The 115,343-nt window shown below is 39.4% G+C and carries 92 protein-coding genes and 1 riboswitch (2 of these 93 running past the window's edge); of the genes, 53 read left to right on the forward strand and 39 right to left on the reverse strand.

Features of this window, described 5'->3' with window-relative positions; genetic code table 11:
- The 9 genes from R2Q66_RS12950 to R2Q66_RS12990 all read left to right on the forward strand — a co-directional run.
- Positions 1-46: the final stretch of a hypothetical protein gene (locus tag R2Q66_RS12950; protein WP_316749590.1), read on the forward strand. 476 nt of this gene lie to the left of the window's left edge; the window shows 46 of its 522 coding nt (coding positions 477-522); the start codon falls outside the window, past its left edge; the stop codon is at positions 44-46.
- Between the two features lie 414 nt (positions 47-460).
- Entirely contained in the window at positions 461-1,033 is a 573-nt protein-coding gene (locus tag R2Q66_RS12955) for an ABC-three component system protein (RefSeq protein ID WP_316749592.1), read from the forward strand.
- Positions 1,030-1,545, forward strand: a complete 516-nt coding sequence (locus tag R2Q66_RS12960) for an ABC-three component system middle component 5 (RefSeq protein WP_316749594.1) — start codon at positions 1,030-1,032, stop codon at positions 1,543-1,545. Before R2Q66_RS12955 ends, R2Q66_RS12960 begins: the two co-directional genes overlap by 4 nt.
- Entirely contained in the window at positions 1,529-3,436 is a 1,908-nt protein-coding gene (locus R2Q66_RS12965) for an AAA family ATPase (RefSeq protein ID WP_316749595.1), read from the forward strand. Before R2Q66_RS12960 ends, R2Q66_RS12965 begins: the two co-directional genes overlap by 17 nt.
- Positions 3,437-3,546: 110 nt before the next feature.
- A complete protein-coding gene (locus R2Q66_RS12970) occupies positions 3,547-3,786 on the forward strand; it encodes a hypothetical protein (RefSeq protein WP_316749597.1) in 240 nt (79 codons plus the stop codon).
- Positions 3,787-3,797: 11 nt separating this feature from the next.
- Positions 3,798-4,244 carry a hypothetical protein gene (locus R2Q66_RS12975; RefSeq protein WP_316749599.1) on the forward strand — a complete coding sequence of 149 codons (447 nt, stop codon included), beginning with the start codon at positions 3,798-3,800 and terminating at the stop codon, positions 4,242-4,244.
- 125 nt (positions 4,245-4,369) lie between these two features.
- Complete coding sequence (locus tag R2Q66_RS12980) at positions 4,370-5,191, forward strand: PD-(D/E)XK nuclease family protein (protein ID WP_316749601.1); 822 nt, start codon at positions 4,370-4,372, stop codon at positions 5,189-5,191.
- Positions 5,192-5,197: 6 nt separating this feature from the next.
- Complete coding sequence (locus R2Q66_RS12985; protein WP_316749604.1) at positions 5,198-5,812, forward strand: hypothetical protein; 615 nt, start codon at positions 5,198-5,200, stop codon at positions 5,810-5,812.
- A gap of 87 nt (positions 5,813-5,899) precedes the next feature.
- Entirely contained in the window at positions 5,900-6,583 is a 684-nt protein-coding gene (locus R2Q66_RS12990; RefSeq protein WP_316749606.1) for a hypothetical protein, read from the forward strand.
- A 393-nt stretch (positions 6,584-6,976) separates the two neighbouring features.
- On the opposite strand, the gene R2Q66_RS12995 is transcribed toward R2Q66_RS12990, so the two are convergent.
- Entirely contained in the window at positions 6,977-10,066 is a 3,090-nt protein-coding gene (locus R2Q66_RS12995) for a hypothetical protein (RefSeq protein WP_316749607.1), read from the reverse strand.
- A gap of 268 nt (positions 10,067-10,334) precedes the next feature.
- Here R2Q66_RS12995 and R2Q66_RS13000 point away from each other — a divergent pair, with 268 nt between their 5' ends.
- From R2Q66_RS13000 to R2Q66_RS13015, 4 genes are all read left to right on the forward strand, one after another.
- Complete coding sequence (locus R2Q66_RS13000; RefSeq protein WP_316749609.1) at positions 10,335-11,444, forward strand: PIN domain-containing protein; 1,110 nt, start codon at positions 10,335-10,337, stop codon at positions 11,442-11,444.
- A gap of 127 nt (positions 11,445-11,571) precedes the next feature.
- Positions 11,572-12,261 (forward strand): hypothetical protein, encoded by a 690-nt coding sequence (locus R2Q66_RS13005; protein WP_316749610.1) that lies wholly within the window; start codon positions 11,572-11,574, stop codon positions 12,259-12,261.
- Entirely contained in the window at positions 12,245-12,451 is a 207-nt protein-coding gene (locus tag R2Q66_RS13010; RefSeq protein ID WP_316749612.1) for a hypothetical protein, read from the forward strand. The genes R2Q66_RS13005 and R2Q66_RS13010 overlap by 17 nt, the downstream gene beginning before the upstream one ends.
- Before the next feature lie 140 nt (positions 12,452-12,591).
- Complete coding sequence (locus tag R2Q66_RS13015; protein WP_316749614.1) at positions 12,592-12,963, forward strand: hypothetical protein; 372 nt, start codon at positions 12,592-12,594, stop codon at positions 12,961-12,963.
- 428 nt (positions 12,964-13,391) lie between these two features.
- Here R2Q66_RS13015 and R2Q66_RS13020 read toward each other — a convergent pair whose 3' ends face one another.
- The 12 genes from R2Q66_RS13020 to R2Q66_RS13075 form a co-directional block, all read right to left on the reverse strand.
- Positions 13,392-14,432 (reverse strand): Fic family protein, encoded by a 1,041-nt coding sequence (locus R2Q66_RS13020; protein WP_316749616.1) that lies wholly within the window; start codon positions 14,430-14,432, stop codon positions 13,392-13,394.
- Positions 14,433-15,216: 784 nt separating this feature from the next.
- Entirely contained in the window at positions 15,217-15,807 is a 591-nt protein-coding gene (locus tag R2Q66_RS13025; RefSeq protein ID WP_316749618.1) for a hypothetical protein, read from the reverse strand.
- Entirely contained in the window at positions 15,800-16,354 is a 555-nt protein-coding gene (locus tag R2Q66_RS13030; RefSeq protein ID WP_316749620.1) for a hypothetical protein, read from the reverse strand. Before R2Q66_RS13030 ends, R2Q66_RS13025 begins: the two co-directional genes overlap by 8 nt.
- Before the next feature lie 492 nt (positions 16,355-16,846).
- Positions 16,847-19,612, reverse strand: coding sequence for a hypothetical protein (locus tag R2Q66_RS13035; protein ID WP_182961268.1), 2,766 nt, complete (start codon positions 19,610-19,612; stop codon positions 16,847-16,849).
- Positions 19,613-20,310: 698 nt separating this feature from the next.
- A complete protein-coding gene (locus R2Q66_RS13040) occupies positions 20,311-20,901 on the reverse strand; it encodes a hypothetical protein (RefSeq protein ID WP_316749618.1) in 591 nt (196 codons plus the stop codon).
- Positions 20,894-21,448, reverse strand: coding sequence for a hypothetical protein (locus R2Q66_RS13045; RefSeq protein WP_316749620.1), 555 nt, complete (start codon positions 21,446-21,448; stop codon positions 20,894-20,896). Before R2Q66_RS13045 ends, R2Q66_RS13040 begins: the two co-directional genes overlap by 8 nt.
- Before the next feature lie 519 nt (positions 21,449-21,967).
- On the reverse strand, positions 21,968-23,929 hold the full coding sequence (locus R2Q66_RS13050) for an OmpA family protein (RefSeq protein ID WP_316749623.1): 1,962 nt from the start codon (positions 23,927-23,929) through the stop codon (positions 21,968-21,970).
- Positions 23,930-23,958: 29 nt separating this feature from the next.
- Entirely contained in the window at positions 23,959-24,930 is a 972-nt protein-coding gene (locus R2Q66_RS13055; protein ID WP_316749625.1) for a type IX secretion system membrane protein PorP/SprF, read from the reverse strand.
- A gap of 72 nt (positions 24,931-25,002) precedes the next feature.
- Complete coding sequence (locus R2Q66_RS13060) at positions 25,003-38,205, reverse strand: gliding motility-associated C-terminal domain-containing protein (RefSeq protein WP_316749627.1); 13,203 nt, start codon at positions 38,203-38,205, stop codon at positions 25,003-25,005.
- A 214-nt stretch (positions 38,206-38,419) separates the two neighbouring features.
- Positions 38,420-38,584 carry a hypothetical protein gene (locus R2Q66_RS13065; RefSeq protein WP_316749628.1) on the reverse strand — a complete coding sequence of 55 codons (165 nt, stop codon included), beginning with the start codon at positions 38,582-38,584 and terminating at the stop codon, positions 38,420-38,422.
- 423 nt (positions 38,585-39,007) lie between these two features.
- Positions 39,008-39,760, reverse strand: coding sequence for a LytTR family DNA-binding domain-containing protein (locus R2Q66_RS13070; protein ID WP_316749631.1), 753 nt, complete (start codon positions 39,758-39,760; stop codon positions 39,008-39,010).
- Positions 39,761-39,763: 3 nt separating this feature from the next.
- Positions 39,764-40,975, reverse strand: coding sequence for a sensor histidine kinase (locus R2Q66_RS13075; RefSeq protein ID WP_316749633.1), 1,212 nt, complete (start codon positions 40,973-40,975; stop codon positions 39,764-39,766).
- 617 nt (positions 40,976-41,592) lie between these two features.
- On the opposite strand from R2Q66_RS13075, the gene R2Q66_RS13080 reads away from it, so the two are divergent.
- Complete coding sequence (locus R2Q66_RS13080; protein WP_316749635.1) at positions 41,593-41,952, forward strand: hypothetical protein; 360 nt, start codon at positions 41,593-41,595, stop codon at positions 41,950-41,952.
- Between the two features lie 320 nt (positions 41,953-42,272).
- On the opposite strand, the gene rhuM is transcribed toward R2Q66_RS13080, so the two are convergent.
- The 4 genes from rhuM to R2Q66_RS13100 all read right to left on the reverse strand — a co-directional run bounded on the left by rhuM (position 42,273) and on the right by R2Q66_RS13100 (position 47,022).
- Positions 42,273-43,268 (reverse strand): RhuM family protein, encoded by a 996-nt coding sequence (rhuM, locus tag R2Q66_RS13085; protein ID WP_316749638.1) that lies wholly within the window; start codon positions 43,266-43,268, stop codon positions 42,273-42,275.
- A 406-nt stretch (positions 43,269-43,674) separates the two neighbouring features.
- Positions 43,675-44,559: an alpha/beta hydrolase family protein gene (locus R2Q66_RS13090; RefSeq protein WP_316749640.1), complete on the reverse strand. Its 885-nt coding sequence runs from the start codon at positions 44,557-44,559 to the stop codon at positions 43,675-43,677.
- A 208-nt stretch (positions 44,560-44,767) separates the two neighbouring features.
- Positions 44,768-45,847, reverse strand: a complete 1,080-nt coding sequence (locus R2Q66_RS13095; RefSeq protein ID WP_316749642.1) for a choloylglycine hydrolase family protein — start codon at positions 45,845-45,847, stop codon at positions 44,768-44,770.
- Between the two features lie 341 nt (positions 45,848-46,188).
- Entirely contained in the window at positions 46,189-47,022 is an 834-nt protein-coding gene (locus tag R2Q66_RS13100) for a DUF6266 family protein (RefSeq protein WP_316749644.1), read from the reverse strand.
- 513 nt (positions 47,023-47,535) lie between these two features.
- Between R2Q66_RS13100 and R2Q66_RS13105 the strand changes: the two genes are divergently transcribed.
- Positions 47,536-48,522 (forward strand): histidine kinase, encoded by a 987-nt coding sequence (locus R2Q66_RS13105; protein ID WP_316749645.1) that lies wholly within the window; start codon positions 47,536-47,538, stop codon positions 48,520-48,522.
- Here the strand turns inward: R2Q66_RS13105 and R2Q66_RS13110 are convergent.
- Positions 48,519-49,187, reverse strand: a complete 669-nt coding sequence (locus R2Q66_RS13110) for an acetyltransferase (protein ID WP_316749647.1) — start codon at positions 49,185-49,187, stop codon at positions 48,519-48,521. The two genes, R2Q66_RS13105 and R2Q66_RS13110, sit on opposite strands and share 4 nt — an antisense overlap.
- Before the next feature lie 224 nt (positions 49,188-49,411).
- Here R2Q66_RS13110 and R2Q66_RS13115 point away from each other — a divergent pair, with 224 nt between their 5' ends.
- The 6 genes from R2Q66_RS13115 (at position 49,412) to R2Q66_RS13140 (ending at position 55,097) form a co-directional block, all read left to right on the forward strand.
- Positions 49,412-50,113, forward strand: a complete 702-nt coding sequence (locus tag R2Q66_RS13115) for a LytTR family DNA-binding domain-containing protein (protein WP_316749649.1) — start codon at positions 49,412-49,414, stop codon at positions 50,111-50,113.
- A gap of 119 nt (positions 50,114-50,232) precedes the next feature.
- Complete coding sequence (locus tag R2Q66_RS13120) at positions 50,233-51,459, forward strand: helix-turn-helix transcriptional regulator (protein WP_316749651.1); 1,227 nt, start codon at positions 50,233-50,235, stop codon at positions 51,457-51,459.
- Between the two features lie 383 nt (positions 51,460-51,842).
- Positions 51,843-52,793: a CsgG/HfaB family protein gene (locus tag R2Q66_RS13125; RefSeq protein WP_316749653.1), complete on the forward strand. Its 951-nt coding sequence runs from the start codon at positions 51,843-51,845 to the stop codon at positions 52,791-52,793.
- A gap of 29 nt (positions 52,794-52,822) precedes the next feature.
- Positions 52,823-53,311 (forward strand): hypothetical protein, encoded by a 489-nt coding sequence (locus R2Q66_RS13130; RefSeq protein ID WP_316749655.1) that lies wholly within the window; start codon positions 52,823-52,825, stop codon positions 53,309-53,311.
- Position 53,312: 1 nt separating this feature from the next.
- Positions 53,313-54,212 (forward strand): DUF6175 family protein, encoded by a 900-nt coding sequence (locus R2Q66_RS13135; RefSeq protein WP_316749658.1) that lies wholly within the window; start codon positions 53,313-53,315, stop codon positions 54,210-54,212.
- Positions 54,213-54,218: 6 nt separating this feature from the next.
- Entirely contained in the window at positions 54,219-55,097 is an 879-nt protein-coding gene (locus tag R2Q66_RS13140) for a hypothetical protein (protein WP_316749660.1), read from the forward strand.
- Positions 55,098-55,260: 163 nt separating this feature from the next.
- Here R2Q66_RS13140 and R2Q66_RS13145 read toward each other — a convergent pair whose 3' ends face one another.
- Positions 55,261-57,666 (reverse strand): serine hydrolase, encoded by a 2,406-nt coding sequence (locus tag R2Q66_RS13145; protein ID WP_316749662.1) that lies wholly within the window; start codon positions 57,664-57,666, stop codon positions 55,261-55,263.
- Positions 57,667-57,851: 185 nt separating this feature from the next.
- On the opposite strand from R2Q66_RS13145, the gene gltS reads away from it, so the two are divergent.
- Positions 57,852-59,051, forward strand: a complete 1,200-nt coding sequence (gltS, locus tag R2Q66_RS13150) for a sodium/glutamate symporter (protein WP_316749664.1) — start codon at positions 57,852-57,854, stop codon at positions 59,049-59,051.
- A gap of 15 nt (positions 59,052-59,066) precedes the next feature.
- Here gltS and R2Q66_RS13155 read toward each other — a convergent pair whose 3' ends face one another.
- Complete coding sequence (locus R2Q66_RS13155) at positions 59,067-59,441, reverse strand: helix-turn-helix domain-containing protein (RefSeq protein ID WP_316749666.1); 375 nt, start codon at positions 59,439-59,441, stop codon at positions 59,067-59,069.
- A 108-nt stretch (positions 59,442-59,549) separates the two neighbouring features.
- Between R2Q66_RS13155 and R2Q66_RS13160 the strand changes: the two genes are divergently transcribed.
- The gene (locus R2Q66_RS13160; protein ID WP_316749668.1) at positions 59,550-60,425 is read left to right on the forward strand and encodes an SDR family oxidoreductase; all 876 of its coding nucleotides are present in this window, start codon (positions 59,550-59,552) and stop codon (positions 60,423-60,425) included.
- Between the two features lie 167 nt (positions 60,426-60,592).
- Complete coding sequence (locus tag R2Q66_RS13165) at positions 60,593-62,812, forward strand: NADP-dependent isocitrate dehydrogenase (protein WP_316749671.1); 2,220 nt, start codon at positions 60,593-60,595, stop codon at positions 62,810-62,812.
- Between the two features lie 178 nt (positions 62,813-62,990).
- Here R2Q66_RS13165 and R2Q66_RS13170 read toward each other — a convergent pair whose 3' ends face one another.
- Positions 62,991-63,587: a pentapeptide repeat-containing protein gene (locus R2Q66_RS13170; RefSeq protein ID WP_316749673.1), complete on the reverse strand. Its 597-nt coding sequence runs from the start codon at positions 63,585-63,587 to the stop codon at positions 62,991-62,993.
- Positions 63,588-63,695: 108 nt separating this feature from the next.
- Between R2Q66_RS13170 and R2Q66_RS13175 the strand changes: the two genes are divergently transcribed.
- Positions 63,696-64,085, forward strand: coding sequence for a hypothetical protein (locus R2Q66_RS13175; protein ID WP_316749675.1), 390 nt, complete (start codon positions 63,696-63,698; stop codon positions 64,083-64,085).
- 73 nt (positions 64,086-64,158) lie between these two features.
- Here R2Q66_RS13175 and R2Q66_RS13180 read toward each other — a convergent pair whose 3' ends face one another.
- Both R2Q66_RS13180 and R2Q66_RS13185 read right to left on the reverse strand, forming a co-directional pair.
- Positions 64,159-64,521, reverse strand: coding sequence for a DUF4260 domain-containing protein (locus R2Q66_RS13180; protein ID WP_316749677.1), 363 nt, complete (start codon positions 64,519-64,521; stop codon positions 64,159-64,161).
- 67 nt (positions 64,522-64,588) lie between these two features.
- Complete coding sequence (locus tag R2Q66_RS13185) at positions 64,589-65,158, reverse strand: Crp/Fnr family transcriptional regulator (RefSeq protein ID WP_316749679.1); 570 nt, start codon at positions 65,156-65,158, stop codon at positions 64,589-64,591.
- 212 nt (positions 65,159-65,370) lie between these two features.
- On the opposite strand from R2Q66_RS13185, the gene R2Q66_RS13190 reads away from it, so the two are divergent.
- Positions 65,371-65,781, forward strand: a complete 411-nt coding sequence (locus R2Q66_RS13190; RefSeq protein WP_316749681.1) for a VOC family protein — start codon at positions 65,371-65,373, stop codon at positions 65,779-65,781.
- 65 nt (positions 65,782-65,846) lie between these two features.
- Here the strand turns inward: R2Q66_RS13190 and R2Q66_RS13195 are convergent, their stop codons facing one another.
- Together R2Q66_RS13195 and R2Q66_RS13200 are read right to left on the reverse strand one after the other, a co-directional pair.
- Entirely contained in the window at positions 65,847-67,583 is a 1,737-nt protein-coding gene (locus tag R2Q66_RS13195; RefSeq protein ID WP_316749683.1) for an amidohydrolase, read from the reverse strand.
- Between the two features lie 63 nt (positions 67,584-67,646).
- Positions 67,647-68,414 (reverse strand): DUF2625 domain-containing protein, encoded by a 768-nt coding sequence (locus R2Q66_RS13200; protein ID WP_316749685.1) that lies wholly within the window; start codon positions 68,412-68,414, stop codon positions 67,647-67,649.
- Positions 68,415-68,827: 413 nt separating this feature from the next.
- Here R2Q66_RS13200 and R2Q66_RS13205 point away from each other — a divergent pair, with 413 nt between their 5' ends.
- The 4 genes from R2Q66_RS13205 (at position 68,828) to R2Q66_RS13220 (ending at position 72,947) form a co-directional block, all read left to right on the forward strand.
- On the forward strand, positions 68,828-70,456 hold the full coding sequence (locus tag R2Q66_RS13205; protein WP_316749687.1) for an ABC1 kinase family protein: 1,629 nt from the start codon (positions 68,828-68,830) through the stop codon (positions 70,454-70,456).
- A gap of 150 nt (positions 70,457-70,606) precedes the next feature.
- On the forward strand, positions 70,607-70,813 hold the full coding sequence (locus R2Q66_RS13210; protein ID WP_316749689.1) for a hypothetical protein: 207 nt from the start codon (positions 70,607-70,609) through the stop codon (positions 70,811-70,813).
- Between the two features lie 161 nt (positions 70,814-70,974).
- Positions 70,975-71,535: an HdeD family acid-resistance protein gene (locus R2Q66_RS13215; protein ID WP_316749691.1), complete on the forward strand. Its 561-nt coding sequence runs from the start codon at positions 70,975-70,977 to the stop codon at positions 71,533-71,535.
- Positions 71,536-71,732: 197 nt separating this feature from the next.
- On the forward strand, positions 71,733-72,947 hold the full coding sequence (locus R2Q66_RS13220; RefSeq protein ID WP_316749693.1) for an AraC family transcriptional regulator: 1,215 nt from the start codon (positions 71,733-71,735) through the stop codon (positions 72,945-72,947).
- Between the two features lie 295 nt (positions 72,948-73,242).
- Here R2Q66_RS13220 and R2Q66_RS13225 read toward each other — a convergent pair whose 3' ends face one another.
- Complete coding sequence (locus R2Q66_RS13225; RefSeq protein ID WP_316749695.1) at positions 73,243-73,656, reverse strand: EamA family transporter; 414 nt, start codon at positions 73,654-73,656, stop codon at positions 73,243-73,245.
- A gap of 156 nt (positions 73,657-73,812) precedes the next feature.
- Here R2Q66_RS13225 and R2Q66_RS13230 point away from each other — a divergent pair, with 156 nt between their 5' ends.
- Positions 73,813-76,191, forward strand: a complete 2,379-nt coding sequence (locus tag R2Q66_RS13230; RefSeq protein WP_316749698.1) for a TonB-dependent receptor domain-containing protein — start codon at positions 73,813-73,815, stop codon at positions 76,189-76,191.
- Between the two features lie 47 nt (positions 76,192-76,238).
- Here the strand turns inward: R2Q66_RS13230 and R2Q66_RS13235 are convergent, their stop codons facing one another.
- Both R2Q66_RS13235 and R2Q66_RS13240 read right to left on the reverse strand, forming a co-directional pair.
- Positions 76,239-76,820 (reverse strand): YceI family protein, encoded by a 582-nt coding sequence (locus R2Q66_RS13235; RefSeq protein WP_316749700.1) that lies wholly within the window; start codon positions 76,818-76,820, stop codon positions 76,239-76,241.
- 108 nt (positions 76,821-76,928) lie between these two features.
- Entirely contained in the window at positions 76,929-77,381 is a 453-nt protein-coding gene (locus R2Q66_RS13240; protein ID WP_316749702.1) for an SRPBCC family protein, read from the reverse strand.
- Positions 77,382-77,530: 149 nt separating this feature from the next.
- Here R2Q66_RS13240 and R2Q66_RS13245 point away from each other — a divergent pair, with 149 nt between their 5' ends.
- The 7 genes from R2Q66_RS13245 to R2Q66_RS13275 all read left to right on the forward strand — a co-directional run bounded on the left by R2Q66_RS13245 (position 77,531) and on the right by R2Q66_RS13275 (position 86,845).
- Positions 77,531-78,094, forward strand: a complete 564-nt coding sequence (locus R2Q66_RS13245) for an RNA polymerase sigma-70 factor (protein WP_316749704.1) — start codon at positions 77,531-77,533, stop codon at positions 78,092-78,094.
- A gap of 86 nt (positions 78,095-78,180) precedes the next feature.
- The gene (locus R2Q66_RS13250; protein WP_316749706.1) at positions 78,181-79,326 is read left to right on the forward strand and encodes a FecR family protein; all 1,146 of its coding nucleotides are present in this window, start codon (positions 78,181-78,183) and stop codon (positions 79,324-79,326) included.
- Between the two features lie 236 nt (positions 79,327-79,562).
- Positions 79,563-80,945: a carboxypeptidase-like regulatory domain-containing protein gene (locus tag R2Q66_RS13255; protein WP_316749708.1), complete on the forward strand. Its 1,383-nt coding sequence runs from the start codon at positions 79,563-79,565 to the stop codon at positions 80,943-80,945.
- Between the two features lie 3 nt (positions 80,946-80,948).
- Entirely contained in the window at positions 80,949-83,033 is a 2,085-nt protein-coding gene (locus R2Q66_RS13260; RefSeq protein WP_316749990.1) for a SusC/RagA family TonB-linked outer membrane protein, read from the forward strand.
- A 12-nt stretch (positions 83,034-83,045) separates the two neighbouring features.
- Entirely contained in the window at positions 83,046-84,872 is a 1,827-nt protein-coding gene (locus R2Q66_RS13265; RefSeq protein WP_316749710.1) for a RagB/SusD family nutrient uptake outer membrane protein, read from the forward strand.
- A gap of 21 nt (positions 84,873-84,893) precedes the next feature.
- Entirely contained in the window at positions 84,894-85,271 is a 378-nt protein-coding gene (locus tag R2Q66_RS13270; protein WP_316749712.1) for a BACON domain-containing protein, read from the forward strand.
- Positions 85,272-85,324: 53 nt separating this feature from the next.
- Positions 85,325-86,845 (forward strand): sulfatase, encoded by a 1,521-nt coding sequence (locus R2Q66_RS13275; protein WP_316749714.1) that lies wholly within the window; start codon positions 85,325-85,327, stop codon positions 86,843-86,845.
- A 50-nt stretch (positions 86,846-86,895) separates the two neighbouring features.
- On the opposite strand, the gene R2Q66_RS13280 is transcribed toward R2Q66_RS13275, so the two are convergent.
- Positions 86,896-87,804, reverse strand: a complete 909-nt coding sequence (locus R2Q66_RS13280) for an urea transporter (RefSeq protein ID WP_316749716.1) — start codon at positions 87,802-87,804, stop codon at positions 86,896-86,898.
- Positions 87,805-87,921: 117 nt separating this feature from the next.
- On the opposite strand from R2Q66_RS13280, the gene R2Q66_RS13285 reads away from it, so the two are divergent.
- Positions 87,922-88,392 carry an FKBP-type peptidyl-prolyl cis-trans isomerase gene (locus R2Q66_RS13285; RefSeq protein ID WP_316749718.1) on the forward strand — a complete coding sequence of 157 codons (471 nt, stop codon included), beginning with the start codon at positions 87,922-87,924 and terminating at the stop codon, positions 88,390-88,392.
- Between the two features lie 119 nt (positions 88,393-88,511).
- Here R2Q66_RS13285 and R2Q66_RS13290 read toward each other — a convergent pair whose 3' ends face one another.
- Positions 88,512-89,720, reverse strand: coding sequence for a PQQ-binding-like beta-propeller repeat protein (locus R2Q66_RS13290; RefSeq protein ID WP_316749721.1), 1,209 nt, complete (start codon positions 89,718-89,720; stop codon positions 88,512-88,514).
- Between the two features lie 159 nt (positions 89,721-89,879).
- Between R2Q66_RS13290 and R2Q66_RS13295 the strand changes: the two genes are divergently transcribed.
- From R2Q66_RS13295 to R2Q66_RS13310, 4 genes are all read left to right on the forward strand, one after another.
- Positions 89,880-91,772 carry a HAMP domain-containing sensor histidine kinase gene (locus R2Q66_RS13295; protein WP_316749723.1) on the forward strand — a complete coding sequence of 631 codons (1,893 nt, stop codon included), beginning with the start codon at positions 89,880-89,882 and terminating at the stop codon, positions 91,770-91,772.
- Between the two features lie 204 nt (positions 91,773-91,976).
- Complete coding sequence (locus tag R2Q66_RS13300; RefSeq protein ID WP_316749724.1) at positions 91,977-93,206, forward strand: MFS transporter; 1,230 nt, start codon at positions 91,977-91,979, stop codon at positions 93,204-93,206.
- A gap of 29 nt (positions 93,207-93,235) precedes the next feature.
- A complete protein-coding gene (locus tag R2Q66_RS13305; protein ID WP_316749726.1) occupies positions 93,236-93,730 on the forward strand; it encodes a hypothetical protein in 495 nt (164 codons plus the stop codon).
- A complete protein-coding gene (locus R2Q66_RS13310) occupies positions 93,723-94,223 on the forward strand; it encodes a hypothetical protein (RefSeq protein WP_316749728.1) in 501 nt (166 codons plus the stop codon). The genes R2Q66_RS13305 and R2Q66_RS13310 overlap by 8 nt, the downstream gene beginning before the upstream one ends.
- A gap of 76 nt (positions 94,224-94,299) precedes the next feature.
- Here the strand turns inward: R2Q66_RS13310 and R2Q66_RS13315 are convergent, their stop codons facing one another.
- Positions 94,300-94,959 carry an HAD family phosphatase gene (locus tag R2Q66_RS13315; RefSeq protein WP_316749729.1) on the reverse strand — a complete coding sequence of 220 codons (660 nt, stop codon included), beginning with the start codon at positions 94,957-94,959 and terminating at the stop codon, positions 94,300-94,302.
- Positions 94,960-95,114: 155 nt separating this feature from the next.
- Between R2Q66_RS13315 and R2Q66_RS13320 the strand changes: the two genes are divergently transcribed.
- Together R2Q66_RS13320 and R2Q66_RS13325 are read left to right on the forward strand one after the other, a co-directional pair.
- A complete protein-coding gene (locus R2Q66_RS13320; RefSeq protein WP_316749731.1) occupies positions 95,115-97,580 on the forward strand; it encodes an outer membrane beta-barrel protein in 2,466 nt (821 codons plus the stop codon).
- Positions 97,581-97,602: 22 nt separating this feature from the next.
- Complete coding sequence (locus tag R2Q66_RS13325; protein WP_316749733.1) at positions 97,603-98,256, forward strand: hypothetical protein; 654 nt, start codon at positions 97,603-97,605, stop codon at positions 98,254-98,256.
- Between the two features lie 46 nt (positions 98,257-98,302).
- Here R2Q66_RS13325 and R2Q66_RS13330 read toward each other — a convergent pair whose 3' ends face one another.
- Both R2Q66_RS13330 and R2Q66_RS13335 read right to left on the reverse strand, forming a co-directional pair.
- Positions 98,303-98,677: a DUF779 domain-containing protein gene (locus tag R2Q66_RS13330; protein ID WP_316749735.1), complete on the reverse strand. Its 375-nt coding sequence runs from the start codon at positions 98,675-98,677 to the stop codon at positions 98,303-98,305.
- Positions 98,678-98,763: 86 nt separating this feature from the next.
- On the reverse strand, positions 98,764-100,269 hold the full coding sequence (locus R2Q66_RS13335) for an aldehyde dehydrogenase family protein (RefSeq protein ID WP_316749737.1): 1,506 nt from the start codon (positions 100,267-100,269) through the stop codon (positions 98,764-98,766).
- A 173-nt stretch (positions 100,270-100,442) separates the two neighbouring features.
- On the opposite strand from R2Q66_RS13335, the gene R2Q66_RS13340 reads away from it, so the two are divergent.
- The 5 genes from R2Q66_RS13340 to R2Q66_RS13360 all read left to right on the forward strand — a co-directional run bounded on the left by R2Q66_RS13340 (position 100,443) and on the right by R2Q66_RS13360 (position 106,446).
- Positions 100,443-101,366, forward strand: coding sequence for an AraC family transcriptional regulator (locus tag R2Q66_RS13340; RefSeq protein WP_316749740.1), 924 nt, complete (start codon positions 100,443-100,445; stop codon positions 101,364-101,366).
- 170 nt (positions 101,367-101,536) lie between these two features.
- Positions 101,537-103,906: a right-handed parallel beta-helix repeat-containing protein gene (locus tag R2Q66_RS13345; protein ID WP_316749742.1), complete on the forward strand. Its 2,370-nt coding sequence runs from the start codon at positions 101,537-101,539 to the stop codon at positions 103,904-103,906.
- 87 nt (positions 103,907-103,993) lie between these two features.
- A complete protein-coding gene (locus tag R2Q66_RS13350) occupies positions 103,994-104,890 on the forward strand; it encodes a LysR family transcriptional regulator (protein WP_316749743.1) in 897 nt (298 codons plus the stop codon).
- A 72-nt stretch (positions 104,891-104,962) separates the two neighbouring features.
- Positions 104,963-105,895, forward strand: a complete 933-nt coding sequence (locus R2Q66_RS13355) for a YeiH family protein (RefSeq protein ID WP_316749744.1) — start codon at positions 104,963-104,965, stop codon at positions 105,893-105,895.
- An 83-nt stretch (positions 105,896-105,978) separates the two neighbouring features.
- The gene (locus R2Q66_RS13360) at positions 105,979-106,446 is read left to right on the forward strand and encodes a DinB superfamily protein (protein WP_316749746.1); all 468 of its coding nucleotides are present in this window, start codon (positions 105,979-105,981) and stop codon (positions 106,444-106,446) included.
- Here the strand turns inward: R2Q66_RS13360 and wrbA are convergent.
- Positions 106,427-107,638: an NAD(P)H:quinone oxidoreductase gene (gene wrbA, locus R2Q66_RS13365; RefSeq protein WP_316749748.1), complete on the reverse strand. Its 1,212-nt coding sequence runs from the start codon at positions 107,636-107,638 to the stop codon at positions 106,427-106,429. The genes R2Q66_RS13360 and wrbA overlap by 20 nt on opposite strands.
- A gap of 98 nt (positions 107,639-107,736) precedes the next feature.
- Here wrbA and R2Q66_RS13370 point away from each other — a divergent pair, with 98 nt between their 5' ends.
- Positions 107,737-108,537, forward strand: a complete 801-nt coding sequence (locus tag R2Q66_RS13370; RefSeq protein WP_316749750.1) for an AraC family transcriptional regulator — start codon at positions 107,737-107,739, stop codon at positions 108,535-108,537.
- A gap of 138 nt (positions 108,538-108,675) precedes the next feature.
- On the opposite strand, the gene R2Q66_RS13375 is transcribed toward R2Q66_RS13370, so the two are convergent.
- The 4 genes from R2Q66_RS13375 to R2Q66_RS13390 all read right to left on the reverse strand — a co-directional run bounded on the left by R2Q66_RS13375 (position 108,676) and on the right by R2Q66_RS13390 (position 111,252).
- Positions 108,676-109,092 carry a DUF983 domain-containing protein gene (locus R2Q66_RS13375; RefSeq protein ID WP_316749752.1) on the reverse strand — a complete coding sequence of 139 codons (417 nt, stop codon included), beginning with the start codon at positions 109,090-109,092 and terminating at the stop codon, positions 108,676-108,678.
- Positions 109,093-109,103: 11 nt separating this feature from the next.
- Entirely contained in the window at positions 109,104-109,973 is an 870-nt protein-coding gene (locus R2Q66_RS13380; protein WP_316749754.1) for a helix-turn-helix transcriptional regulator, read from the reverse strand.
- A gap of 104 nt (positions 109,974-110,077) precedes the next feature.
- Positions 110,078-110,524, reverse strand: a complete 447-nt coding sequence (locus tag R2Q66_RS13385; RefSeq protein WP_316749757.1) for a GtrA family protein — start codon at positions 110,522-110,524, stop codon at positions 110,078-110,080.
- Entirely contained in the window at positions 110,524-111,252 is a 729-nt protein-coding gene (locus R2Q66_RS13390; RefSeq protein ID WP_316749759.1) for a CDP-alcohol phosphatidyltransferase, read from the reverse strand. The genes R2Q66_RS13385 and R2Q66_RS13390 overlap by 1 nt, the downstream gene beginning before the upstream one ends.
- Positions 111,253-111,456: 204 nt before the next feature.
- Positions 111,457-111,559: riboswitch (SAM riboswitch) on the forward strand.
- Positions 111,560-111,660: 101 nt separating this feature from the next.
- On the opposite strand from R2Q66_RS13390, the gene R2Q66_RS13395 reads away from it, so the two are divergent.
- Positions 111,661-112,830, forward strand: a complete 1,170-nt coding sequence (locus R2Q66_RS13395) for a cysteine desulfurase family protein (RefSeq protein WP_316749761.1) — start codon at positions 111,661-111,663, stop codon at positions 112,828-112,830.
- Positions 112,831-112,903: 73 nt separating this feature from the next.
- Here the strand turns inward: R2Q66_RS13395 and R2Q66_RS13400 are convergent, their stop codons facing one another.
- Positions 112,904-114,094, reverse strand: a complete 1,191-nt coding sequence (locus R2Q66_RS13400) for a metallophosphoesterase (RefSeq protein WP_316749763.1) — start codon at positions 114,092-114,094, stop codon at positions 112,904-112,906.
- Between the two features lie 465 nt (positions 114,095-114,559).
- Between R2Q66_RS13400 and R2Q66_RS13405 the strand changes: the two genes are divergently transcribed.
- Positions 114,560-115,343 carry the 5' portion of a nitrite reductase gene (locus R2Q66_RS13405; protein WP_316749765.1) on the forward strand. 1,304 nt of this gene lie beyond the right edge of the window, so 784 of the gene's 2,088 nt are visible here — the first part of the coding sequence; its start codon is at positions 114,560-114,562; its stop codon lies beyond the right edge, outside the window.

The following is a 115,343-nucleotide window of genomic DNA, read 5'->3' on the forward strand; positions in this document are numbered from 1 at the left end:
AGGACGCATCAATGTCTATCGCAAAGCTGATAAGCTTTCCGAATAATAGGTGTTTGTTTTCGGACGCTCATTTGTGGCATGCGGAATTCCACTTGCTCAAAATTCTTATGCTCTTCCCGCTTTTGGTATTACTGTATGAGATAACCGGGGAAGCATTTGTTTTTTAACGCAAGTCACATCTTTCTAGATGAATTTGATAGGATAAGTTAATTAAAACAATAATTTTGTTATATTGCCCATTAAATTTAATTAGATCTTATCTGAATCATGAATCTAAGTGATAACGTTACTCAAATAATTCTGGCAGTTGTGGCTGCCCTTGTCGGGGCCGGATTAATTTTTCGGATCGTAATTCGTACAAACAAACGCAATGGTGGTGTTGACGTAAGAAACAGCAGTGTAACTGGTGATATTGCGGGGGGTAACATTAATAAAGCCGGTCGGGACATAAAGAAATAATATGTTTGACGATGGTGTTCGTGTATCTAACTCAAATGTAGTAGGACACATAGCGGGAGGAGACATTAATGACCTATCCACCAAAATGATCTTTTCAGGATCAAAAGGTGTTTATATGAAATCATTGTTGGATCGCTATAAAAAGGATTGCGAAGGTAGCCAAGTAAAAAGGGATTTTATTGATGATCTGGATTATTACAATAACAAACGTGATGGAGATGTTATCGGTCTTGAAGAAAAGTTGACAATGGCAAGCCGTGAAGATTTGTTTTGGTATGCGAATGATGCCAAAGACAGATTTCAACGTTTTTTGTTTAAAAATCAGTTTTCGGAAGCTGCCCAACAGATTTTTGTTCATCTGTTAACCGAAATACAATCTCGGTTTTTAAATGAAATTTACCAAGCACTGTGCAATGGTGAATCGCAGGAGAAAGTTAACCTCTTAATTACGGAACGTTTGATTAACCCTGTGAAGGAGGAACTTGGTGAAAACTACCTAGGCATCACAGCTATGCACATTAATGGTATGTTGTATTTCCTGACAGGAAACTGTCATCTAAAATGGACTAAATGACACTTGCTTATCACCCTGCCTTTGACTTGTACAATTGCATTTTTAGGATGCTTTGCTTACTTGATGGTTCAAAAGAATTAGAACTCTCTTTTGATAAATTACGCATTTGGGATTTTTACCTAACATTTCCTTCGCAGGTGAAGGAAATTCAATTTCCATCTGAATTGAGAAAGAATAAAAATACGCTTTTCAAAGTTGAAGATAATGCCTATGAAAAGCTGATTAACCCTAAGCGAATTTTTGAGAGAATGCATTCTTATCAACTTGCTGCTGTGAGATGTCTTGCTTCTTATGGTTTCGTCGATGCTGAAAGTTTATCTCGTAATGTTATAAAACGGACTAAAAAACCACTTCCTGTTGATTTAAAAGAGGAAATTGAAGGTATTTCCCCGTTGAAGAAAAATATAATTAAGTTGTTAGTGTCTGATTTTGTGTCACTTCCGTTATACGGAGAAAATGGCCTGAAACATCGCACCAAGTTAATAGACTTTAAATATGATCCAAGAACCTAATTCATATCTCTTTTTAAAAAGATTGGTTGTCACTAAACATTTGGGTGGTATTGCTTACGATGAGGAGTTCCATACTGGTGTTAACATTATTCGTGGTAAGAATAGCTCAGGAAAGTCTACTATCTCAAACCTCATTTACTATGCGTTAGGCGGTGACTATAATAGTTGGAACGGTGAATCATTACGTTGCCACGAGGTCTTTGCTCAAGTGGAAATTAATGGCGCAACTTTAACGCTTAAGCGCCAGATTACTACTTCTATACGACAACCTATGTCTATATTTTGGGGTAATTATGAAGAATCTAGGAAGGATGCAAGTGGTTGGAAAACTTTCGGCTATAATCAATATGACGAACGGGTGAGCTTCTCTAATATTCTTTTTAATGCATTGTCTTTTCCTGAAGTAAGAAATGAAGAGGACCGTAATATAAATATGAGTCAGGTGCTTAGATTGCTTTATGTGGATCAAGATTCCCCTACTCAAAAATTTTTTCGCTTTGAGAATTTTGATTACCCATTGACTAGGCAGGCGATTTCTGAATTGCTATTGGGTGTTTATGATGATAATTTGTACAGTGACAGGATTGATGTAAAAAAGAAAAATAAGGAAAAGGACGAAAAGGAGAAGGAACTGAAAAGTCAGCAGCAGGTGTTGAGCAATGCTGGAGCTGCAATTAATATTGCGGAATTGAATAACCGAATTAGTGGAGTAAATGGTGAAATTGCAAAGGTGAATCAGGATCTTGCAGAGGCAAGAGCAGCTGCGAAGATTAGGATTGCTGTGAATTCCCGCATGAATATTGAGCAACTGCAAACAGAGTTACAGGAGAAAAAAGAAGCCCACACTAATTTAAATGAGCAGATTTTTGAACTGGATAACGATATTGTTGATTCAAGGCAGTTTATTGCTATGCTTGAAGGACGGATAGGTGAATTAGCCAAATCAATGTCAGTACGGCGATCTTTGGGGCAATTGTCACTCACTTATTGTCCTGAATGCTTGTTGCCATTAGATAATCATGGCATTGATACTTCATGTTTTTTATGTAAGAAGGAATTGCCACAGGACGAGGCTCGCACCCATGCAAAAAGATTAAAGCAAGAATTGGAATTACAGGTTAAGGAATCCAGTATGTTATTAGGCAGAAAGGAAATAACTATTGCTGGAATGAGGTCTGCGCTTTCCGAAGCTAAACAGGCATTAGTAACCGCTCAAAGAAATCTTGATAATGCTATCGCTACTTCTCAGTCCTCTCGAGATGATCTGATTGATTCATTGCTTATTCGAAAAGGCGGTTTGGAGAGACAGATTGATTTCCTGAATGCACAACTAACAGGCTTGAATAAACTGGAAGCTTTGAGGCAAGAAGTACTTAGATTGACTACGGAAATAAAGGCTATCACACTTCGTATAGGTGAAAAGGAGGCTATTCAAAAAAGAAGCATTACCGATGCGATGAATCAAATTGAAAAAATCGCTATATGGCTTGTACAGAATGATTTGGATCGTCAAAAGGAATTTAAAAGTCCAAAACGAATAAAAATCGATTTCCTCAACGACTCCATTTCGTTAGATGAAAGTTTCAACTTTTCAGCTAGTTCTAATGTCTACCTTAAAAACTCCGGTCGGTTTGCGATTTTTTTTGCTTCTATTGTAAAGCAGTTTATGCGGTTTCCAAGGCTAATATTTTGTGACAATATGGAGGATAAAGGGATGGAAAAAGAGAGAACACAGAATTTTCAAAAATTAATTGTGCGTCTTTCGGAGCAGTACAAACATGTTCCTCATCAGATCATTTTCAGTACATCAATGATTGCTGATGAATTAGAAGGAAGTGTTTATTGCGTCGGCAGATTCTATGATCAGGATCACAAAACTTTGGATGTATAATCCAATTAATTTATTATTCATCAAAAAACTATAATGCTAACTAATAGCTTTTGTTAAAGTGACCTGATTAATAATTAGAGACTTAAAAACATGATGTTGATAATCAAAAGATGGGAAAAAGAATAAACAAAAAACACTTTATAATCTTTAACAACGGTGGTGTAATTAGCTCAACGACACCAAAGGATTGGGCAAGAGCCCACCAAAACTATTTTCCTAACAAGGACTTTTCGGATTCTGATAATACACCAACTGTGGAAGAGATTGAAAAATACCTAACTCAACATCAAAATTTTAAAAAGTTGAGTAACGATGATATTGTTATTTGTTATGACTACAAAGCAATCTAAGGATTTTAGATATGAGTTTAGGGTTATCGCCATATTGGCATCGGCTACTTCGGCACTTTGAAAGGAAAGGATATATCCAAAATGGACTTACCATTCCTTTTTTGATTGGCGCATTAGAGGTAATGGAACCGGATGCAAAACAATGGACTATAAATGAAATGACTGAATCGCTTAACAATATTGGTTGCACAATTTTGAAATGCTCAAACATTGGGGAATTTGTCATCGGCTCTTTAGATACCGAAACCTTGAAATGCAAGAAACTCTACCATAAACCTTGTGACAAAATAATTGTGACAGATAGTTCTCTTGATCAGGTGAAATTTTTTGTTGAACTTTTAAGTTTGTTTGATCGGCTGTATCAATCACGATTGGACAATAAAGAATTTTCTAAGAATGATGGCTCTTGGACATATTTTACTAGAACTGACTTGGATAGAATAAAAGAAACAATATGAAAACTGTCTCTGATAAGGTTGTTTTTATGTTTTGTCTATAGGAACAAACATTAAATCCAGACTTTTTTGAACGGATCCATTTATCTTCTAAACTTTCACAAATCTAAAACAGACAAAATTAAATTATGGAAGATGAGGCCCTCCTGCTGGCTGAAGAGGTTATACGAGAATATTCATTAATTACCCGTAAACTTCTGGACAATACTATTTCGATTGGCAAAGAGATCGCACAAAGAAATCTTGGTATGCTGCTAGTATATCACAGTATAACTATTGCTAATGCTAAAAGCTTGGTTGGGGAAATACAAGAGATTCATAAAAAATCTTTGATGACAAACCGTGAAACAAGCTGTGACTTTAATATGCTTAGGCTATTTAGTATTGGAGAGACACAACATAGTTATTTATTAGCTTATTTTTTGAATCCCAACGAGGCACATGGACAGGGCCATTTATTCCTGAATATCTTTCTCGACCTGTTGGAGATAGACCGGCGGCATGATAGCGAAAATTGGATAATTACTGCAGAAAAAGGTAGAATTGATGTACTTCTAAAAAGAGTTCACCCCCATTCAGTAGTAGTGATAGAGAACAAATCAAATTACGCGAAAGATCAGGATCATCAGTTATATCGTTATTGGCATCAGGAAATTTATCGGACGATCTGCGAAAGACATTTGCCAGAAAATTATATTTCCAATCCGCCCAGACAGCTGTACCAGTTGCTTTATCTTTCTCCTGGAGATTGGAAGATACCAAGTACAAATACATTGACGAAGCCTATTGGGTGGGATGAAAAATTACCTAAAAAGGTCCCGATAGAGGCCAGACATTTATTGTTCAGAGATTTTGTATGTGACTGGCTAACAAGGTCGTTAGATCGATTGCCAAAAGATAATTATAGGATAAGGGAATATGTAAAACAGTATATTGAATATTGGAACTAAAATATTATGCAAAAGGAATTATTAAATCAAACAATTGGGCTTTTTGATAGCCCCGAAAAATGGAACGCTTTTGTGGAACTTGCCAATCAAAAGGAAACGATGAAATGGCATTATCTCCAAAAACTTAAACAACCTTTATTGAAATATTTTATGACAAATCCAGTTGAAGGATGGGTGTGTGAGCCTTGGGGTAATCAGCAATACGATATCCGCTGGTACCTAGCTGATTTCGGCAAGAATTCACTAGGACTCGCAGTAGGATGGACATTTGAGTTTCACCTTAGACTAGAAGATCCAGTGGGTTTTGATAGTTCTAAAATGGATGAGTTGCTAAAAACAGATTATTCAATGCTCCTTTCTGCATTCGATAGGGTTGACAGACAGTTTGAGACTCATACTAAGGCAATGGAAACACGTAACTATAATTTTGGTAGCCCATATGATTTTAATTTTGATAATTCACACATCGATAAGATGTCTTGGTTTGCGGGAAATAGGACTGAAGATTTTATAGCACAGATTATAAAGAAAGTTGAGCGCTTTAGACAGGATGAAAGCTTGACAAGGATGCTATACGATCTCAACGCTAGAACGAAAATTGAGACGCAAAAGATTATATAAAATTTGAAGCGAAAACAGTAAAATATATAGTAATTGTGGCCTCTGTTTGTGAAATTGTCTTATTTTGAAATATATCAAAATTGCGTTATGGGTAGAATGAAAGATTTAGTGATTGTTCAACAGGATATGGATGAAGGCAGATATGATCAGGATATTGATTATGACTATATGTATTGGGTTGACTCCATTCTTGGAAATAAACAGTACTTCAAAGAATTTGAAACCGCAATGAATGGACTTGACCAGCTTAGTGGACAGGTGTTTCCTGATGAAAACCTGCAGCAAATTTTATGGAGACAGGTTTACATTGGAGCAATAGGTTCAATGGAAGTTTTTCTTGCTGATGCCTTTAATAATATCACCTTGGCTAAGCCAAAATACTTAAAGAAATTTGTAGAGACTAATCCAGAATTCAAGAATCGTAGATTTGATATGCGAGAGATTTATGAAGTCTATGATAAAATTAGTGAGACTGCAAAAAAAATAATGTATGATACGATTTACCATGATTTAGGTAAAGTAAAGCAAATGTATACTACAACTTTCAATATGAAATTTCCGGATATTGGTGCTGTATCCAAGGCTGTTCATAAACGTCATGATCTCGTCCATCGAAATGGTAAAACTAAAACAGGAAAAAAAATTATTTTATCTGCAGAAGAACTTTCAGAAACTTTAGGTATAGTCAAATTGCTAGTTTCTGGCATTCAGAATGAACTCCGCGCTGCGAATGTAGATTTTTATGACGCTAAAGTTGACCAATTGAATTGATGTATAAAACTGTCAACTGTTTTACTGTCAATATGAAGAGCCTAGGTAATCTTACCATTACTCAACAGTTCTTTCTTTAATCGAATAAGGGTTCTAAATTCCATTTTATCTATTTCTTTGTGCTGCAATCTGCGCAGTATTGAAACAGGATACAAGTTAGACCTTAATGGGGAAATGGTCCAACGATATCCGTTTTTAGTGTCTAAGATAGTTCATTTTAATTAGTGCAATGGTTTCTGTATTAGGCTACTGCCCGTGTTTTGGTTTTATGAGAAGAAAAGGTTAACTAAAATTAAATTATTTCCTATGCTCTATTCTTTTCGACAACCAATTAATTTAGCGCGGAGGGATAAGTACTTAACTTTCTTTCTTATTCTCTTTGGCTCAACATAACTATAGTTTCATCTTCGACCAGCGTATTAAGGTTGCTGCAGTTATTTCAAGTGTGGTTTCATGATTGATGAAAATCTTGTAAGGAGGCTTGAACTTATCATCGTACTTTTCCCAGTTGATGGATTCGTACTTGTAACCGAGATACTTCAGGGAATTATTTCCTACGTCGAGGGTGTAAGGTTTATTATTCTCTTTCTGGTATTTAATTAATTCTGCTACTGACTTTGTCAAGGCGACTGCATAGTTTTCCAAAGAATCTGTGAGGTTGCCGAAATGAGAGTCGCAACTCAGCCTAATGATGGGATTTTCAAAATTCGCAATGTCTACGTATTGCACACAACCTATATAATCATGGGGTAGGTTGAGAAATGATAGGTAACGAGTTCGTAAAAAATGAGTGCTCATTGTATTACTGGACGGGCGCTCGTTTGGTTCAAAATATTTTCTCATCCGTAAAACTGGATCCGGTGTTGAAAAATCAACGAGACATAAATTGAAGATAACGTGTTCAATGTAATAGTTAAAATTGACCCCGTTCTGATGTGTTTTCCCATATTTGGTGATGGTCTCAGGAAACACGATTGTATGATGTTTTCCACTATAATCACTGACAATGACATTAGCATTCTCTACCCATGCATAGTCAATTGAAGATACCGGTATCCATTGTTGTTCAGCGTTTGGGAATTGGATAAATTTATAAAGCGACTTACTTGACACATTTATTAACGATCCATCATAGGCGATCAATAACTGCCAGAACGTTTCCATGTCAAGTCCAGACGATGAAAATTCCAGCACCTTTTCCCAAAGTTCACCGCTTGCTCTATCAATTAAACGCTGGAGTTGTCGCCATTTTGGAGCTGATTGAAAGATACTATTATTTTCAAGCGGTTCTCTGGCGGGATTAAGTTCAGGCTTGATTTTTCCACGCACATCAATGGTAAATGGGTGTTCCGAATGTATACGGCTAGTTAGATGGCCCAGGTTCATCATTTCGTATTTGTCAGCTCCCTGACGTCCTGGCTTACCGCATACAAGAATACCATCTAGGCAAACAACATGATTTTCGAAATGGACCATATCAAACTGTTTGCGTTCCCCTGAAGATTTGTGATAATAGGTCAATGTTGCTCTTTCATCTTTCCAGTTGTCATCTTGCTCTAAGACGAAGTAGCCTTCGGTTGAACTGAATCCCGGTAAGCCATTTTCATCTTTCAAAAAGCTTTGCCTTAGAAACCCATGTAGGTCTGGATGTATTGTGGTAAGATCTATCTCAATTGTCACTATTGAAGTTATCCTTCGTTTTTCAAGGAAGGTTAACTTCACATCTATGCTTGGAGTAATTGAAATGGATTTTTGAAGACATTCGATTTCGCAGGTGGCCTCAATCGGAAATTCGTTAGCGAGTGCGACTCCCTGTAAAATCGTGGTCAGGCGAATCGGGTCGGACCAATCATCAAAAATCGGCTTCCTTTCTCGACTGAAAACTTTAATTGAAGTTCCAATTGGCTGGTCAGAAGCTCCTTGCCTAATGATCATCAAACCACCTAAACCATTTATCTCTATTTTTAAAGGAGGACCTTGTGCGGTGCCATGTCCGTAATCCTTTCTTGTCAATATTTCAATTCTGTCGCCGATCATAAAGCACGACATAAACCCGATTCCAAATTGGGAACAAGGTTCAAAATCAACGTTTTTTTCCTGTAGATTTGCTCTAAGTTGTTCAAATTCAGGTGATTTGTAGTAGCTTCTGCCGACTTTTCCAAGGAAGTTTCTAATGATTCCTTCATCCATTCCAACGCCATTGTCGACACATTCTACAACGTTGTCACCATTTTCATCAATGAAATTCTTGAAACGGATAATTCCTTTGCCCCAATCTAAACCTTCTGTTGCTAAAAGGGCTTTTCGAAGTCTCAGTGCATCAAGGCTGTTTTGTAGCAGCTCACGGATAAACAACGAGGCATTTTTATAAAGGTTGTTTGTAAGTAACAAATTGACAATCTCATTTCGTGACAAGGTGAATTCAACATCACTGTACTGATATTTATTGTTTTTTGGAGAGAGCCTGCTTCGATCAGTCCTTTCTGGGAGATCTATAGCGTAATGACCGTCTTGCTTCGGAAATAAACGCAATGTTCTTTGAGCGCTTGTTAACTCTTCATCAATCCAATCCATAAAAGTTCTTGCCGTTTTTTCATAAACAGGATGGTCAAACAGCATGGTAAATCTTACTCTTGCTTTATTGATCTCCCAACCTTGAACACTCCGGTGTTTTTGCCATTCCTGTATACTAAGGGGACTGGTAAAGTGGATTGACTTGAATAGGATATCAGGAGTCCTGTCTGCATCAAAATCTAGTATGTCAGCCAGTCGAAGTACAATACATAGAAATATCGAGTTCACTGTGCAATTCCCGATATTATCATCAAAATTTAATCCGCTTTCGTTGAGTAGCCATTCATGTGACTTTACGTGGGACAAACATATATTTGCAAGTAGGTGACTAACATTTATGCCATAGATTGATGCCCTGGGATCATCGGACAGAGCGCTGTTGATGTAATCAGCTGATCGCTGTCCATGGTTGATCCTGAGAAAATCGGTGAGGCATGCAGCATCTAGTTCATTTACTAATTTGTTGAGCCTGATCTTCTCTTGACCGGATATTGCACTGCTCACGACTTGTCGAACAATTTCTTGGTAGTTCGGGTGGTCTAATTGCCAATTCTTCTTAAATAGGTTGAAGCGATCATTTGTTGCAAGGCCTTGAGATTCGCTAACATCTAAAACCATTCCCTGATCGTGGTAGAAAGCAGCCATTATTAGGAGCCAGATTTCAAGGTCATTGAGTGATTTTAGTTTAGTACCAATTATAATAGACATGAGCTCAGTGACCCTGAGAAAATGAACTTCATCATGAAGCGTATATTCTGGAAAATATTTAGGTAATACTTTTATCCTTTCGCTAGCATCTGCGCAAAGGTCAGCTATATTGCCAACTATCGACTTATTGTTTTCCCTCGAAAGTAATTCTTTGTATAAAGTTGTATCCTCGATTTTTTTTAGTGAAATGACTTTGCTCATGTTAATATATCTGCAATTCGAAGCTACAAAATATAATCTGCTCTTTAACCAAAGTTAAAACACATGTCAGGATTTCCGGGCTTCATAGGAGCCTCTCAAAGGCCTAAAAGGGTAATGGTTGATCGAACCCAGTAAATAATTGCAGGTGTTTTAATGACTTTTGCAAATTATACATATCTTAGTTTTTGAGAGCGTTAATTTAAAACCGGGGCTTGTCATCTGACAAATTCCCGGTTTTTTGTTTGGCAACGCTGTTTAAATTATTAGGATGATTAATATAGTTCTCGACACCAATTCCTGGCTTTATCTCTGTAATGGTTATGATCAGGAGACCAACAAGCACCAGAGCGGCTTACATTTTAAATTATTGGCTGAACTTATTTCCTTAGTGGAACGTGGCGTAGTTCGCTTATTTGTAAATGATGTGATCATTAAAGAATTTAAGAGAAACCGTGACGTGGCCGAAAACCACATCAAGAAAATGGAAACCACACTTCAAGGTAAGGCCGACTTTTTTAAGGGGATAAAGAAAGAGCTTTCAGAAGAGGGAAAGAAAAAAGTAGATGAGGTTTTTAAAGAGCTGGAAGCAAGTGTAAAGAAAGAAATTGACCTTAATGAAACTCATATTCAAAAAGTTGAAGACTTACTATTTAATAAAGCAGAGACCATTCCCATCAAACCGGAATTTTACATTGAAGCCGGAAAGCTGGCAGAAGATAAGAAGGCTCCTTTTCATAAGAAAAATAACAGCGTAGGCGATGCGTTGATCTTGTTATCGGCTGCTGATTTTTTTAGGAATGATCAATATGATGATACCGGAGATACTATTTTTGTATCGAATAATTCCGATGATTATTGCGCCAGCAAAGGAAGTAAGGAGGTCCATCCTGATCTTCAACCTTATTTCCAATCCTCGGGAATTACTTTTGAACTTAATATTGGTAAAGCACTCAATTTAAGCCAGGAGTTAATTGCACAAATTGATGCTTACAATGACTACATGGATACCATTAGTCATTGTATTGCTAATTGTAAGGGAGAGGAATTGGGAACTAACATTGTTGTTTATGATCCGGCCATTGAGGTTAAAATTGAAAATACTGAAGATCATCATTTTAATCCAGATCAGTTGCAATTAGATCTGCCAGATGATTTTAAGATCACCGAAGCAGATATTGAAGCAGCCAATAGCAAAAACAGAATTTTGTTAGAATTTGGATCTTGCCAACATTGCAATGCATTTCATGTCCGATGTGAATGCGGGGCGGTTAATTATCACTACGGAGATCTTGAATTTGAGTGCGACTGTGGTATAATTATTTACCAAGATGAGGATGGTGATTACTGCGTTGCTCGGGAATGGCCGGAACAGGAATGATAGTTTTGAACTGTATTAAATTTCTCAGTACGGTAATTAAAAAGATAGGTATAATTTTACCAGAGAAAAATTATATTCTCTGTTTTAGCCTTTATATAATTTTTTTTGTGAGTTATATTTGCTCTATATGATAAGTAAAATTACACAAACCGAGTACTTGCATGCAATTTATTTAAATGACAGGTTAAAATGCGAAAATATTTTTTCAAGTGGTCAGTTACATTCTTTAATGACCACCTCTATCTATCTACACGGACCTAGAAGTGATTATTATACCTTACCACTGGACGAACTGAAAAATAAACCGGGTGAGATTTTCAAAGGACTTGTTAACCCAAGATCAGGGGCGTTGATAGAAGCTGATATAATTAGAAGAGGGCAACATCTGGTTAAATTTGGCAGGAATGTAACAGAACAGTATCAAAAACATATTTTAAAAGTAGCGGATGCTGAGTTGGCCTTCGAAAGCCACCGCCGTGAATTAGACCCAAAGCGCCAGTTGCCGAGTAGGCTAACATGCCTGTTTATATGTGAAGATGATGACCGTGGTGCAAACAACATCCGCTCAATGTTAAATGAAACAAAAGGAATTTTGATTTGCAGAGTTCGTGTCGAAGTTATACCAATGGGGTATCATCAGGCGGATTTCAGATGGTTTAATGCCTATTACAAACAACCGCTCCAGAAGTATATCGAAAATTATTGGGCTGGAAAACCCTATGATGATAGCAGGGTTTGGGAATGCCTATTAGAAGGAACAATTACCTTTTGTCAGGAAGATATTGATAATGTACGCCTCTATGGTAATTTCGGATAATGGTTCTTCGCTTCCCATATATGAAGTAAAAGATACAGAAGCTGCAACTTTGGTAGTTGGGATGATAAAGCAGAAATTTACCCGGTATATGCCCGATCTTTATTTTAAAAATTATGCAGGATTCTATGAAGTTGTTGGACGAGTACCCGTTGATGTTGTGTATGATGTTAGCTCTCTTGATGAAGGCTAATTATTTGAACCTTCATTTACATCAGGTTGGAAAATGAATTCTATGATAGAAAAACATTTGGAGCCTGAAGAGATAAAGCCTAAATCTAGTAAGTCCCTAAAGTTAAAGCAACTGATTAATAAGAGTAAATATTAAAAATTATGGTGAAAGAGGATATGAAAGTATTTAGTGAATATATATATTATCTGGACAAAGAAGTTTCGGATAAAATAGCTATTGATTTTGCCCTTATTGATCAAAGCGGATTTTATGAACTTTACCAGTACAAAATTGATAAAACTTACTGGAGATTAGAAAAGGCAGATAAATATCAAGTACAGTTTCTTGTGCGAATGGAAAGCCTAAATGATTGGGTTAATTTTGATTCAAGAAATTTAGAAATTGGCCTATTGCTCAAAACGAGAGGAAATTCAATAAAGAAATGCATTTGGGCGGGTTGTGGAGAAATATCACTTCAAAGGATAGTCTACTGTGAATTGCATGCATATCTAGAAATGGGAATAAGAAAATAGGTTAAGTTAAAGAACGATGATGAAAAAGGCGGCATAGAAGCAGATTTGACCATTGGTATAGTTCGCTGTTTTAGGATCAGGTAACTTAAACCAAAACTACAAATTAATTCTACTCCAAATTTTTGGTTCAATAATAATCCGGTTAAGGTAGTTTTTCACGAGATTTACACTAATTAACAACTAGAGCAAAGGCAAATTCAAATAAAACCTTTGGCACTTAAATCATTAATAATAGGCTCTATAAGCCTTAAAAAACGATCTAAATGTTCAAAGTAATTCGTAGAAACGGTACAGAAATCTTTCCCATATGGGAAAGATTATCAAAAATTAAAAGCCTTTAGATATCATCTAAAGGCTTTTTTAGTTTTTTAACTGTTGCATTTTTTGCAACAGCTGCTTCGAATACTGTTCCGATCTCTAAAAAATCACTAAAAATAGGTTTTAACAGCAAATTCAAATTGATTCTTGAAAATTTCCTTAAAAGGATTAATGTTATTTTGCTCATAAAATATCAGCATTGCCTTTTTGTATTCGATTGAATCTACTGTTCTAAATGACAAGGGGCAATGTTCATGAGCGATCAATAAAGCATTGCTGACTATCCGGGCAGTACGTTTATTACCGTCATTAAAAGCCTGTATATAAGATAGCAGCACTAAAGCCAGTAACGCTTTTTCAAAGATGTTTTCTTTCTCGTTAATCAGCGTGCACATATCATTGAGGGCATCACGTATCTGATGCTCATTATCTAAGGGCTTATAATTGGTTCCGGAGATACCTACACGTCTCTGGCGGATGTTTCTGTCCACACCCAGATCTTTGATCAACAGACTATGTATATCCTCTATACTCCTAATGGTTAAAGGTACAACATAGTCAGGATGTGCTACAATAAAATTGATCGCTTCCTTATGATTCAGCAACATAGTCGCATCATCTTTCGGTTTACCTTCAGCAGTTTCCTGTTCCTTCAGCAGGCGTTCTGTTTCCAGAAGCGAATAGGTATTTCCCTCGATTTGTGATGATTTCCAACTTAGATCAATGGCTAGTCGTTCTAGTTCTTTACTATAGGTAGCTGGAGTTAATGTCGCAATATTTTCCCTGAATTGGCGATGAAGTCCTTTTAGATGATGATCTTCATCATCGTTGAAAAGCTTAACATTCCTCAGCACTTCTGTAATCAGCTCCAGGTTAAAGCTATCCTTGATCTGACGTTCATCTACCTCTTGCTTAAAATATTCTTCAACATTAAGGGGTTGGAGTAATTCATAAGAGGCACTTACAGCGTATTTTGTAGCCTTAGACTTTCCTTCAGAAACAACGAAGCCTTGAGCGGAAAGGTTCGATAAAATGCGTTTTACCGTTGCATAGGCAACCTTTTCGCTCAGCGCATTATGGATTGTTTTGGATGAACTTAATGGATGATCCTTTAAGTAATTAAGGATCAGAGTAGCATTTTTTCCTTGCATAATATTTAAATGTAGCTCACTGTTTGTGCAAATGTAGCTCATTTTTAATTATAAATGAGCTACAAATGAGATTGTGATGAGCTACAACATTGTAGTCATAGAAAATGAAGCTCATTTTAGTAAGAAATGCGGCTCAATATAGGCGAAAAATGAGCTGTAAATAATATCAACATGAGCCGCAAATTAAAATGTTTATCTGGATTAGCAATATGCATTTTTTGCACATTGCTTTTTTCTCCAGTTCTTTTCTCGGAAATGTATTGTAGCAATTCTATAGCTTACTTCTCAAGTTAAAACCAAAATTATATTACTAACCAAATTTTCGGTTCAAAAGTAGAGCACTAAGGGTATTACATTAAAAGTTTATTAATGCTTGGCTACTAATTTTTCATTCATTTTATGAACCCCTTTACTTTCAAATCTTCAATAATAGGCTCTATAAGCCTTAAAAAACGATCTAAATGTTCAAAGTAATCCGGAGTAACGGTACAGAAATCTTTCCCATATGGGAAAGATTATCAAAAAATATATTTTTGAAGCCTTTAGATGATATCTAAAGGCTTTTTTAATTTTTGATATTTATAAGGTTGACAATTGCCTTCACCATCATCTCCTTCTCATTATACTTGCTTTCAGCTATCATTAGCATTAACCAATGCATTGTCTCTAATAGGTCTCGATCCATCTGACTTATAAAGAATGCGGTTCTTTTTCAGAAACCAAACAAATAAGTACGCTGCAATACCAGTTCCATAGCATAAGTTTTGTTGGAAATGCTACATTCTTATCGTCCATACATTTCATATAGTGTATTTAAGCTCAAGCCATTGTTATCATGTTGTTGCCAAAAGTCGTTAATGGTATAAATAATTTCGATGGTTTCTTTTTCAGGGCCAAATTGATAATCTGTGAGAAAGCAGACTTTCTTAATTGGCGATTTGTCAAGTGCTATCTTTAATAGCTTATCAATATCAGGTTTGTATTGATCTGAGAACTTAAAACTGAATTGCTGATTTGCGTCACTATTGAAAATTGGATCACCGATCTTGTTGACCGGTATGGTAATAAGTTCACCTGGATAATCAACACCCCAATCAATTAATTCACCAGCGAAAAATCCACCACTCTTGTCGTATTTAAACTCAGGATTGCCAATATGAATAATTATTCCGTTTTGCTGCTGAAGTAAATCATAAAAAAGTCCCCGATGACTTATAAGCTTATCTTCTTCAATGATTGCAATACTAAAGCTTTCTTGGTTCAGCTGAAGTGCTGTTGAGTTAATCGAAACTATTTCTATTGTCGGCATTGCTGTCTGTAAAGGCTGTTTATAACAATTTAAGGCTTGAAGAAGGTAACGTGACTTCTCATTCATCAATGTCTTCGAACGTTAATTTATTGTTTTTCTTTTCAATTTTTATTTTTCTCCAAGTCGGTGCATATTCTTCTCCCTGTGGTTCGAAAAGTTCTCTAACATACTCCGCTTCTGTTTCATAATTTTTTATTCTTTTTGGACCGGTATAATAGTCGGTTCTATTGTCAAAATAGTTTTCAACTTGTTTTTCATTATTAAAATTTAAGGAGCTTTTTATTTCATTTATAAATCTTTTTTTATCATTGACTGTGATCGTCAAAGTAAACGTATGGTAATAGTCACCAATCGCAGACATCGATTTATTTTCCTCAATTTTAAAGCTATCGTGTAGTTGAATGCCCTGTTCCGTTAGTAGTTTTTCTGCGTCAGTTTTTGAAAATAGCTGGTCTTCGAACATCGATAGGGTAGTCATGATAACGATCAATAATGTCAAAATGATCGAAACATATTTTCCAAACTTTGAATAGCCCATTTTCTTTGGAATCCAATATGCAAGAAAAATAAAGCCTATTGCTAGAAAAGTTAATGTCAATTCAACTATTATCATTTTGGTTTATGTATGAGGCTAATCTACGAACTTTATTGAATCCGAAAATTGGATTGTCAGTTTGACACCGTATCTGGTCATCATTTAAAACAATATGTATGATTAAGTCGCTGTTGAAATAGTTCGAATACGATAGTTTCTAGTCGCTTAAACCAAAACTATAAATCACATTACGTCCAAATTTTTGGTTCAAAGGCAGTCCGGTTAAGGTTGTTTTTCGCTAAAGTTGCGCTATTAACAACTAGAATAAAGACAAATTAAATAAAACCTTTGACACTTAAATCATTAATAATAGGTTCTATAAGCCTTAAAAAACGATCTAAATGTTCAAAGTAATCCGGATAAACGGTACAGATATTTTTCCCATATGGGAAAGATTATTAAAAAATAGGCGCTATATTTAGCAATGCTAATTAAACACTTATGACCACCGTTCAAGACTTACGGGATGTTTTTTTTATTCTGCATGATGGCATCATTACCAGCTATTCATCATTTAACGATGATCTGCTTTCTCTTAACGCCCAGGTATCCCTCTAAATCAGCTCCCTCAATGATCACCGTATATATTCCAGGGTTATCTGCAGCATAGAAGTTAACTGTTGCTTTGCCATTTTTATCCGTAATGATATTTGGCTTCCAATATATAGTTGAACGTATATCCGACTTGTCGGCGATACTACTTGAAGTGTATTTTGGACTATAAAACTCTTTTGGAACGATAAAAGGCATCGGTTTATATAGATAAGTACCAATACTCTTTTTCAGGAAGGGGCCTTTTCCACCGCGGGTAGTTACTTCAATAAAGGCATGGTCCCATGGTTTATCTAGCGGATGAAGGTAATAAGTTGAATACCTCATTTGATATCTGGTACTTGTCATCACTTCAACCCCTTTGATTTCTTCAGCATCATAATACTCAAAAATATCTTTGAGATACTGGTATTGTGATGTTTCCGGCGGAATGAAAAAATCAGTATTTATACCATCGATAATCAAGTGAACTAACATGGTGTGTATCTTGTAATTAAATGGCGCATTTGGCCTAAATCCCTTAATGCTCTTTTCCAGGAGTTCACCGAGAGTAGTTCTACCTGCTTTTAGTAATTGTTCTTCATCAATAATGACATCTGCAGCACCAGGGCCATTTAAGTTTTTCGAATCTTTAATGACCTTTCTTGCATTAATAACAACCTCTTTAAGCATGTTCCTTCCGGTAACGCGCAATTGTTCTTTTTTTAAAGTCACCTGATTGTTCACTATTAAATTGGTGCCAGTGTCAATATTTACGAACCATGGAACGATCCTATCCGTTACTGGTGAGAAAACCGGAGCCTTAAATTCCTCCATCTCAATGCCAACATTAAAGCTTTTTCCTTTCTTATTTTTAGCACTGATAAAAAAAGCAGGGGTGTCAATTGGGTTAATCCCTCTAAAAATGAAGTTACCTTTATCATCGGTTAATGTATCTAGTATAAATAATGGTTTTTTTGAAAATAATGCAATTGGAGCTTTTGCAACTGGTTTATTAAAAGCATTGGTAACTTTTCCTTTTATTGAAAACTCTTCCTCATTGGAGTAGACAAAAGGCTCAGCAGATTTAAACGCCTGGGGCCAGTCGTAACCTACCCAACCCTGTGTCAAAAGCAAATAATCAAGATGCTGCCATTTTTCGGAATTTGTTGCCGCATCGTCATAATAGCCAGGACCTTCTATATTGCCTTTTAGGTCTGAAGTCAATAACATGTGGCTTAAAATTGAGCGTTCTGCAATACTATCAATTTTAACCTGTCCGTTATCTGTTACTGCAAGTGAAAAACTACCCTGTATGGGATTCCCTGTATGGTCACTCACTTTAACATTTAAAGAAATACTGTCTCGTTGTTGGTACTCACTTTTATTTGATTCCAATTGGATATTCAAATGATCACCCAAGTCATTGTAAAACATACGTTCATTTAGGCCCATCTTGTCTTCGCCCATTAAAATAAGGCGAATTATACCACTCGGAAAAAACTTTTTATTTAGTACAAACTTAATTGCTCCTTTACTAAAATCGGCTACTGATGCCCAGCAAACTATATTTCTAGCCATACCAAAGAGGTAATAGGTTGAAGCTATACCTGCTGTAGGGGTAAGTGTTACTTCACAGGAATCACTTTTAAATCGATTCGTGACATTTAGTGTTATGCCTGTTTGCTCAACAAATGGAAGTTGGTAGCTCTGATATTTCCCGTCAGGTAATTGTATTCTGGCAGTATAAGTTTCTGCCTTTTCAGGTACAAGGCTAAATATCCCCATTCCTGCATGCGCAGTCTTAAAAGAAGTAATTTCCTGTTGCTTGCTGTTATAAATTTTACCTGATATAGCTACTCCATAGCCATCTTCGTTTAAAGCTTTAAATGTAATATTAGTTTTCTGACCTACGACCAGTTTTCCGCCCTCAGGCATAAACTGTAAATCAATCTTTTCTGGCCGGTTAAATATAAGTGGGATGAGCAATTTACGACTGCCTTGGCTCTTGCGTAGATCCTGTATGCCTAATGTGATGTTTTTTCCAGATACCTTATTAGGCAAGTCAAATTTTAACTTTAAAGTCCCGTCCAAACTTGTTTCAACTTTGTCCTTAAACCATGTTCTTTTAGCATCCATAACACTCATCTGCATTTCTCTTAATCCCACAGGAGATTTGTCAAATTGATTGATCCTCAGTCCCAACTCAATTCTCTGCTTGTTGTCGTCATTTATTAAATTTGCGTTATAATTAATTAGCCAGTTTGATCCGGCATCATTACCAATATAAAAGTGTTTCTTAAATAGGTAACTCTCTCCGAAATTCCTCATCCAGTTCGTATATCCTGTTAACGTATATCCCCCTTGCTTAAGGTCCAGATCTAATCCCATATAACCGTATGCCATTCCGCTAATTACAGGAACCATAATTCGTTGAACCAACTTGTTGCTGTCATTTGAAAGTTCGAGATAAAGTACCCCGCTTTTAGTTGAATAGGTCAGAAAGGACGCATTCAATAAATAAGCTTTGAACCACAACGTGTCTCCCGCCAGATAAGTTGGTTTGTCAGTTTGCAGATAAAGCTTTTCGATGGAAAGACTGTCATTTTGTGTATTAAGCCTGGTAATGATCTGATGTAGATTTTCTTTGGGAGCCATCTGAGAGAAACTCATGGCAATGTTGAAAAGATTGAGTAAGGCACAAACTAAAATACTTATGATAAGGTGAAGAGCTTTGGTTTTCATAGTTTGAGAGTCAAGTTAACATGAATTGATCTTTCATAAAGATAGTAATAGGTCATTATAATTGCCGATCTGTTCTATTTTGGTACACTTTTATGTGGTTTTGAATATGAAAATTACATTGGTACGCTTCAAATGCATGTTAGCTCAGCTTGTTAGAGGAACTCAGAATCTTTTGGTCGATGGTTCGAACTCATTACAGCCCATGGGCATTGTAAACCAAACTACAAATTACTTTACTTCCAAATTTTCGGTTCAAAGGTAGTCCGCTTAAGGTTATTTGCGCTATTAACAACTAGAGCAAAGGCAAATTCAAATAAAACCTTTGACACTTAAATCATTAATAATAGGCTCAATAAGCCTTAAAAAACGATCTAAATGTTCAAAGTAATCCGGAGAGACGGTACAGAAATCTTTCCCATATGGGAAAGATTATCAAAAAATATATTTTTGAAGCCTTTAGATGATATCTAAAGGCTTTTTTAATTTTTGATATTTATAAGGTTGACAATTGCCTTCACCATCATCTCCTTCTCATTATACTTGCTTTCAGCTATCATTAGCATTAACCAATGCATTGTCTCTAATAGGTCTCGATCCATCTGACTTATAAAGAATGCGGTTCTTTTTCAGAAACCAAACAAATAAGTACGCTGCAATACCAGTTCCATAGCATAAGTTTTGTTGGAAATGCTACATTCTTATCGTCCATACATTTCATATAGTGTATTTAAGCTCAAGCCATTGTTATCATGTTGTTGCCAAAAGTCGTTAATGGTATAAATAATTTCGATGGTTTCTTTTTCAGGGCCAAATTGATAATCTGTGAGAAAGCAGACTTTCTTAATTGGCGATTTGTCAAGTGCTATCTTTAATAGCTTATCAATATCAGGTTTGTATTGATCTGAGAACTTAAAACTGAATTGCTGATTTGCGTCACTATTGAAAATTGGATCACCGATCTTGTTGACCGGTATGGTAATAAGTTCACCTGGATAATCAACACCCCAATCAATTAATTCACCAGCGAAAAATCCACCACTCTTGTCGTATTTAAACTCAGGATTGCCAATATGAATAATTATTCCGTTTTGCTGCTGAAGTAAATCATAAAAAAGTCCCCGATGACTTATAAGCTTATCTTCTTCAATGATTGCAATACTAAAGCTTTCTTGGTTCAGCTGAAGTGCTGTTGAGTTAATCGAAACTATTTCTATTGTCGGCATTGCTGTCTGTAAAGGCTGTTTATAACAATTTAAGGCTTGAAGAAGGTAACGTGACTTCTCATTCATCAATGTCTTCGAACGTTAATTTATTGTTTTTCTTTTCAATTTTTATTTTTCTCCAAGTCGGTGCATATTCTTCTCCCTGTGGTTCGAAAAGTTCTCTAACATACTCCGCTTCTGTTTCATAATTTTTTATTCTTTTTGGACCGGTATAATAGTCGGTTCTATTGTCAAAATAGTTTTCAACTTGTTTTTCATTATTAAAATTTAAGGAGCTTTTTATTTCATTTATAAATCTTTTTTTATCATTGACTGTGATCGTCAAAGTAAACGTATGGTAATAGTCACCAATCGCAGACATCGATTTATTTTCCTCAATTTTAAAGCTATCGTGTAGTTGAATGCCCTGTTCCGTTAGTAGTTTTTCTGCGTCAGTTTTTGAAAATAGCTGGTCTTCGAACATCGATAGGGTAGTCATGATAACGATCAATAATGTCAAAATGATCGAAACATATTTTCCAAACTTTGAATAGCCCATTTTCTTTGGAATCCAATATGCAAGAAAAATAAAGCCTATTGCTAGAAAAGTTAATGTCAATTCAACTATTATCATTTTGGTTTATGTATGAGGCTAATCTACGAACTTTATTGAATCCGAAAATTGGATTGTCAGTTTGACACCGTATCTGGTCATCATTTAAAACAATATGTATGATTAAGTCGCTGTTGAAATAGTTCGAATACGATAGTTTCTAGTCGCTTAAACCAAAACTATAAATCACATTACGTCCAAATTTTTGGTTCAAAGGCAGTCCGGTTAAGGTTGTTTTTCGCTAAAGTTGCGCTATTAACAACTAGAATAAAGACAAATTAAATAAAACCTTTGACACTTAAATCATTAATAATAGGTTCTATAAGCCTTAAAAAACGATCTAAATGTTCAAAGTAATCCGGATAAACGGTACATTGGAAAGCCTTAGAGAAATCTAAGGCTTTTTTGCTTTCTGGCCATTCTGATCGGCTGCGATTTCTTAAAAGAAGGATCAATGTAATGCCTATTGATGGTTGGTATAAAAAAAAAGGATACCAACTATTTAAAGTAGGTATCCCTTAAAGAAAGAAGTTAATTCATTTAATATTTTACAATTTTAAATTCTGTTCTTCTGTTTTCCTGATGTTCTTCAATGCTGCATTCTACGCCATTGGAACAATGGTTGATTAATTGAGTTTCACCGTAGCCACGGGCAGTAATTCTGTTTTTATCAATGCCACTGGAGATGATATATTGTACAGCAGATTCCGCTCGTTTCTGAGATAGATTCAGGTTGTAAGCATCTTTACCACGACTGTCGGTATGAGAGCCTAATTCTATCCATATCGTCGGATTATCTTTTAACACTTTCACTAGTTTATTTAATTCTAATGCTGCATCGGGACGGATATTCCATTTGTCGAAATCATAATAGATATTGTCGATGCGTATTGCTTTATTTAGCTCGATAGCTTCAAGGTAGAGGTTTTTCTTAATAACGGTGGAACTGGTTAGCCCCAGGGTATTCAATTCTTTGCTATCGGCAAGGAATCCGGTTTTAACACCTAGTAAGGTATAATTGGATTCCTGGCTCAAATCAAATTTGAAGCTTCCCGTCTCATCGGTTTCTACTTTCAAAATTCCACCATCTACTTTGCTTAACGCAACAAGTGCATTGGCTATTGGTAAATTACTTTTCTTATCTAATACTTTACCAATCAACTTTAATTGGATTACTGGAACGTTCTTTAAGCTATAAATATCATCTTGCCCTAAACCTTCAATACGGTTAGAAGAGAGAAAAAGAAGAGATCCTTCATGATCCAGGCTAAAACCAAAATCGTCTTGCGGAGAGTTGAATGGATACCTGAGATTTTCTATTCTGTCTACTGAAAAATCTGTCATGCGGCCTTTGTAGATATCCAGTCCTCCCATGCCCAAGCGGCCATCACTGGAGAAGAAAAATACGCCATTATTACTAAGCACAGGGCTTCTCTCATTACCTGCTGTATTAACGGTACTGATATTAAGCGGGCTGGTCCATTTGCCATCCTCTGTTTTTGTACTGCTATAAATGTCGCTACCTCCAAAACCTCCGGGCATATCGGAACTGAAATATAAGGTTTTTCCATCTGGCGAAATAAAGGGGTCTCCAACAGAGTAAGCATTGGCCTTATTGTATATAAAAGGAGTAGGCTTAGTCCAGCCCCCTGTTGCATCTTTGCTGCTGCTATAAATTTCTACATGAATGGTAGCAGGTTGATTCTTTATTTTTTTCACCCTTTTTGGAAGTTGTGTTAAGGTGAAAAATGCGGTATTCCCGTCTGCAGTAAAACTTGCAGATCCTATATGGTAATTTGTACTTGATGGGATTGGAAATAATCTTAGGCTATCGGTACCCTCGGTTTTGTGGTATAACTTCAGGTAGCTATTGCCTGTCCAGCCATAAGTTTCTTTGTCCGGCCATACCGTTCCGTCAAATCTTAAAAAGGGTCTTCTGTTATTTTGTTTAACAGCTGCAATAGTTCTGTCTGAGGTGAAGACAATACCACCTTGGTAAGGAACAGCAGCCCAGTCTGATTGCTTACTATTCCATGCTTTTTGATTCATCACCTCTGTTTTTTCCGGATGATTCATCCATTTTAAGGCAGAATCACAAGAGGCTAGCCAAATGTTTTGCTGTTGGCTTGAGATGGTCATATTCTTGCTGAAATACTGGAGGTATTGTTTTTTTGCTTCAGTATACTTGGCATTATTCTGTAAAACCCTCGCATAGTTCAAGATGTTTTCTGACTTGCTTTCCGGCATCTTTACCAATATGGCATACCAGCTTTCTGCTTGCTTATATTCGTTGGTCAGGCGGTATGCTGTTGCCAGACGTTCTGCCGCATGCAAACTTTCTTTTGTTTTGTAGGCCTGCTCATATAAGTCTATTGCTTTTATGTAATTAAATAACTCGAACTGCTGATCTGCTGCCTTTATCTTATTTTGGCCCATTAGGCTGGTACTGCAAACCATTATAACGAAACAGGAAATGAGTATTTGAGATAAAATATTTTTCATTTTTTTGATGGAATAAATTTGTTCTTGAATTAAAAGAAACGTGGGGTGGCCATTCTAACTTTTGGTTTTAGGAAATAAATACCAATTGAGAATTCATGACTTCCGCTACTATAACCTTGTAAAGCGCCGACAGAAAAATCATAGGCATAACCAATCCTGAGTTTGTCTGTCGCAAAAAATTCTACTGCTGCAACTGCTGAATTCTGAGTGCTCAGATTTTTCTGAATGTGGTCTTTATTATAAAGCTTAACTCCAGTACGGTAGGATCCTCCCAGCCATAGTCTTTCGCTTAATAAAACAAATGCATTGAGATCCAAACTTGTCGGACCAGCAGCATCATCTTTCAATAGAATGGATGGTTTAATCTTCACCTCAGAAGATACTGAGATTAAAGTACCGGCAGTCAGGTAAAAGTGTGGCTTTGGCTGAGGGACAAAGGCGCGGTCTTTAACATCGAAATATTGAGAAATCAAGTTGTCAACAGAAAAACCTGCAAAGAAATTATTCGTTGAATAATAAACCCCTGCTCTTGCATCTGGAAGAACTACGCTTTCCATTCCGGTAGGTTGATCTGGTTCAGGGTCATTAGGGTTTAATTTTGCACCATCTATCCCGAGTTGCATTACGCCAAAACCAAGACCAAAAGCCAGACGAGAGGAACCATCTTCGTTTAACCGGATTCGGTAAGCATAATTTCCGTAGGCAGTTAAATTGCTTTGGGCACCTAGTTGATCACTGGCTACTTGTAGAGCGAGACCAACATTTCCTTCATTGGCAATAGCATCCAGGGCTAATGACATACTTTTTGGTGCACCTTTAATTCCTGTCCACTGACTGCGGTAAAAGGAATGCAGATTCAGGTTTTCTTTATATCCCGCATAGGCTGGATTAATGTAAATTCCGTTAAATAGGTACTGGCTATATTGAGCGTCTTGTTGTGCCGATGCCGGTTTGTAGACGAGTAATAATCCAAGGATTAATGTGGTGAGTAATCTCTTCATGTTGTTATGTTTTTGAATAAAAACGGAAAACCAATGCCATATTATGGCATGGTCTTCCTGATTTTTTAAAGCCTATTTTTTAAAATTCTGAACCAGGGTAACGTATCCCTTGAATACTTTCCATTGGCCTGATCCTGTTTTTCTGGCTTTTAACAGGTAATAATAAGTACCCTCATTTAATCCTTCTCCAGTCCAGTTGTTTTGATAGTTGGTCGTTCTGAATACCTCATTGCCCCATCTGTTTACAATCACCAGTTCATTTTCCGGGAACTGATCCAGACCCCGGATTTCAAAAGCATCATTCCTACCATCACCATTTGGGGTAAATAAGTTTGGAATGAAAAGATCCTCACCACCTATTTCCAGTCCACCGGAAGCGGCAGAGTTATTGTCAGGCTTCGGATCTGGCTGATCAGCTGTTACGGTAGCAGTATTTACCAGTGTCCCGGTAGCTACCACTCTTGCTTTGAAGGTAAGTGTGAGCTGCTCATTTAATGAAAGATCTCCAATGCTCCAGTTCAGCGTTTTACTGGTGTTGACGTAATTGCTGGTTCCTTTACTCATTACCAGTTCAAAAGGGGCATCAAGTGTACCTGGTAGGACATCGCTAACCTTCACACCTGTAGCTTTATTCTGGCCATTGTTGGTTACGGTGATTTTGTAAACCACATGATCACCAGTTTTAACCGGACCTGTGGTCAGCATTTCTTTCCTAATGCTAAGGTCAGCTGAGGGATCTGTAGAAATAGTGGTTTCCGGACTCAGTATCTGGCCGTTTGGACTCAAAATTTTAGCTATGTTTTTAATGCTGGATAAAGTGTTTACGTCTGAAACAACATGCGCATCAAAGCTTAATTTGATGATCGCATCTGGAGCAAGATCAACTAACCATTCTAAGGTATTGCTGGCTTCTTTAAAGACACCGCTATGGCTAGCGGAAGCATTGATGAATTTCAAACCTGCCGGGATGGCATCACTGATGTTAATACCCGTTAAAGTACTGCCTCCACTGTTTTTAACTTCAATAGTATAAGTTAGGATTTCATTAGCCTGTGCAACACCATCCTTGTTTCCTTTAACATCGGTAACGATTTTTATGCTTTCCAGTTTACCTTCAACCGGTAAGCTGGTTTCCACCATAATTGGAGCAGTGGGAAGTGATGGATCTACAATACTTGCGATGTTGGTAATTTTTGTAAGTCCAAGTGGTAGCTCCGATGCTGCAGTTAGTTTTAAACTTAGGATCAGGTTACTGTTAGCTGGAATCGTTAGGTTATTCCAGTTAATCACATTTCCGTTAACAATACCACCATTGTCTGCAGTTCCTGCTACATAATTAGTGTTTTCTGGAATTTGATCACTTACACTAACATTTGTTCGGTCAACCTCACCATCATTGCTAATTTGGATTTGATAGGTTAAAGTTTCACCGGCTTCAATAATTTTGTTTCCATTGGCATCAGTTACCATTTTTTTACCACTGATTTTTGGTAATTTAACTAGAGTAGGGGTGTTGTTATCTGCGTTTGTTCCGGAAACATCGTTTACTTTAAATCCATTTGGACTAGTTCCGGTTACGATCGCTGTATTACTCACCTGGCCGGTTACTTTCTCTATGGATGTGACCGTATATGTTGCCGTTGCGGTGCCAGTTTGTCCAGGTGCCAGAATCGCTGGGCTAACCAGGATAATACCTGCAATTTTGGTGTCGCTGATAACGATATTACTTAAAGTAACGATACCGGTGTTTTTAACCCTAAAGTTGTAGGTAATGGTATTTCCATCGCCGCTTAAAATGGCCGTCTTAACCAGGGTAATGCTTCCCGGTGAAACGATCTGAGCAATGGTCGGATCACCTAAGGTTGGAGTAGATGGATCATCAGTTTTTGCAGTCAGTTGATTTCCATTTGGATCTTTTGCAGTTAAATTGGCCTGGTTGATTACTTTTCCAGCATCAACATCTGCCTGCGTTAACGTATGAACGGCTGTAGCCAATGCAGTCTGTCCAGGACTAAGAATCGCAATTGGAGATCCATTGGTAATCACCGCATTGTTATCCGAGAGTACAATGTTTGTTAATGTCGTATTACCTGTATTGGTCACTTTAAGTTCATAAGTAACAGTTTGTCCAGCGATATAACCCACTTGTCCGGTAACGACTTTTGTGTAATTCAGGTCTGTCTTTTGGAGTACCGGGATATCTTTTGTACTGCTAATTGTTCCGGTTGAAGTACCATCCGGTTTACTTCCTGTTACAGTTGCTGTATTGCTCAGTTTTCCTCTAATAATAGTATTTCCATTATTGTCCAGGTCTACCTGAGTTACTAAATAGCTACCAGTGTAAGTCCAGGTTTCATTCACGTCTAATTTGTTATTCGAATTGTTGTCGCCATGAATCATGAGGAGATCTGCCAACATCGGATCGCTTACTATTACATTAGAAATGGTACTGGTTCCGGTATTCGCTACAGCAATTAAATAAGGAATCAGCTGTCCGGCTTTATTCACCACTGTGGTGCTACTTGTTTTAACAATAGTCATGTTACTGCCAGCAATGATGTCTACATTGGCAATTGCATTCACGGTATTGGTTAAGGTGCCATCAGGTTTTCTACCTGTCGCGCTTGCTACGTTCACCAATTTTCCAACAGTGATACCGTTGCCATAGTTATCCAGGTCTGCCTGACTTACATGGTAAGTTCCTGTGTAAGTCCAACTTTCTGTTACATTAAGTTTGCCGTCATTGTTTGTATCACCACTTTGATAAATTAGGTTAACCATTGGGTCGGTTACTACAAAAGTATTGATCGCACTTAGTCCGGTGTTTTTTGCAACAACGGTATAGATCACCGGATCTCCTGCCTTGCTCACTTTGTTCACATTACTGGTTTTTGTCAGTGTAAATGTGGCAGAAGGATTGATAGGTAATTCATGAATTGCAGTGATTGTTCCTGCAGGATTCCCATCTGGCTTTTCGGCTGATACCTGCACAATATTGATGAGCTTTCCGTTTGAAGAAAGGACAGAGCTACCAGAAACTTTACCATTTCTGTCAATATCAGCTTGAGTAACGGTATAACTACCTTTGTAATTCCAAACTTCGCCTACATCTAATATTCCCGGATTAATCAGATCACCAGTTGTTGGTGAAGCAATTAAACCACCCAATAAGGGATCGTTCACTTTTACTTTTCTGAGTGAGGCCGCCCCTGTATTGGTTACAGAGATTGTATAGTTAACGATATCACCTGCTTTGCTGATCTGGGTTTGATCGGCGGTTTTTATCACGCTAAATAGGGTACTGGTATTTAATGGGATTACCTTGCTGCTGGTTATTGGCGCTAGGCTTACTCCATTAGGGCTTTTGCCATTTAAGGTAACGGTATTGCTCAATACACCTTTGACTGCTGTATTTCCATTGTTGTCAATATCGCTTTGTTTTACCGCATAGGTTCCTTTATAAGTCCAGATTTCATTGACATCTAATTTTTGGTTATTGTTCAGGTCACCACTGATTAGTGTTAAAGGAAGCATTGGGTCAACTAAGAGCACTTGATTGATAGCTGCTTTGCCAGTATTAGTGACGACTACGGTATAAGGAACCGTTTGACCGCTAACATTAATTTCCGTCGTGCTGCTGCTCTTTTCTACTGAATATGCTGCAATTACTTCAATAGGAATCGTTACCGTGTTGCTGGTTCCGCTGATCGGATCATTATTAGGTAGTTTTCCTGAAGCACTGGCAGTGTTCACCAGGTTTCCCGAATTTAAGACCGGCTTTCCAAAACCATCAATGTCGGCTTGTGTTACGGTATAAGTGCCCGTAAAGGTCCAGGTTTCTCTGACATCCATTATTGAGTTTCCATTCACATCACCACTGTAAAGGCTAATGCCGTTAAGCATTGGATCATTTACCTGAACATCAGCAATAGCCACTGTTCCAGTATTTGCCACTGTAATGGCATAAGTAACAATCTGACCTGGAGTTGTAATCAATTTTGTAGCACTTGCTTTTTTAACGGTCATGGCTGGAGCCGGAACGATATCTAGTGAAGTGTTCGCGTTCACAGAAGGAATACTGTTTCCATCCGGTTTTCTTCCGGATGCTGTTGCGCTGTTCACTAATTTTCCTGCAATGATGCCATTTCCATGCTGATCAATATCAGCCTGAGTAACGGTATAAGTACCGGTATATGTCCAGCTTTCTGATACATCCAGTTTACCATCCGTGTTTAAGTCACCACTTAAGTAGCTAAGGTTAACCATCGGGTCATTTATCACCACACTATTGATGGCACTGGTACCTGTATTTTGAACAACAACGGAATAGATGACCGGATCACCGGCTTTAGTGACCTTGTTCACATTGCTGCTTTTTGTTAAAGTAAAGCTAGTCACCGGTTGGATCGGAACCACATTTGTTGAGCTCACGATACCTGCATTACTGCCATCCGGTTTTGTACCTGTAGCGGTAACCACATTGATCAGATTTCTCTTTTCATCAATATCTGCCTGAGTAAGGGTATAAGTCCCGTTGTAAACCCAGACTTCTGATACATCAAGTATTCCAGGATTTAGCAAATCACCAGAAGTAAGTATCAACGGACTTTGGCTTAGTAATGGGTCTTCCACCTTCAGTTGACTAATGGCTTCTGTCCCGGTATTTGTTAAAGTAATGGTGTAATTAACTATTTCACCTGCTTTACTCACCGAAGCTTTATCAGCGGTTTTATCCAGCGTAAACATACTCGTTGTAGTAAGCGGAATGATTTTAGTGCTGCTAGATTGTGCAAGGGCTGCTCCATTGGGGTGGTTGCCGTTTAAAGTAGCCGTATTGCTCAGTACACCTTGGGTGGTAGTATTTCCGTTATTGTCAATGTCCGACTGGCTTACTAAATATTTAAAACTATAATTCCAGGTTTCCAATAAGTCTAATTTTCCATTGGCATTTCCATCACCACTGATCGGTAGGAGTGCTGTAGGGCCAAACATGGCATCTTTAACCAGCACATTTCCGATGGCTGCATCGCCTGTGTTTTTAACTGTGATGAAGTAGGTGATTTCTTCTCCTGCAGCTTTGATGCTGGTTGTGGTACTGCTTTTTTCTATGGTATAAGCAGCTTTAGCAACAATAGGCGTTTTTACTTCATTACTGGTAACTGGAGTAACTGCACCATTTGGTGAGGTTCCCTCTACAGTTGCGGTGTTCAGTAAGAAGCCCGAGTTGATATGCTGATCGATGTCATTTTGAGTAACGGTATAACTAGCAGTATAAGTCCAGGTTTCATTGACATCTAGTTTATTGTTCGCATTGAAATCACCACTATGAAGTATTGGAGGTGTTGCACTGAGTAAAGGATCAATTACTTTCACATCTGAAACTGCTACTGTACCTGTATTAGTGACAGAGATGGTATAAGGTACCACTTCACCAGCTTTGGTAATTGCAGTAGCAGTGCTTGCTTTTACAACAGACATTTGCGCCTTAGATTTCAGGTCTACCTGATTTGTCGCTGATACATCAGCAAGCAAGGTGCCATCGGGTTTTCTGCCATTTCCGGTTACTGTATTCACCATTTTTCCAATGGTGATCAAGTTACCATGACGGTCTATGTCGGTTTGAGTTACTGTATAGGTTCCGCTATAAGTCCAGATCTCTGCAAGATCCAGTTTACCATCGGTATTGGTGTCTCCATTTTGATAAATCAGGTTTACCATCGGATCATTGATAACCAGAGAATGGATGGCAACTACACCTGTGTTTCTAGCGGAAACGGTATAGGTAATCAGGTCACCCACTTTAGTTACCTCAGTGACATTACTGGTTTTTGTTAAGCTGAATGAAGCGGCTGGTAAGATTGGGATTTCCAGGATATCAGTTACAGACCCTGCACTTGAACCATCAGGTTTCTTACCCGTTACATTAACAGTATTGCTCAGTTGTCCATCAGGACAAAGGTTGCCCTGGTTGTCGATGTTGGCCTGAGATACGATATAAGTTCCTTTGTAAATCCAGGTTTCATTCACATCTAGCACTTTCGGTACACCTGCATCACCAACAGGAGCGCTTAAAGTCAACATTGGATCAGTAATGATTATATTATTAACGGCAGTCGAACCTGTGTTTTTAACCGTAATGGTATACGTAACGCTTTCCCCCGCTGCGGTAATCACGGCTTTATCAGCAGTTTTGATTACCGTAAATGAGGAAGATGTATTTATAGGGATAAGTTGAGTACTGCTGATTGGGTCAGTTAGGGTACCATCTGGCTTTTTGCCGGTTAAGGTAGCCGTATTACTTAATGTACCTACATGTATGGGATTATTTCCATTCCTGTCGATGTCATTTTGAGTGACGGTATAAGTACCGGTATAGGTCCAGGTTTCCCCCTTGTCTAAAATATTCGAAATACCGCCATCGCCAGCAGGACCGGTTAATACAAGCATTGGATCTGCAACCTGAATATTATTGATGGCTGCATCTCCCGTATTTTTTACTTTAATGGTATAAATTACTGTTTCTCCGGCAATTTTAATTTCTGTTTTGTCCGCAGTCTTTTCAATGGTATAAGCAACGAATGGCTGAATTGGAATCACCACATCATTTGATGTTTTTGTATCTGGTGTCCCATTTGGATAAACTCCTGAAACAGTCGCATTATTCAATAGGTTTCCAGACAGGCGCAGTGGTTTGCCGTTATTGTCCAGGTCGGTCTGCGTAACGGTATAGCTGCCCGTGTAGGTCCAGGTTTCGTTTACATCCAGTTTAAGATTTGCCGGGGCGATGTCGCCGCTATATAAGCTCAGGTTGGATAACATTGGATCGGTAACCACTAGATTGCTGATGGCTACGTTGCCGGTATTGGCTACTGTAATGCTAAACGGAACAATTTGTCCGGCTTTAGTGATTAGGGTAGTGGTACTTGATTTTTTTACTGTAAATGAACCTGCAGATACAATTGGGATGTTTTTCTCCGCAGTTGGAGGTACTGGATATACGGATGTACCATCGGGTTTTTGTCCGGTTACTGAAACTGTGTTTCGGAGGATACCATTGCCAGCTGGCAGTAGGTTCCCGTTGTTGTCCAGCTCCGTTTGTGTGATCGTATGACTACCCCTGAAAATCCAGGTTTCTCCCAGGTCTAGTTTCTGGTTAATATTCGCGTCACCAGAAAACAGATGAATATTGGTCAACATGGGGTCATTCACTATTATATTGCTAATTGAAGTATTTCCGGTGTTTTTCACTTCAATTTCATAAGGAACGATTTGACCTGCTTTAGTGATGGCAGTCGTTGCACTTGATTTCACAATCGTGTATGCAGTAACTGCATTGATGTTTACCGTGGTACTTCCAGTAAGTGGTGCTTTTTGCTGGTCAGAGGTCAGCGTAGCTGTATTTAAAATTTGGCCGCTGTTGAATGCAGGTCTACCATTGTTGTCAATATCGCTCTGCGTTACGATATAAATTCCGCTGTAAGTCCATGTTTCTCCCATGTTTAAGATATTGTCCGTATTCCCGCCGGTTTTTACCGGGCTGGTTAATGGAAGAGGACTTAAAAATGGATCAGTTACCTTTACATTGGTCTGATCGGCATTGCTGGTGTTTTTGATTACAATGGTATAAGGGATCTGATCACCTGCTTTGGTGACCGGTGTTATTTTGGTTGTGGTTTTATCAATGGTAATGCCTTCACAAACCGGAACAGTCACTGTTATAGTAAATGATTTTCCAACACATGCACCCGGTACTTTTGAAGTAGGAGAGACGGTATAAATCACTTCTTGAACTGTGCTGGTATTATTTTTTAAAGTCTGGTTGATGATATCACCGCTGGAATCACGCTGACCAGTTACGTTCGCATTTGCTGCTACCGTCCAGGTAAAAGTGGCTGGTATCGCATAAGTTTTGTCGATATTGTCCTGTAACCTATAATTGAATACCGAATTGCCGCAAGTTAAAGTTTTGATGGTTTCATTGGTTCCAATAGGACTTGGGTTAACAATCACATCCACTATAAATTTGGTTGGATTCTCACATCCATTAGCCGATAAGGTATAACTGTATTTTACAGTGACAGGTGCTGCGGTGGTATTCACCAGGGTTTCTGAAATCGCAGCTGCTCCTGTTGCCGCTTCATTGACAATACCACTGACTTTAGCTCTGGTCCAGATAAATGTGCTGCCTGTTACCGCAGATGTTGGCGTATATGAGAATAACGTATTGCTGCAAACACTTGTGGTAGTCACACTGGTTAATGCAGGTTTTGGATAAACCGTAATGGTTAATGTGGTTTCCGATGTACAATCACCAGAGGTTACTATGCGTTTGTACCGGTAAACCTGGTTTCCGTTTGTTAGGTTGTCAGGCAATATTTCCGGATCATAATCTGCGGAAGTTGCACCTGGAATATTTGTATAGGCAGTGGTACTGTTTAAAGAACGTTGCCATTGGTAAGCATAAGTACCGTTTCCACCTGTAGTGATTCCGCCTTTGATGACTGTTGGGTCGCCAGTGAAGCAGAAGGTTGTAATTGGTGTGCTTAGGGTATTGCCTTTAATCGTAGGAGGAATGGTGATCGACAAGGAATTGCTGTTAAGAACGGCACAGTTTCCGGATCTAACTACTCTGTTATAAGTGTTGGTAACGGAAACTATACTGGTATTGCTTAACGTTGGCGTATAATCAGGATTGGTTGCTCCGGCAATATCATTAAAGACACCGTTAACCAGCAATTGCCATTGATAGGTATTTTCACCAGCACCGCCAGTTGGAGTTGAGCCTTTAAGGAGTGGTGTTCCTCCTTCACAAACAGAAGTAACTGTACTGCTAATGCTATTATTGATTAACGCTGGTTGTACGGTGATATTTAAGGAACTGCTCGTCGCACAGGCGATATTGTTAATGGTCCAGGTTAAGCTAAACAGGCCTTCCACTTTACCTTTGAATGTCGCTGTTGGCGAGTTCGGATTGCTGAATTCATAATCTGTAGCTAGCTGACCGCTGGTTACTGTCCATGTGCCGGTTTCTCCTGCTGCTGGCCCATTTCCTTTTAAGGTAAGGGGAGCGTTAAAACAAGTGGTTTGATCCAGTCCGGCAATAGCGGTACTAAGCAATTTGGTTACTGTGATCGTTACTGTGGCTTCAGACTGGTTACATTGTCCATTAGCAGTACTGAATTTAAAGGTATACTGACCCTCCAATAAACCAAATACCTTGGTAATATTGTCATTAATGTGCTCAAAAACAGGTTCTGGTGCGCCACTTGGTTTGTTCTGTACAGACCAGGTGCCGATCCCGATAGTCACCGGATTTGCGGTTAAAGTAAGCGGTTCATATAAACAGATGGTTTGATTGCCGGAAGTAATCACTGCTGGTGTTGATTCCTGGAGTACATTAATGACCATCTCATCGGAAGAAAGACAGCTTCCATTAGTTAATGTCCATCTTAAGGTATAAGAACCAACCGTTAATCCATTAATGGTGGTATTGTAAACTGTTGCATCTGCAAATGTAGCAGTAGTTGGAATTGGTGAAATGATCTCCCATAAACCGGTTTCTATTCCGGTAGGTTGGTTTCCGCTAAGCGCAGTAGAAGTTTGACCAGCTTGGGTAGGCACACAAAGGAATTGATCGATATTTGCAACCGCTTTTTTCGGCGGAGTTGAAGTCACTGTAATGTTTACGGTTGAACTGGATGGGGTACAGCTACCGTTAGTAATGGTCCATCTAAAAGTATAACCACCTGGAACGATTCCAGTCACGATGCTTAGTGCATTATTGGGCTGGTCGATAACTGGTTGCGGGGCACCTGAAGGTATAGAAACTATGGTCCAGGTACCAAAGCCGATCGATGGCGTATTTCCTTGTAGTAAGACGTTGTCGGTACAGGCTGATAATTGGTTGGCACCTGCCTGAGCAGTAGTTGGTGGAAAAGAAACAGAAATCTTTAGGTAATCACTGCTTGATGATGATTCTTTACAATCGCCATTACTGATTTCCCATTTCAATAGATATACACCTTCTGTTGAAGGGCTAAAAGTAGAGTTCCTGTCCGAAGGATCTGAAAATGAACCTGCCGGGCCATTCTCCTGTGTCCATTTTCCTGTTCCGGAAACGGCTTGATTTGCGGCAAGCTGAAAAGGATCAATCGTGGTGGTTGGACTACACCTGTCCTGATCTGCTCCTGCTTCTGCAATAGTAGGAGGGGCAGAGATGGTATAAGTGGCATCATCACTGGTTGCCGGGCAGCCATTTAATGCGGCGATGGTATAAGTGAAAGTATATACTCCCGGAACTAATCCTGTAACAATTGCACCATTGCTCCCTGTTGTCTGTAGCGTTGGTGTTGATGCAGCTGCAGGAATGCTTTTTACAGTCCAGATACCAGTACTGTTTGAATTACCAACCAGCGTAATGGTATTTGTATTACAAAGGGTTTTAGACCCACCGGCATAAGCATTCTTGCTGACAGTTAGGGTCATTTGATCCCTGCTGTCTTCACAGAATAATCCGCCGCTGCTGATCCATTCTAATTGGTAAACGCCATAAATCAGGTTGCTTACCGTGCTGGTTGGACTGCTGACATCGCTGAAGGTGGGTACATTTGGTCCACTGATGGCAGCCCATCTACCATGGCCATTGGTCACTGGACTGGCTGCAAGGATTGTACTGTTTTGATTACATACTGCCTGATTTGGTCCTGCAGCTGCAATAGAGGAAGGTGTTGATACATTAATAGTCACTTCAGCTAAAGAAACTGCTGCACAACTACCATTGCTGATGGTCCAGGTGAATTTATATCGTCCGTCTGTTAATCCGGTAATTTCAGTATTGTATGCTGTAGGGTCAGCGATAACCGCTCCTCCAGCACCTTCAGTCTGTGTCCAGAATCCTTTTCCGATGCCAGGTTGATTTCCTTGTAGCTGGGTAGCGTTCCCACATAGATTTTGGTTTGCTCCTGCAGTGGCTGTAGTTACTGGATCAGAAATGGTGATATTCACCTGATCTGTGGTCGCAACACAATCTCCATTGCTCAATTGCCATTGAAAAACGTAGGTTCCATTAAGCGCGCCGGTTACCTTTGCATTGAATGTATTGGCATTGAAAGAAGGCGTATTCGGGCCGGATATTAAAACCCATGTACCAGTTTCTCCTGCTCCTGCAACGTTACCATCTAAATTAAATGTATTGGTGGCAGCTGGAAAACATTGATCGGCGCCGGCCAATGCCTGTTTCACACCAGCGGTCGCTGTGGTAGTAATCACTACTTCACTAAAGTCACTGTTACAGGAATTGGTAATTGTCCACCTAAAAGTATAGGCTGTATTTGCCAATAATCCAGTTGCTTTTGCATTTGCAAGAGTAGGGTTTGAAAGCTGTACCTCAGTGGCAGGGAGTCCGTTTTTATAAACCGTCCATAATGCAGTTTCATTCTCCAGTGGGATATTTCCAGTTAAGGTTACCGGGGTATCATAACAGGTGGTTCTTGGGTTTCCGGCTACAGTTACAGGTTTTACATTTTCAGAAACGACTACCTCTACATCTGCCTGGCTGTTGGAGCAGCCTCCATCTCCACCTGAAATCACCCATCTAAATATATATGATCCATTTATTAAGCCTGTTATCTCGGCATTTGAATTCAAGGGGCTATCAAATATCGCAGTGTTTGGTCCGCTCACCTGACTCCATTTACCGTTTCCTTTTGGGGGTACAGCACCGGTAAGCGTCGCGTTTTTAACATCACAAGCCAATACTTGTCTTGTACCTGCATTGGAAGCAGAGGCATTACCGGATATGACAATTTTAATATCCGCATAGGCATCGGAGCAGCCGCCAACATTGTTTTCTGTTGCACGTCTGTACCTTAATATATAAATGCCTATTTTATTGAAACCTTCCAGTAGTTTTCCCGATTCAATAGCTTGGGTATAGTTATTGATTCCACCCATTTTGATCTCAATTGCGGAGCCTGTTGGAGCGCTTACCAGTGCAAATTCCGTTTTTGTACCTCCTGCACTGAAGTAATTGATTGTCACCGCATCTTCTCCGCATGCTGCAAAGTAAGGTTTGGGTGTAGTGGTAATGGTAATTGTGGGGGCCGTTTTAAATTCAACAACATGAATGCCTTCACTGGTACATGAGGTGGCTGGATTGCTAATGGTATATTTAAACCTATAAACGGTTCCCGGGCTACTGTCTAATCCTGAAACTGTGGTTACAGCGCTGTTTTTGTTGGAAAAGGTTGGACTGCCATTGCCACCACTAAGATATTCCCATGTGATTAATTCACCAGCATAAGAAGGGATGGTTCCGTTCAAGACCACAGATGTTCTTCCATCACAAAAAAGTTGATCGCTTCCATTTGCGGAAGTAATTTCCTGAGTTGCTTTAGCCACATTAATGACCACTTCATCAGAGCCGTTGTAGCAAGGACTGCTTACTGTCCATCGGAATATATATTTACCTTCTATGAGGTTTGATACTTGAGTATTGAATTGATTTTTATTATCGATTACGGGTATTGATGGTCCGCTTACAAATAACCAGGTTCCCGATTGACCGCTTGTTTTTGCAGCATATGAACCATTTAACTTCGTTTTGGTGCTTACATGATAACAGGATAGATTTTGATCATTCCCCGCAGTTACTGGCTGGGTGCCCAGGTTGGTGATAGTGACATCATCAAAAGAAGTACAATCTCCTTTGGTTACCGTCCACCTATAAGTTGCGGTTTGTAGGCCTGCTAATGGGGCAAGTTGTAACGTTGCGCCTGGATTCCCTGGATTTACAGGTTCTGGCATGTTTGGATCTCCACCAATCTTAGTCCATCTTCCGTTCTCTCCTGAAGCTAGTACTGAGCCTTTCAATGAAAAAATTCCCGGACATAGACTTTCATCTTTACCCGCATTTGCGGTACTTAAGTCTGAAACGGTATAAACGACATCGTTAAAAACCGTTGAACCATCCTGGCACTGAGAAGTGAGTCGAAAGGTGTAACTCACACCTTTCACATAGTTGGTTACTATCGCAGTAGCACTTTTGTTGCTATTTGTAGTAGTAGAAAGGGTGACAGCAGGTCCTGCAATCTGAGTCCATTTTGGATCACTTTTAAAAGCAAAATTACTGGAAGCACTTCCAATCAGGATAAAATCAGAGCCTGGACAAATGGTTTGTGCAACACCGGCATTCACTGTACAGTTTTGAGCAAAAGCATTGTTAACTAAAAGTACAAAGAATAGGAGAGAAACGAATAAACGTAATCGATAGAGCATTTTGATAATTTGAAATTAAAAATTCTGCAAATTTTAGAAAAATATCTGAGGCAGAATGAATTAAATGCTAATCAATATTGTTTATAAAATGAAAATAAATTTGCTTTTGTTTATCTTATTGAGTTGTAGTCGGTTGCTGTTATTGTTTTATTTTTTATTATTATTTGTTATTTATTTAGGCGTTGCTTTCAGGTTTATGTAGGTAAATTTTTAGTCAATTATTTAATGTCTCTATAATCATGCTTATCGTTTTCAAATCACGATCAGATAATTCAGCCATCTGTTGACGGTTAATCCAAACATTTTCATCATCTAATTTAACATCCAGTTGGGTATTTCCGTTTGGTGTTTGATACATTAGTATTTCTCCTTTATGCATTTAATGAGTGTTTTATTATTCAATTTTAAATTGTCTGCTCACGAGTCTGCTTTTCAAGCCAAAACCATAATTGTATTAATAACCAATTTTTTGGTTCAAAATTAGTCCAGTGCAGGTTCATTTTAGAAAATACTTTCTTTTTAAATCCTCAATTATAGGATCAACAAGCCTTAAAAAACGATCTAAATGTTCAAAGTGATCCGGAGAGACGGTACGCCCCTCTCAAAACACTGAGAGGGTAAAATAAAGGAAAAGGCCTTAGCACTATGCTAAGGCCTTTTTTTTTATTGCAAAATTGGTATTTCGTGGTTTTTGTTTTAACATTAAAAAAAACGTTTGGACAGCGATAGAAACAGTTGTTTCTGTACTGGGGCTTGTGGATATGCTATTATTGGATCATGTAGTTTAGCAGTTATTGTAAGTTTACAAAGTTGATCCTGTTAATTGGTGTTTAACCTTGTCTTTATGTGGTCTGGATATCGGTATTTTCTTTCCGGTTTCTAGCAGCAGCATACCTCCATCTTCTTTTAACCAGCTTTTTACAAATGTGAGGTTTACCAGATGGCTTTGGTGCGTTTTTATAAATCCATTATTCTCCAAAAGTTCTGCATACTCTTTAAGCACTTTAGATACCAATATTTTCTCGCCATTTTGCAGGTAAAAGAACGTGTAGGTACCCTCTGCTTCGCAACGCACAATATTAGTTAACAACACATATATTATTTCTTTTTGCTGCGGTAAAGCAATTTTGAGGGGGATAGCGTGATCTCGTTTAATGTGATTTACCAAAAAATCCAGCTGCATGGTTTTCTGTTTCTCTTTTAGCTTAACCTCTGCCTTATTTACAGCAAATATCAGTTCATCAATATCAATTGGCTTTAAAATGTAATCTAATGCGGCGAATTTGATAGCCTGTATGCCGTAGTTATCATAGGCAGTTACAAAGATAACTTCAAAGTCTTTCTTCGGGAGCAGCTTGAGCAAATTGAAACCGGTATCGTTATCAAGTTGGATGTCCAGAAAAATAAGATGTGGTTTATCTGCTTCAAAAAGAGATAATGCATCCTGATTGTTGTTTGAAGAACCTAATATCTCTACCTGTGGACAATACTTATTAAGTAAAATGGTAAGGTTTTTTACATTGGCAGGCTCATCATCAACTATTATCGCTTTCATAAATTAGAGCCATTTGGTTAAAGTAATAGTTATTGTTGTTTTTCCTGGTTTGGATTCCATGCTCAAGAGAATTGGATCTTGTTTATATATCTTGTTTAAAAGCGCTATCCGTTTGGTGCTCAAATCGAAACCTAAACCTTCATAAGATTTGGTGGTGTCAAAGCCCTTTCCATTATCTTCAATTTTAAGAATGAGGTCGTTATCATTTTTAAAGATAGCGATATTGATTTGTCCATCGCTACTTAAACTAGCGATCCCATGTTTTACCGAATTTTCTATAAATGGCTGCAATAACATGGAGGGTATTTCTACATTATTGAGATCGAGATTGGGATCTGTTGTGATCTCATATTTAAAATTGAACCTCAATTGCTCCATTTGAAGGTAATCGTCCAGTAAGTTACGCTCTTCATCCAGACTGATAAGATCTGTACTTTTTAAAACAGCCCTGGTTAATCTTGCAAACCGCGTTAAGTACCTATTAGCCCGTTCGGTTTGGTTAGTGTTCATTAGGGTTTGAATACCAGCCAGTGCATTGAATAAAAAGTGCGGGTTTAATTGAGAACGAACTGCATCTAATTGAAGCTGGGCCTTTTCTTTTTCTTTTTCGGCTTTTACAGTCTTCATTCTTCTAACGTTGAAGAATATTGGAGGAACCAGGATCAGAAAGATAGATAACCATGTGAAATTTTGTCTTACTCTGGAGCGTTCGTTTAAATTAAAGTAGGCTAGCGGTTTCGCAAAAAGGTTTTCATATGTTGCTTTCTTGCTTGTACTTATATAAGTTTTACCTTTTAACTCAGCTATTGGAATAACGGACACTTCGTACCTAAATGGGCTCTTAAATAATTTTCGGTCAACTAAAATGCTAGCGGTCGAGTCGTATTTGTTGTATGTCCAACGATCAGAAATAAGGATGTAGTTCCCATTCGTTGAGTTTTTAAGATATAGCCGATAACGCGTGTTTTTACTAATATTTGCAATGTTAACCTTCATGTCAGAACTTGGCTCTTTAGCAAACTCTCTGTATTGAAATAAAGTTGTGAAGCGATCTAGGAATGTTCTATTTGGATTATCGATTAATGACCTATCGGTATAACTTTCATATATTTTAATGGGTTTAATTTGAGCAGTGTCAATAATCTTTTTTGGTTGGGCAAATGAATTTAAAATGTACAAGCAACCAATTAAGAATGTTAAAAGTGATATCTTCATAAGTTTATTTTTCTATAAACATCCATTTTATGCATATCAGAATAAACTTGTAATTGGTAAATTACTGGTATGGATTGGTATCTAACAGAAATTTGCGTTTCTTCCGGAATCTTCATGAGTCTAAGTTAATAAACTATATTTCGTTTAACTGACTTTTCTTAAACTCGCTTGGCCCAAATACAAAACCATAATTGTATTAATAACCTTCTCATCTCCTATAGGGCCTAAAAAGAAAAAATCTTCTCAAAATGAAATTAGTAACCCATCACCTTCATGTACATATTTCTACTGAATTTTAATTTTTTAGTATATATTATAAATAATAAAGCAGCCTTTGTATCATTTTTCTATCATTATTAATGACACTAGATTTTGCTAAATTTGATTTAAATGCATTTCAAACAAAATTTCAGGTTGGTAAAGTATAAGTGTCAAACCTACTGTCGGTGCACTTGATGGATAATTAGTTTAGGAGCTCTTACTGCCTATGCGATTTTAGATGGTACAGGTGCAAATGATGGTATAAAGGGAGTGGTAGATACCAATTTGCCTCCAATCGAACAGACTATTCAAATATATTTAATTAACTTAGGTATGGTTCCAAGAATAATTTAATTATGACTTTAAATCCGTATAAGAGTGTAATCGATTGGTTTTTTAATTATTTAACAAGAACTAAAGATAAAAGAGGGGTTAAAGATAGGACGGTTCGTTTGATGTTTGCCTTTAATGTTCAGTTGCTTGTAGTAGTAGCCATATTTTTTAGCGCCTTTCTTAAAAATATTCCTAAATATATATATATACCATTTTATTTTTTAGCGGTTTATATTCTGCAATCTGTAAACAGAAATTATGTAGATAAAAAAGAGGATTTTCTTACTGAAGAAAAGAATACTTTCGTTGATCATATATCTTATTATTTCATTCTATTGAGTCCTTTGCTTGTTTTCTTGCTTTTAGTTATTGTATTTTCTTAATTTGGTGTTTAGGCGATGGGGCGAATTCCTCATGGCCCATAAACCAAAATTATAAATTACTTTACTTCCAAATTTTTGGTTCAAAGGGAGTCCGGATAAGGTTGTTGTTCACTAGATTTGAGCTATTAATAACTAGAGCAAAGGCAAATTCAAATAAAACCTTTGACACTTAAATCATCAATAATAGGTGCCATAAGCCTTAAAAAACGATCTAAATGTTCAAAGTAATGCGGAGAAACGGTACAGGAATCTTTCCCATATGGGAAAGAATATTAGAAAATATATTTATTGGAACCTTTAGATGATATCTAAAGGCTTTTTTAATTTTTGATATTTATAAGGTTGACAATCACCTTCACCATCATTTCTTTCTCATCAGATTTGCTTTCAGCTATCATTAGTGTTAGCGCAACTAATGCATTGTCTGCAATGCGTTTTGATCCATCTGGTTTATAAAGGATGCTGTTCTTGTCCAGAAACCAAACAAATAGGTAAGCAGCAATCCGTTTATTCCCATCAGAAAAGGAATGGTTTTTAACCACAAAGTATAAAAGGCTGGCGGCTTTTTCTTCTACACTCGGATATAAATCAATACCATCAAATGTTTGATATATTGTAGCAATGGAGCTTTTGAAAGATTGATCTTTTTCGTTTCCAAATAATAAACTGCCTCCGAATTTATCTTTGAGATCATGGATAGCTTGTTTAGCCTCGTCATAGTTTATTGCAAATAATTCTTGGGCAGTTGTTCCTTCAATTGTTAATTGCTGATGATCATACTTGTCAAGTATATCCAATGCGTATGCATAATCTGTTACTACTCGTAGTAGCCCGGTAGCTTCGTCTGTATTTAATGCTTTGTTTTCAAGTACATTACTTAAAAGATTTACGGTATTCTTTAAAGAGTTTAATTGATCATTTTGTTCTCGTAATCGTGATTCATTTAAAGAATAGCCTTTTACCAGGTATTCTTTTAGAATTTTATTTGCCCAGATGCGGAATTGGGTGCCTTGTTTTGAATTTACTCTATATCCAACTGAAATAATGAGATCTAAATTGTAATGAGTCACCTCTCGTTTAATAGCTCTTGATCCTTCAGTTTGAACTTGTGCAAATTTTGCACAAGTTGATCTCTCATCTAATTCTTCCGTTTTATATATATTTCTAATATGTTTTACTAAAGAGGTACGATCTGTTTTGAACAGTTCAGCTAGTTGATATTGATTAAGCCATATAGTTTCATTTTCAAGTTTAACATCAATAGAAGTAGTCCCATCTGTGGTTTGATAAATGATTATTTGATCTTTAACTGTCATATTATGAGTGATATGTACGAACTTATGTATAATAGGTCAATAAAACACAGGTTTAAGATTAAAAATAATTTTACTACTAGATTCCTAAAGTCGGCTTAATCTTCAGGCACATTAGTCTGCTTTTCAAGCCAAAACCATAATTGTATTAATAACCAAAATTTTGGTTCAAAATTAACTTAGAGCAGGTTCATTTTAGGAAATTTCTTGATGTAGGCTGATGAGATTTACTGTCTTTTATAAAAGCTTTTCTTTTTAAATCTTCAATAATAGGTTCAATAAGCCTTAAAAAACACTCTAAATGTTCAAAGTAATCCGGAGAAACGGTACATTGGAAAGCCTTAGAGAAATCTAAGGCTTTTTTGCTTTTTATCCAATCTGATCCTGCGCGGTGAATTAAAAAAAAGAATCATTGCTCCACAAGTTTTGGGATTGATCCCTTAATCCATTGAATAGCAAAGTTAACCGGCTCCTTTGAGGAAGCAGTATTATGGCCCAATTGTGGGAACAACTTATATTTATATGGCTTACCTGTTGCTTTAAGAGCATCGATACGTTCTATGGATAAACCTACTGGAGCTTGTATATCTTTTCCTCCATAGAGCCAAAGCCCGGGAATCGATAGTAAGGAAAGAGCTTCACGCGGATCAGTAGGTGCAAATTGATACTTATCAGGGTCATTACTTATATGTTCACGTACATCGGATTCACTATGCGTCTCCCAGAATTTCGAATTGCCGTTCGTATAAAACTGAAAACGCAGTTGTTCGAGGGTTGTGACAACTGGTCCGCTAAATAATGTGATAAATTTTACCTTTGGATTTTTTTCTGCGGCCAGAGGAATTACCCAGGCAGCCTGACTAAAACCCATTAAACCCAAGAGTATTCGTTTAGTAGTCATATGAATCAGGAGCTCATCAGTGGCGGCGCTTGCGTCTAAAGCTAAAAGGTTTAAATTTGAAGCATCAACGTTATTGGTCCCAACTTCCGGTCCGGCATATATTCCGCCAGATTGACCCACCCCACGTTTGTCGTAGGTCAATACTGCAATGCCGTTTTCGGCTAAAAATGAAGCGAAACTATTCATTCTGGTTTCCTGACCAGATCCATGAACCAGGACTAGCGCGGCGACCGTATGTTTAGGTATAAAAATAGAGCCTTCCAAAATCACACCAGCACTATTGAACTTAACATTTTCAGTCTTAAAATCTTCCCTATGAATAGAATCAGGAGTATTTTGTCCAAATGATCTCAGGCTGAGACAGCAAAGTAAAAAAAATAAATATGGTTTCATTGTTGGTAGAATAAAGGGGCATTTGCCCAGGTGATTATTCGTATTATCAGGCTAATCTTCTTCCCCTAAGACAACATGATAACCGATAAGGTTACATTCTACCATTTAACGGTTGCTTTCTGCAATGATGGCCATCAATGCTTAAAAAGCTGTTTTTCTTTTAAAAAAAAACAGCTTTTTTCGTTTACTCCTGCTCATTTATACTATTCTATAGCACCAGATCACTCAATTTCTGATCAGCCATATTGATAATAGTAGGCCCCTGGTTGATACTCATAATTACCATTTTAGGATCCGAAAAGTTCCAGTTGGCAAGATCTACCATACGGATGGTTCTGTCGTTTACGGTATGGAAATAAAATTTTCTTTCTTTCAAATCACTGGCTACTGTCCATTGGGTATATTCCGGCCCTTCATTATTATCCATTATGGTTCCAAGAGGTATATCAAATGCATCAAGGATGTGGAATGCCTGTAGTATGCCTTCTTCATTTTCCGTCACCGGTATAACAGATTGTGAATAGAATACGGCACGAATAAAACGGGATGGAGGCGTGAAATCGCCCGGTAGTCCGAGTAAGCCTGTTCCCTGACCAGCAGCATTTACCGCTATCGGAAGCAATCCGTTCCCGTTATCTGTCATATTTCTCAAAAATAGTTGCGGAACATTATGAGGCGTTAGATTTACATAATTGCAGAGATTGGTATAATGCCACAGGTAATCCGGTGAATTGGTTAAAACACCAATCAGGTTATCGTGCATATTTAATTCACCATTTATATATTCAACCACCAACATATTGCCATGTGCATCGTGTATGTTATAGTGCAGGGCAACAGGTGGATTCTGAATCGATGGATCCTGCATTGGTACGTTGTGGGCACCTTGATTAACTTTAACTTCTAATAAGGCTTTTTTTACTTCGTCGACCGTTTTGCAGGTAGACAACAGGTAAGTCGGTAAATCTGTAGAGCAAATGGATTGGTGTGCTTCTTCTGGTTCTACACTCATATAGCCTGCATAATTAGTAAAGTAGAACCCACCAACAGACAATCCTTCAGAGTTGATGCCATCGATTATCAGATTCAATTTCATGACATTGAGGCCGGTGATGTCGTACGCTGAGGTCCAGTGGTGACCATGCTTCTTAATGGTTGGCCCTGCCCCGACAAAGGCGGTTCCCTTGGGAATGACCAGCACTTCTGATTGTAAATTTGTTGCAAATTCCATGGTACGGCCATAGATAGGCGCACCGTTTGCTGTTTTAACTTGAATACCTGTACACATAAGGATGATTTTTTACAATAGGTTTTTTTGAAAATACGCTGCAGATTTTCTTTAGAACAGCAGCGATATAACAATATAAATAATTCTTTTTTGAAAATTATTTAGCTAAAACTTTTTAACGAAAATGATACAGTTTGTTGATATTCAGGTAGGTACTCATTATTTCATAAACATCATCCATTAGATAGGTCTAGTGCGATTCTTTTGACTGTCCTAATTCAATCCGAAAAAAAATGAGCATAAAGTTGCTCCTAAGCTAAAGAGCTCAATAATTAAGATAGCAGAAAAAGTATGTTCCGATGTCTTATGAAAAATAAATGGGCCAGGAGAATGTTTTTTTGTTAACCAGGTTTTCCCGGTAAGTGTTCCAGTTGTTTTTTGAGTGTCTGATATTCTTTTTCCAGGTATTTAAATGCCTTTGTTTTGGGTCTTTCGCCGTAGTTAGCTATCAATTGCGCTGAATAACTACCTTCTACCTGATCAAACCTTGTTTTTACCTGCTGATATTTCTTTTCTTGTTGTTTTTCTGCTTGATTTTTACCCGATCCGTTCAGATTGCCCAGATAAACACTATCGGACACCTTCTCGCCATCCGCAGAAATAAAGGAAATATAGGGTTCCAGCTGTTGATTTAGTATCTGCTCATGCATTGGGATAAAACATTTCCCTTCTGATCTTCTGGCTATATTTAGGTATTCCTGGTCTTTTCCTGTTTCCGGGCAACAAATCATAACCATCACACTGTCGTTGTGTTCTAATTCCGCATCATTTTTTGGATCCCAGGTGATTTCCAGCCCCCCGGCTAACTTCTTTATTTTTAAGTTAGCGGTTTCCGGCATCAGGCCCTGACTCAGCTTCACCTTGCTGTAATCGATGCTGATATTGGGGTATACGCCGGTTAAAGCCTGTTTCTTATGATAGGAAGTCGCTAAGTTATGGGCATTATGTACTGTTCCTCTGGCCTGCAAACCGTAACCGAGTTTAATAAAACCACCCATTCTGCTGAGTAGTTTAGTCGTGACTGCCATTTCCTGATAATTGGCCAGTTGAAGCGTACTCGGTTTTCCCTTTCTACCGATTAAACGTACCACAGGCTGCCCATTGAGCATATAAAAAACAAGATTGCCTACTTTTCCATTGAGATGGCCATGGGGACCGTTTGAAGCTATTGCCATGTTAGATCGGTTAAAGGTTTGAGGTTGAGTACGGTATTGTTCGAGCCGGACCTTATCAAGGTAGTAATTAACTTCGGGATTAACTCTTATTGATCTGTATATTTTTAAAGCCTTAAAGGATAGTTAATAGCTGTTCTTCAGGACCTTGATCGGGCTATTGACGCTATTAGGCCCTATCAACCTCCAATTAATAACGGAAAAAAGCCCAGGTAATCTTAATGTCAATACGAAGGCACAATAGCCTCAGGCTCATATGACTATAACCTGAACCTAAGCATTGCCTTGGTCGGTGTTGAAGGAATTATACTTGTTAGGAGCGGCAATTTTAATCTCATATCTATTTGATTCATCTATACATTTATGGTTTTAACCGACAGACTATTGAAATTTCAAATAAAATAGGTTGATTTGTAGATGACCAGAGCAAGAACATCTACTATTATTATTCATGTGGCTGCCTGGCTACTTTTTATAAGTTTTCCGATCATCTTCATTAATCAGCGGCATAATTTCATGAATTCCTTTTCCGGTAATAACGCCTGGACTTATGTTAAATTCTGTCTGTTGTATATGGTCATTTTTTACCTCAATGCGTGTTATCTCTTTCCAAAGCTATATTTCAATAAGAAGTATCTGTTATATGGCCTTTCCATGATCAGCTTGTTAGTTCTTATTTTCATGATCAAACCCTTTGATCAGCTGATGCAACTTAATCGTAAACCGAGCCAACCAGCTCCCATGTTTAAACCTCATTTACAGGACCAGGTAAAGACAGGACCGTTCCAGGGAACAAAAGACCGAAATACAGGCTATTTTTTTGATATTAACAGTCTGTTTATTTTTTTGATGGTGATAGGTATAGGAATTGCCCTGAGAACTATTGAAGAGTGGCAAATTATGGAAAAACGGGCAATCCTCGCTGAAACAGAAAAGGCGAATGCAGAGCTCTCTTTTTTAAAGGCCCAGATCAATCCACACTTCTTATTCAATACGCTCAACAATATCTATACCTTATGCATCACAGGAAATGAAAAAGCATCGGAAAGTATCCTGAGATTATCGCATATCATGCGTTATGTAACTGATGAAGCTGAAGCTGACTTTGTTCCTCTACAAGGAGAATTAGACTGTATTGATGATTTTATTGCCCTGCAAAAAATCCGTCTCGGGAAAACGGTGACTTTAGTATATGAAGTAAATGGAAATGCTCAGGGACACCAGATCTCCCCATTAATTTTAATGACCTTCATTGAGAATGTCTTTAAATATGGCTTAAGCAATCATATCGAGACCAGTATTGTCATTAAAATCATTATTCAGGCGAAACTAATCAGCTTCTATGCCCAAAATACGATATTCGAAAATAGGAATCTAAATGAGCGTAAAGGTCTTGGGATCTCCAATACCAAACAGCGACTTGAACATCTCTATCCCGGCAAACACAAATTAGAAATAGATGATAAAAACAAACTTTTCACTGTCAGCCTCCTGCTGAGCTAATCATAATTGTTTATTTTCTTTATAATTGCCGGAACACCTGCTGTCATGACATAGTCTGGCATATTATGAGTCACAACTGCTCCGGCTGCGATTTTAACATAGTTACCAATAACTACCCCTGGTAATATTATGGCCCCTGATCCTATATGAGTGAAATTGCCTATTTTACACTTTCCCAAAAGCATAGCACCCGGGGATATTTCAACAAAATCTCCAATCACCACATCATGGTTTATGATGGAATTATAATAAATCATGGTTGCCATTCCTATTTCAACACTATTAGATATCTTTACACCGGACAAAATATTACAGCCCTGACCTATTTTCACATCATAGTGACCAATGTCTGTTTTAGTGCTGATTGTAGCATGTAATACGCCACCTAAAGAGGTGAATCTATGGTACATGTCATACCTTAAATCAGGGTTTCCAATACCAATTGAAAATCTGGCGTCAACACTTGAAAAGTATTCTTCAGCTGCCTCAATGGATTTTAAGATTGGGAACTTTCCAAATAATTGATCTTCAGTATCTGAATTTAAATCATCATAAAAAACCAGTTGATCTAGTTCATTACGCTCCTGAAGAATTTCTAGAATATCTTTTGCAAATCCTTTAGCTCCTACGATTAACATAATTGATTTTGATAATAAAACACCCATTAAAAATTATAACATTGATGATTCACCATTCCTTCCATTTGACTATTTTAAAGGGATGTTCATTTAAAAGTGTTAAAACTATAGTGTTTATCAGGAGGTGTCCCGATAAACAGGACTTTTGTATCGGTAAAAACTCAAATCGTTTCATTTCTTAAATTTTTCAAGCTTAGTCTTAATACTGGTATCCTTGTTTATTTATATATTTAATACTATAAACTAATCGCATGCTTTTAAAATGTATTGCTATTGATGATGAGCCTTTGGCACTGGAACTGATCCATACCTATATCGGACGTCGACCTGATGTCGAGCTCATCCATACGTTTGAAGATGCCATTTCTGGTGCTGAGTATTTATCCACAGCCCAGGTAGATTTAATATTTATGGATATAAATATGCCGGATATTTCTGGAATTGAACTGGCTAAAGCGTTAAAAAACAAACCTATGATCATTTTTACGACTGCTTTTAAGCAATTCGCATTTGATGGTTTCGAGCTGGAAGCCCTGGATTATTTATTAAAGCCATTGGGCTATGAGAAATTCTCCAGAGCACTTGACAAGGCAATTGAGGTGAAAAAATATAAAATGAGTCCCGCTCCAGAGCAGAATGAGGCTGGTATTTATGTCCATTCCGCTTATCGGATGATCAAAATTATATTCAAAGAGGTCGAATACATTGAAAGTATGGAAGACTATATCAAAATTCACCTTAAAACGAAAAAAACAATACTTACACTAATGACCTTAAAAAAGGTATTGGGATTACTTCCGGAAGCGCAGTTTAAAAGAATCCACCGGAGCTATATCGTGTCGATTGCAGCTGTAAAATCTGTGCAAAATAAAAAGATCCACTTAGCTGAGACTATACTACCCATTGGAGATAGTTATACTCAACAGGTAAGGTTATGGACAAAAGACGCTTAAAAGTACCAAAAAAGGGAGGCTTATCTCACTTGTTCAGCTATTCCAATAATTTTCAGGTAATTGTTTTCTATCTTCGCTAAATCAAATTAACTTTCTTAGCACTATCTTTTTAATTCTTCATGTTTTTACGTTTCCTGTTACTGATTTGTACGACTAGTATTTTCATCCCATTAAAGCCTGCCTTTTGTCAAACCATTAATCCCGATAAATTACAGGAAGAAATCTCCGTCTTAAATGGCAACAACCAAAATGAAAAATCTTTAATTAAGTTAGAAAGCATTATAAACGATTCAGCATCTACGGCCTATGATAAGTACCAGGCTTATCTGCAAAAATCCCTAACGTATAAGCAATTGTATAATTATACGGGCGCTTTGACAAACCTCCAGAATGCCTATCAGGAAGGACAGCAGAGCACGCATAAGCTTGAAACAGAAACGCGAATATTAGTGGAAAGGATATTAATCCATTATGATTTAAAGAATGAAAAGGAGTTACTGGAATCTTTAAAACAAGTTGATCCTAAGCACCTCCATTATGTAAACAAGGAGACACTTGCCTTTTACATCTGTATACTAGGCCAGCTGGAGCTAAAAAAGGATAACATGATCGCTGCTGAAAAATACTTTGATGAGGGTATTAAGCTTTTAGAAGATCACAATCCTAAACATCTGCCGGTATTATATAAGGCCAAAATTCAATTATATAATCGATTAAAAAATAAACAAAAGGCGCAGGACGCCTTTGATCAGGGCTTTTATTACGCGGAGAAATATGGTATAGATATCTATAAGATTACCATGCTTGAAAGCATGATCTTTTTCTACGTAGAGAACGATGATTATAAGCATGCTTATGAAGTCCAGAAAAAGGTAAGTGAAGAAAGACGTCAATATGATGCGGCTAATCGTAGCGGAAAATTGAACCAGTTAGAGAAAGAACTCCTACAGGAGCGTAATCTGGAAGAAAGCAGTAATCAAAAGAAAATAACCTTACTTTATATTTATGTAATCATCCTTTTGTTGGGCTTGATTGTGGCGTTGTTTAAGTTGAATAAAGCGAATAAACAGCGCCGTCTTTCTATTGAGAAAGAATTGGAATTATTGCGTTTTCGCTTACTAAATGGTACAGATTTAATTGATACGCAGGAAAGCACTCAACTATTAACAACGATTGACAGATCTAAATTAAAACCACGTCATTTAGAAATTATCGAACTTGTTCGTGAAGGTAAAACGAATAAAGAAATTGCCGCTGAACTTTTTATCTCCGAGAATACCGTAAAGTATCATCTGAAAACTATTTATGACATTTTAGAGGTTAACAACCGCTCGGCTTTAATGTAGTTAAAGAATGCCGGCAAACCCAATGACCTTCTTGTTTTGTCGCTGAAAAATCAACCAATAGCTTATTTTGTAAGTAAAAATAGCCCTTATGCGCTGCGTAGGGGCCCGGGGAAGTTATAGCTGTTGATTTTTAGCTATATCGGATTAACTCCCTTAAAAATAAATACTTATCTGTTTTTGGTGGTGTTGACTACCCAGCAGACTACCCCTTTATACTGGTGTAAACTACCTTTTTGCTACCCTGAAACTACCTTTCAGCTACTTGGATCGCCAGTCTAAATAGCGAACCTTTGCAGCGTTGGTTTGCCGGATGATTATTGAATATTCCGGGCCAACCATACAAGTTATTAATCACAAATTTTCATCAGCACTTTTATTAAATCATGATTAAAAAATCATTTTATCTGGCGTTCTTATTCTTCTGTAGTTTTTGTTTAAAAGCACAGGAAAAGATAAGTGTCGCATTTATTCCTATGTCATTTGATGAGGAAGCCGTTTCAAAGATGGAAGTTAAAATCATTCAGGAAACCATTATTAATTCATTTGTTTCTTCAAAAAGATTTACGGTTGTAGACCGGAGTAACCTGGAGAGTCTGGAGAAAGAGAAGAAGCTGCAAAGGACAGAAGCCTTTATGGATAGCAAGGATTCCTTTAAAGATGGTATTAGCAAAGGGGCCAGCTACCTGATTGAGGGCAATATACTGGGGATAAAACATATCGATAAGAAAGATAAATGGAGCAGTAGCGTAACCGTACAGTTGAAAGTACTGGATGTTTCAACAGGAGAAATCATAACAACAGAAAGCATAGATTCCGAGCCTGTTCCGGAGGCGGAAAACTTAAAATCGATTGCAAAAGCGCATTACAACAAGGACGAACTTAAAGCACTGGAAAATAAAATTGTACAATTAAACCAGCCAAAAAGTAATTCGGATGCCTCATTTAAAGTGGCATTGGATCGCTTAAGTGAGAATGTCAGACTGTTTGCCGGTAAAAACTTTCCGATGCATATTGAGATTGTGGAATGGATTGGCAAGGCTGGGAAATCACAATCTGCACAGGGTGCTAATGTGAATTTTAAAGGACCCTTTAAAGATTTCGTCATTGCTGCGGGCTCAAACTTAGGGATCAACAAAGGACAATTGCTGGATATTGTCTCGCTGAGTTCGGTCAATGTAGGTGGAAAAACCATCAACAGACAGCAAAAAATAGGAAAGGCATGGGTGTTTAGCGTAGACGATGGAAACTTCTCCAGTGCAACGGTAATCGATGGAGAGAAAAATATTAAAAAAGCCGTTGCTGATAAAGTAAGGTTTGGAGTTTTAACGAATTAATAATTTAAGTAGATAATTTAAAAAAAAACATGAGAAAAATTAAACTGTTGGTACTGTTGGCTATAAGTCTGTCTGTATCGTCTAGCTGTACTAAAAAACTATTGACAAATCCTTATTCGAATTCTGCTGTCATCAAGCATGAGGCACAGGGTTTGGTAACTTTAAGAGGAGTGAGCGATGAATTCCCGAACAACAAGCAGGGGGAAGGATATGAAGTTGCACTTAAAGATGCACATAAGAAAGCTTTGCAACAATTGTTTTATATGGGTTTCCCGGGTACAGATTTCAAGAACCCAATGATTCGTAAAGGAAAATCTATTGAAAATGAAAATAAAGCATTTTTTGATAAGTTTTGGAAAGATGATTACAAGCAGTTTATCACAAATTCCAAATCGGACTATTATACCTGTGCAGATAATAAAAAATGTGTTTCAGCCGTCGTAGAATTTAAATTGAATTACAATGCTTTACGCACGGAATTAGAGCGTAATAAAGTGTTGAATAAAATTGGTTTTTAAGATGAAAAGTGTTTTTGTAAATCTAATACTTTGCCTGGTTTTAGCCTGCTTTGTCCCAAATGTTAAGGGGCAAATTGCCGCGACCAGAAGTAGTGAGATGACCCGTGCTGCTGCAAAAATCATGGTGGTACCTTATAATAAACAGGATGAAAATATTCAAACGGTTTTAGATGATAACCCTGCTATACGTACCGCCGTATCTAAGGTTAAAGAAGCATTTGATCAAAGGGGCTGGTCTACCGTAGATTTCGTAGCTAATTTACGTGCTGCACAAGCCAATTCGGCCTTTACGGCCGACAGGCAAAGCAACTTCAAATCTGAGTTATTGAGTGGCTCTGGTGCGGATTTTTATGTGCAGGTAGATGTGCAGAATAGTACGGACGATAGCGGCACCAATATTACCTTAAATGTAACGGCATTTGAAACTCATACAGGGGCGAGCTTTTCAAACCAAACGGCATCAAGTGGACGATTTGCAACCAATGATGTGGAGAAGCTCATTACTAAAGCATTTGAAAAAATGCAGGAGGAATTTATGAATACCCTGATGGTGAAAACAGATGAGATCAGAGATATTGGCAGAGCGTTGGTTATTCATTTTAATCTGGATGAAAATTGTGCCATAGATTTTGATTCGGAAATTGGCAACGGAGCATTCTTAAACGAAGCGATTGAAGAATGGGTTTCTGCTAATGCATTTAGAGGTAGAGCTAATCTGGCTGGTATTGTTGAAAACAAAATGGTATTCGATGAGGTTCGTATTCCCCTGTTTGATCAGGAGACGGATAAGCCTTATAATCCAAATAAATTTGCGAACGAAATCATCCGGTTCTTAAAAAGTAAGAATTTATCCGGAACCCGAAATGTTAAAGGTCAGAGCTTGTTTATCACAATTAAGTAGTTGTCTATGAAAAGAGTGCTTTTAAATACCATGCTTCTCGTTTTTTTAAGCTCCTTAACCTTCGCCCAGGATATTAAAGTAAGCTCCATCGCCTACAGCTTTACTATCCCGGGGGGAGATCAGCTGGTTCCGCGGAAACATTACGAATTGCTGGTAGCACAATTAGAAAAGAACTTCAGGAATAGGGTAAGCTTTTCTAACCAGTCGCCTTTCTATATTGTACCTAAAATTACTATTCTGGGTAATATGTCTGCCGGTGATATGGGGGATGTCAAGGTGATGAAGCTGCAAATTCAATTTACCATAGAGAACCCCGACCTTAATGCAACGTTTAATACTTTTAATAAAACTACGATTACCACGGCATCAAATGTAGATGCTGCAATCTTAAAAGCTATTCAGGAAATAAAGCCTAACGATAAAAAACTCAGTGATTTTTTACAATCCGGAGAACAATATATCCATAAGTTTTATCAGGAAAATTGTCCTAAAATTTTAAAGTCTGCCAAAGTAAACCTTGAGCGGAAAGAATTTAATAAAGCATATTCCTTGCTACGTTATGTTCCGGAAGAGCTGGACTGCTATCAGGAAGTTGAGCAATTGATTACCTCCATTTATCAGCAACATAAAAATGAATACGGGACTAAACAATTGCTCAAAGCAAAATTGGAAGAATCAAAGGAAGGCTATATTAAAGCCTTAGCCTACCTCCGCTTTGTGGATCCCCGTGCTGATTGTTACCAGGATGTTTATACCCTGATTCAGCAAATCAGTAAGAAGGTTAATGTGGAAACTATTAGTCAGTTTGAAAAAGAAAAGAATATTTTTGAAAAGAAAACTGAGCTGGATAAAATGAATGTCCTTATAGGAGATACCACTGATTGATGATCAAAAATAAACTGTGTCAACATATTGAAAAGTATACCATGTGGCGCTTCGGTTCTGGCGATGGTATTGTAGAATGGAGATGCCTCGATTGTATTTAGCAGCAAACGAAGCATGATAAAAACAGGACATATCATAATTGTGATATGTCCTGTTTTTCATTTTAAGTCTTTACTCTTTCAAAAAACAGATTTTTAACCCTGTCAGAATTGATATAAAAACCTGTTATGTTTTTTTGTTTGTCACGGGCAAACCGAATACCACCCAAATTCCTGGCGCTACTTAAGAACATATCTTTCTGAGTAGGACTGAGACTAATTGCGGGTTGATTTTTATTGCTTGTAAATAAGCCTTTTTCATTTTGAGATAAGGTATAGGTTGTATTTAATGCTTTGTTATAGAAGTTGCCTGTAAACTCAGTCAAAGCAGTAATGGAGTGTTTGATGGGTTGGTATGCTTCGTATACAAACTCATCGCTTTCACCATAAGTGTAAACCATTTTCATCGTACCATTTTCTTTACGAAATTTCAGCATGATTACATCATCGCCCTCAACTACCATTTGAAAAACATTTTCTGCTACGGGTAGCAGCAGGCTCTCTTCATTGCTGTCTAAAGCTTGGAATCGTAAGGTGTCATTTTTTACATAAAGCCTGCGAGCGGCCGCATTTTCATCATCCCAATAATGGCCACTGTAGGTTTCTAATTTATGGGGTGTTATTTTTATGGTTTTAAGCTGCGTAAAATCAATCTTTTCGGGGGCAGGAAATATATCCCCAAGCACTTCAATCGCCATATCCATGGCAATCCTACCATTATATCTATTGTTGTTGCCAAGCACAAAAGAAGTGACATTCTGATGTGGAAATATGAAGATATTACTGGCATAACCACCCTCTAAACCATAAGTCCATAATTTTGGAACACCTCGTTCTGCGTGTTGATATTGTTGTCCATATAGCAATCTTCCTGCAGTAGGGTTATAAGTTGTAGTACCATCATTTAAAGTAACTGGCAGATTCAGTTTTTCAATTAATTTTTTACTGCCTGTTTTGGGGTTCTCAAAATTGATATACCAGCGACTTAGATCTGCAGCCGAAGTGTAAAGGTTGGTTGTTCCAATAATGGAATGGTTGATGTGATTATGCTTTAACCCGTTTTTTTCAATTTGATAAGAGGTAGCCACATGAGGTATGATCAGTTCATTGTCGTCATAAAACAAGGTATTGGTCATACCCAGGGGTTGAAAAATATGTTGCTGAGAAAAGGCTGCAAGGCTTTGCCCGGTCAGTCGTTTGACCACTTCAGTCAATAAAATGAGTCCTGATGCGCTCTGGGAAAATCTGCTGCCCGGGATGTAATCCAGTTTTTTTTGTTTAAAGATCAGATTCAGCGCATCTTGCTGTGTGAAAATATCCTTGCTTCTCCATCCTGCAATTTCTTTTAAGGCTAAAAAGTCGGAAAATCCACTGGATTGGCTCAACAAATGTTTAATGGTTATGGGATATCCATAATCAGGTAACTGCGGGATATATTTATGAACATCATCAGATAGAGACAGTTTTCCCTGTTCTTCAAGCAGTAAAATGGCAAAGGCTGTAAATTGTTTTGACATTGCACCGATTTGAAATTTGGTGTCTATGGTGATGGGCGATTGATGATTCACATCGGCACTTCCAAATCCTTTTAGGAAGACAATTTCCCCATTCTTCAATAGCCCTGCTGCCAGGCCGGGTTTATGTGGAGCATTGTCCCATTCAGAAAATACCTGATCTAAGTTTTTAGTGGTTCCTTTACGTATGTGGGGGCTGTTAGCTTCCAAAAGCGCTATAATTTCATAAGCCATTTTTGAGGCAGAACTCGGGTCTTGTCCGGTTACAAATCGGCCATCAACACTAACAAAACTGTCCCAGCCTTTATCAGAATACACAAAGTTGCCTCCATTGCTTTCTATGGCTTTGTCAATTACAAAAGGGAATGTTTTGTAGTATTCTGCTTCTTTGTTTTCAAACTTATTCGGGAAGCCTGTTATTTTTTTGCCTTTATACAGCGATTTTCCAGCATCATCCTGTAGGTAGGCTAATCCTGCCGTGCCATGACAAATTGCGGCAATTATTCCGTTCCGGTTATATATTTTCCTGGCAATATTTTGAATAGTTTGATCTTCTGCCACACCAAACATGGCTGCTCCGCCGCCAGTATAAAGAATGGCACTATAATCGGCAGTATTGATGTCTGATGGCTTTAAAGTATGCTCCAGTTTGTCCATGAAAAAGGCATCATAAAGATGTTTTTTCTGAATACTATCCGAAGAATTGATGTAGCCAATCGGAATTGCCCCGCCCTTTGGACTGATGAAGTCTACCGTAAGCCCTGCTTTTACAAATAGATGATAAGGAATAACAATCTCCTCAAAGTGGTTCGCGGCAGTAATTTTACTATTGCCATAAAACTCCTGATTGGAGGTTACAAACAAGATTTTTTTTTGCGCATAAGCAGGGCCAAGTAATGAGCTGAATAAGATGCCCATAGTAATTACCTGATAGAATTTATAGGTTGATCTATACATAAGTGTTTTTTCTGTAAATGTATAGCAGCAGTGTGCAAATAAGGTTTTGGTTCATAAAATGGGAGTATGATATTATAGATTCGAACTGTTTTATCCTAAAGTGCTTGTCCCGCCCAAAAAGCGCTCTTATATTTTATGCTTACCTTTCCACTTTATTTTGAATCAAAATCTACTACAATACCATTATGACATTTGGAATATTTGAAACATTAGCATTTGCCTGTCTTGTCTTACTTTTAGGATTTTTTATCGTGAAAAAAGTGAGTTTTTTTAGAAACTACAATATTCCAGAACCCGTAGTAGGTGGCTTTTTCATTGCAGTTGTCCTTTATATATTAAATTACAGTACTGGCCTTAGTCTTTCTTTCGAAGGCTCACTTCAATCGGCGATGATGCTCATCTTCTTTGCTTCAATTGGCTTAAGCGCTGATTTCGAAAAGCTAAAAAAAGGAGGAAAGCCCTTAATGATATTCGTACTGCTGACCGGCTCTTTCATCATGCTTCAGAATATTTTTGGAATATCAGTAGCAAAGTTAGTTGGGTTAAACCCCAGTTATGGACTAATTGCAGGTTCAATAACACTGACCGGGGGACATGGAACAGGGGCAGCATGGGCAGAAAGTCTTACTGAAAAATTTCAAATAAGTGGCGCTATGGAACTTGCCATGGCTTGTGCTACCTATGGTTTAGTTATGGGTGGTATCATCGGAGGTCCTGTAGCCAAAGTGCTGTTAAGAAAATTGAATATACAGCCAACTAAACAAAGAGAGGAACAGGAACAACCCATAGAAATGTTTGAAAATCCAACTTCAAACAGAAGAATCAATGTTCGTAATATGATTGAAACACTGACGATGTTAGCCATTTGCCTGGCGGGCGGACAACTACTCTATGAATCTTTAAAAGGATCCTGGCTCGAGCTACCCAATTTTGTCTGGTGTCTGTTTATCGGCGTTATTATTCGAAATATCATTACCCGGGTGTCTAAATATGTGGTAAATGATCATGCTGTAGATGTTCTGGGCAACACCGGTTTATACCTGTTTTTGACCATTGCCTTAATGTCCTTACAATTATGGCAATTAGAAGGGCTGGCCTCTCAAGTATTAATCATACTGATATTACAAACGGTATTAGTGGTTTTATTTACCATGTTCGTAACCTTTAGAGTCATGGGAAGTAACTATGACGCCATTGTACTGACTGCCGGGCATTGTGGATTTGGATTGGGTGCAACCCCAACGGCTGTCGCCAATATGCAAGCCATTACCGATAAATTCGGACCATCGCATAAAGCATTTTTAATTGTTCCTATGGTAGGGGCTTTCTTTGTTGATATCTTGAATAATGTATTTATTAAATTATTTGTAAGTTATTTAGCGTAGCGGGGATGTTGCTCATTACCACCTGCTTTTGATCGTTTCGGTTCTATGCAGCATTCCCCAATCAATCATCGAGTCAATTACACTGGTTAGATTCTTACCAGATTCGGTTAGCAGATATTCTATTAACACCGGTGTTTGATTGTACACTTTACGCTCAACAATACCGTTAATTTCCAGTTCTTTCAATTCTTTGGAAAGCATTCTGGGGGTTATCTTATCAATGTTGTCTTGTAAATCTTTAAACCTGGTTTTTCCATGTAGCAGCGATGCAATGATCGGTAGCTTCCATTTGCCATTCATGACATTTAAAGTATCCGTTAAGGCCAGTACATAATGTCTTGGGCACTGTTGCACCTTTTCTCTATCTAATAATTCCTTGAAATCACTCATAATTTTACGTTATTCTTAGTATACAAAAGTATAGTACTAATCTTTAGTAAGAAAGTATACTTAGTATATTAATATCGCTAGGTTTACTTCACAATAAAAACATAAGATATGATTTTAGTAACAGGCGCAACAGGTCAATTCGGTTCGAAAGCCATTGATCATTTATTAAACAAAGGTGTTAGACCAGCTGAAATTTCGGCTTTAGTAAGAGATGTAGCAAATGCTGCGGATCTCAAAAGCAAGGGAGTTGAAGTCAAAGTAGGGGATTACACAGATTATGATTCCCTGGTTAAAGCATTTCAGGGAGTAGAAAAGCTATTATTGGTTTCCAGTAACGATAGACAAGCGGTCGAAAACAGGACTGCTCAGCATATAAACGTCATAAAGGCTGCGAAAGCCGCCAATGTTAAGCATCTAGTTTATACCTCTTTTGTGAGGAAAGCAAATTTTGAGGATTCGGCTATAGCCGCATTCCAGCATTCACATGGAGCAACAGAAGCCTGTTTAATCGCTAGTGGCCTTGATTATACGATACTTCAAAACTGTATTTACCTGGAAATGATACCAGTTTTTGCCGGAGAAAAAGTAGCGGAGACCGGGACTATATTATTTCCTGCAGCGGAGGGTAAAGCAAGCTATGTGCTTCGTGAAGAGTTAGCAGAAGCTGCTGCACACGTATTAACGACCGAAGGACATGAGCAACAAATTTATAGCTTAACTAATTCGACTTCCGTTTCTTTTACGGAGATCGCTAAGGCCATAGCTGATCACCTGGGCAAAGAAGTTAACTACCAATCCTTAACCGTTGAGCAATTTGAAGCTAAAATGAAAGCGTTTGGAGTACCTGATTTGTATATCGGTATGTTCAGTATGTGGGCTACGGCTCAGGCGCAAGGCACAATGGATGTCGTAGATGATACCTTAGAAAGGTTCTTAGGTAGAAAACCGACAACCATGTCCCGGTTTATCGCTCAGGTGTATTAGGCTTCTATAGCTCAATCGGACTGATTTAACGATTCTTTAATACCATAAAATACATTACTATGTTCCTTTAGTCGGGCGATTATTTTATATTTAGGCGATTTTAAAATATGGATAGGGATTTTAATTAAAATCTATCGAATAGTTAATCTTATAAAGCAAAAATCAATATGTCGAATACATCAAAAATTATCTACACCAAAACCGATGAGGCGCCAATGTTGGCAACCTATTCACTTTTACCAATCGTACAAGCTTTTACCGCATCAGCAGGTATTGATGTAGAAACAAGAGATATTTCTTTAGCAGGTAGAATTTTAGCAAACTTTCCTGAGTTTTTAAAAGATGATCAAAAAGTAGGGGATGCTTTAGCAGAGCTAGGTGCATTAGCAACTACGCCAGAGGCTAACATTATTAAATTACCAAATATTTCTGCTTCTATTCCTCAATTGGTGGAAGCGATTAAAGAATTGCAATCACAAGGTTATGCTTTACCAGACTATCCGGATAATGCACAAACGGAAGAAGAAAAAGCAATCAAAGCCAGATATGGCAAAGTATTAGGGTCGGCAGTAAATCCGGTTTTACGTGAAGGTAACTCAGACCGTAGAGCGCCTAAAGCGGTTAAAAACTATGCAAAAGTAAACCCTCACTCGATGGGTGCCTGGTCTGCGGATTCTAAAACCCGTGTAGCAAGCATGACTGAAGGTGATTTTTATGGTTCAGAGAAATCTGTAACCGTTGCTGATCCAACCCAATTTAAAATAGAATTTGTTGCTGAAGATGGCGGTGTAACTGAATTAAAAGGTTTAGCTCCATTAAAAGCAGGTGAAGTAATTGATAGTTCAGCTTTAAGCTTATCAGCTTTAAAAGCATTTGTAGCTAAAGAAATTGCGGCAACAAAAGCAGAAGGAACGTTATTATCAGCGCATTTAAAAGCAACGATGATGAAAGTTTCAGATCCACTTATTTTTGGTGCCATCGTAGAAGTTTACTTCGCGGATGTGTTTGCTAAATACGCGGATTTATTCAAAGAACTAAATATTGATACAAGTAACGGTTTAGGTGATGTTTATGCAAAAATTGCAGGCCACCCTAAACAAGCAGAAGTGGAAGCTGATTTAGCTAAAGCGATAGAGAATGGTCCGGCATTGGCCATGGTAAATTCTGATAAAGGAATTACCAACCTTCATGTGCCTAGTGATGTGATTGTAGATGCTTCAATGCCTGCAATGATCCGTACTTCGGGTCAGATGTGGAATAAAGAAGGTAAATCTCAGGATACCACTGCTTTAATTCCTGACCGTTGTTATGCTGGTGTTTACACCGCAACAATCGACGATTGTAAAGCAAATGGTGCTTTCAATGTATCTACAATGGGTTCTGTACCTAACGTAGGTTTAATGGCACAAAAAGCTGAAGAATATGGTTCACATGATAAAACCTTCCAGGCAAAAGCAAACGGAACGGTTCGTGTAACGGATGCAGCAGGAAACGTTTTCTTCGATCAGAAAGTAGAAAAGGGAGATATCTTCCGCATGTGCCAGACTAAAGATGCGCCAATTCAGGATTGGGTTAAATTAGCCGTAAACAGAGCACGTTTATCAGCTACACCAGCAATATTCTGGTTAGATGAAAACAGAGCACACGATAGAGAGATCATCGCAAAAGTGAAAAAATACTTAGCTGATCACGATACTACAGGTTTAGATATTCAGATCCTTGCTCCAATTGAGGCGACTAAAGTTACCTTAGAAAGAATTAGAAAAGGTTTAGATACCATCTCTGTAACTGGTAACGTATTGCGTGACTACTTAACAGATTTATTCCCGATTTTAGAATTAGGAACTTCTGCTAAAATGTTATCTATCGTTCCTTTAATGAATGGTGGTGGTTTATTCGAAACTGGTGCTGGTGGTTCTGCCCCAAAACATATCGAACAATTTATCGAAGAAGGTTATTTACGTTGGGATTCTCTAGGTGAGTTTTTAGCTTTAGGTGCTTCTTTAGAGCATTTAGGTCAGACACAAAACAATCCAAAAGCATTGGTGTTGGCGGAAACTTTAGACGCTGCAACGGAAACATTCCTGGCTAATGATAAATCTCCTGCTCGTAAAGTTGGACAAATTGACAACCGTGGTTCTCATTTCTACCTGGCTTTATATTGGGCTCAGGAGTTAGCAAAACAAACTAAAGATGCTGAATTACAAGCTAAATTCGCGCCATTAGCTAAAGCGTTAACTGAAAATGAAGCTAAAATCTCTGCGGAACTAATTGCTGCGCAAGGTAAGCCACAAAATATTGGTGGTTACTTCCATCCAAATGATGAGTTGGCAAACAAAGCAATGCGTCCTAGTGAAACATTGAATACTATTTTAGCTTCTTTGTAAGCTTAAGTATATTGAAATATAGGAAGCGCCCTGATGAAAATCAGGGCGCTTTTTTATTTCAAAGCTTAATCTTTCAGGTAAAACCCTGCTAGTTTTTACTTAGCAGGGACTGAGTATATTAAGTCGTTTTAAGCTCAGAATTGGCAAAAATACAAGAGGTAAGAAATCGGAAGGCTAATTAACCACCATGATAATCGATGTCCAGGTTATACTGATATAGTAATCCGGAAAGGTTTAATGCAGAGAATTTGGCCTGTTTTACTTTATTAACCGAGGGGTCCAGACTGAAATTCTTTGCCGTACGAAAATCTGCTTTCTCTAAAATACTACGCACAAAGGTTGCCCCCGAAAGGTCACAGTTATGGAATATGGCCGAAGTTAAATCCGCTTCTTCAAAGTCAGTTTCTTTGAGTGAGCAATCTGTAAACTTAGTTTTCTTCAGCTTAGTACCATAAAAAGTGGAGTAATCCAGGTGGCTCTGTTCAAAAGTAAAAGAGAATAAAAACTTGTTACATTTCGAGAAATCTATGCCCAATACCTTACAACCTGTAAAAGTAGCATCCTTAAATCCAGTGCCTGTTACGATAGTGAGGGAGAAATTACACTGTTTAAAATGACAGTTCATGAAATCATTATGACTTAAATCGCTCTTGGAAAAGTCGCAGTTTACAAATTCACAGTTGATAAATTCCCTGTTTTCCAACCGTTTTTCTGCATAATTGATATTGGTAAATGTTTTGTCTTCGTGGAGCGTAGTTTCGTCGGAGTTGTTCATGGAATGAGTTTTTCAAAGATACCGAACGATTGGTTTGTTTTCAAATCCGGCAGACAAGTTCTTTTATTCCCTGATTAAAGCTTAAATTTGCAGCTTTTAAATAAGAGCATGATTAAATTATTTGTGGTGGGGTACTCACTAGATATACAGGAAGCTGAATTGGTTGATATTTTCAGTATCCATGGAACAATACACAGTGTGAGTTTGCTAACTGATAAAGTGACCGGGAGACATAAAGGTTTTGGTTTTATCGAGATGGAAGATCAGGCAGAAGCCAACAGAGCGATTACCGCGATCAATGGAATGATATTGAAAGGTAGAAAAATTACGGTTAAACTAGCTGATGAAGATAGAGCAGAGAAACCAAGAGTAGTTAGAGAAAACCGCTTCCAATCTCAGGAATTACAAGGTTCAGCAAATAGCGCGGAGCCCTTTAAAACCAAGCGTCCAAGAAAATTAATGACCAATACAGTCAGAGCAGAAACTAGTAGCCTGTAATCAAGGTTAACGTTATATATCGGCTTATCTGAAAGCGCAATACGAAATTGTGCTTTCAGATAATTCTTTAAGGCTACATCGTACCCAGATGGGTGTGTTTAAACGCATCCTCATATTTCAATCCAAATCCCAGCATCCTGTCGAATGAAGCATGAGCGAAAAGCAAAATGCCGGCAGCTATCCAGACTTCCTGTCCGCTGAAAAACCCTATGCCAACTAAAATCAAAGCAATGCCTCTATGGTGAAACAGGTTGTAAATAAGAGCGCCTGTCTTTGTGTTGAACAGGTAACCAACCATCGCCAGATCCGGACTAAAAAACAGTAAAATCCATAGCCATACGGAAAGAGCAAGGGAATGTTGGGAAAGAAAATATAGGGATATTGCTGTTATTGCCGCTTCTTCCAGTTGGATATTGAAGTTCATTTTTTTACTCATTTCCTGATCTTTTAAATTTGTCAGGTCAAAAGTAGGGTAGGAAAGCAGCGATTTGAATTGACAAAAATCAAGAAGTTTTTTTACTGCGGATGCGGCTTAAAGTTTCCGGTGTCATTCCCAGCATGGAGGCTAGATATTGCAGGGGAACCTGATGAAATAACTCGCGTTGCTGCTCAAATAACAACTCATAACGCTCCTCTGCCGACAAAGAAATCTGGTTAAAAACCCTGTTTTCAAGCGCAACAAAACACTTTCCGATAAATAGTTTCTCAAATTCGTTCCATTTCGGAATTAAGGAGGCCACATTAAGATATTCTTCATGGCTGATCGTGAATAAAGTAACCTCCGTAAGCGCCTGTATGTTCCATCTGGCTGGATTACGAAATAAAAACCCCGAAAGATCGGTCACGAAATTTCCGCTATTGGCGATCCATTGGGTCACTTCCTTATCCGGTAAGGCCACAAATAATCGCAATAAGCCATGTTGTATAAAGCTCAACCGGTTGCTTTGTTGCTGACTTCTCAGAAAGAATTCGCCTTTAGCCAGTTTTTCCTCTTTAAATAGGGAAGCCAGTTTTTGGGAATCATGCTGTCCGATGCTGAAATAGTGATGCAGGTAATTTTCGAGTTCTGTCAAAGTCGGTTTGTTTTTTTGAAAAGCAATCAAGGGGAATCATATCCTGATTCTAAATATATCAAATATAATCCTAATATAGGACCAGGGGGTAAATGGACCCGAATGCCCCTATTTTTTGTCTTGTTTAGCCCCGTGATAATGTGGTTAATTTACTGATATTAGTGTAGTTATAAATATCATGGAAATAGATTCATAATTTAAAAATCAAGAAAATGGCAGCATCAAAGAATCCATTTGGATGGACAGAAATTTATGTGGAAGATATGGCAAGAGCCCAAAAATTCTACGAAACCGTATTGGCAGTGAAACTGGAAGCTTTGCCTGTGCCAGCTGGCATGGACATAGAAAAAGACTGCGAAGATTCTTATGAAATGGTTTCTTTTCCGGGAGATATGGCCGCTCCGGGAACCAGCGGTGCGCTGGTTAAATCATCGATGATGAAACCTGGTGTGGGAGGTACACTGGTTTATTTTAGCTGCGAAGATTGTGCAACAGAAATATCCAGAGCAGCAGCAGCAGGAGGAAAAATCCTCAATGATAAAATGTCTATTGGAGAATATGGTTTTTGTGGCGTGTGTATGGATAGCGAGGGCAATGCCATCGGATTCCATTCTATGAAATAAAAAATACCAGTAAAAAAAACAGGGCCTTCCGTTATAGAAGGCCCTGTTTAGGTAAAAAAACTAATTTATATTTTCTGTTTGTAAACCGACTTTCCTTCTTTAATCGTTTCATTTACCTTAATGTCCTTGATTTTCAAAGGATCAATTGTTGTAGGGTCCTGATCAAGAATCACTAAATCGGCAAGTTTACCTGCTTTCAAAGAACCTTTACGGTCTTGCTCCTGATATTGGTAAGCAGCATTAATGGTAATCGCTTTTAAAGCCTCTAGCGGAGTTATTTTCTCATCCGGTCCTAATATCCTGCCCGATTGAGTTCTTCTGTTTACAGCAGCGTAAACTGCGGTTAGCAAATCAGGAGGGGTAACCGGTGCATCATGGTGAATCGTGAACGTAATTCCAGCTTTTCTGGCAGAGTTTGCCGGACTTAAGAACTGGCTTCTTTCTGGACCAAAAACGCTGGTATAATGCCAGTCGCCCCAGATATAAACATGGGTAGAGAAATAAGAAGGAATCACGCCCACATCTTTAATCTTTTGAATATGATCCGGACGGCTATTCTGTACGTGGATCAAAGTCGCACGCATTTCAGGTTTGTAAACACCTTCGTCTTTTAATTTTTTAAATGCACCAAGGGCCTGATCAATCGCTGCATCACCATTTACGTGTAACTGCGCAGTAAATCCATGTTGGAAAACATTTTTCAAACCATTATATAAATACTCATCGGTGTAAATCGGAGAACCTTTATAGTCTTTGCTACGACCTAATGGTGGCACCACATAAGGGATGGTTAACCAGGCTGTTTTTCCTTGCGGAGAACCATCACAAGAAAATTTAAAGCCACCTAATTTCAGACGGTCTGTATATTTCATGAATTCTGGTTTAAACGAATCCAGTTTATCCTTGTACATATCGTAATCCGGGAAATACACGATATCGGCAACCAGTAATTTTTTCGCTGCGGCTTCTTTTAAAAGCGGTACACTTTCGCCCATTGTTCTGCCATCACAAATTGTAGTTTGTCCGTAGCTTAACCACTCTTCCTGTGCTTTCATCAGGTTTTGCATGGCTTGAGACTCTTCTCCCGGTTTTACTTTTGGTACCGGCATCTTCGTCATCAATTTATTTAAAGCCATGAAATTGGCATTCTCTTCCAGTTTTCCATTCAGTTTTCCGGTTTTTTTATCGCGGCCATAATGTCCACCCGGAGGATCTTTAACGGTTTCTGTAATACCCAAAAACTTAAGCATAGCACTATTCGCCACACTCACGTGACCGGAAGCGTGTAAGGCTATAATTGGGTGTGTAGGGGAAATCTGATCCATTTCCGCTAAGGTTGGATTGGTATGTTCTACCATCAGGGCATCGTCGTAACCATTACCTAATAAGGGCATATCTGCCGGCATAGGGTGATCTGCGATGTACTTCTGGATGGTTTTTATCATATCAGGAATCGAATTTACGGTTCCATAAGGGGCAGCAGAAAGATCGATAGCCGACTCCATACCTGCTCTGGAAGTCAGGTGGCCATGTGCATCAATAAAACCAGGCATCAATGTTTTCCCTTGCAGGTCATGAACTTCCGTTTTATCGCCTACATATTTGTCGGCTTCTGCTTTTTTTCCGGTAAATAAAATTTTACCGTCTTTAACTACGATGGCTTCTGCAGTAGGTTCTGCGTCTTCCATGGTTAAAATAGGGCCGCCAAAGTAAATGGCATCGCCCTTATCACCGGTTGTTTTACTTTGACAGCTCAACAACAGCGCGGAAACGAGCAGCTGGAAATAGTATCTTTTCTTCATAATGTATATTTATTTAACACAGATAATGCTTAATAGCTATACATTTTTTGAAGAGCAATTGTTTTAATGTTTTTCAATTACCCCTTTGGGGTTCAGTTCCTTCTGTTTAGCCAGGTTAAATTTATAAAGCTCTTCAGTAGATACCAGTTTTCTGGATACCTTTTCGATGTCCATTCCGGCTTCCGACCATAGGTAAGGTCTGAAACTATAAGATTTGTTTCCATCCAGATTGGCAATAAACTGATCCCAGGTAGACCACCTTAATCCTTTGTAAAAATCAGCAAGGTCGCCATTAAAGCAGAATTGAAGAAATCCCGAATAGCCTAAGTCTAAAGATTCCCATTTCAAACTGTTTGGCGCCAGGTAATACACAGTTTTTAGATCAGCTCCAAAAGCACCGTAATTGATGGCAAAGAAACCACCGATGGCATCATCTGCAATCAGTGTGAAATCCGGTTGATCCCCAAATTCCTGAACAGTTTTTCCTTTATTCCAATCCGGAACCGAACGACTTAACTTCGCATTGCCGGAACCTAAAATTCTTAACCAGCCATTGTCGATCATGATGCCTCCGGTATGGTAAATCACCGCGCCTAAGGTCGAAAATGTAGATACCTGTGCATGATATAAGGCCGTTTTAGCGATTGCTGTATCGGCTTCCAATACCTGGACTTTGTTTTTCGCAGAATCCAGCCATTTTTGAATCAGGGGCCAGGCCGGATCAGTGGTATTGATTAATTCATCCGCAGTCTTCATTTTATCTTGTGCAACACCGGTTATCGAAAAAAGAGTCAGACCGATGATGAAGGCGGTTTTTAGCGTGCTTTTCATAGCTTATCAATATTTTTCAGTAAAGATAAGCGCTTAAAATCAAATCTTAGCGCTTCCTGCTGTTTTCTTAAAAAGAAAAATAGCGCTTAGGTCAATCCCGTGTTTTGTGGCTGATATTCTTCCATTGGTACTAATAGTGTGTTGGTATTGGTCGGGAATAGCGCTTTTTTCAGTTAGGGTTGAGTAAAGTATTGGATAGTGTTGCGTATACTAAAGGTATCGCATAGATACAACAAGAGTAGGTGACCCCTTTCGCTCCCCTATCCGAAGACGCCACTCTTCCAAACCACAACCCGACCAGTACCGACAGTTATCTTTTCTGCGCCTCATGTTTTTTCCAAACCCTAAATGAACGTTTTATTTTAATACTGGCCAGATATTTGATTGTTGTTAAACGAAAAATGTAAGATTCTATGATGATAAATCAGAAGAAAAAGCTCAAAAGAACCGTTTCGCTGGTCAAAATCCTGGCAAAATATGGATTTGGCGAATTGTTGAATTATACCAATCATGAAAACAACAATGAATATGCCTCTTTAACGGTTTATGAGCGGATCCGCATGACTTTAGAAGAGCTTGGCCCAACTTATGTAAAATTCGGACAAGCGTTCAGTATCAGAGAAGATCTTTTACCTAAAGAAATGATCGTCGAATTGCAAAAGCTACAGGACAATGTAGAGGCAAAGCCGATTGAAGTAAGAACCCTGCTTGGCGAAGATCTGAACATAGACCCCGATGCTTATTTTTCACATATCGACGAAATACCTTTTGCCTCAGCTTCCATTTCTCAAGTCTATAAAGCGACCCTGATCAGCGGAGAAAGGGTTATTTTGAAAATTAAACGGCCTGGCATCCGGGAAGTAGTGACTTCCGATATGTTGATCATGAAAGATATCGCTAAATTATTAATCAGCTATAGTGAAGTATTCCGGCGGATAAATCTGGTAGAAGTGCTGGAAGCATTTGAGAAATCTATTTTTCATGAACTCTCTTTTGTAAATGAATTAGACAATATTGAGCGTTTTTCCAGAAACTTTAAAGGGCAGCGGTCGATTTACCTGGCCAAAGTATTTCCGGAGCTTTCAAATGATAATATCCTCTGCATGGAATTTATCGAAGGGGCTAAAATCACCGACAAACAAGCGATTTTACAGATGGAGCTGAAACCGGCTAAGATTGCAGAAAACGGATTGGACTTATACCTGATCCAGGTGCTGGAGCATGGTTTTTTTCATGCCGATCCACATCCGGGAAACCTGATCGTCTTACAAACCGGACAGATTGCTTTCATCGATTTCGGTTCTATGGGCAGTATGATGCCGATTGAAAAGGAAATGCTGGAAGATTTTATCTCCCATTTTATGGCTCAGGATGCCAGAAGATTGATCATGACGCTCAAAAGAATGGCGCTTCGCTTTAATGTAAGCGATGAAAATCAACTGGAACGCGATATTCATGGTTTCTTTAACCTGTTGGAAGGTGCTTCCCTGCAGGAAATGGACATCAAGGAAGTGCTCACAAAATTCTCTGCCATCTTGAATCAGAATGAAATCCTGATGCCAGATCACCTCTACTTGTTGGTTCGTGGAATAGTTTTGATTGAAGGAATCGGCAGAGCGCTGGTTCCGGATTTGAATATTGTAGAAAGTTTACGTCCATATATTCTAAAAATCGCGCTGCGGAAACTCAGTCCGGATGAAATGAAAAAGAATGCGTTAAACCTGCTGAGAACACTGACGGAAGCGATGAAAACTATGCCGGAAGAATTTCAGTCGGTCTTAAGCAAATTAAATAATGGTGAGTTGAAGGTGATTCAGGAGGTGCCACAACTGGAAAGTACCAGGAAAATGATGTCTAGCCTGATGAACAGGTTAATCATGGCCTTGGTCTTAGCTGGTCTGTTGATCGCTTCTGCGATGCTGATTTCCGCCGGCAGGCCTCCGCTATTCCATGGCATCCCGGTGATGGCAGCCATCGGATTACTGCTCAGTTTTATCCTGGCTTTCTGCATTTTTATCCCCCTTATTTTTAAGAAAAAGTAAAATACCAAAGCTGTTTCTCATGCGAATTTTTGTCATAAATATGAAAATTTGACACCCTAAACTGCTGGTTTATGCCCTTGGTATACCTCTTGTAGTGGTTTAAATAGCAATAAATCAGGTTTTTACTAAAAAGAAAGGAGGGTTTTCTATATGCTAAAGAAGTTCCGAAACGAAAAATATAAGAACGGTTTGACCACTCATGTGGGTGATTTTCTGGAATCTTTGCTTCATGATGCTGCGATTTCCGGGGTAAATTTGGCTCCTCAGTTGCAGCTAACAGGCACAGGATCAGTATCAAAAGATGGTCTTGCTGCGGTAGCAAGCGATTATGATCAGGCAAATCTGCATAAAGCATAAACATTTTAGGAGGATTTTTGTTGTCCTCATAATCGTGTCTTTATGATGAATAACGCTTTCTTAGACTTGCCATATTTTATTGGTTAATGGATTTGATGGATTCGACATAAAAAATGAAACGGGTAAAACAGACATCAAATTTTAAATATAAAATCAATACTATGGAAACACAAGTTTTAGGAAGCATCAGAAAGACGGTTAAATATTGGTATTTACTGGCCTTATTGGGCGTAGCCCTTATTTTAGTCGGCGTTTGGGTGTTTATGACCCCCTTAGCCTCTTACATTACCCTTTCGATGTTGTTCGCGGTAACTTTTCTTTTTACCGGAATCATGGAACTGGTCTATGCGATTTCCAATCGCAAATCTCTGGATAACTGGGGCTGGTCGCTGGCCGGTGGTATTGTCGATTTATTAATCGGTATCATGTTGGTCGCAAACCCACAGATTTCATTATTGGTATTGCCATTCTATGTTGGTTTCGCGATTTTATTCCGTTCGATTATGGCTATAGGCTGGTCGATAGAGCTTAAAAAACAACAAGTTCCAAGTTGGGGTAGCTTATTAGGTATCGGTATCATAGGCTTAATTTTTTCTTTCATCATGCTTTGGAACCCGATTTTCGCAGGGATGACCATCGTTTTCTATACTGCCGCATCATTTATTGTGATCGGAATTTTCCAGGTTTACCTTTCCCTGAGATTGAGAAAACTGAAAGACTAATTAGTAACTGAAAAGTATAAAAGCCATAAAACGGAATCTTTTAGAAGATTTCGCATCATGGATTAAAAAAAGGAGAGGTAATCATCAGATTAACTCTCCTTTTTTGTTAATAGATACCCTGATCCTGACTTTAATTTTTGTGAAAGAATTAATTTTTCGATAACATTGCAGCCACGCTTTTGATTAATTGCCCTTTCATGAACTTGCTGTGCATTATTTTACTGTCGCTCTCTACCATAAATAGCCTTACCCTAATTTTTAAGACCGAAAATCAACTGCTGAAGAATAGAATGCTGGGCATCTCGCTACTTTGCTATAACATTTCTTTACTGGTTTATTTCCTCTGGATAGATACGGGTTTTATCGTAGAACACCCACATTTACTGCGCAGCATTAGCCCTTTAATGTATCTGAATGCCCCGTTCTTTTATTTTTATATCAGAAATTCTTTGACGAACCAGAATGGCTTAACAAAATACGATTACTTTCATTTTCTACCTGCTTTGATACATTTGATCGATTTGATGCCATTTTACGGGTTACCCGTAGCAGAAAAGCGGGAGATCGCCAAAATGATTTTTGCCAATAAGGACTTGTTAAATTATATCGGCTCAGGACTAATTCCCATTTCATTTCATTACCTGTTCAGGTTAGTACTTCAGCTTGGGTATCTCTTTTATTGTCTCCATTTAGTTAGAAAATTGCAACCTGATTTTCTGAAAAAGGTCTCCGGAGAAAAGCTTAAAAACTGGTTGTTTCTATCGCTTTCAGTGATGGGGATCATCATTGTGATCAATTTGTGTTTTATGCTATTTACCTATTTTGGAGAGAATCATGATCAGTATTCCGGTCCTAAATTTATTTGTTCCACTATTGCTTTCCTGGGAATCCTGTTTCTTAATGCTTATATTAATTTTAAGCCCGAGCTGGTTTATGGATTTCAATTGGGATCAGCAGTGCCGGAAGGAACGCAGCTGGAAGCAAATGATAAAACTCCGGCACTTAAAGAAAGTATCGGGGAGCTAGTTCCTACAGAAATGGAAATTAAAGATGCGGATCTCCTCCTGGAAAAAATAAGATATGCCCTATATGAAGAAAAGATTTTCCTCAGGAAGGGAATTACCATCATCGACCTGGCCAAAAATATAGAGGTCTCTCCCAAGGTATTATCTGTACTCATAAACCGGAAATTTAAAACTAATTTCAATGAGCTGATCAATAATTATCGGGTGGATTATGCCAAAGAATTAATCGAACAGCATATTTTGGAGCGTTATTCTATCGAAGGTTTGGCCTCCATGGTCGGTTTCAATTCCAGGATTACCTTCTTTAACGCTTTTAAAAAGAAAGTCGGATTTAGTCCCAAAGAATATTACAAGACTAAGCTAAGTGTTAGTCCCTCAGTTTTTTAATAGATTTTTCTGTCTGATTTTATTCCTGCAGCAACCTGGCTGTGTTGTTTCAAAACCCTCTTTTGAAACAACCAAAGGTTGTATCTCCGCTTTAATTTGTAGTATTTCGTCTCAGCAAGCAGCTCACAATGATAAGGGGAGTGCTTTTTAGGAATCTAATCATATACTTGCCAGTTGAGCTTTTTAGCTCCTGCAATCAAGATATTTTAATACGCTCAATCAAGGGCGGCCGGAGTAGTTCGGCCGCTTATTTCTCCTTTCCTGATTCCCGGATTTTCCAACTCAAAACGACCCTTTACAAAACCAATACCAGTGTTCCGCCAATAATTAATAAGGCACCTATGGCCGTTTTTATCGTCAGTGTTTCTCCCAGAAAAACGACAGAAAGTAAAATCGTAATCGCCACACTGGCTTTATCTACCGGAGCAACCTGAGAAACTTTCCCCATTTGTAGCGCTTTAAAATAAAAGATCCAGGAAAGACCGGTCGCAATGCCCGAAAGGATTAGAAAAGTCCAGTTCATCCGCGATAAACCACCTAAGCCTGCACCGGCATGTTTATAAAAAACGATGGTCCAGGCCAATACTAAAATAACGACCGTACGAATGGCTGTTGCGAGGTCGGAGTCTACTCCTTTGATGCCGATTTTAGCAAGAATTGCCGTTAGTGAAGCGAAAACGGCCGATAACAATGCATATATCCACCACATAAATTAATTTTTTAATGGAATATAAGGTTAATTCTATAGGAATCTGGTAGTTGAACTTCAAAAAGTCCACAGATTCTGTCGGTAATTTGGAGCAGAACTTATTATTGACCATTTATTTTTTATGCTATGCGAAGATTCCTTTATATAATTTTACTGATGCTTGTTTTTTTCTCCGGAGGGGCACAGACCATTAAAATCACCCTCTCCGGCCGTATTAAAGATGGCCATACCCAATTACCACTGTCCTTTGTTAATGTTGGACTAAAATCTATGAAAGACAGTAGTTTTGTGGCCGGAACGGTCACAGATGATGATGGACTTTTCAAAATAGCCGCGTTAAATAGCGGCAGTTATCTCCTGATTATCTCTTTTATTGGGCATCAAAAGAAAAGTCAGGAAGTGTTAATCGGACAATTGTCGTCATTTCTGGATCTGGGGGTAATCCTACTTCAACCGGAGGTTAAAAACCTGTCAGAAGTGGTGATTTCTGCTAAACAGGAGTCTTTGAGCAGCAAAATGGATAAGAAAACTTTCAATATGGCCGATCAGTTGAGTCAGGGAGGGGGTTCTGTATTACAGGCGATGAAAAATTTGCCGGGAATCAGTACCAGTGCTGATGGAAAACTCATGTTGCGGGGCAGTGATAAAGTCTCGGTGCTGATCGATGGGCGGCAAACGGCATTAACTGGTTTTGGCGGACAAGCGGGGCTGGATAACATTCCGGCATCAGCCATTGAGCGCATTGAAATCATCAATAACCCTTCGGCTAAATTTGATGCAAATGGTAATGCAGGGATCATTAACATCATTTATAAACAACATAAACAGGAAGGTTGGAATGGGAAAGTAGGCCTTACCACAGGTGTAGGTGTCCTTTGGGAGAAAAAAGAAAACCTGCCGGGCATTCGTCCACAATACCAGGGAACACCTAAAATCAATCCTTCTCTATCACTCAATTACCGGAAAAACAAGCTGAATACCTTCATGCAGGCAGATTGGCTTTATACCCAAACCCTGAATCGCAATGAATTTGCGACCCGGATTTACGATACCGGGGAAGTCATCCGACAACAGGTAAAACGCAATAGAAATACTTCTTATGCCACGCTAAAAGCTGGTGCGGACTGGAATCCTGACGAGCAAAATGTGTTCTCTTTTTCTGGATTGTTTAACCGCGAAAAGATCATCGATAGGGGAGATGTCCCTTATTTCAATGAAGATTTATCGGCCAGGCAGCGCCTATGGCAGTTTCTGGAAGATGAAGTAAAATACACGGCAACGGCAACTGCCAGTTACCAGCATAAATTTAAGCAACCGGGACACCTGCTCAATGCCGGTTTTAACTATACCTTTCACAGGGAGGATGAGCAATATTTTTTTACCAATATAATGCCCGCATTTACCGGAGAGGATGCTTTTAAATTGCTTTCCGATGAACGTGTATCCGATCTGACCGTCGATTATCAGCGTCCGCTAAAACATGGCAGGGTAGAAGCTGGTTTGAAACTCCGCAACAGAACTATTCCTGTAAATATGCAGTTCTTTCCGGGCCTCAACTCTCCCCTGGATGTCAATGCCGGTGGTTGGGCAGATTATAAAGAAACGATACCTGCGCTATATGGTAATTACGTTTTTGAAAGCGCAAAGATTGAACTGGAAGCAGGCATGAGGTTAGAATATGTGAAGGTAAATTATGAGGTAAATCCCAATCATCCAACCTATAAAAGCAGTGGGTATGACTATACACGTCCTTTTCCAAACCTTCGGTTTGCGTATAAGCTCAATGCGCAAAATAAGCTGTCAGTCTTTTATAACCGTCGGGTAGACCGCCCTAATGAGGTGGATATCCGGATATTTCCGAAATATGATGAGCCTGAATTGATTAAAGTAGGGAATCCGGGTTTACGTCCGCAGTTTACAAATAGCCTGGAACTGGGTTATAAGAACAACTGGACGAAAGGATCGTTCTACTTCGCCATCTATCAGCGGAATACGGAGGGAACCATCAGCAGGATCGCCACGCAAGCGCCGGGAAGCAACCTGATTTATAATGTGTTTCAAAATGCAGGCCAAAGTAGTAATACTGGTGGAGAAATGGTGGTTCAGCAGGAAATGACACCCTGGCTCAATATCAACCTGAATGCCAATATTTATCAGAATAAAATTGATGCTTTTACCGTAGAGAATCTTTATCCGGTTCCGGTAGTTTATACCGCCGGAAAAGACGAGTTGATTTCCGGAAATGTGAAGCTGAACGGGCAGTTTAAAATTCTAAAATTCGCAGAGATGCAGTTGACAGGGATTTATCTGGCGCCAGACCTGTTGCCACAAGGAAGAATTGCTTCCCGTTTCTCCTTAGACTTCGGGTTGAAAAAGTCATTGCAAAAAGGAAAAGGAGAAGTTTTTCTGAATGGAACGGATCTTTTGAATACCCTACAAATTAAAAAAACCATTCAGGGGAATGGTTTTCATTTGATCAGTACCGATTACTATGAAACCCAGGTATTCAGATTGGGCTATAGTTATAAATTTTAAAATTAAATTAAGGTTGGGAAAATGCGATCCCAACCTTAACTTTTATATTATTTCTGTACAAATTCTGTGTTTGCAGTCAAAGTAACTTCTTCACCTAACATTGCAGCACCGTATTTAGTACCAAAGTTAAAGTCAGCTCTTTTGATTGTTCCAGTCACTTTGAAACCAGCAGTAGGTTTTTTAGACATTGGATTAGTGGTTACACCTCTTAAAACTGCATCTAATGTAACTGCTTTAGTTACACCGTGGAAAGTAAGGTTACCAGTAACTTTGTATTTGTTACCGCCAACTTTCTTCACTGAAGTACTTTTGAAAGTTAATGTAGGGTATTTCGCTGCATCAAAGAAGTCTTCACCTTTCAAATGACCATCTCTTTGATCATTGTCTGTGTTTACAGAGTTTACATCAGCAGTTAAAGTAATCACTGCATCAGAGAAATCTGGTTTTGAAGAAACGATCGTAGACTGGAATTTTTTGAAAGATCCTTCTACATCAGAGATCATCATGTGCGTGATCTCAAAACCTATTTTAGAGTGAGCTGCATCAGCTTCCCAAGTCGTTTGTGCATTAGATTTGAAAGAAAAAAGGGTAGTACCTAAGACTACTGCAGCTAAAATTAATCTTTTCATTGTTTTATTATTGATGGGTTTTTAAATATTTGATGCAAATAGAAGGATTAATTGCAGCATTATTCTTGACCTATGATAAGAAAAACAAAAAGAACAAAAAGGCAGACCTTATTCCTTAGCGAATTTATCGGCAATCAGGTTTAAATTAATCCCATGTTCCAGGTAGGCTTTCAGGCCGTCCAGAACAGTGGTAAAACCACCACTGGCCCCATTGATTTCTGCCAGTAATTCATCCCCGCGGGTCTTAAATCCAGATTGTTTGATGGTTACATAAGTCGTTTCCGGACTAGTGGCTTCAAATAAGAATTCTACCAGCGTAGCATATTGATCCCATTCTACTGCGATTTTTTCATTGGGTATGATTTCTTTGACCAGTACCGTACTCGATACCTTGTACATCTCCCATTCCCAGGTTATACTTTTGCCGGTCTCCAGCTGACCGCTACTTTTGGTAAACCAGAAGTTTTTGGTGATTTCAGGATCAATAAATGCCTGGAAAACGCTGGCAACAGGTTTTCTGATTAACATTTGTGCTTCTACAAGGGCTCCGTTATTTTTCATAAAAATAAGATTTTATCAACAACCAGTCTCCCCAAATTAAAATTCCGATTATAATAACTGACCGCAATTGCAAAAGGCATGGGGCTGAAAATTAAAGTATTATAAAACTAGCTTTTATTTTTATAATTTCGTTCCGGGGAATAATTGTAATGTTGGAATATAAAATACTCAGTGACCGGGAATTGACCAGCCTGCTCAGAGTAGGTGATAGACACGCCTACACTGAGATTTATAATCGTCATAAAAACTTACTTCAAAATCATCTGTATAAAAAACTAGGAGACCTGGAACTGGTTAAAGATGTATTACAAGACCTTTTTGTGAAGCTTTGGGATCATAAATCAGAGATGCCCCTCACTGATAACCTCCCTGGTTATTTGTTCTGTGCCGCAAGAAATCGTGTTTTTAACCACCTGGCGCATCAACAAGTCGCCTCTAAATACCTCAGTTCCATCCAGAATTTTATCAATGAGGATAATTATATTACTGATTTGGTGATTCGGGAAAAGGAGTTCGCTCAAATTATCAGGCAGGAGATTGAAGCATTACCTGCTAAAATGAGAGAGGTCTTTGTGCTGAGCCGTGAAAGACACCTCTCTCATGAAGATATTGCGAAACACCTCAACCTATCTCCCCAAACAGTTTCCAAACAAATCAGCAATGCCCTGAAAATTTTGAGGGTTAGACTCGGTGTTTTATTCTATTTCCTGTAGAAGAAAAAAATATATTTTCAAATCATCTACCTGTTCGGGTACCCTTTAGCTGTTATAGTTTAAAAGAAGAAAATTCTTGATTACTTATGCAAAAAGAAGAAGTACCTGATTTATTAAAGAAATATCTCGCAGGAAATTGCTCGGCGGAGGAACAAGGGATGTTGGAAACCTGGTACCTTAAGCAGGAGGAAGCCGGATTGCCGGAGATTTCTCAGGAAAAAAAAGACGAGCAACTGGAAGAAATATGGGCTTTTCTCCAAAATAAACTGGATCTCCCGGCAGCGCAGCATCCGATAACAAACTCAGCGATCCGCTCTTTATGGCCAAAGATGGCAGCAGTAGCAGCCATGGTGCTGATTACATGCAGTATCGGTTTCTATTACTATAATTTACCGGATAAAATCAGCGCAGTTCCTCAGGAGAAAATCAGTCATACCTTGCCCGGTTCAAAAAATAAGGCCATGCTCACCCTTGCTGATGGCCGGACGATTGCATTAGATGAAGTTAGCAATGGTGAAATTGCGAAACAAGCTGGGGTAACCATTACCAAAGCGAAAGATGGTTCCCTGGTTTATACGGGAAAGGCTCAGAAAAGTGCTTATAATAAAATTGCTACCCCTATAGGCGGACAGTATCAGATCAGTTTGCCGGATGGGACAAAGGTATGGCTCAATGCGGCTTCCACTTTGAGTTATCCAGCGGATTTTACCGGGGATAAACGGGCGGTAAGACTACTTGGTGAGGCTTATTTTGAAGTGAAGAAGAATAAGAAAATGCCTTTTGTAGTGTATACCAAAGGACAGGAAATAGAGGTTCTAGGCACACATTTTAATGTAGATGCTTATGAAGAGGAGAGCCAGACAAAAACTACGCTATTGGAAGGTAGCGTGGCCGTTAAATTAGTTGGCTCTGCTGCAAAGGCGCTCCTTAAACCCGGGGAGCAAGCCGTATTTGAATCCGGTCATCTGGACGTGTCTGCTATTGATGTGGCAGAAGTGATGGCCTGGAAAGAAGGCTATTTCCTGTTTCAGGATGAAGATATCCATGCCATCATGAGGAAAATAGCCCGATGGTATGATGTGGAAATAGCTTATGCAGCAAATATCAGTTCCAAAAAAATCGGTGGTAATATTTCCAGAGATAAATCGCTTGAAACCGTCTTAAAAACACTCTCCAATACAGATAAATTTAATTTTAAAGTCGAAGGAAGGAGGGTTACAGTGATGCCTTAAATTTTACTAATTAAAGGCCTGTAACAAAAAAACCAGAAGCGTTGAAGCCGCTCCTGGTTAATAAAGTTTTTACAGGTATCCATTTTATAAAACACGAACGCCTTATAAATGACCAGGAACGAGGGTTACAGCACCGCTATGCCTCGTTCATTAAAAACCAACTAAACCAAATGTATGAATTTATAACCTTTAATTCCTGCGGCTATCGCCGTATGAAGCGTAAAATATTATTGACAATGAAGCTGACCGTCCTGTTGTTGATGTCCTGTTTATTACAAGTTAGTGCTGCCGGTTTTGCTCAAAAGAAAATTACACTTTCTGAGCAGAATGTCTCCCTGAGGAAAGTCCTTAAAGAGATTTCCAGACAAAGTGGTTTCGACCTTGTTTTTGTTTCCGATGCATTGAAACTGGCCAGGCCGGTAAACATCAATGTGAAAGAGGTGAGCCTGGAAGAAGCTTTGAAACATAGTTTCAGGAACCAACCGATGATTGTTTATGTCATTGAAGGGCAGAGTGTGATTGTGAAAGATAAAAAGATCAGCCCTGCATCCCTAAATCAATTGATCGGATTGGCGGGGATTGAGGTAAGGGGGAAAGTGCTGGATGAAACCGGACAAGGCGTTCCCGGAGCCACGGTAAAAGTGAAAGGCACCGGACAAGGGGCGGTAACGGATAATAACGGGCAGTTTCTTTTGAAAGGTGTAGATGAAAATGCAACCCTACAGGTTTCTTACCTGGGCTATATCAGTCAGGAAGTAAAACTTAACGGCCAAAAACAACTGACTATCAAATTACAGGCTGACCTTGGGGAGCTGAATGAGGTGGTGGTAGTGGGTTATGGTACACAAAAGAAGGTTAACCTAACCGGGGCAATATCGGTGGTAAAAGGCGATGAGCTCGAAAATAGACCGGTTGTGAATGCCACTCAAAGTTTGCAGGGACTAGCTCCGGGATTAAATGTTTCGGTAGGTGGCAACACCAAACCAGGACAAAGTTTTAACCTGAATATCAGAGGCGCCGGAAACTTAAGCGGTGGAGATGGACCTTTTGTATTGGTAGATGGAATGGCCATGTCATTAGCCGATGTAAATCCGAATGACATCGAGTCTATTTCCATCTTGAAAGATGCAGCAGCATCCGCTATTTATGGTGCAAGAGCACCTTACGGGGTGATTTTGGTGACCACAAAAAAAGGAGTAGCCGATAAAACCACCTTAACTTATTCCAGTAACGTAGGACTAACCTCTCCCTTATTGCTGCCAAAAATGGCCAATTCCTATGATTTTGCAACTTATTTCAATACGGCAACTTTCAACGCCACAGGAAGCAAGCAGTATTCTGAGGAAAAACTGGCCTTGTTACAGCAGTATATCAAGGATCCTACAGGAATGAATATCTTTCCGGAAGCCAATGATAACTTCTATTCGAACTGGGAAAATACCTCAAACGGGGTTGCCAATACCGATTGGTTTGCCTTTCATTATAAGCCTTATGCCTTGCGACAATCGCACAATGTAAGCGCCAGTGGTGGAAATAAGAATACGCAGTTTTTTGTGTCGGGTGCCTATTATAATGAAGGTGGAAGCATGCGTTATGCAGATATCAATTACGATAGATAAAACCTGAATGCGAGTATCAGCTCTCAATTGACCAGTTGGGTGAAACTAAAGTTAAACACCAAATTCACGCAGTCTACTTCTAAAACTCCATTCGCGGGTTTTGAATCTTTATTTTTTCATAACCTGGCCAGGATGAGACCCAATATTTCTCCTTACGACCTCAATGGGAATTTTTCGGAAATGTCTAATGTCCCTTATCTGCAATCTGGTTCCAGTGATGTGGTTAAAGAAAATACCCTGGCTATTTTGCCGGGTTTAGAATTTGAACCGGTTAAAAACTGGAAAATCATGGCCGATTTTAACCTCCTGAAGAAAAATACGAATGAGGATATTTTGAAATTGCCGGGACTGATTTATGGAATTGACGGCACGCCCAAGTTTGTAAACAGGTCCGAATATAATATCCCTTTACTAGGTGGATATTCCCGTAATATGGGTTCCACCAATTACTTCTCCCCGAATGTATACAGTTCTTACAACTACACCCTGAATGAAGATCACAATTTCAGTGTAATGGCAGGTTTTCAACAGGAATTGAATGAGTATAAATACCTTTCTTCTTCAGTTCAGGATTTGATTAGTACAACAAGACCTGGTATTTCTCTGGCTACCGGGGCTCAGACTACCCAGGAGTTACGGAACCATTGGGGAACACAGGGCTTTTTTGGGAGGTTTAACTACAATTATAAAAGTAAATACCTGGTAGAAATCAATGGCCGTTACGATGGTTCTTCCCGCTTTGCATCAAACAGCAGATGGGGGTTTTTCCCTTCTTTCTCCCTGGGATACAACCTCGCTCAGGAGAAATTTATGGAGCCATTTAAAGAACACATCAGTATGCTTAAACTGCGTGGATCTTATGGTTTCTTAGGAAATCAATCCGGTGCAGGTCTTTATTCTTATGCGCAATCGATGAATGTCACCGTTCCGGGACCATCAGGAGCCGGAGGGCCATGGTATTTTCAAAATGGTAGAGAAGCATATATCAATGCTCCGGTACCATTTAATCCGGGTGTGACCTGGGAAAAAGTGCAAAATGGAAACATCGGATTAGATTTCGAAGCGCTGAATAGCAGACTTAGCGGGAGTGTAGATGTTTTTCAAAGAAGTACAAAAGATATGTTAGGTCCGGCTCTGGATATTGCCGATATGTATGGGGGTATTCCTCCAAAAAGTAATAATGCGAACCTGAGAACCAATGGATGGGAATTGTCGCTAACCTGGCGTGATCAGCTGGATAATGGTATTCAATATTCCCTGACTGCCATGTTATCTGATAATAAATCGGTCGTTACTAAATACCAGAATCCTACCAATAGTGATCCTGCCAATGCCTGGTACGAAGGCAAAAAAGTAGGTGAAATCTGGGGATATAGAGCTTCTGGTTTGATTCAAACACCGGAAGAGGCCGCTGCTTTTAATAAACTAAACCACTCTTTCCTGTCTGCAGTAAATTGGGTGCCCGGAGATGTGAACTACCTTGATCTGAATGGTGACGGGAAACTTGACAGAGGAAATAATGTACTTGGTGATACCGGAGATTTGAGTATTATCGGTAATGCTGCCGCCAGGTATGCTTATTCTTTCAACGGCTATATCCAATGGAAAGGAATCTCTGTTTCTGCCTTATTCCAGGGGATTGGTAAAAGAGATTACGTGCCGGGATCCAGTGATGTTTATTTCTGGGGTGCAGGTTCTTTAGCTCAGGTAACCGTCTTTAAAGAACACTTAGATTATTGGACGCCACAAAATACCGGTGCTTATTATCCAAATCCTTATGCAGCACCTGCTGGTTCTGCAGGCTCCTTTATCAGTAAAACTGAACAGGTGGCCGATAGGTACATTCAAAATGCAGCTTACCTCAGGTTAAAAAATGCCACCATCAATTATGCCTTACCAGAACGATGGACCAAAAAGCTAAAGATGAGTAAAGTGAGTGTATTTGTAACTGGTGAAAACTTGTTTACGATTACCAAACTGGCAAAAATGCTGGATCCTGAAACCATCGCCGGAGTTAATAGTAATGATGCCGGAAAAATTTACCCTTTAAGCAGGGTGTATGCAATGGGTGTAAATATTGGGCTATAAAAAGATAAGAAAATGAAAAAGAATTTAAATATAGGTTTGCTATTAGGCCTGCTGTTTGTTTTTTCTGCCTGTAAGAAAAACTTCCTTGACCTGGAGCCACTGGATACTTTAAGTACCACGAATAGTCTCGCTTCTACCAATGAGTTGAGAATGTATATGAACCAGTTTTATCAGGGTGCTTTCCCCGGCCAGCCAACTGGTATTGGCGGGGCAGGTATTGCTTTTAATGATGCAGGGACAGATAACATGATTTTCTCTTCCATAAATACGCGTACCAGTGGACTTTTTGCCCTGAGTAATGCCACTGGAATAGGAGAATATAGCACGATTAGAAATCTGAACTATTTCTTTGAGAATTTTAAAAATGCAAAAGGACAGGTTGCTGAGAATCAGAAGTACTTAGGAGAAGCACGCTTTTTTAGAGCATATACTTATTTTAATATGCTGAAAAAAATTGGCGGGGTAACCTGGGTAAACCGCGTATTACCGGGAGAGCCGGAATTAATGGAAGTACCAAGGGACTCCAGAATCTTAGTTGTGGATTCTGTATTGGCAGACCTGGATCAGGCGGTGGCTTTATTGCCAATAGCGAGCAATAGCGCGAGCATGCGTCTTCATAAAGATGTGGCAAGAGCTTTCAAGTCGAGAGTAGCGCTATATGAAGCAACTTGGCAGAAATACCATAAAGCTAAAAATGATCCTTTTTTCACCAAAGACATCAGTCCGGAGAAGATTCAAAGTTATTTTGAACAAGCCAGGGATGCGGCATCTGCCGTAATGACTGCCGGTAAATGGTCAGTTTATACCACCGCTAAGCCTTTGGAAGATTATGGAAACCTGTTTATTACCACAGACCTTTCTACAAATCCGGAAATTCTGCTTTGGAAGAAATACAATGCCAATGACAATATCGCGCATAGTGTGAGTAAATATACCGGTACAGCTGGGGCTGATCTGGGCTTAACATTGTCTTTGGTGGATGATTATTTAACCAGAGATGGCCGACCTTTTCTAGGTACAGAACGTGCTGAGGCACAGAAAGTGTACGCTCAGGAATTAAGTCCGGTATTAAGAGACCCGCGTTTGGGACAAACCGTAGGCATTCCTGGTAAACCTTTAAGGCCTTCGGTAGTGGTTCCTGGGTACCCACCGATCAATCAGACTGGTTTTAATAAAAGTACAACAGGTTATCCGCTCTATAAATTTTTAGAATATAATAATGCTGCTGCGGTAGCTGACGACTTTAAAAGTGTGGCTCCGGCCATCGCTTTTCGCTATGCAGAGGTCTTGTTAAATTATGCTGAAGCAGTAGCAGAATTGAACGGAGATCCTACCGCAATTGCAAATGCGATCAACCCATTGAGGGCGCGTGTTGGCATGCCTGCAATTGATTTCAACAGAGAATATAATACCGATGCTACTTATCCTTTCCGGAACCTGAGCAATGTAATCCAGGCAGTAAGGAGAGAGCGTAGGGTGGAGCTGGCCGCAGAAGGAATGCGTTTAGATGACATCATGCGTTGGGCAGCAGCCGGGGAGTTGTTGATTGGCAAACGCCAGTTGGGGACGCTTTTTGTGGGTAGCGATATGACCAGTCAGAATGTTACCGGTGGATTTTATAGTGCTTCCTTATTGTATTATGATACTGCTCCGGCTGGGAAATCCGTAAATCTTTACCTGAATGGCAATCCTGGTGATGCCAGAAGATATATCGATCCTTTCAAAAGCATCTTGCCAAATGGCTCTGGTTTTAATCCGGAAAGAGATTATTTGTTGCCGATTCAACAGCGAATGCTACAGTTAACCGGACAGAAATGGGTTCAAAATCCAGGATGGTAATCACAATTTAAACAGAAAAGAATGAAAACATTTAATCATAAATTGAAAGTCTTGCTTTTTGTCATGCTGATTGGACTTTCCTTTTCCTGTAAAAAGGAAAATATCTCGCCAAAGCCTGAACCCACACCTTTCTCCGCAACGCTGGAAAGCGGTGTAACCACTCTCCCGGCAGCGGGTGGAAAACTGAACATCAAGATCAGTGCAGGTGCTGATGGCTGGTGGATTACCAGTCCGCAGATAGATTGGTTAACGATTACCAGAATCTATGGTTCAGGAGATTTTACACTCCCGGTTACCGTAAAACCAAATACAAGTGGGCTTGCGAGAACTGTTACTATAAAAGTAAATCCTACCTTTAACCTTCAGGCAGTTACTTTTAACATCACCCAGGATAAATAAATCTTTCAGGCGGTAGGTTAGACCGCCTGAAAACTAAACCTTTAAACCACACAATGAAAAAACTTTCCCTATTATTTTTAATGCTTTGCGGACACTTGACCTATGCCCAACAGCAGCCCAACATTATCATTATTGTTTCCGACGACCATGCTTTTCAATCGATTGGTGCTTATGGCAGCAAGCTGATGAAAACACCTTCGATTGACAGGATTGCCAAAGAAGGTGTCCGTTTTGATAAAGGTTATGTAACCAATTCTATCTGCGGACCTAGTCGAGCGGTAATTTTAACCGGAAAATACAGCCATAAAAACGGTTTCAAAGACAATGAACATTCCAAATTTGATGGCAGTCAGGATTCTTTTGTGAAACAACTGAGAAATGGCGGATATCAAACCGCATGGATCGGGAAATGGCATTTGGAAACTACCCCACAGGGATTTGACCATTGGCAGGTACTGCCTGATCAGGGACAATATTACAACCCGGATTTCCTGATGCAGGATGGGACTAAGAAAAGATACGATGGTTATGTGACCAATGTTGTGGAAGATGTAGCCGAAGAATGGCTGGATCAACGTGACCAGTCGAAACCTTTTTGCCTGGTGATTGGCCATAAGGCTACCCACCGTGTATGGTTGCCGGATACTGCCGATATGGGGATGTTCGATAAAGTAACTTTCCCTTTGCCAGCTAATTTCTATGACGATTATAAAACCCGTGAAGCCGCGAAAATTCAGGACATGAGTATCGCTAAAACGATGATCATGGGTTATGATTTGAAAATGTTCGGATCAGAAGCGGAAGCAGATAGAGAAGGTTCCGTGAAACGGATGAATGCTGCGCAAAGAGCAAAATTCAATGCGTATTATCAGCCGATAGCAGCAGATCTGAAAGCTAAAAATCTAACCGGAAAAGCATTGACGGAATGGAAATTTCAACATTATATGCGCGATTATTTAAGTACGGCCGCTTCTTTAGACCGCAATATCGGCAGAACGCTGGATTACCTGGACAAACAGGGGTTAACTAAAAATACCATCGTTATTTATATGTCTGATCAGGGTTTTTACCTTGGAGAACATGGCTGGTTCGACAAAAGATTTATTTATGAAGAGTCTTTCCGTACGCCAATGGTGATGCGTTACCCGGGGGTGATTAAACCAGGCACAGTATCAAAAGATTTTGTCATGAACCTGGATATTGCGCCAACGATGCTGGATGCTGCTGGAATTGCCATCCCTACAGCGATACAGGGAAAATCAATGCTTCCTCAACTGAAAGATCCTAAAATAGCAGGTAGAAACACGATGTTTTACCATTATTATGAAAATGGAGAACATAGCGTATCGCCACATTTTGGCATCAGAAACAAAAGGTATAAGCTGATCCGTTTTTATACACGCGTGAATGGCTGGGAGCTGTTCGACCTGAAAAAAGATCCTAATGAAATGAATAATCTATACGGTAAGAAAGGTTATGAGCAGGTTACTGCTGAAATGACTAAGGAGTTGAAGGCACAGATCGCAAATTATGACGATCAGGATGCAGCGGCTATTTTAGCCAAAGGACTATAAACGAGAAAGCCGGTTTGCAATCTATATTTGCAAACCGGCTTTTTTCGTTGTTAATGTCTTTGATTGGCACCCGATTTGGCTGCCTTTTCTATTTTGAAGAAGTTAGTATGTACATTTTTAAGCACTAAAGTCAGACAGGTTCCTGCCACAAATGGGAAGGTAAGCAAGGTGAAATTAAAGCTTGCCATTAGCCAGGCCACAAACAGCGCCAATACTACTGATAATAGTACCCAAAATCCATCCATTACTTTCGTTCCCGCAAAAACAATGGCGCACAATACCGCATTGTAACTGCCTAATCCCATGGCAATACTTTCCTGTGGATTTAAGGATAAACAGCTGGAAATTGCAGCTGCAACTACGCCTGCGGCCATCGCATAAAGCGCAGAGATTGGAGAACTGATAAATACAGCAATAAAAAATAACAGTCCGGCAATGGTGCCACCCTGAAAAATAACTTGTCCGAAGCCACGGAAAGCATGCGCAAAATCTTCATTCAGCTGCGTTTCCATCATCAATACATCAGATGGTGCTACCGGGTATAACTGATGGAAAATGTATAGCAAAATCCAGGTTACAAATACAAAGGGGAAAGTGAATACCGGTATTTTCTTCACAATAAAAAAGTGTTGTAGCATCGTGGCCAGAATAGCGCCAATGACAATCGCGATCCAGATGACCGCCACAGATTGAAAATAGAAGGGTAAGGCTACGCCGACTAAGGCCGCACTGAAGCCATACAGTCCACTTTCTATTTCTTCTTCTTTGTATTTTAAAACTTGCGCGGTGATGGTCCCACATAGCGTAGCGAGGATGGCGCCAATTCCCATTTGCAGGGAGCCACAAAATATGCCGGCTAAAAACAGGAGGCCTGTCCATGCGTTTTCCTGTAACATGATTTGTCCGATGCCCTTTAGTACAGGGTCGAGTAGAGGGATTCTTTGCGTTAATGATTTCATATAGTTGTATTAAAAAAAAACAAGGATAGCCCGGAGGGGCTTCCTGTTTCCTTAAACTTAGCAATAAAATCTAAGGGATCACGTTGTGAAAATCAATTAAATGATATATTTGTGGCAATGAAAACGATAAAACACTTATTTCTATTGGTTTGCGCAGCGGTATGCTTTGCAGGCTGTGCTAAAGAATTCGATCAGGAAAAGCAATTTGCAAAAGATAAAGAGCTGATTCAAAAATTTATTGCCGATCAGAAAATTCCTAATGTAAAAGAAGATCCATCAGGCTTATTTTATCAGGTGATTAAAGATGGAGAAGGTACCGTTATTTACAATGGAAATACCGCTATTACTGCTCAGTACGAAGGCAGGTTGTTGAATGGTTCTGTATTTGATAATGGTGGTGGAAAACCGATCAACTTTACGTTGGGTGGTGTAATTCCAGGATGGCAGATTGGTATTTCTAAAGTTCAAAAAGGAGCGATAATCCGTTTACTGATTCCTTCTAAACTGGCTTATGGGAATGAAGGTCAGAGTGGAATCCCTGCAAGTTCAGTACTTGATTTTACAGTGACTTTAGTTGACGCTAAATAACCCCGATAAAATTTATTCAAATAATCAGCAAGCGCTGTTCAAAATAAAACGCCCTGCAAATGCTATTTTTAGTTTGCAGGGCGTTTTGTTTCTTATCGTTACACAGGTTTAAAGTAGCCTTACCTTTTCAGGGCATAGAAAAAGCCATTGGCATCGCCAAAATAAAGCAAATCCTGATCTACTTTAGGGCTGGCCAGGATCGCTCCTAAAGCAAGAATTCTTTTTTCTACTTCCAGGTAGTTCTTCCCATCCGGATCAATATCTTTTCTGACTTTATCATTTTCATCAAATAAAGCGGCATAATGTTTCTTGCTTTCCTCTGTCTGGAAGCTGGTATTTACCTTTCCGGTTTCTGGATTCACAAAATAAACCCTGCCATTGAAGCATCCGAAAACCAGTTCTTTGTTCATCATAACAGCAGCACCATAAACCCTCATATTGAGCGGCAATGTCCATTTGATATCGCCATAGGTAGTACCCATGCGGTGAAATTGATGGGTATCTGAAGTACCTACATAAAGTTGGTCCTGGTCAAGTAAAGGTGTCGCAATGATCCAGCTACCGCCTTCTTTGCGGTTCCATTGCCCGGTTCCGGTTTTTAAACTGAGGGAATATAGGTTGTAATCACGGCTTCCGAAAAATACGGAGCTTTCGTTTGTACTGGCTGCTTTTTGTATTTCTCCTTTTGGGAAATACAGGTCGCCAACGGTTTTAAACTTCCAGATGAGCTGGCCACTTTGGGTATCTAAAGCATAAAAAAAGCCGTCATAACTGCCTATAAGTACTTTCTTGTCTTTAATTACCGGAGTAGCATGTACAATTCCACCGGTCTTAAAAGACCAGATCTTTTTTCCGGATTGTAAATCCAGCGCATAGACACTGCTGTCGCCGCTACCGATATAAACCCGGCCTTCTGCCACCACAGGGGAGGAAAGGTAATAATCCCAGGCATCATATTGCTGTTCGCCTTTGGTGGTAAAACTCCAGAGAAGTTGTCCGCTGCGCTGGTCTAATGCGTATACTTTTCCATCCGCACTGGAAAAAATCACTTTGTCTTCATAAATCAGCGGATCTGAATGTACGGCCCCCTTCGTTTTATATTCCCAGATCAATTTTCCTGAAATTTTGTTTAATGCATAGAAACTGTGGTTACCACTTCCGAAATAAACCATTTGGTTGTGAATAGCCGCTGTTCCGTATACCGCAGCACCCGTGTTGAATTTCCACAACACCTGAGGTTGTGAACTGCTTTTAAGGTTCAGGAGAATGAAAAATAAAAAAATCAGTAATCTGATTGATGGTCTGAAAGTTGAGGGTATTGTTTTCATAGGGAAAAAGTTCTTTTGAACTGCACTCAAATTTAGAGTGCGAAATGATAGTGAAATTGAACCTGTTTATAAATATATAAAAATAACTTAGCTGTAATATTATTGCTTATCTTAATGAAATCAATATGATGGAGTCCTCTGACCATACTATAGTTTATTATGCCTGAACCTAACGCTCTCTTCAGTCATAAACGTTTGATGTTTTTTGTGTTTTTACTAGCCTTAGGGTTCGGTAGCAAAGATGTGTTCTCTCAAATCGCAGAGGTCAGGAATCTGGAATCCAGCCTGCCTAAGATTAACGATAGCATCCGATATGTCGATGTACTCAATCGCATTGGGATGCTTTCCCACCTTCAATACCGGGATTCCTGTCTCTATTATGCACAAAAAGCACAGGGAATTGCCCTTAGACATGACTATAATAAAGGAATCGCTGATGCGCTAAACAGCCAGGGGATTTATTATATAGCCATTAACAACTACCTTTCTGCGAAATATTTTAGCGATGCCCTTCGGATTTATAAAAGAATAAATGATGAAGAAGGTGTTTGCCAGGTGCAGATGTATATGGCCAGTCTGATTTTTGTGAATAAATCAGGAGGCGATGCCCAGCAATATATCCATGAAGCTTACGAGAAAAGTAAGACTTTGAAAAAGGATTCTATCCGCTCTATCCTCATCAGCAAATACCTGGATATTGATACAAATTTAAGCGAAACGCGTTTTAAGGGCTTGTTTGACGAAGGTTATGCCATTGCAAAAAAGTATCAGGACCATCGCATGATGATTTTTTATTCCGCCACTGCCGGTGTTAGCCTGTACGACGCAGGGGAGAAACAGGCAGGGCTGGATACTGTATTAAATGCCTTGAAGCAGGCTGATTTGATGGGTTTTGAAAGTGTGAAGGTCTGGACTTATGCAGCTTTGAGCGACATGATGCTGGATCAGAAAAAAGACCAGCTGGGGATTAATTACCTGACCAATGGTCTGGAAGCTTCGGAAGAGTTTGGCTACGCAGAATACTATACCACCTTCGCAGGGAAATTATACCGCTATTATAAAGCCCATGGGCAGCCTGAAAAGGCCTATTATTACGTTTCTCTTTTACTGGCAAAAAGAGATATGATTACCAGAGCCGCAGATAAATCGGGCTTTAACTACCTGAGCTTCGCCCTGCGTGAAAATGAAAATCTGGAGCTTAAAAGTAAGGCAGATTCCAGATTCCGGATGATTGGATTGCTGGCTTGTTTATTTGCCCTAAGCGTGGCCCTGTTGTTTTTTGTATACCGCTCGCTACGGGTAAAAAAGGAATATGCGGAGGCGCAAAGAAAACTTCATGAGCTGACCTTAAAACAGAATACGGAGCTGCAAAAAACGAATCACTTTAATACCATGCTGATTTCTGTGATTGCCCATGATGTTCGACAACCCTTTAGTACGGTAGTGATGCTTTCCAGTATTTTTAATGCGGAAGTGGATTTACTGGGGGAGGAGGAAAAACTGGAAATCATGAGGGAGCTGAATGGGACAGCGCAGAAAAGTCTTTCCTTCATGGATGGCTTGCTGGAATGGATTAAATCCAAGAAAAATGGATTTGAATACCATCCGGAAAAGTTAAAACTCAAAGCACTGATTGATGAGGCCAATACTTTCTTCCAGATGGGCCAGGAAAAGAAAATGATTCGCCTGGAACTTGACGTTGCGGAAGAGCTAACTGTTTACGCGCACAAGCAGATGTTGCTGTTTATTCTCCGGAATATGTTAAATAATGCGACTAAATTCTCGCCGGTTGGTGGTCGGATTACTGTGGGCATGGAGCTGAATGATACAGAAGTGGTCGTCAGCATTAAGGATGAGGGAGCGGGAATGAGCCAGGATAAAATTGACCAGCTCTTTACTTTAGCTGCTGCTGATGGGGAACTGAATCAACATCATGGTGCCGGTCTGGCTTTGAGTATTTCTTATGAAATGGCTACGATCATGAATGCGAAAATTCATGCGCAGAGTACTTTAGGACAGGGGACAACCTTTTACCTGACTTTGAAAAAATAATACAGGGAGGAATTAAAGCTTTCTCAGTTGTCTCTTTGTTTGAATTGTGTAATTTTTGTTTTGGGCTTGAACCTGGGTTTCCAGTATTTATTGCGTTGACCGCGTTTTTAAGGCTCTTTTGTGTTTTCTATAGTTGATTTATGTAATCGCATATTTGATTCTCATAATTCTCCCTGCGGGTAAATCGCTAATTTTGCCGCATCTATGATCACAATTCTATCAAAAACAAAAACAATTAAAGAAAACCACCAGCAAATTGCGACCTGGTTGGCTTTTGCTTTACTTCCTTTATCGGGCTTTGCTACCGATATTTATATTCCCTCATTGCCTACTATGGCAGGCGTATTGAATGTTTCCAGTATCCAGGTGCAGCTTACGTTGAGTATTTTCCTGATCAGTTATGGCGTATCTCAACTATTTATCGGGAGTGTACTGGATAGCTTTGGCCGGTATAAAGTCTGCCTGGTTTCTCTTTTGATTTTCGCGGCAGCCAGTCTGGTGATTGCGATGACACATAATATCTACCTGATTTATGCCATGCGGGTGATTCACGGATTAACAGTAGGCGCAATTGTAGTCGCTAAAAGAGCCTATTTCGTAGATGTTTTCAAAGGAGATCAATTGAAACATTACCTCAGCTTATTTTCGATTATCTGGTCTACCGGGCCAATTGTTGCTCCTTTTGTTGGCGGTTACCTGCAGGCAGCATTCGGCTGGGAATCTAATTTTTATTTTCTGGCAGGATTTGCCGTAGTTTTTGCTGCTTTGGAGTTGATCTACAGCGGAGAAACCCTGGTTCATGCCACAGAATTTAATTTCAAAAAGATTGTAAATATCTATCTTGAGATGATTAAAACGCCCAGTTTTACCCTGGGGATTGTAATGCTTGGTCTGGCCTATTGTATGGTGATGGTCTACAACATGACCGGTCCTTTTATCATCGAACATCAGCTTAATTTCTCTCCGGTGATTGCTGGTTACAGCTCCCTGGTATTGGGTTTTGCCTGGATGGTAGGTGGCTTTATCGGTAAAGCAACCATCAACAAGCCTTTCTTCAGCAGATTGGTTTGGAATGTCTCTTTGCAACTGGCCTTTGTTGCGGTCATGATCTTTAGCCTTAACTATGTCAGCAATTTATATTCCCTGATTTTCTTTGCCTTTATCATTCATGTAGGTGCAGGTTATACTTTCAATAATTATTTCACTTTCTGCCTGAGTAAATTCCCTAAAAATGCAGGTATTGCCGGTGGTTTAACCGGCGGGATTACTTATGTAATTGTTTCGTTTTTAAGCTATGGTATCGTGAATATTGTTCCTGCACAGGATGAGAGAAACCTGAGCTACAGTTACTTAATTCTGATTTTGTTGTCTATTGTAATTATGTTTTTTATCTTTAGGATGAACAGGAAACAACCTGAAGGGTTAGCGGGCTAGATTATTTTTATTTTTGTTTTCGCTAAACTTTGGCTAATTTAGATGTAATCATGCTCGAATCTACCTCTCAGGTGACAATAGATCACCAATCTCAAAGCATACGTTGTCTTTACGACAGGCATGCGGGAATGCTATTAGGTTATATTTTTGAAGTAGTAAAAGACCGAAAATTAGCCGAAGAATACTTAGTGAAAATTTTTTCAGCCCTCTCCTTACTGCGGGAAAAGCAGGAGGAAGCGGACATCAATACCTGGTGTGAGCTGCTTAGATATGCAAAAGCAAAATTGCTGCTGCTTCATGTGCAAAGCAGGCAGGATGAAACTGAAGTCCATACCGGAATGTCAGTTGTTCGACCTGCCAATACTTACCTTGACAAGTTAAATGAGTTTCAAAGAAGGGTTTTCTGTGAGGTTTATCATCATGGGAAAACGATTTCCGCATTATCAATTGCGCTAAATACAACAGAGGATTTAACCAGAAAGACTTTAAAAGAGGCTTTCCTAATTATGAGAAGCGGTGGTTAAAATAAACGAGTACTTAGAAAGTGGAGCGTTAGAATCCTATGTATTAGGTTCTGCCTCTAAAGCCGAAATTGAAGAGCTGTTGTCTCTTAAATCCAAACATCCTCAGGTTGAAGAAGCCCTGGCTATACTGGAAGCTGATCTGGAACGTATCGCGGAACATATGGCTATTGCACCACCAGTAAATACATGGCTTAAAATTGAAGCTAGTATGAGTGAGTTGGTGAAAACACCAAAAATGGAATACCTTATCGGTGATGAACCGGTAGAAAGAAGCCGCCCCAATTCCCGGTCACGTAGAACTGAGCAGTTTATTGAGGTAGAAGGGGAATCCGGTCACATGCGTATCCGCAAGATATGGAGATGGGTGTTCGCTGCAGTGTTTATATTAGGCAAGATATTTTTAGCCTTCGCCATCTATTATTATCTGGAGAACAAGCATACCCAGGAAGAAATTCAACAGTTGAAAATCGAACTGAGTAGCTATAAAAGATAACTATACAAGAAAACCAGGTTTTTGCTGTTGAACACAGCGAAAACCTGGTTTTTTATTGGAAAAGTAAGGTCAGTTTTTATTTAAATAACCGGATGATCTTGTCGTAAGACAACTCTTTGTAGTCATTGATGTATAAATCACATTTCGGTAGTTCTTCAATGGTATGGGAGGTTAACACGCCCACTACACGCATCCCTGCATTTAAAGCCGCAGAAATTCCCGAATAAGAATCTTCAAATACCAGACATTGATCTGCTGATACCCCTAAGTTCTTAGCCGAGGTTAAATAAACTTCCGGATCTGGCTTGTGTTTCTTCACATCTTCGCTGGCCATAATAGAGCCTAATTTATTCCTGATGTCTACCTGGCTGAGGATCAATTCAAGATTGGCATAAGGTGCAGAAGTAGCCACACCCAGTTTAACACCATGATTTTCCAGATCTGCTATAAACTCAACGATACCCGCAATCGGTTCAATATGGTCTTTATAGATTTCGCGGAACAAGCCTTCCTTTTCTTCTTCCAATGCTAATAGCTCTGTGCCGGTAATCGGTCTGTTGAAAAAATGACTGAAGATATAGCTATTGCTTTTTCCAAACATGTGCTGGGCAAACTCAGCTTCTGTCGGAGCTAGATTTCTAAGGGAAAAGAAATGACGAAAGGCAAGTGAATGATAAGGATTGGTATGGCAGATAACGCCATCCATGTCAAATATGACTGCAATTTCTTGGTTCATCTGTCAAAGTTAGTCACTAATACTGAAAATATTTTCAATTTCATGTAACCTTCTGCTGGTTAGGGGCATCTTATATTAAAATTAACAAGATCACCTGAACCTTTCACCTTACCTGATGATATGCTTAAAAGCGTAGGTGGAATAACTATGTCTATATGAAAACGAAAATATATTTTGTATTCCCCTTATTAATCACTGCGTTGTTGTTTGTGTTTAATAAAGCAGCCGCGCAAAATTCAGGAAATGGTTCCGGAGAGATTTCAGGGAAAGTTTTAGATGAAACACAGAAAGCATTTCCTTATGCAAGTATCAGTTTACTTAACGCCAAAGATTCCAGTTCGGTAAGAGGTACTTTAACCGGCGACAATGGTGCTTATGAATTTAAAAGCGTTCTGCCTGGTAAATATCTGGTGTCTATTTATGTGGTTGGCTATAAAAAACTAGTTAAAGGTCCTTACCAGATCGGAACAGATCAGCGTTTGCAGTCCGTAGGGATGGTTCAAATGGTGATTGATGCGAAACAGCTGAAAGGGGTGGAGATTGTGAAACAAAAACCATTGATCGAAAGACAGATCGATAAAACGGTGTTAAACATCGAAAATAGTATCCTCGCTACCGGAAATACCGCATTGGAAATCCTACAGAAAGCACCTGGTGTTACCGTAGATAAGGATGGTAAAATTGCGCTGAGGGGAAAACAAGGGGTAACGGTGATGATGGACGGAAAACCGACCTACCTTTCCTCCGAACAACTGGCCAATTTATTGCGTTCTACGGAAGGTAGCGCCATCCAATCGATAGAACTCATCACCAATCCTTCCGCTAAATATGATGCGGCGGGCAACTCGGGAATCATCAACATTAAATTAAAGAAAAACAGGAGTTTTGGAACCAATGGAACCATATCAGCAGGTGCCGGCTATGGGACGTACCATAAAGCGAATGGTTCTTTGAGCCTGAACCACAGGGAGAAAAAGTTTAATATTTTCGGAAATGCGGATTATGGATTGAACAAGCGCTTTGGCGAAACAGATATTGTCAGGGTAAATCAAACCGCTGCCGATCAAACTTATTTTGACCAGACCAGTCATGGGATCAATACCAGAAAAAACGGGAACTTTAAAGCAGGAATGGACTATTTTATCAATGACAACCATACCCTTGGATTCTTTGTAAATGGCTATCGCAGTACCAGGAAATCTGGCTCAGATGTATTGACGTTAATTGGTGACCGACCTGGTAAAACGGATTCTTCGGTAGTAGCCCCAAATACAGGCTCTTCGAAATATACCGGGATTACGTATAATTTAAACTACCGTGGAACCTTGGATACCTTAGGGCAGGAGCTCAGTTTTGATGCTGATTATTCCCGTTATAATGGATATGAAGACAATGTTTTCAATAATATGTTTAAAAATGCAGCAGGACAACCCTTAAAACCCGATTATATTTTCAGAAATGCGGCGCCTTCTACCGTAAAAATCCGGGGCGCAAAACTGGATTATACGTATCCGCTGAGCAAGGATATGAAGTTAGATCTTGGTTTGAAGTCCAGCTTTGTAACGACGGATAATAACTTCCTTTTTGAGAATTTTGTACAGGATCAATGGCAAAATGATGTGAAGAGGAGCAACCAGTTCATTTATGATGAAAACATCAATGCAGCCTACGCTAATTTTAAGACAAAGTTCAAAAATACGACGGTTCAAGTTGGTTTAAGGGCCGAACAGACCAATTCTAAAGGGAATTCTGTGACGGAGAATAAGGTAGTCAAAAGAGATTATATCAGTTTGTTTCCAAGTGTTTTCATCAATCAGGAATTGTCAAAAGATCATGAGGTTGGGGTGTCGTATAGCCGCAGGATTGACCGTCCGGATTATGGCAACTTAAATCCTTTTATCAACTACCTGGATTTGTATTCTTACAGACAGGGTAATCCTTTCTTAAAACCACAATTTACCAATGCGTTTGAATTGTCTTATTCCTTCAAAAAGACCTTAAATGTAACCCTGGGCTATAGCCATACCAGTGATGTGATGACTGATGTATTGCTGACTGATACCGCCAGAAAAACTATTTTTATCTCGATACAAAATCTGGCCAAACAGGATTCTTATAACCTGAACCTGAGCTACCCGATAGCGATCACCTCATGGTGGAGTACGAATAACAATTTAACAACCTATTACAACAATTTTCAGGCGCCTGATATTTTGGGTGATCCTTATAAAAGCGGTCGCCTGGCCTTTAACCTGAATACCACACAGACCCTGACTTTAAATCCGACCACAAAATTGGAATGGTCGGGCTATTATCAGTCCAAACAAGTCTATGGAACCTTGTTAATTGCAGCGCAATATGGAGTAGATCTGGGCGCCAGCAAGTCCTTTATGGACAATAAACTGAACCTGAAGTTCTCCGCCAATGATGTATTTAAACTGCAAAGAAGTAAGATTACCAGTGCTTTGCCTTCGCAAAATTATGTGGTGAGTGAAAGGTGGGAAAGTCAGGTATTTCGCCTAACTTGTACCTATCGTTTCGGAAGTAAAGATGTTAAGGGAGCCCGTCAGCGCTCAAGTAGTTCCGAAACAGAGGGGAGACGGGTGAAATCCGGTCGTTAAGGCCATATAAAATGCAGGGTAGATGATGTATACTTCTGAAAGAGATTATCATTCGACAAAATTGATTAAACAGGGAGAGAAAGTGCTGGATAGTTCTTTTTCCAGATTTGCAGATTGGATTTTAGAAGAATTTGGATGGAGACCCATCAATATAATTTACGATAAGATTGATCCTAATGACCGGCCTAAACTGAGTCTGATCTTTGAACTTCAAGGTCAGGCATCCGTTTTTCATGATGGTGCTGGTTATGATGAGGAAAAACGGAAAGCTATTGCTGACCAATTCAAGATTTTCAGGAATGAAAACAGCGGTTCTTTTGATAATCCGGATATCTGGGTGATTTTTCAGGAATTTGAACCTGCTGAACAGGCTGCCTGCAATGAGAAAATTCCTCAGCAAGAAATCGATGCTTTTAAAGTAAGGTTTTCGGATCAGCAGCTTTGGGAAGTCGCTCGTTTTGGCGCTTATACCACTTTTTTCTTTGAAACCAAGGAACAGCTCATGGCCAGTAAAGAAAATGGACTTCAGGCGGAAATCCGTAAGGAATACCTGAAACTACTGAAGCCTTACGATGAATTTAATTATTTTAATCTGGAGAAATTACCCGTAATTTTTGATAACAAAGAGAACTTTGATGCACAGTACCAGGGAAACTGGGATCTTTTCTATAAGTAAACTCATTTGGTATAAACTCATTTCGCAAAAAGGCATAGCTGTGGATTTATTCCGCAGCTGTTACCGGTTCCAGATCTTTCAATTCTTCTTCGGTAAATAACCGGGAATGAATTATAAAACCCATATCAAGGGTCGATTCCAGGGAAAAGCCAGCAGCTCTACCGGGAATAACATCCAGCGTAAGCTTGGTATGCTTCCAGTACTCAAACTGATCTCCGGCCATATAAAATTTACATCCTTCGATTTCGCCCAGGCAAACATCATTGGAGCCTACTAAAAAGCCGCCTTTTTCAAAACAGTGGGGATAGGAGCCTTCGCAGCATCCACCACTTTGGTGAAACATCAGCTCCCCATATTCCTCTTTTAATTTTGCAATGATCGCTTTGGCGTTTGCTGTCGCCTCTATTCTTTTGATTCCCATAATTTCTATGATTTGTGCAGGTGTTTTTGGAGAAATGAAAAAATCCCGGATTAACAGCTGTTAACCCGGGATTGAATAATCAACCACTAAAAGAATCCTAATTTGTTTTTATCATAAGAGATCAACATGTTTTTGGTGCTGCGGTAATGATCCAGCATCATTTTATGGTTTTCTCTTCCGAAACCTGATTTTTTATATCCTCCAAATGGCGCATGTGCAGGGTAAGCATGGTACTGGTTTACCCAGATTCTACCCGCCTGAATGGCGCGGGGCACTTGATACAACTCATGGGCATCGCGTGTCCAGACACCTGCACCCAATCCATATAAAGTGTCATTTGCAATTTCTATCGCTTCTTCTACGGTCTTAAAGGTGGTTACACAAAGGACAGGACCAAAGATTTCTTCCTGGAAGATCCGCATTTTATTGTGGCCTTTTAAAATAGTGGGCTCAATATAATAACCAGTTTCCAGGTCCCCATCTAATTTATTGGCTACACCGCCGGTAAGCAGTTCTGCACCTTCTTCTTTACCGATAGCCAGGTAAGAAAGTATCTTTTGATACTGTTCATTGGAAGTTTGCGCGCCCATCATACTGGTTTTGTCCAGAGGGTGGCTGATCTTGATGGCTTTGGTGCGCTCAATGACGCGGGCAATAAATTTATCATAAATGCTTTCCTGAATCAGGAGGCGGGAAGGACAGGTACAGATTTCGCCCTGATTTAAGGCAAACATCACCGCACCTTCTACTGCTTTATCGAAAAACGCATCGTCTTTATCTGCTACGGATTCAAAGAAAATATTAGGAGATTTTCCACCCAGTTCCATCGTGGAAGGGATGATGTTTTCTGCGGCATATTGCATAATTAAGCGGCCTGAAGTGGTACTGCCGGTAAAGGCAACTTTCGAGATCCTCGAAGAAGTAGCCAAAGGTTTACCTACTTCTATTCCATATCCGTTAACGATGTTTAGTACGCCTGGAGGTAATATATCCCCAATTAATTCCATCAGGACCATAATCGATACTGGTGTTTGTTCTGCTGGTTTTACCACGGTACAACATCCGGCAGCAAGGGCAGGAGCAATTTTCCAGGTCGCCATTAATAAAGGGAAGTTCCATGGAATGATTTGCGCTACCACGCCGATTGGTTCGTGTAAGGCAATACTTACCGTGAACTCGTCATGCTCGGCAATAGCACCTTCATCAGCTCTGATGACTCCGGCAAAATACCTGAAATGGTCTACTACCAGGGGTAAATCAGCGGCCAGGGTTTCTCTGATCGCTTTTCCATTGTCAATAGTTTCTACGGTAGCCAGATATTCTAAATTGTCTTCTATTTTCTGTGCAACCTTTAATAATATATTGCTTCTGTAAACTGCTGAACTTTTGCTCCAGGTTTTGAAAGCTTCATGTGCGGCATCTAATGCCAGCTCCACATCTTCTTTACTTGATCTTGCCGCTTTTGTAAATACTTTTCCGTCTATCGGAGAGATGTTATCGAAATAAACACCCTTTACAGGAGCTACAAATTTGCCACCAATGAAATTGTCGTAATGCGATTTAAATGACGGTCTTTTTACTAGATTTTCCATGAATATGTCGTCTTTTTAATGATTTTTAAAGTACATTGAATTTGATCGGGAGAAACCCGCTATTACAAACCTAGGGCATACGAGCTGCCATAGGTAGGAGAATGGTTTCATTCGATAGCATTATTGTCTCATCATTACAACCGCTTTACCGTTAAACCAAATTCTATTTTGATATGCAGCATAGATTAAATCCGTTCGGACTCAGCAGAGCAGAAAGCTTAAAAACTCTCGTAGAAAACAGAACAGCCTATACTTTGCAAAGCTGTGAATTGAACGTTTTTGAAACTTATACGGAATCTTATCAGGTGCCGCTGGTATTTAATGATTTGGTGATCACGAGTATGTTGCGGGGGAAGAAGGTGATGCACTTATCTGGAAAAGCCGAATTTGATTATTACCCCGGACAAACGGTAATCGTGCCTCCCGCATTGGGGATGAATATCGATTTTCCGGAAGCAAGCAATGAAAATCCTACCCAATGTATCGCATTGGCCATTGATCCCGATCAGATCAAAAAAACAATAGGTTATCTCAACGAATTCTTCCCGAAGGAAGAGACTTCCGATAAATGGCAGCTGAACTTTGAAGATTGCCATTTTCAAAATAGCGAAGACATCGCTTCATTGATTAATAAGGTGATCAGGATTTGCGCTGAACGCCAGGGAGCAATGGATATTCTGGCCGATCTGACCTTGAAAGAATTGCTGGTACGCATCATGCAAAAGCAGAATTTGAATGCACTAGGCTCAGATCCGGCTCATGTGAACCGCAATCCACTCGCTTATGTGCTCCATTTTATTAAAGCCAACCTCAATGAGAAAATCAGCATCAATAGTCTGACAGATAAGGCCTGTATGAGTAAGGCTACTTTTTACCGGCTATTTAAGCGGGAACTGGGAATTAGTCCGAATGAATTTATCCTTTCTGAAAAAATCGCGAAAGCAAAACAGTTGCTGAGTAACCCGAAGGCTAAAGTGGCTGCAGTGAGTTATGAGCTTGGATTTAGCGATGCAAATTACTTTATACGCACGTTTAAAAAAGTGGTAGGAATGACCCCCGGTCACTATCAAATTCAGGTAAATAGCCACTTTCATTAATAGGCTGTTTGATTTTGATCATGGCTTTTAAGGAGGTGTAAGCTAACCTTCAGCTTTTTTTGTTGCCATACCAGGCAAATGACCGCATTTTTTCTGCTTTCTCTTTTATATTTTGTATCATTAGCTAACCGTTTGAACCACAGCTGAAACACCAAATAAACCAACATAAGATGAAACATTTATTGCGCGCAAAGTTTCCTTTGCGCTGTTGCCTGCTTTTAGTCTTACTGAGTAGCAACACTTTTGCTAAAGACCTTTACATCTCCGTAAAGGGGAGCGACAAGAACCCCGGGACAAAAGAAAAACCCCTCGCCAGCTTTCAAAAAGCACAATTACTAACCCGGAAAATCAATGAAGCTGTTACGGTGTATGTTCGCGGAGGTACTTATTACCTCTCGGCTCCCCTCTTGTTTACCCGGGAAGACGACCGATCTCCAAAAACTGCCGTAGTGTATAAAGCTTATGCCGGAGAAGCGGTAAAAGTAAGCGGCGGAAAGCCATTACAACTGACCTGGGAATCCCTGGAGAATGGTATTAAAAAAGCCAAAGTGACTTCAGATGTGGCTTTTGATCAGTTGTTTGTAAATGGAAAACAACAACGGATGGCCAGGTATCCGAATTACAACCCTTCGGTAAGATTTTTTGGTGGTGCCTCAGCAGATGCCATTAGTCCGGAAAGAGTGAAAAGCTGGAAACATCCGGAAGGTGGTTTTGTACATGCGCTACACCGTCATGAATGGGGCGGCTATCATTATGAGATTACCGGAAAAGATGAAGCAGGGAAACTCGAGCTAACCGGTGGATTTCAGAACAACCGCCAGTCGGGAATGCATGATAAATACCGTTTTGTAGAAAATATCTTCGAAGAACTGGACACAGTAGGGGAATGGTATTTTGATAAAAAAGATAAAACCCTGTATTTGTATCCTGAAAAAGAAGAGAATATAAGCAAAGCCTTAGTGGTGGTTCCACAGTTGAAATCTCTTTTTGAGTTTCGCGGAACAGCCGCTTTGCCGGTCAGGAATATCCGGATTGAAGGGATGGAACTCAGCCATACGTTAAGAACTTTTATGGAAACCAAAGAGCCTTTATTGCGTAGCGACTGGACCATTTATCGTGGTGGAGCTGTAGTGATGGAAGGTGCGGAGAACTGCGTGATCAGCAACTGCTATTTTAATACGGTTGGTGGGAATGCGGTTTTTATGAGCAATTACAACAGAAATAATGTAGTAACCGGTTGCCATATTGCCAATGCAGGTGCCAGTGGTGTTTGTTTTGTGGGGGATCCCGCTGCCGTGCGTTCTCCGAGTTTTGAGTATGCGCAGTTTGCTCCTTTAAAGGATATGGACCGTGAGCCTGGTCCGAAAACTAATAATTATCCGGCCAATTGTACGGTAGAAAATACGTTAATGCATGGATTGGGAGCCGTTGAAAAACAGATTGCAGGGGTAGAGATTTCGATGTCCATGGATATTAAAGTAAGTCACAATACGATCTACGATGTACCCCGAGCCGGAATTAATATTTCTGAAGGCACCTGGGGTGGACACGTAATTGCTTACAATGATGTGTATGATACGGTATTGGAATCAGGTGACCATGGAGCCTTTAATTCCTGGGGAAGGGATCGTTTCTGGCATCCGGATAATGCTTTGATGGGCGTAATCGCTAAAAACAATCCTAAGTTAGTTACTGCGGATGTTATTAAACCGATTGTCATCCACGACAACCGTTTCCGTTGTGATCATGGTTGGGATATTGACCTGGACGATGGTTCTGGTAACTATCATATTTATAATAATGTGTGCCTTAATGGTGGATTAAAACTCAGAGAAGGTTTTTTTAGAACAGTAGAAAATAATGTGATCCTTAACAACTCTTTTCATCCCCATGTATGGTTCGAAAACAGCGGAGATATCTTTAAGCATAATATTGTAATGCGTAATTACTATCCGATCCAGGTGAACGATTGGGGTAAAGAAGTAGATTACAACCTTTTCCCAGATAAAGAAGCGCTATTATTAGCTCAAAAAGCGGGTACTGATGCCCATTCCTTATTCGGAAATCCGCAGTTTATCAATCCTGAAAAAGGAGATTACAGCGTAAAAGCTAGTTCTCCGGCATTGAAAGTAGGTTTTAAGAATTTCCCGACAGATCAATTCGGGGTAACCAGTGCTGCTTTAAAAGCATTGGTTCGTCCGGTTAAATTGCCGGTTATTGTTTCCTCAGAAATGAAGTCTGAGGGAGCGGAATACCATGATTTTCTTGGCGCAAAGGTGAAGAATTTAAATACCCTGGGCGAGCGTTCTGCAACAGGTATGGCTACCGAAACCGGGGTATTGGTGGTAGAAGTACCAGAGAAAAGTGTGTTACACGGATTATTGAAGGCTAATGATGTGTTGTTGATGTGCAATGACAAAGAGATTAAAAACTGGAATGATCTGGCTACCGTTCAGTCTGGTTTCCAGTTGGTACAAAAGGTTCCGGTCTCGATATTTAGAAATCAGGCCCTGAAGAAAATGGAAATTCCGGTAAAATAAAAGGTAACAATATGATTCGGTTTTAAGGATATGTAAATGCTTTCTTTAAGTTTGGGTGTTTAACCAGGCACCCAAACTTAAATTCCGATGTCAGATTTTCGCTTAGAAGTATTCTATACCGTAGCCAAGCGCCTCAGCTTTACCAAAGCTGCCGAAAGTTTATTCATTACCCAACCGGCAGTGACCAAACATATCCATGAACTGGAGCAGCAGTATAATAATAAGTTATTTGTGCGCAAAGGGAACCGGATTGAGTTAACACCCGCCGGTGAATTGTTATTGCGTCATGCCGAAGAGCTGTTTGCCATTTACAGGAACATCGATTTTGAGATGAATGCCCTGGTGGATAAAAAGGAAGGCTTGTTAAATCTTGGGGCTAGTACCACGATTGCGCATTATATCGCCGCTCCGCTACTTGCGGGTTTCAGAAAGAAGTTTCCGGAGATTCGCCTGAACCTCATCAACGGAAATACAGAGCAGATTGAAAAAGCATTGATCGACAAAGAAATTGATCTGGGCATTGTAGAAGGTAAATCTAAAAATCAGGAAATCAGTTATACGGAGTTTATCAAGGATGAAATTGTCCTGGTTTGCGGGAAAGATCATCCCCTGGCTAAAAAAGACCTGTTGAATCCGGAAAGGCTTAAAGATTATGGTTTCGTCTTGCGGGAACAGGGATCAGGAACCAGAGAAGTGATCAGCCATGCGCTAAAATCTATAGGCTTAAAAATGTCTGACCTGAAAATGGAAATCCAGCTGGGGAGTACGGAAAGTATGAAATCTTACCTGATGAATTCTTCCTGCCTGGCTTTTATCTCTATTCATGCCTTAACCAAAGAGCTGCAAAATGGTAGTCTGAGTGTGATTGATGTGAATGGATTAAACATTGAACGCTATTTTTATTTTATCCACCTGCAAGGTAAACTAGATGGTTTGTCGGAAGTTTTTTTACGTCACGCGCAGTTAATATATAACTTAAAGTAATATCGGATCAGGTTTTTCAATTTGACCAGCAGCTCCATTCTTCTCAATTTTGTATCAGAAAGAGGAATGATTATGGAACTGAAGGAACAAACACGGAAGATTATATTTTTAACAGCAGCGTTGTTCTGCCTGATGCCTTTTATGTCGGCACCATTAGCCTTATTACTAGGGTTAATCATGGCACAGCTGATAAAACATCCTTATCCGGAGCTCAGTCATAAAGCAACCAATTGGTTGTTGAAAGTTTCTGTGGTAGGTCTGGGCTTTGGAATGAACGTGTTTGCGGCCATGAAAGCCGGAAAGGAGGGGGTGCTGTTCACCGTTGCCTCCATTGCAGGGGTGCTGATCCTCGGTTTTATCCTCGGTAAAATCTTCAAAATAGGAGATAAAACTTCTTACCTGATTTCTGCCGGTACAGCGATTTGTGGTGGTAGTGCCATTGCTGCATTATCTCCGGTCATGAAAGCGGAAGAAAAGGACATCTCCGTTTCTTTAGGAATTGTTTTTATCCTCAACTCGGTCGCCTTGTTTCTTTTCCCTATGATTGGCCATGCGCTGGACTTAACACAAAGCCAGTTTGGAATGTGGTGTGCCATTGCCATTCACGATACGAGTTCTGTAGTCGGGGCCGCCAGTAAATACGGTACGGAGGCCTTGCAGATTGCTACAACCGTGAAATTGGCCCGTGCACTATGGATTGTTCCATTGGCATTTGGAACAGCCTTCCTTTTTAAAAGTGACCGTTGTAAAGTACAACTGCCTTATTTCATCGGCTTATTTATCCTGGCGATGCTGTCCAATACTTACCTGCCTTTTGTAGCGGTCTTGTCGCCTTATATCGTCAGTATTGCTAAAGTCGGATTAACATTAACGCTATTTCTGATTGGTAGCGGCTTGTCCTTTAAAGTGGTTCGGGTGGTCGGTGTTAAACCATTCCTGCAAGGATTGATTCTTTGGCTGGCGATATCAGGGGCATCCCTTTGGGCAATTATGACCTTATGCTAAGTCTGCTGTTGTTTTTTCAATTAAAATGAGGAAAGATCAGCTGTTTTTAACGATTTTTGGAGGTACTAAAGCGAATCTAGATCATGACAAAACAAGACTATATCCATATTTACGAAAGAGACCTTCAAAGATTAATTTCAGAGATTGAGGCTTATCCTCAGTCACAACAAATGTGGTTAACCGCCACAGGGATTACCAATACTGCCGGCCACCTGGCACAACACCTGATCGGGAATTTAAGAACCTTCGTATGTGCGCCAATGGGCGGATTTCCTTATGAACGCGACCGTGAAGCCGAATTTAAGGCGGTAAGATTTACCGATGAAGCTTTGCTAAAGGAACTTTATGCCTTAAAAGCAGATGTACAGACGAGTATTGAGAGGGTAGAAGATCTGAATGCAGCTTATCCGGTTCAGATTAAAGAGGTATATGAAGGCCAAACGAACGATTTCATGTTGTGTCATTTATTGGCGCATTTGGCCTACCATACCGGTCAGATTAATTACCACAGGCGATTACTGACTAGCCCTGTTACTCCAGTTCAAAAATAGCCTGGATTTCTACAGACGAATTCATCGGGAGAGAAGAAGCGCCAACAGTAGCCCTGGTGTGCATGCCATTCTCTCCTAATATTTCTACCAGCAGGTTAGAGGCTTCGTTCATCAATACCGCATGTTTGGTATAACCAGCGGCAGTGTAAAAGAAGCCTGTTAGCTGTACCGCTTGTTTTACGTGATCCAAATCACCACCAGCTGCTTGTTTCAATACCGCAAGAACGTTTAGCAAAGTCTGGCGCGTAGCGAGTTTTGCCTGTTCTTCGGTAACCTCAGTACCCACCATTCCCGGGTGATCTACTTTTCCTGCATTTAATGCAATCTGGTTAATGAATACCTGTTTTCCTGAAATACGGAAAGGTTTGTAGTTTCCTACAGGTGCAGGAGCGTCCGGTAAAGTCAGGTTTAAGGCTTTCAAACGCGCTTCGATTTTACTCATTTTAGGCGCTGCGGAAACTGCTTTAACTGGTGTCATTGGCGCGCTGTCTTTGGTTAGCTGGTAACCTTTAGCGGCTTTAGCCAGGGCATAACCCTGAAGTGCAGCAATATGTAATTCTCCTTCAGAAGGTCTGTTTACCGCTGTTGCACCCGCAAGTGAGGTTGCACCGAAAACAGTATTTCCCTGAGGGATGGTTTTATCAATTTCAGAGGTTCCCATAATTCCGGTAGGCACGATTAGCATGCCATGAACGGCTAGTGTGCTCCAGAAAGATAGAATGGCTGCCTCACGTCCGGCACCACTTCCTGCCGACATAAATACCGTTGCAGGGATTCCTTCCAATTTATGTGCCGTCCAGATTCCTACGGATTGATCCAGAAAATAGCGCATATCTGACGACATATTTCCAAAATGAACCGCTGATCCAAAGGCAATGCCATCGTATTCCGGTAATTCTGCGATGTTGGCATAAGGAATAGCGCCAAATGCTTGTTTATCCTCGTTTGCTAAGGGTTTAATTCTGGGTACCTGCTTTAATACGGCGGTTGCACCAGGGAATTTTTCTATGCCGCCAGCAATTGCTTTTGCCATTTTATAGGTACCGCCACTTTCTGTGTTAAATAAGACCAGAATTTTCATAGCTGAAGGTTTTTGGGTCATTTTTGGTTGGGCTTTTAAGATCGTGCTGCTCAACAGGCACAACAATACTAAAACTCCTGCTTTTACGCGTATTGAATTTATAAAATTCATTGAATATCTAATTAATGATGTAATAAGGGCTCAAAGGTCGGTAAACCAGCTTGTCTTTAAATGTCTATATTTGCCAATAACATGTCATTTTACGACACATGAATAAAGCAAGATTTTGTCATTTAACCGTTGATTCGGTCAAAAAGGAAGCCTATGTATGGCATGAAGCAGATTGGAAGTTTTCTGACGAATGGCATACCCACCAGATGGGGCAATTGATTTTTGTAGAAAAGGGGCTTCAATACCTCCATACTGCGGAAAGAACTTATTTATTGCCCAGTCAGCATTGTGCCTGGATTCCTCCTGGATTGGCGCACCGCAGTTCAAGTCCGGTTAACCAGGTGTACCTGCGCTGTATCTTTCTGAATAAAACCAGCGACAGCCCCTTTTTTAAAGAACTGAATATTTTTCATACCTCTAAGGTATTGCGGGAAATGATTTTGTTTACCGAGCAATGGTCGAGGCTGGAAGAAGAAGAGCCCCTGGAACAGGATTTTATTAAAGCTTTGGTCGGGATTTTACCATTAACTTTTAATGCTTCCCTGCCTTTGGTGCTTCCGGTGCCCAGAGACCCCAGGATTGCGAAGATGGTCGGCTTTCTGACGGATTGTGTAGATAAGGGCGGTGCGGTAATGAATGAACTCAAAATTCCTGAGGTAGCTGCGGGTTTTAATCTTTCGGCAAGAACGATGGAAAGGTTGTTTAAGCAGGATATCGGGATTACCGTAGCCGGATACCTGAAATTGTACAAAATGATTAAGGCAGTAGAGTTGCTTTCGATATCCGGGGAGAGCGTGAAAAGCGTGTCGATGAAGGTGGGCTACGATAGTGTATCGACCTTTAGCAATACTTTTCAGCAGGTATTGGGCTTGAGGCCCCAGGAAATGATGGTGCCATAGCGTTGCCATGTTCATGGAGCCGGGGCTTAGAATTGCCGGGGCTTTAAAAAAATGAAAGGCTCAACAGTGTGTCTGTGAGCCTTTGCTTTATGATGAGGGGGAATTGTTGACGTGTTAAAATACTGGCAACCGGTCTTTTTAGACTTTAGAAGGGTCGTAACTTAGGCCTGGTGATAACCAGTAGAGCAGTACCATTCTGGAATACCTGTAATTGAATGGGGAGCATAAAAGTACACCTACCAATAAGATCCCAACATAATACCATAGATTCTCATAGGTTAAAGGCAGTCCTAAAACATAAGCGGCAACGCTCATAGAGATCATTTGTGCTACGTTCATGGCATAACTCACAAACATCGCTACATAGAAATAACCAGGTTCGCGCTCAAATTTTAAACCACAATGCGGGCAAAATTCATTCATTTTCTGCACTTTGAGACCGTAAGTAGGGCCTGTGAAAACATTACCTGTACGACATCTTGGACATTTAGAATGGCTGAAAGCATACCATTGGGAAATATGTGGTGTCTGATTTAATTGGTCCGTACTGCTCATATCTGTGTGTTTTATTTATCTTGTTTTCTAAATTTATCTGGGGTTGAACCCACTTGTTTTTTGAAGAATTTTATGAAATAGGAGGGATCACTAAAAGCGAGCTTCTCCGAGATTTCCGCAATGGAAAGCTCCACATTGATCAGCAGGCGTTTAGCTTCTAAAATCACCCGATCCCGGATAAGCTGACCTGCTGAAATGCCCAAAAGATCATTGCATAAAGCATTCAAATGATTTGGCGTAATGTATAACAGCTCTGCATATTGCTTTGGAAACCTCAGTGCTATAAAATTGGCTTCAATTAATCTTTTGAAACTTTTAAGCAGGGTCTGGTTATAGGAATTAGGCTGCGTTTGCTGCTTTAAACTCAATCCTCTGGATACCTGAATAAAAATGTTCAGCATCAACAGCTTCACCAGATCGGCATCAAATGGTCTCGGTTCTTTTCCTTCATGAAGAATCTCTTCAAAAAGGGAAACGACTTTTTCCATGGTCAGTTCTGGCAGAACCAGCACTGCATCACCGGAATGCTCGTCAAAGAAACTGAAATTCTCCAGGTATAACGGGTTGTATAAAAACGACTTGAAGTAGCTTTCAGAAAAGTTGATGATATAACCTTCCACTTCCGATTCAAAAGCCCAGCTGTGTACTTGTCCGGGAGTCATGAAATAGATCATGCCCGGTAATACAGGGTAGTTTTTGAAATCTATTGTTTGGTTTCCGCTTCCTTTTGTGAAGCAAACCATGTGGTAGAAGGAGTGGCGGTGTGCCGAATGTAAGTGTAAATACTGCTTAGAATAATGACCAAACCTGCTGACAAGGATACCTGCATTTTTGTATTCTTCAAAAGTACTGATGTCATAAACAGGTATGTCATTTTTCATATACAAAGATACTGCTTAACCCGGATTTTTAAGCGGTACTAATTCTCCATAAAATGGTACTTTTTACTGATTGTGATTTCGGTGTTGAGCGATCAGGGCGCTAATTAGCTATTTATCTCTGTTACCTGTGGTGTTTTTGAATCTGTGCTGGTTTTTTTGAAGACCCAATACTTTTGCAGGGTATAATTGAAGCCCAGGGAAACCAGTATATCTACCATGATCCTGGTTATTTTATAATCCAGGCGTAGCATATTGGTAAAAAGATAGGTTCCGGAAGATTTCAGGAGAATACTGCCGGCCACCACAAACACGAATTTAACGAGTTGTTTGCCTACCGGAAGCTGGTTGGACTGGTTGGCATTGAAGGTCCAGTAACGATTGATAGAAAAGTTTACGATGGCACCAATGATGCCACCAATAGCAATAGAAATGGTATAATGAATGTGTAGCAACTCGGTGCAGGCAATCATGATCAGGTAATCGATAATGCCGCCCGAGAAAGCGGAAACCTGTGCTTTTGCAAAAACGTATACAGATTTCTTAATGCTCATTAACGCGCTTTTTGTTGTTTTGCTTCACGCTCTGCATTGTCCCTGATATCACCCAGTTTTAATAGTTTTTTCGTGTCAATAAAGTTGATGATAAACAAGACCAAACAGATACCAGTTGCAAAGTATTCAATTAAATGACCAAAGATGACTTCTAGAATAATGATAAGTGCAAGAATGATGCGGATCTCTGTAGGACCTACCAGACCGGCATCGATGCTGTAGATATCGGTGATTTTATAACGCAACTGCGAGATAATCATCGCCCAGCCATATAAGGCTACAAATATAAAGGCAATCAGTTCATATTCATTTCTGGCATAAACCAGGTAGCCTAAGCCAATCAGGACAGTACTTACCCAGTCCATAATGATGTCTAATGAAAAGCCGTACCATTTACGTGGTGTGTTTCTATAGTAGGCCATTCTTCCGTCTAAGGAATCACCAAACCAATTGATGGCTAATCCCAGCGGACCTAATAACAGGTATTCTCTACCTACATAAGTACCCAGGATAAAACCTAAGAGTACAATTACTGAACCAGCAGTACCGATAAAGGTCAGCATATCTGAGGTAAGGAAATTAGGAATGCGTTTCACCAGCCAGGAAATAGTGCTTTGCTCTACACCGCTTAAAATATTGGTTCTTTTTCTATCCTGGAATATTCTTTTTAAAATACTGTTGTCGCCAGTTACTTGATGCGCCGCTTCTCTCAATTTATTTTCTTCCATTCAGGTTGTGTGATTATACTCGTATAGAATATGCTGCAAAAATATGGAATTGAAACTTCAATTTGTGCCAAAACCCGTTATTTATTAGATAGAATTAGCAATTATATGACCGAAATTCTAAATAGAATAATTATTTCAATAAAGACTATTGATTTGGTAGTCTTTATTGTATCTTTGTTGGCAGTAACTGTTCATACATTTATTTACTTATCCAGAAAGACTGAGGGAAAGGCCCTGTGATGTCTTAGCAACCTGTTATTTTAATAAGGTGCTAATTCCTGTCCGCCATTGGCGGAAGAGATAAGTTGTTAGAAAACCGTATTCGTTGGTTTTCCTAAAACTCGTCCAATGCCTTATTCTTGTAAACTGATTAAGTAGATTATTTTTTAATCTATTAAACCAATTCGCATGAGAATCTATTTAGACAATGCCGCAACCACACCTTTAAACAGAGAAGTATTTCTGGCCATGGAGCCTTACTTCTTTGAAAATTTCGGAAACCCATCTTCGGCACACCACCATGGAAGGGGCGCGAAAGTAGCGATTGCCCAGGCCCGGGGAATCATCGCAGACTTGCTGAATGCCAGTCCGGACCATATTGTGTTTACCTCCGGTGGATCTGAGGCGGACAATACCGCGATCCTTTCCGGCATTCGCAGCAATGGAATTAAACTGGCTATCACTTCTGCTTTAGAACACCATGCGGTACTGCATACGCTGAAAGCCCTCGAGAAAAACGGAGAAATCCGGTTGATTTACCTGGAGCATGATGCTCAGGGAAATCTTTCGCTGCCCCATTTGGAAAAATTACTGAGTACCCATGAAAAAGCCTTCGTTTCTGTAATGCACGGGAATAATGAGCTCGGAAATCTAAACGATATTGAGGCGATTGCCCAGGTCTGTAAAAGATACCAAGCCATTTTTCATACCGATACTGTCCAGTCTATGGGGCAATTCCGTTACGATACCCAGCAGTTGAACGCGGATTTCCTCATCGGCTCTGCCCATAAATTCCACGGACCAAAAGGCATAGGTTTTTTATACCGGAATGCCAGACAAACCCTTTATCCTTTAATTAACGGCGGTGCGCAGGAACAAAAACAGCGGGCAGGTACAGAAAATGTAACGGGTATTGTGGGACTGGCAAAGGCATTAGAAATCAGTTATAGAAATTTAGAGGTTACGCGAGGGCATCTGATCAAGCTGAAAGAACGCCTGATTTTTAAACTGAGGGATAGGATTGATGATGTTGATTTCAATGGAAATTCTGCAAATACGGAGCAGAGCTTAAATAGCGTGTTGAGTGTTTCCCTTCCTGATCCACAGACCGGAGTTAACCTGATCGCTTATCTGGATCAACATCAGATCTCCGTATCCGGTGGTAGTGCCTGTAACAGTCATTCCGGTACCGCTTCTCATGTGCTCAGTGCTTTGGATACTCCCTTTGGGCGTTCTACCGTTCGGTTTTCTTTTAGCCGTTACAATACAGTGGAGGAGATTGATTATGCGGTTGAAAAACTGGCGAAATGTTATGAAAAATCAGGGGTGTCTGCTGATGCAGAAGCCGTATTGCGGTAATATAGGTTTATATACTGCCTGCCTGCCTGCCGGGAGGAGGAGGTTCGCGGTTCGGGTTAAAGAAAACGGGATTTTATCTTCTCGTTTTCTTTAATTCTATGACGGTAATTTCCGGCCAGATGCCCACTCTTCCGGAGAAACCAAGAAAGCCAAATCCCCTGTTAATATTCAGGTATCTGCCATTTGCACTGGTTACTCCTGCCCAATGCGCATAGCGATATTTTACCGGACTCCATTTGATGCCAAAAGCTTCAATGCCAAATTGCATCCCATGGGTATGGCCCGATAAGGTTAACTGTATTTTTGAAGGCCAGGTTTTCACTTCGGCCTCCCAATGTGTGGGGTCATGAGAAAGTAAGACCTTAAAATCATCCGGATTTACACCTTGTAAGGCCTTTTTCAGGTCGCCACGTTCTCCAAAACCAATGCCCCAGTTTTCTACCCCGACAAGGATAATATGTTGACCGTTTTTTTCAATGTTCACATGTTCATCTAAAAGCAAACGGTAGCCCATTTCTGCATGATGTCTTTTTAGCGCCTGTAAATTGGCTTGTTTGGCCGTTTCATTTTCCCATTTGATATAATCGCCATAATCATGGTTTCCGAGAATAGAAAACTGTCCGTAAGGTGCTTTTACCTGCGAAAAATGGCCCATCCAGGGTACAATTTCTTCCGCTTTATTGTTCACCAGGTCTCCGGTGAAAACGAATATATCTGAGTTTTGTGCTTTGATGAGGTCGATGCCTCTCTGTACAGCTTTGGCGTTTTTAAAACTGCCGGCATGTACGTCAGAGATCTGTGTAATGCGAAAACCGTCGAATTGTTCCGGTAGCTCATCGAAGAATAAGGTGTGTTTGATCACGCGGTAAGCGTACTTACCTTTAATAATACCGTATAAGAAAATCAGGACGGTGGCGAGAAATAAAGCCAGTCCAAATTCTACCCAGTAAACGCTTCTTGCGCCTCCGGTGATCATCCGATACGCATCTCCAATCATTAAAATGATAATGAAAATCAGTTCGCTGGTGATCAATACTAAAAAAGTATGTGTCGTGATCTTGAAAAAGATATCCATACCATTGTCGCGCATACGCTGAATGGAGTAGGCCAATGAGCCCATAATGAAAATAAGGAATCCCCAGAATACCGGAGCCAGCCAGCTACTGCTGGTCAGTGTTTCAATTCCCGAAAGAACATACCAGTTGAGCAATAAGACGAAACCGGCGATAATCGCAAGGGGTAGAAGGTTGATTTTTCTTTTCATAAAAGGCTTACAATTATAAATGTAAGTTTTCAGGAGGGATTTTGTTTTGATCCGGATCAATTTGACATTTTCCCGATGATCAGGGAATTGAAGGTTAGGGGCAAAAATGGGCCAGGCCTCGTTGTGCCGGAAAGTAGGTCGCCTGCTGAAATATAGTCCTGACTAAGTTATTGTAATAGCCTTGTAATCAGCAGTATTGATTTAATTATATTTAATCCCATAGATTTGGTAGTAAATTAATCCACTGAAAAACAGAAGGTTACAAATTAATTACACTTATTATATACTACTAATCCTATATACTTTATATATTTGTTTTATGAACCAAACGATTTACAACGGAAATCTAATGCTAAACCACTGTATGTGTGTTTAATGATTTCGGCTGTAAAGAGAAAAAATATTTAAAAGCTTCTTCAGTCTCCCCGACAGAAGAAGCTTTTTTCAAATAAGACCAAACGTACTATGCAAAGTTTTAGAACAGAGTTAGAAAATCCTGTTGTTGAAAAGGATATTATAGATCTTGAGAAAAAGATCAGAGCCTTTCGCGAAGGAAAAATCCATGAGGAGAAATTTAGAAGCCTGCGCCTTGCCCGTGGTGTTTACGGACAAAGACAGCCTGGCGTACAAATGGTGCGTATTAAATTACCCTTCGGAAAAGTAACCTTCAAACAACTATTACGCATCGCTGATGTTTCTGATGAGTATGGCAGTGGAAACCTCCACTTAACCACCAGACAGGACATCCAGATTCACTATGTGAGTTTAGACAGAACCCCGCAATTGTGGGAGGAGCTGGAACGCGATGATGTAACGATCCGTGAAGCTTGTGGAAATACGGTAAGAAACGTAACCTCCTCACCGGATTCAGGAATCAACCCAAATGAATTGTTTGACGTTTCCCCTTATGCACATGCTTTTTTCACTTACTTTCTGCGCAATCCAATTTGCCAGGAGATGGGCAGAAAGATTAAGTTTTCTTTCTCTTCAGATGAAAAAGATACCGCATATAGTTATATCCATGACCTTGGTTTTATCCCAAAAATCAATGAAAAAGGAGAACGTGGTTTTAAAGTAATGCTGGGTGGTGGATTAGGTGCACAACCTTTTCTAGCGAGTTTGGTGCATGATTTTCTTCCGGAAGATCAGATAATTCCTTATGCAGAGTCTGTATTGAGAGTGTTTGACCGTTACGGGGAACGTACCAACAGAAATAAAGCACGTCTTAAATATTTAGTGCAAAAATTGG

This window comes from Pedobacter gandavensis (assembly GCF_032677645.1).
Taxonomy (GTDB): domain Bacteria; phylum Bacteroidota; class Bacteroidia; order Sphingobacteriales; family Sphingobacteriaceae; genus Pedobacter; species Pedobacter gandavensis_A.

Bases quoted from the DNA above. Each gene is read 5' to 3' on its own strand.
- R2Q66_RS13345 (WP_316749742.1), top strand. From the start codon at position 101,537: ATGAAACATTTATTGCGCGCAAAGTTTCCTTTGCGCTGTTGCCTGCTT.
- R2Q66_RS13205 (WP_316749687.1), top strand. From the start codon at position 68,828: ATGATGATAAATCAGAAGAAAAAGCTCAAAAGAACCGTTTCGCTGGTC.
- R2Q66_RS13355 (WP_316749744.1), top strand. From the start codon at position 104,963: ATGGAACTGAAGGAACAAACACGGAAGATTATATTTTTAACAGCAGCG.
- R2Q66_RS13390 (WP_316749759.1), bottom strand. From the start codon at position 111,252: ATGGAAGAAAATAAATTGAGAGAAGCGGCGCATCAAGTAACTGGCGAC.
- R2Q66_RS13295 (WP_316749723.1), top strand. From the start codon at position 89,880: ATGCCTGAACCTAACGCTCTCTTCAGTCATAAACGTTTGATGTTTTTT.
- R2Q66_RS13125 (WP_316749653.1), top strand. From the start codon at position 51,843: ATGATTAAAAAATCATTTTATCTGGCGTTCTTATTCTTCTGTAGTTTT.
- R2Q66_RS13110 (WP_316749647.1), bottom strand. From the start codon at position 49,187: ATGGGTGTTTTATTATCAAAATCAATTATGTTAATCGTAGGAGCTAAA.
- R2Q66_RS13275 (WP_316749714.1), top strand. From the start codon at position 85,325: ATGAAAAAACTTTCCCTATTATTTTTAATGCTTTGCGGACACTTGACC.
- R2Q66_RS13025 (WP_316749618.1), bottom strand. From the start codon at position 15,807: ATGAATGAGAAGTCACGTTACCTTCTTCAAGCCTTAAATTGTTATAAA.
- R2Q66_RS13175 (WP_316749675.1), top strand. From the start codon at position 63,696: ATGATTAAATTATTTGTGGTGGGGTACTCACTAGATATACAGGAAGCT.
- R2Q66_RS13115 (WP_316749649.1), top strand. From the start codon at position 49,412: ATGCTTTTAAAATGTATTGCTATTGATGATGAGCCTTTGGCACTGGAA.
- R2Q66_RS13105 (WP_316749645.1), top strand. From the start codon at position 47,536: ATGAATTCCTTTTCCGGTAATAACGCCTGGACTTATGTTAAATTCTGT.
- R2Q66_RS12990 (WP_316749606.1), top strand. From the start codon at position 5,900: ATGGGTAGAATGAAAGATTTAGTGATTGTTCAACAGGATATGGATGAA.
- R2Q66_RS12970 (WP_316749597.1), top strand. From the start codon at position 3,547: ATGGGAAAAAGAATAAACAAAAAACACTTTATAATCTTTAACAACGGT.
- R2Q66_RS12960 (WP_316749594.1), top strand. From the start codon at position 1,030: ATGACACTTGCTTATCACCCTGCCTTTGACTTGTACAATTGCATTTTT.
- R2Q66_RS12985 (WP_316749604.1), top strand. From the start codon at position 5,198: ATGCAAAAGGAATTATTAAATCAAACAATTGGGCTTTTTGATAGCCCC.
- R2Q66_RS13075 (WP_316749633.1), bottom strand. From the start codon at position 40,975: ATGAAGATATCACTTTTAACATTCTTAATTGGTTGCTTGTACATTTTA.
- R2Q66_RS13020 (WP_316749616.1), bottom strand. From the start codon at position 14,432: ATGCAAGGAAAAAATGCTACTCTGATCCTTAATTACTTAAAGGATCAT.
- R2Q66_RS13045 (WP_316749620.1), bottom strand. From the start codon at position 21,448: ATGATAATAGTTGAATTGACATTAACTTTTCTAGCAATAGGCTTTATT.
- R2Q66_RS13350 (WP_316749743.1), top strand. From the start codon at position 103,994: ATGTCAGATTTTCGCTTAGAAGTATTCTATACCGTAGCCAAGCGCCTC.
- R2Q66_RS13070 (WP_316749631.1), bottom strand. From the start codon at position 39,760: ATGAAAGCGATAATAGTTGATGATGAGCCTGCCAATGTAAAAAACCTT.
- R2Q66_RS13160 (WP_316749668.1), top strand. From the start codon at position 59,550: ATGATTTTAGTAACAGGCGCAACAGGTCAATTCGGTTCGAAAGCCATT.
- R2Q66_RS13050 (WP_316749623.1), bottom strand. From the start codon at position 23,929: ATGAAAAATATTTTATCTCAAATACTCATTTCCTGTTTCGTTATAATG.
- R2Q66_RS13385 (WP_316749757.1), bottom strand. From the start codon at position 110,524: ATGAGCATTAAGAAATCTGTATACGTTTTTGCAAAAGCACAGGTTTCC.
- R2Q66_RS12955 (WP_316749592.1), top strand. From the start codon at position 461: ATGTTTGACGATGGTGTTCGTGTATCTAACTCAAATGTAGTAGGACAC.
- R2Q66_RS13340 (WP_316749740.1), top strand. From the start codon at position 100,443: ATGCAGCATAGATTAAATCCGTTCGGACTCAGCAGAGCAGAAAGCTTA.
- R2Q66_RS12995 (WP_316749607.1), bottom strand. From the start codon at position 10,066: ATGAGCAAAGTCATTTCACTAAAAAAAATCGAGGATACAACTTTATAC.
- R2Q66_RS12965 (WP_316749595.1), top strand. From the start codon at position 1,529: ATGATCCAAGAACCTAATTCATATCTCTTTTTAAAAAGATTGGTTGTC.
- R2Q66_RS13000 (WP_316749609.1), top strand. From the start codon at position 10,335: ATGATTAATATAGTTCTCGACACCAATTCCTGGCTTTATCTCTGTAAT.
- R2Q66_RS13010 (WP_316749612.1), top strand. From the start codon at position 12,245: ATGGTAATTTCGGATAATGGTTCTTCGCTTCCCATATATGAAGTAAAA.
- R2Q66_RS13320 (WP_316749731.1), top strand. From the start codon at position 95,115: ATGAAAACGAAAATATATTTTGTATTCCCCTTATTAATCACTGCGTTG.
- wrbA (WP_316749748.1), bottom strand. From the start codon at position 107,638: ATGAATTTTATAAATTCAATACGCGTAAAAGCAGGAGTTTTAGTATTG.
- R2Q66_RS13285 (WP_316749718.1), top strand. From the start codon at position 87,922: ATGAAAACGATAAAACACTTATTTCTATTGGTTTGCGCAGCGGTATGC.
- R2Q66_RS13180 (WP_316749677.1), bottom strand. From the start codon at position 64,521: ATGAGTAAAAAAATGAACTTCAATATCCAACTGGAAGAAGCGGCAATA.
- R2Q66_RS13265 (WP_316749710.1), top strand. From the start codon at position 83,046: ATGAAAAAGAATTTAAATATAGGTTTGCTATTAGGCCTGCTGTTTGTT.
- R2Q66_RS13040 (WP_316749618.1), bottom strand. From the start codon at position 20,901: ATGAATGAGAAGTCACGTTACCTTCTTCAAGCCTTAAATTGTTATAAA.
- R2Q66_RS13375 (WP_316749752.1), bottom strand. From the start codon at position 109,092: ATGAGCAGTACGGACCAATTAAATCAGACACCACATATTTCCCAATGG.
- R2Q66_RS13165 (WP_316749671.1), top strand. From the start codon at position 60,593: ATGTCGAATACATCAAAAATTATCTACACCAAAACCGATGAGGCGCCA.
- R2Q66_RS13240 (WP_316749702.1), bottom strand. From the start codon at position 77,381: ATGAAAAATAACGGAGCCCTTGTAGAAGCACAAATGTTAATCAGAAAA.
- R2Q66_RS13225 (WP_316749695.1), bottom strand. From the start codon at position 73,656: ATGTGGTGGATATATGCATTGTTATCGGCCGTTTTCGCTTCACTAACG.
- rhuM (WP_316749638.1), bottom strand. From the start codon at position 43,268: ATGACAGTTAAAGATCAAATAATCATTTATCAAACCACAGATGGGACT.
- R2Q66_RS13100 (WP_316749644.1), bottom strand. From the start codon at position 47,022: ATGGCAATAGCTTCAAACGGTCCCCATGGCCATCTCAATGGAAAAGTA.
- R2Q66_RS13370 (WP_316749750.1), top strand. From the start codon at position 107,737: ATGAATAAAGCAAGATTTTGTCATTTAACCGTTGATTCGGTCAAAAAG.
- R2Q66_RS13280 (WP_316749716.1), bottom strand. From the start codon at position 87,804: ATGAAATCATTAACGCAAAGAATCCCTCTACTCGACCCTGTACTAAAG.
- R2Q66_RS13055 (WP_316749625.1), bottom strand. From the start codon at position 24,930: ATGAAGAGATTACTCACCACATTAATCCTTGGATTATTACTCGTCTAC.
- R2Q66_RS13400 (WP_316749763.1), bottom strand. From the start codon at position 114,094: ATGAAAAGAAAAATCAACCTTCTACCCCTTGCGATTATCGCCGGTTTC.
- R2Q66_RS13005 (WP_316749610.1), top strand. From the start codon at position 11,572: ATGATAAGTAAAATTACACAAACCGAGTACTTGCATGCAATTTATTTA.
- R2Q66_RS13130 (WP_316749655.1), top strand. From the start codon at position 52,823: ATGAGAAAAATTAAACTGTTGGTACTGTTGGCTATAAGTCTGTCTGTA.
- R2Q66_RS13250 (WP_316749706.1), top strand. From the start codon at position 78,181: ATGCAAAAAGAAGAAGTACCTGATTTATTAAAGAAATATCTCGCAGGA.
- R2Q66_RS13210 (WP_316749689.1), top strand. From the start codon at position 70,607: ATGCTAAAGAAGTTCCGAAACGAAAAATATAAGAACGGTTTGACCACT.
- R2Q66_RS13060 (WP_316749627.1), bottom strand. From the start codon at position 38,205: ATGCTCTATCGATTACGTTTATTCGTTTCTCTCCTATTCTTTGTACTT.
- R2Q66_RS13120 (WP_316749651.1), top strand. From the start codon at position 50,233: ATGTTTTTACGTTTCCTGTTACTGATTTGTACGACTAGTATTTTCATC.
- R2Q66_RS13030 (WP_316749620.1), bottom strand. From the start codon at position 16,354: ATGATAATAGTTGAATTGACATTAACTTTTCTAGCAATAGGCTTTATT.
- R2Q66_RS13145 (WP_316749662.1), bottom strand. From the start codon at position 57,666: ATGTATAGATCAACCTATAAATTCTATCAGGTAATTACTATGGGCATC.
- R2Q66_RS13220 (WP_316749693.1), top strand. From the start codon at position 71,733: ATGAACTTGCTGTGCATTATTTTACTGTCGCTCTCTACCATAAATAGC.
- gltS (WP_316749664.1), top strand. From the start codon at position 57,852: ATGACATTTGGAATATTTGAAACATTAGCATTTGCCTGTCTTGTCTTA.
- R2Q66_RS13300 (WP_316749724.1), top strand. From the start codon at position 91,977: ATGATCACAATTCTATCAAAAACAAAAACAATTAAAGAAAACCACCAG.
- R2Q66_RS12975 (WP_316749599.1), top strand. From the start codon at position 3,798: ATGAGTTTAGGGTTATCGCCATATTGGCATCGGCTACTTCGGCACTTT.
- R2Q66_RS13330 (WP_316749735.1), bottom strand. From the start codon at position 98,677: ATGGGAATCAAAAGAATAGAGGCGACAGCAAACGCCAAAGCGATCATT.
- R2Q66_RS13360 (WP_316749746.1), top strand. From the start codon at position 105,979: ATGACAAAACAAGACTATATCCATATTTACGAAAGAGACCTTCAAAGA.
- R2Q66_RS13270 (WP_316749712.1), top strand. From the start codon at position 84,894: ATGAAAACATTTAATCATAAATTGAAAGTCTTGCTTTTTGTCATGCTG.
- R2Q66_RS12980 (WP_316749601.1), top strand. From the start codon at position 4,370: ATGGAAGATGAGGCCCTCCTGCTGGCTGAAGAGGTTATACGAGAATAT.
- R2Q66_RS13095 (WP_316749642.1), bottom strand. From the start codon at position 45,847: ATGTGTACAGGTATTCAAGTTAAAACAGCAAACGGTGCGCCTATCTAT.
- R2Q66_RS13235 (WP_316749700.1), bottom strand. From the start codon at position 76,820: ATGAAAAGATTAATTTTAGCTGCAGTAGTCTTAGGTACTACCCTTTTT.
- R2Q66_RS13140 (WP_316749660.1), top strand. From the start codon at position 54,219: ATGAAAAGAGTGCTTTTAAATACCATGCTTCTCGTTTTTTTAAGCTCC.
- R2Q66_RS13200 (WP_316749685.1), bottom strand. From the start codon at position 68,414: ATGAAAAGCACGCTAAAAACCGCCTTCATCATCGGTCTGACTCTTTTT.
- R2Q66_RS13035 (WP_182961268.1), bottom strand. From the start codon at position 19,612: ATGAAAACCAAAGCTCTTCACCTTATCATAAGTATTTTAGTTTGTGCC.
- R2Q66_RS13325 (WP_316749733.1), top strand. From the start codon at position 97,603: ATGATGTATACTTCTGAAAGAGATTATCATTCGACAAAATTGATTAAA.
- R2Q66_RS13195 (WP_316749683.1), bottom strand. From the start codon at position 67,583: ATGAAGAAAAGATACTATTTCCAGCTGCTCGTTTCCGCGCTGTTGTTG.
- R2Q66_RS13335 (WP_316749737.1), bottom strand. From the start codon at position 100,269: ATGGAAAATCTAGTAAAAAGACCGTCATTTAAATCGCATTACGACAAT.
- R2Q66_RS13245 (WP_316749704.1), top strand. From the start codon at position 77,531: ATGTTGGAATATAAAATACTCAGTGACCGGGAATTGACCAGCCTGCTC.
- R2Q66_RS13395 (WP_316749761.1), top strand. From the start codon at position 111,661: ATGAGAATCTATTTAGACAATGCCGCAACCACACCTTTAAACAGAGAA.
- R2Q66_RS13190 (WP_316749681.1), top strand. From the start codon at position 65,371: ATGGCAGCATCAAAGAATCCATTTGGATGGACAGAAATTTATGTGGAA.
- R2Q66_RS13230 (WP_316749698.1), top strand. From the start codon at position 73,813: ATGCTTGTTTTTTTCTCCGGAGGGGCACAGACCATTAAAATCACCCTC.
- R2Q66_RS13015 (WP_316749614.1), top strand. From the start codon at position 12,592: ATGGTGAAAGAGGATATGAAAGTATTTAGTGAATATATATATTATCTG.
- R2Q66_RS13290 (WP_316749721.1), bottom strand. From the start codon at position 89,720: ATGAAAACAATACCCTCAACTTTCAGACCATCAATCAGATTACTGATT.
- R2Q66_RS13065 (WP_316749628.1), bottom strand. From the start codon at position 38,584: ATGCATAAAGGAGAAATACTAATGTATCAAACACCAAACGGAAATACC.
- R2Q66_RS13155 (WP_316749666.1), bottom strand. From the start codon at position 59,441: ATGAGTGATTTCAAGGAATTATTAGATAGAGAAAAGGTGCAACAGTGC.
- R2Q66_RS13380 (WP_316749754.1), bottom strand. From the start codon at position 109,973: ATGAAAAATGACATACCTGTTTATGACATCAGTACTTTTGAAGAATAC.
- R2Q66_RS13135 (WP_316749658.1), top strand. From the start codon at position 53,313: ATGAAAAGTGTTTTTGTAAATCTAATACTTTGCCTGGTTTTAGCCTGC.
- R2Q66_RS13080 (WP_316749635.1), top strand. From the start codon at position 41,593: ATGACTTTAAATCCGTATAAGAGTGTAATCGATTGGTTTTTTAATTAT.
- R2Q66_RS13255 (WP_316749708.1), top strand. From the start codon at position 79,563: ATGAAGCTGACCGTCCTGTTGTTGATGTCCTGTTTATTACAAGTTAGT.
- R2Q66_RS13315 (WP_316749729.1), bottom strand. From the start codon at position 94,959: ATGAACCAAGAAATTGCAGTCATATTTGACATGGATGGCGTTATCTGC.
- R2Q66_RS13215 (WP_316749691.1), top strand. From the start codon at position 70,975: ATGGAAACACAAGTTTTAGGAAGCATCAGAAAGACGGTTAAATATTGG.
- R2Q66_RS13170 (WP_316749673.1), bottom strand. From the start codon at position 63,587: ATGAACAACTCCGACGAAACTACGCTCCACGAAGACAAAACATTTACC.
- R2Q66_RS13090 (WP_316749640.1), bottom strand. From the start codon at position 44,559: ATGAAACCATATTTATTTTTTTTACTTTGCTGTCTCAGCCTGAGATCA.